Raw genomic sequence first — 109,695 nt, 5'->3', positions numbered from 1 at the left:
AGCACGTCGTCGGGCGCGATGTCGCGGCTGAAGGTGGCGTCCTTCGGCGCTGGCGTGGGCGGCGGGCCCGCTTCGCCAGGTTGCGCCGCAGCGCGGTAGACGATGTCGTGCTCCTCGGTGAGCGCGAGGCCACGTTCGTTGCGCACCTCGTGGCGCACCAGCACGAACACCAGCTCGCCGGTGCGGCCCGCCTTGTGCGTGACCGAGACAATGCGCGAGATGCGCTCCACCTTGTCGCCGACCTGCAGCGGATTGCCCGGCTCCCACGCGAGCCGCCCGCCCGCCCACATGCGGCGCGGCAGCGGCACCGGCGGCAGGAAGCCGCCGCGCTTCGCGTGACCGTCCTCGCCGATCTCGGACTGGCGATGGTGCGGCAGGAAGTAGAGCCAGTGCCACAGCTCGGGCAGGCGCGTGCCGGCCTGCGGCGGCGCGTCGTCGCGATCGAGCGTGGCGGAAAGCGCGCGCACGGGCGCGGCGGTGATGTCGTCGGCCAGCGTTTCGCTGCGGCCCTGCCAGGCCTGCAGCTTCGCCAGCGCCTCGCCGTCGATCGCGAGGGATGAAGTCTGTGTGTCGTTGCTCATGGATTCCTGTTCGTCATTCAGTCGACGGCCGCGCCGGAGGCCTTGACGATCCGCGCCCACTTGGCGAGGTCGTCGTGCAGCAGCGCCGAGAACTGTTCGGGGGTAGTCGGCGCGGCGATCTCCACGCCCTGCTGGTCGAGCTTGTCGCGCAGGTCCTTCGAGGCCAGCGCCTTGCGCGTGGCGTCCTGCAGCGTGGCGAGCACGTCGGCCGGCACGCCCGCGGGAGCGAAGAGGCCGATCCACAGCGTGCCGTTGTAGCCGGGCACGGCCTCGGCGATGGTGGGCACGTCGGGCAGCACGGGAGAGCGTTTCTCGCCGCTGACCGCCAGCGCGCGCAGCTTGCCGGCCTTGATGTGCGACAGCGCCGAAGGCAGGCTCGCGAACACGATGGGCAGCTGTCCGCCCAGCACGTCGTTGAGCGCCGGCGCCACGCCCTTGTACGGCACGTGCTGCATAGAGATGCCGGCCATGCTGTTGAGCATTTCGCCGAGCAGGTGGTTGAGCGTGCCGTTGCCGGCCGAGGCGTACTGGTAGTTCGCGCCCTTGGCCCGCGCGAGCTTCAGGAACTCGGCGAGGTTCTTCGCCGGGAACGAAGGGTTGACCAGCAACACGTTGGGCACCGCGCCGACGAGGCCGACGGGCTTGAAGTCCTTCTCGGGGTCGAAGCCCGGGTTCTTGTACAGCGCCGGGTTGATGGCCTGGCTGCTGCTGATGGTCATGAGCAGCGTGTAGCCGTCCTTCGGGCCCTTGGCCACCAGCTGAGTGCCGATGTTGCCGCCCGCGCCGGGGCGGTTGTCGACCACCACGCTGGCGTTGTTCATCACCTCGCCGAGCTTCTGGCCCACGAGGCGGCCGACGATGTCGTTGGTGCCGCCTGCGGCCTGGGGCACGACGAGCGTGACGGGGCGCGAGGGATAGCTTTGCGCGAGCGCGGGGCCCGCCGGAAGCACGAATGCGGCCGCCAGCGACAGCAGCGCCAATACGCGGAATTTCATGTGTCTTGTCTCCATGGCCCGCATGGTCTGCCGCCCTACCCTCGCGCGCAATCTGCCATTTCGGAACCCAGCCTTCCGCATTTCCGAAGGCTGAGGGCATCCCGCGGCCTACCATCGCCCGATGCTCTTCGACCTCACCGACCTGCGCCTCTTCGTCGCCACGGCCGAGCTCGGCAACCTCACGCGGGCGGCCGAGCGCCAGCACATGTCGCTGGCTGCCGCCAGCGCGCGCATCAAGGCGCTGGAAACGCAGGCCGGCCTGCAACTCCTTCAGCGCGAGGCCCGGGGCGTGCGGCTGCTGCCGCCGGGCGAAGCCTTCCTGCATCACGCGCGCCTCGTGCTCCACCAGACGGAGCAGTTGCGCGCCGACCTGCTCGAGTACGGCGGCGGCCTGCGCGGCCACCTGCGCGTGTTCGCCAACACCACGGCGGTGACCGACTTCCTGCCCGAGATCCTGCCGGGCTTCCTGGCGCGTAACCCGCGCATCAACGTCGACCTTCAGGAAAAACCGAATGCTCAGATCCCGCGCGGCGTGCTCGACGGCCGCGCCGACATCGGCATCGTCGCGGGCCGCGTCGACACACTGGGGCTGGAAGCCATCCACTTCAGCACCGACCGGCTGGTGCTCGCCACCTCGCGCAAACATCGCTTCGCCAAGCGCAAGAAGATCTCTTTCGCCGAGACGCTGGACGAGGACGCCATCGGCATGCAACAGGGCAGCACGCTGCAGACCTTCCTGGCGCAGATCACCGACAACCTCGGCAAGCGGCAGAAGCTGCGCATCCAGCTCGGCAGCTTCGACGCCATGTGCCGGATGATCGGCAACGGCGTGGGCATCGGCGTGGTGCCGGAGTCGGCGGCGCGGCGCAACCAGGAAAGCATGCAGCTCGCGCTCATCGACCTCGCCGACGCCTGGTGCGTGCGGGAGCGATACCTGCTGGTGCGCGACCGCGCGGCGCTGCCGATCTATGCGCAGGCACTGGTCGACACGCTGTGCCGGCACTACGCCGAGCAGCAGGCTTCGTCAGAAAGCTGAATGCGGCACCGTAAAAACAGCAACTTGCGCGCGAATGCTGAACAACCCGCTCCCGTCCCCATTTTCCGTGGACAACTTTGGGGGTAACTCATGAGGAGCCTTGTAAAACGAATGCAAGTCATTGTTTTACAAGGGTATTCCTTAGTTTGCTCAAAATTTGGGCGGTGAACAACTTTGGCCGCCAAAACCGCTTCACCGAGCCCTCAAACAGCCTCCAGGCCCAGTTTTTCACGGTTTCCCGTGAGCGAAAAACGCTATCGGATCAGCCACTTGCGACTGGAATGTGGAAAAGCCGGCTTCTTCCCCATTTTCAGTGCACAACTTTGGGGATAACTCATGCGGAGCCTTGTAAAAGGAACGCAAGTCATTGTTTTATAAAGGCATTCCACGCTTTGCCCAAATTTTGAGCGGTGAACAAGATGCCGCTGGCAGCAGGTGCCGGTGGCAAAAATCTGCTAGCGCAGGGAATAGACGCCGTTCGCCCAGAACGCGCCGGCGGCAGTCTGGAGCGAGACCGTCACTTTCCTGTTCTGCGGATCGACCTGCACTTCGCCGCCCGTGACCGGTACGACGACAGAAGGGAACGGACTTTTATCAGTGAGGACGATCTGCCCCGCTTCATAGCGCGCAGCCACGACCGGCTTTTCAGGCAGGCGAATCGACAGCGACGCGACCTCCCCGTACAGGGAGCCGCCGTGGCCGGAGATCGCCCAGCGTCCGGTTGGCGCCCTCAATGAAATCAGGTGAACCGGCTCCATGTCCGCGCGGCAGCTGCAATCGAAGGTGGCATACCGCGTCGGAAAGGAAACGCAACCCGACAGCAGGAACAGGAACACGAGAGCGGCGACGAACGACCGGCGCGCACTCACGGCCATCGATCAGTACGGGGGCGCCTTGCGCGCACGCTGCGCACGCGCCGCCTCGGTCCACCAGGCGAGGTCGTCGGCGAACCGCCCGAACGAACGCTGCAGCGATTCGCCGGCAGGCCCCGTCGGCTTGCCTGCCGCGTCCAGCGTCTGCGAGATCGGCCCGACGGCCAGCGTGCTCGACACGACGACCATGCCCATCTCCGACAGGATCGAATGCCACACCGTGCCCGAGCGCACGCCCGAGAAGCGTCCCGCCGAATAGCTCGCGATGGCCGCGGGGCGCCAGCACCACTCCTCGAGGAAATGGTCGGTGAGGTTCTTCAGGCCGGGCTGCGGGCCCCAGTTGTATTCGCCGGTGACGAAGACGAAGGCGTCGGCCGTGCGGATCTTCTCGGCCAGGGCTTCCATCGCCGCCGGCGCTGTGCCCTTCGGATATTCCTTGTACATGCGGTCGAGCATGGGCAGGTCGACCGCCTTCGCGTCGATCAGTTCCGCGTCGTCGCCGCGTTCGCGCAGGCCGGCGACGATGTAGTCCGCCAGGCGCACGCCCATGCGGTCGGAGCGGTAAGAACCGTAGAAGACCAGGATCCTGTCGCTCATGGCTGCACCCTATTTCTGTTCTGCTTCGAGCTTGTCCTGCGTGCGGGTGTCGAAGTCACCGGCGTCGTGGCGCTCGTGCAGTTGGCTCGAAGGCTGCCCCCAGGTGCGGTTGACCATGCGGCCGCGCTGCACTGCTGGCCGCTTCGCGATCTCGTCGGCCCAGCGCACCACGTTCTTGTACTCGCCTACCTGGAGGAACTCGCCCGCCTCGTAGAGCTGCCCCTTGGCGAGCGCGCCGTACCAGGGCCAGACGGCGATGTCGGCGATGGTGTATTCATCGCCCGCCAGGTAGCGGCTTTCGGCCAGGCGGCGGTCGAGCACGTCGAGCTGGCGCTTGGTTTCCATCGCGAAGCGGTCGATGGCGTATTCGATCTTCGTGGGCGCGTAGGCATAGAAGTGCCCGAAGCCGCCGCCCAGGTAAGGCGCGCTGCCCATCTGCCAGAACAGCCACGACAGGCACTCGGCGCGCGCCGCCCGCTCGGTCGGCAGGAATGCGTTGCCGAACTTCTCGGCCAGGTACTGCAGGATCGCAGCCGACTCGAACACGCGGATCGGCGCGTCGCCGCTGCGGTCCATCAGCGCGGGGATCTTGGAGTTCGGGTTCACCGCCACGAAGCCGCTGCCGAACTGGTCGCCTTCGTTGATGCGGATCAGCCAGGCGTCGTACTCGGCTCCCGCGTGGCCCAGCGCCAGCAGTTCCTCGAGCATCACCGTCACCTTCACGCCGTTGGGCGTTGCCAGCGAATAGAGTTGCAGCGGATGCCTGCCTACCGGCAGCTCCTTCTCATGCGTGGCGCCCGCGATCGGACGGTTGATGTTCGCGAAGCGCCCGCCGCTTTGCTTGTTCCATGACCAGACGGTGGGCGGCGTGTAGGCTGTCGTGCCATTCATGCGATGAGTTCCAGGAGTTGAACGGACGATGATCATTCTCTACGACTGCGCCACCGCACCCAGCCCGCGGCGCGCGCGCATCCTGCTTGCCGAGAAGGGCATTTCACACGAGACCGTGCAGGTCGACCTCGCTCGTGGTGAGCAGATGGGCGAGGCCTACCGGGCGATCAATCCGCAATGCACCGTGCCGGCACTGCGCACGGACGAAGAAGACGGCCTGCTGCTGACCGACAACGCCGCCATCGCGGCCTGGGTGGAGGCCCGATACCCGCAGCCGCCGCTGATGGGCGTCACGCCGCGCGAAAAGGCGGAGATCGCCAGCTGGAACTGGCGCATCGAATTCGAAGGCCTGCTGGCCATCGCCGAGACGCTGCGCAACAGCTCCCCCGCCATGGCCGACCGCGCGCTGCCCGGACCGGTGAACTACGCCCAGATCCCCGAGCTCGCGCAGCGCGGGCTCGCGCGGATCCAGCATTTCTTCGAGACGCTGAACGAACGACTGGCCGGCCGCGATTTCATCGCCACCGACCGGTTCAGCATTGCTGACATCACCGCCGTGGTGGCAGTGGATTTCGCTCGCGCGGTGCGGCTCAAGCCCGGGGAGCAGCACCCCGAGCTGCTGCGCTGGCGCGCGGCGATGGCGCAGCGGCCGTCGATGGCGATGGCGCGCTGAGCCGGGGACGACGGCGCGCCGGGCGCCGTCATCGGAACGACGGGACGACGATCAGCGTTCGATCGTCAGCGCCACGCCCATGCCCCCGCCGATGCACAGCGAGGCGATGCCCTTCTTGGCGTTCTGGCGCTGCATTTCATGCAGCAGCGTCACCAGGATGCGGCAGCCCGACGCGCCGATGGGGTGGCCGATGGCGATGGCGCCGCCGTTGACGTTCACCTTGTTGATGTCCCAGCCCATTTCCTTGTTCACGGCACAGGCCTGCGCGGCGAAGGCTTCGTTGATCTCGAGCAGGTCGAGGTCGGCGGCCTTCCAGCCGGCGCGCTGCAGAGCCTTGGTCGAGGCGGGCACGGGGCCCATGCCCATGATGGCGGGGTCGAGGCCGGCGGTGGCGTAGCTGGCGATGCGGCCCAGCGGCTTCAGGCCGAGGGCTGCGGCCTTCTTGGCCGTCATCACCATCACGGCGGCGGCGCCGTCGTTCAGGCCCGAGGCATTGCCCGCGGTCACGCCGCCGGCCTTGTCGAAGGCGGGACGCAGGCCGGCCAAGCCTTCGGCGCTGGTCTTGCGATTGATGAACTCGTCGGTGTTGAAGACGACGGGGTCGCCCTTCTTCTGCGGAATGCTCACGCCGACAATCTCGTCCTTGAACTTGCCGGCGTCCTGCGCGGCGGCGGCCTTGGTCTGGCTGCCCAGCGCCAGTTCGTCCTGCGCGGAGCGGTCGATGCCGTACTTCTTGGCCACGTTCTCGGCGGTGATGCCCATGTGGTACTGGTTGTAGACGTCCCACAGGCCGTCGACGATCATGGTGTCGACCAGCTTCCAGTCGCCCATGCGCTGGCCGTTGCGCGAGTTGGGCAGCACGTGCGGTGCGGCGCTCATGTTTTCCTGGCCGCCGGCGATCACGATCTCGCTGTCGCCCGTGGCCACGGCCTGCGCCGCCAGCATCACGGCCTTCAGGCCCGAGCCGCACACGGCGTTGATGGTGAGCGCCGGGGTTTCCTTGGTGCCGCCGCTCTTGAGCCACGCCTGGCGCGCGGGGTTCTGGCCCGCGCCCGCTGCCAGCACCTGGCCCATGATGGCCTCGCCGACCTGCTCGGCCGTGAGGTTCGCGCGTGCAATCACTTCCTTGATCACGATCGCACCCAGCTCCGTGGCCGGGATGCCGGCGAGCGAGCCGCCGAACTTGCCGACTGCCGTGCGGGCTGCCGAAACGATGACGATGTCTTCCATGAGGTTCTCCGTTGAAGTGATTTGAAACTCTGTTGCTACGGCCTTGCCGAGCCGAACTCCGTCAAGCCTTGGCCTTGACGTAGCGCCCCGGCGCCGGCTCGATGGCCTTGTAGGCCTTGCCGTTGCCGTACGCCCTGGGAGCGGGAATCTGTTTGCCCGCGTGCCCCTTGAGCCATTGTGCCCAGTCGGTCCACCAGCTGCCGGGATGCTCCTGCGCGCCGGTCAGCCATTCGGCCTGGGTCTTGGGGAACTTGCCGTCCTCGCGGATCCAGTGGCTGCGCTTCTTCTTGGCGGGCGGGTTGATCACGCCGGCGATGTGGCCCGAAGCGCCCATCACGAAGCGCTTCTTGCCGGGCAGCAGCTGCGTGGAGGCATAGGCGCCGCCGATGGGCACGATGTGGTCTTCGCGCGAGCCGTAGATGTAGGCCGGGATGTCGATGTTGCCGAGGTCGATCTTCTCGCCGCAGACGGTGAGCGCGTTCGGCTTGGCCAGCTTGTTCTCGTGGTACGTGTTGCGCAGGTACCAGGCGTAGAACGGGCCCGGCAGGTTGGTGGCGTCGCTGTTCCAGTACAGCAGGTCGAAGGGCGGCGGGGTCTCGCCCTTCAGGTAGTTGCCGACCACGTAGTTCCATACCAGGTCGTTGGGCCGCAGGAAGCTGAAGGTCGAGGCCAGGTCGCCGCCGGGCAGCAGGCCGCCCTTGCCCAGCTGCATCTCGCGGTACTGCACCATCTGCTCGTCCACGAAGATGTCGAGGATGCCGGTGTCGCTGAAGTCGAGGAAGGTGGTCAGCAGCGTGACCGAGGCGGCCGGCTTCTCGCCGCGCGCCGCGAGCACGGCCAGCGCGGTGCTCAGGATGGTGCCGCCCACGCAGAAGCCCAGCGCGTTGATCTGCCTGCTGCCCGTGATCTCCTGCACCGTGTGGATCGCCTTGATGGCGGCGTTCTCGATGTAGTCGTCCCAGGTGGCCTTGCCCATCGACTCGTCGGGGTTGCGCCAGCTCACCACGAACACGCGGTGGCCCTGCTCGTTCGCATAGCGGATCAGCGAGTTCTCGGGCTGCAGGTCGAGGATGTAGAACTTGTTGATGCAGGGCGGCACCAGCAGGAAGGGCCGCTCATGCACCTTGGCGGTGAGCGGCTTGTATTCGAGCAGCTGGAAGAACTCGTTCTCGAACACCACGGCGCCCTCGGTGGTGGCCACGTTGCGCCCCACTTCGAAGGCGCTCTCGTCGGTCATGCTGAGGTGGCCCTGCCTGACGTCGTGCAGCAGGTTCTGGATGCCCTTGGCGATGCTCTCGCCCTGCGTGTCGATGGCCTTCTTCTGCGCCTCGGCATTGAAGGCCAGCGAGTTGCTGGGCGCCGAGGCGGCCATCCATTGCTCGACGGCGAAGCGCAGTCGGGCCTTGGTCTTCTCGTCTGCCTCGATGGCCTCGGCCATGCTCAGCATGGTGCGGCCGTTGAGCAGGTACACGGCCGCCGAGAAGGCCGAAAGCGGATTGCGGCCCCAGGCATCGGCGGCGAAGCGCTTGTCGCCCTCGGGCTTCGCATCGAAGCCCTGGCGCCATAGCTCGGTGGCCTCGGCAAGGTACTGCTGCTGGATGGACTGGAGTTTTTCGGGATCGATGGAAAAACGGGGCAGCTCGGGCATCTTCATGCCCTGGGGCAGTTCCCATAGCGGCGTGTCGCCGACATTGAAGGCCGAAGCCCCCTGTGCGGCGGACTGCTGGAACGATTCCAGCGCCTTGCTCCACCCTTCCGAAAGTGCCTGCTGGAAGGGCGCGAACGCATCGGCCCCCGTGGCTTGTTGCTTCATCATGTCTCCTGGTCCTCGCCTGAAACGGTACGGATGGCTTGCGTGTTTTGAGTATGCTGCATTCAAAGGGCCCTCACAACGCCGCCCTCCTCACTTACCAACTGAAACTTTCCGTGTTTATCCATCTGATCGTCATCGGCTGGTTGTATGTCGCCTTGATGATGGCCGTGGCCGAGGCCACCAACACCACAGGCACCGTGCTGGGCGCCATCTTCACATTTCTTTTGTACGGTTTGGCGCCGGTGGCACTGGTGGTTTACCTGATGGGCACTCCCGCACGGCGCCGAGCGATCAAGCAGCGCGAACTCGAGGCTCAGGAAGCCGCGAGGCGCGCGGCGGCCGAGGCTGCGGGCTCAGACCTTCCAGACCAGGGCGGCGAAGCGTCCGCTGACGCCGTCGCGCCGGTGCGAAAAGAACCTTGAATCGTCGGTGACGGTGCACCACGGGTCACTGCCGTCGTTGCCGTACACCGCCCCGATGCCCGCGGCTTGCAGCCGCTGCCGCGCCAGCGCCGGCAGGTCGGCCAGCCATTTGCCTTGCGCCGGCGCGGGCCGGAAGCAGGATGCGGCTTCGGGTGAATGCGCCTCGAAGGCTGCCTTGACCTCCGGCCCCACCTCGAAGGCCTTGGGACCGATGCAGGGGCCAAGCCAGGCAATGACGCGCGAACCGCCCTCGGCCTCGAAGGCCTTCGCGGTCTGCTCGAGCACCCCGCCCGCCAGTCCGCGCCAGCCGGCATGCGCTGCCGCCACGCGGTGGCCGGCTTCGTCGGTGAAGAGCACGGGAAGACAGTCGGCCACCATGATCGTGCAGGCCAGGCCTGGGGCAGTGGCGGTGCAGGCATCGGCCGCGGTGCCGTCGCGCACCATGTCCTGCGTGGCATCCAGCGCGACCACGCCCGTGCCGTGCACCTGCTGCAGGAAGACCGCACGCGCGCCGACGGCGGTGCGAAGGCGGTTCCTGTTCTCGGCCACGTGCGAGGGCTCGTCGCCCACGTGGTCGCCGAGGTTGAAGCTGCGGTAGCGCCCCGTGGAAACACCGCCCTCGCGCGTGGTGCACACGGCCCGCACGTTCGGCGGCGCGGGCCACTCGGGCACGAGCCAGCGTGCATCCATGGGCTTCAGGCTTCCGCGTCGGGCGCCTGCGAAGGCTGGGCGCGCTGGAAGGCTTCGTGCTCCATGCAGGCCTCGAAGGCGGCCATGGTGCGCGGCAGGCCGCTGAAGTCGCAGTCGAAGCGGCGGCCGTTGAAGATCTGCGGCACCAGGCAGCAGTCGGCCATGGTGGGCGTGTCGCCCCAGCAGTAGGTACCGGCGGGGTACTGCGCGAGCTGGCGTTCGAAGGCCATCAGGCCGTCGCGCACCCAGTGGCGATACCAGGCGTTCTTGGCGTCCTCGTCGAGCTTCAGGTCTTTCACGAGGTACTTGAGCACGCGCAGGTTGTTGAGCGGGTGGATCTCGCAGGCGATCGACTGCGCCAGCGCCCGCACATGGGCGCGGCCCACCGGGTCGCTGGGCAACAGCGGCGGCTCGGGATGCACTTCGTCAAGGTACTCGATGATGGCCATGGACTGCGAGAAGCGTTCGCCCTCGTCCTCGAGCAGCGGCACGAGCCTGTCGGCGGAGATGGAGGCGAAGGGGCCGGTACGGTGGTCGCCGCGCGCGATGTGCACGGGGATGTATTCGAAGTCGAGGCCCTTCAGGTTGAGGGCGATACGCACGCGGAACGAGGCGGAGGAGCGGAAGTAGTTATGCAGCTTCATGATTTCGCAAGCATAGCGCTCCCTCCATGGCGCAGCGTCACGAGCGGGCTATAGCCACCAGCACGCAGCGGAAGTCCAGCAGCGCGGCCTTCGGCGACGTGGTGGCGATGGCATCTCGCCACTCGTCGAGGATGCGGCGTGCGGCTTCTTCCTGGCGGGCGGCGATGCCGATGCGCCATGGCCCCAGGGTGCCGGGCTCTTCGCCCTCGCCGTGGTTGTGCCGGCCCTCGCCGTAAGGGCGCCCCTCGGAACAGGCGCGGCAGAGAATCTGCATGCTGGTCGTCCAGTTCTCGGCGCTCGCGTCGGCGGCCTCGAAGCGCCGGACCAGCGCCTCGATGTCTTCCTTCGTCGCGTCCTCGACCATGACCTCGTAGGTCGAGTAGTCGGAAGGAGCGATCAGCTCGAGCGCGTCGAACACCGGCACCTCGCGCTCGCCCCGCAGGCGGTAGCCGTTGGCCGCGCCGTCGTGCAGCACGAGGTCGCCGTAGCGGTGGCCGCTGTCAGGCGTGGGCACGTTGCGCAGGATGGCCCGTGCCGGGTCGATGCGGTCGGCCCACACCACTTCACTGGCCTCGTCGCCGTGCACGCGGATGGGCGTGAGCCCGATGAAGAGATCGACCGGCCCCTCGCCGTCCGGCACCTTGATGCCGTACTGCCGCCAGGCGCTGCGGGCGGCGTCCCAGTCTCCCAGCGCCGTGGCCGCGATGCCTAGGTTCCAGATCGCGCCCTCGTTGCGCGGATCGCATTGCACGGCCCGGGCATTGGCTTGCAGCGAGGCGGCCCAGTCGCCGCGGTACTTGTGGATGAGGCCGATGTTGTACCAGGGGGCCGACCAGTTCGGCAGCACGGCGCCGGCCTGGGCATAGGCCTCCAGCGCGCCGTCCTGGTCGCCCTCGTCGTCGAGGCGGCGACCTAGTTCGTTGAGCGCGTTGGCCTTGCCGGCCTTGCCGATTCGGATGGGCATGGTGGGAAATGAGGGGAATGGAGAAGGAATACGCTGCTCGGGCCGTCTATTGTGAGCCTCGCGCCTCTGGCACACTGCCGGTTTCCCGCCCAGGTTTCGTTGAAAAAGGACACGTCTCAATGGCTTCCGAGTTCGTCTTCGCCCCGTCCCCCGCCGTCTCGGTGCCGGTGGCCGGCCAGTCCGCCCGCTTTCCGGTGCACCGCATCTACTGCGTGGGCCGCAACTACGAAGATCACGCCAAGGAAATGGGCTTCACCGGCCGCGAGCCGCCCTTCTTCTTCATGAAGCCCGCCGATGCGCTGGTGGTGGTCGACGCGGGCCAGACCGGCACCATGGCCTACCCCTCGCTCACGAAGAACCTGCACCACGAGATCGAACTCGTGGTCGCCATCGGCACCGGCGGCAGGAACATCGCCGCGGCCGACGCGCACAAGCACATCTACGGCTACGCGGTCGGCCTCGACATGACGCGCCGCGACCTGCAGAACGACATGAAGAAGCAGGGCCGCCCCTGGGACATCGGCAAGGGCTTCGAGCAGAGCGCGCCCATCGGCCCGATCGTGCCCGTGGCGCAGGCCGGCGACGCCGAGAAGGCCGAGATCTCGCTGCAGGTCAACGGCACCGACCGCCAGCGCAGCAACGTGAGCAAGCTGATCTGGAACGTGGCCGAGACCATCGAGCACCTGTCGGCGGCCTGGGAGCTGCAGCCCGGCGACCTGATCTACACCGGCACGCCCGAAGGCGTGGCCGCCGTGGTGGCCGGCGACACGCTCGTGGGCGAGGTCGCGGGCCTGCCGGCGCTGACCGTCAAGATCGTCTGAAGACGGCGGCCGGACCCATTCATGCTCCTGCGCGTACCCATCAAGCATTGCAAGAACTGTGGCACCGCGGTGGTCTACCGCGTGCCGGACGACGGCGACACCAAGCAGCGCGCCGTCTGCCCGGCCTGCCACACCATCCACTACGAGAACCCGCTGAACGTGGTCGGCACCATCCCCGTCCTGGGCGACAAGGTGCTGCTGTGCAAGCGCAACATCGAGCCGCGCTGGGGCAAATGGACGCTGCCGGCCGGCTTCATGGAACTCGAGGAAACCACCGCCCAGGGCGCGGCCCGCGAGACCGACGAGGAGGCCGGCGCGAACTTCGAGATCGAGGGCCTGTTCTCGGTGATCAGCGTGGTTCGCGTGGGCCAGGTGCACCTGTTCTACCGAGCGCGCCTGCTCGACGACAAGTTCGACCCGGGCCACGAGACCATCGAGGCGCGGCTCTTCACCGAGGAAGAAATTCCCTGGGACGAGATCGCCTTCCGCACGGTGCGCGAGACGCTCGAGCACTACTTCGAGGACCGGCGGCGCGGCAGCTTCGACCGCGTGCACGAGCTCAGCATCGTTTGACGAAATCCATGAACAAGACACTTCGCGCCACCCTCTTGTGCGGCGCCAGCCTCGGCTTCGCGCTGGCGGCAGCGGCGGCCAGGGCCGAAACCGTGGGCGACGTCGACACCGCCTTCAAGCTCATCGGCCCCGACCACAAGATCGTGATCGAGGCCTACGACGATCCCAAGGTCAACGGCGTGACCTGCTATGTCTCACGCGCCAAGACCGGCGGGCTGGCCGGCGCCTTCGGCGTGGCCGAGGACAAGGCCGAAGCCTCCATCGCCTGCCGCCAGGTCGGCCCGGTGAGCATCACGCAGCCGCTGCCCAAGCGCGAGGAGGTCTACAGCGAGCGGCTGTCGGTGCTCTTCAAGCGCCTGCGCGTGGTGCGCATGGTGGATGCCAAGCGCAACACGCTGGTCTACCTGACCTACTCCGACCTGCTGATCGACGGCTCGCCCAAGAACAGCGTGACGGCGGTGCCCATCGACCGCGGCACGCCCATTCCGCTCAAGTAGTGCCATCCGGGCATCCGGGGCAGGCAATGCCCCGGATGCCCGATGCCCTCTTCACAGCCGGTTGCTCTTTCGCGCAGCGCCGGCGCGGCGGTTTGCTAGCATCGCCCGCGTGGCGCGCCCCGCGCGTGCCGGTTTGCAGGAACCCTCCGCAACGAACCCGTTCGAACAGAGCCCATGCACCTTCAGACTTTTGTTTTACGCACCGGCGCCATGGCGCTGCTCGCTGCGGGCCTCGCGGCCTGCTCCACCGTCGACCTCAACACGCCCTGGCCGGCGCCCCCGGCGGCCAAGCCACCGGTGCAGCAGCGCCCGGCGGCGCTGTTCATCCGTCCCGCGAACGGCCCGACCATCGCCCGCTTCGACGGCGACCGCGTCAAGGGCATCGACATCGCCGGCAACCTCGGCGACCCGGTCGTCGCCTCGGCCGACGGCCGCGTGGTGTACGTGGGCGGCGAACTGCCGGCCTACGGCAACATGGTCATCGTCAAGCACAACGAGACCTTCCTCACGGCCTATGCGCACGTGCAGACCATCCTGGTGAAGGAAAACGCCGTCGTCCGCCAGGGCGACAAGATCGCCGAGATGGGCCGCAGCAACGCCGACCGCGTGAAGCTGCGCTTCGAGATCCGCAAGAACGGCAGCCCGGTCGATCCCGAGCCGTATCTCAGCGGTCGCCTGATGCAGTAGCTGCCGACGGCCCGGCCGCATTCGCCGCCGATGAAAAAGCCCCCTTCCGGGGGCTTTTGTTTTTCTTCCGCTTTTCCAGGGCGCCCGAATAACGGGCGCCCTGCCTCCCTTCCTCCCTGTATCAGTCGGTCATTCGGCCGTGGTGTTGTCGCGAAGCACGATCTCGCGCCAGTTGCTGTCGTAGGTGCTGACGAACATGTTCCTGTAGTAGACCGAGCCCTGCGCCGGCAGGTTGAAGGTCTTCGATGCCGTGCCCGTTGCCGAGGGAGCGACATCGGCCCGGTCTGTCGCACCGGCCGAGGGGCCCGCCATCAGGTTCAGGAAGAACTGCGCGGCGAAGCCCGGGTTCAGGCCGGTGGCGCTGATGGCGAAATCGCTCCCGCCCACATAGGACGACAGGGCCGGCGTGGTCGAGAAGGCCGGGTAGCTGACCGCGGCGGTTTCGGCCAGCGTCAGCGGACGGCCATGGAAGCGGTGCCTGTAGATGATGTCGAAGCCGTTGAACTTGGCCACCGTCGTGCCGTCGCTCTCGTAGGCGGTGAAGGTGTACTCGGGCGTGGCGGGAAGCGCCGCGATCGCGCTGTCGCCCAGGCCGGCGTTCGGCAGGCCGGCGCAGTTCGAGGTCAGGTAGTAGTAGTTGTAGGTCGACGAGCCATCGATCGGCCACGCGCCACCACCCGAAGGACGCACGTGGCGCAGGCCACCCGCGGGCAGGCCCGGGCCGGTGACGACCACCGACGCGACGTTGCCGCTGTTGGAGGTGTTCGTGTCCTGGATCTCGAACTGCAGCGAGCTGCTCACGCAACCCGTCGCCTTCTCCTTGGTGGCGTGCATGTGCGGATTGATGTCCAGCACGCGCCCGTCGCCGCGCAGGCGCCACGCACCGTCCGTGCCCTTCACGATCTGCATGCCCTGCGTGTTGCTGAAGGCGATGCCGTTCTTGTCCTTGTGCGTGAACTCGACGTAGGCGCGCGGGCTCGTGTTGTTCGCGTCGATGGTGTAGTTGATGCGCTGGATCACCACGTCGGTGAAGCTCGCGCCCACGAGGCTGGTGTCGGTCGCGGTCTCGTTGGCGAACTGCGAGGCGCTGAGGTCGGAGAACCTGAAGCCGTAGGTGCCGGTGACGGGATTGGTGCCGTCGGTCATCAGCGACAGCAGCTGCGACGGCGCGGGCAGCCCGGTGGCGAACTTGCCCACGAAGTCCGCGAGCACCTTGCGGATCGCCACGATGTCGTCAGCCGCGGTGTCCATGCCGGAGCCGCTCATCGGCGCGGCGGCGGGCTCGGCCGCGGCCTTCACCGCCAGGTCGTCGGAGATCTGCTGTTGGGTGACGATGTTGGTGATGGTCGCCACGTTGGTGGCCGGGTCGACGCTCACGCGCAGCACGTCCAGCGCCTTGTCCAGCGCGCTCGACAGCGGCGTGAAGGCGGTGCGCAGCAGGTCGATGCTGGCGTCCACGCCCATGGCCTTCAGCACCGGCAGCAGCTTGGCCTTGAGCGCGTCGGACTCGGCCTTGAGCTCGTCGGCCGAGAGCGAGGCGAACTCGCCGCCGTCGAAATACTGCGAGGCAAGCCGGCCGGCGATGTTGGCCACCACCAGGTCGGTCAGCGGCGTGATGTTGATGGTGCCGTTGACGTCCGCCGCGGTCGCGGCCGAATGGATCACCACGCGCTCGCCGGCCACCGTGCCCTCGGCGCGGAAGACGAAAGGCGCGGTCATGCCGCTCACGTCGATCTTGTAGTTGCCGTCGACCAGCGGTTCGGTCTTGGTCGCGCCCTTGGCGTCCTTGACCGTGACGGTACCCACCAGCGGCAAACCGGAGGCCGCCGTGCCCGAAAACGTAACAGGCGCCGATGCGGCCGGCGGATCGCTGGCCGGCGGGTTGCTGCTACCGCCCGCGGCCGGGAAACCGGCGAAGCCGCCGCCTCCGCCACCACCGCCGCCGCCACAGGCACCGAGCGAGATCAGGAGCGCCACCGCGCACGCGCAGCGCGTCGTCTTGAAGAAGGACCGGCCGGAGGCCGCTGGGGTCGCGAAGTTTGTATTCATGGATGGTCTTGTCTAGTGAAGGGGCAAACAAAAGAATCAACTCGTAACACGAGCGTTGCGATTCTTCTGGAGCCCCCTCCTGTCGACCATCCTCTGTTTTGAGGATGCGGGACGTGCCCGCCTAAAGCAGGCTCTCGGGTACCAGCGGCGCGAGCAGTTCGAGCTTCCACCTCGACCAGAAGTCCGTTTCGGGCTCCCGGTGCAGGATGGTGTCGGCCGCGTCGCCCGAGGCCGGGCTCACCCACTCGATGGCGCCCGTCGGGCCCAGCTGCAGCTGGTAGGCGCCGTCCAGCCGTATGAAGCCGATCAGGCTGGTGAGCTGCTGGGCGATCTGCGGGCTGAAGATGAAGATGCCGATCTCGGTGTTGTGCAGCATCGAGCGCGGGTCGAAGTTCATCGAGCCGATGAAGACGATCTTGCGGTCGATCACCGCCGACTTGCCGTGCAGCCGGCCGCTGGCCGAGCCGTACATGCCGAAGCGCTTCGTCTGCTCCACCCGCTTGGGGCTCAGCTCATAAAGCTCCACGCCCAGGCGCAGCATCTGCGAGCGGTAGCGGCGGTAGCCGATGTGCACCAGCGACTCGTCCGTGGCCGCCAGCGAATTGGTGACGATGGTGTAGCTCACGCCGTTGCCGCGCACGATGCGGATCGTCTCCATGCCGCCGCGCCCCGGAATCAGGTAGGGCGTGGTCTGCATGATCTCGTTCTCGGCGCCGCGCAGGTAGCGCTGCACGTTGTAGAGCACGCTGTCCTTCGACTCGTCGGCCGGCAGGCCGCGCGCCTCGTCGGTCGCTCCCAGCGCCTTGGCGGGCGGATCGGCGTACGCCTCGGCGCGCGCCCAGACCAGCTTCAGCGCGCCGGCGTCGAGGTCCTTGGCCAGCGGGTTGTTGCCCAGCAGGTCGGTGGAGCCTGGCTCCTCGGGATGCAGCTGCTCGGGGCCGGTGGTCAGGCGATCGAAGCGATCGCGCAGCTGCCGCGGCGTCTCGCCGGTGGGCGGCACCAAAGACTCGATGGGATAGACGTACTGGCTGTTCCAGTACATGTCGAACAGCGAGGACAGCCTGGGCACCACCTCGCCGGCCACCAGCGTGTCGATGTCGATGAAGTTCGAGCCTCCGTCGCGCAGGAAATACTCGTTGGCCATGTTGCGCCCGCCCATCACGGCGATGGTGTTGTCCACCACGTAGAGCTTGTTGTGCATGCGGCGGTGCACGCGGTCGAAGTCCAGGATCGACCAGGCCCAGCGCGTGCCGAAGCGGTCGCGCCCGGCGGGAAACGGATTGAAGAGCCGCACCTCCACATTCGGGTGCGAGGCGAAGCTGGTGAACAGCGGATCGGCGCCGGCGGTGTAGAGGTCGTCCACCAGCAGCCGCACGCGCACGCCCCGGTCGGCCGCGTCACGCAGGGCGCGCAGCAGGTAGCGGCCGGTCTCGTCGTTCTGCACGAGGTAGTACTGCACGTCGATGGAGCGCTGCGCCCGACGCGCCAGCTCGATGCGCGCATGCAGCGAGAACTGCGGCATCGGCAGCAGCCGGAACCCGCTCAGCGGCTCGCCGGGCGGCGCCGCCGCCTTCACCAGGCGGCCGAGCGTGGTGTCGGCGCCATCGGCGATGGCCGCCGAGGGCTTGCGCGGCACTTCCGCCGGCAGTCCGGCGCAGCCCGCCAGGCACAGGGCCGCGAGGCCGAGCAGCAGCCATGCGAGCCATCGGACATGCGGTTTGTCGGATGTCCGGCGGCAGGAATTCGGCATGGATGGCGGCGCGTGGGTTGGGTCGTGGGTCGGGCGTGACCCGAAAAAGGCTCGCGGTTTCTACCACGAGCCCGGCCCATGTGCTGCGCCGCCGCACGAGATTCAAGGCCCCCTCAGGAGCGGCGCGACGGCCCCCATTGCCTGACGAAGTGATCGGCCCGCAGCGTGGCCCGCTCGACCGCCGCGTCCCACGACAGCTGCTGGGTGATGACGAGCGCGCAGCGCGGAATGCCGCTGAAGCTCAGTTCGGCGATACCGGCGTAGGTGCCGCTGGGCGTACGCATGAGCTCGATCCAGCCCGTCCAGCCTTCTGGAACGCTGAGAGCGAGTCGAGCGCCGTCCATAGTGGATTCACCGTCACCCATTTGATACGTATTTTTCGGAATTTAAACCCTAAGCACTACTCATGGCCAGAGGGGTGACGAGGGTAAGGTCTGAACGGCCAAAGGGCATCACGCGAACATGGGAGGCACAGGCCCGTCTGCCGCCTCCAGGTAGCCCGCCGCCGGCCGAGGCCCGCGAGGCGGCTGCGGCTTTTCGGCAAGATCGGGGGGACATGAACAGGATGACGACGAACTCCAGGAATACCGGCAGCGGCGGCGGCCCGGCGGCAGCCACCACCCTCGCCCTGTTCGACGACCCGCCCCGCGCGGCGCGCGAGCCGCTGGGAACGGGCGCCTTCATGCTGCCCGGCTTCGCCCTCCCCTTCGTCGACGAACTGCTGCCCGCCATCCGCGCAGTGGAAGCGCAGGCGCCGTTCCGCCACCTGGTCACGCCCGGCGGCTTCACCATGTCGGTTGCGCTCACCAACTGCGGCGCGCTCGGCTGGACCAGCGACCGGCGCGGCTACCGCTACAGCGCTACCGATCCCGACAGCGGCAGGCCCTGGCCCGCCATGCCCGAAGCGCTCGCCCGGCTGGCGCGCGAAGCGGCTTCGGCGGCGGGCTTCGACGGCTTTGCGCCCGATGCCTGCCTGGTGAACCGCTACGCGCCCGGCGCGCGGCTGTCGCTGCACCAGGACAAGGACGAGCGCGACTACGGCGCGCCGATCGTCTCGGTGTCGCTCGGCATGCCCGCCGTGTTCCTGTTCGGCGGCCTCGCGCGTGGCGACAAGGCCGCGCGGGTGCCGCTGGCGCACGGCGACGTCGTGGTCTGGGGCGGCGAAGACCGGCTGCGCTACCACGGCGTGCTGCCGCTGAAGGACGAGCCGCATCCGCTGCTGGGCGCCATCCGCATCAATCTCACGTTCCGCAAGGCAAGCTGACACGCATGCAGGCTATCGACGACAAGAAGAAGGAAGAGAAGAAGAGCACGAACAGCACGAGTCCCGGCGCCGCCGTCCGCCAGCTCTATGCCGCTCTGTGGCACTTCGCGGCCGGCGCGCGTGCGCAGCTGCTCTCGGCCACCGCGCTGCTCGCGGCCTCGCAGCTGATCCGTCTCACGCTGCCCTACCTCGCGGGCCAGGCCATCAACGCCCTGCAGCGCGGCGAGCTCGGCACGGCCGGCCGCTGGATCGCGGGGCTCGCCGGCGTGTACGTGGGCGCCTGGGCATTGCACGGGCCGGGCCGCATCCTCGAACGCAACGTGGGCGTGAAGGTGCGCGAGGCGCTGGCCGACCAGCTGTATGCGCGCATCGCCGCCGCGCCGCTGGCCTGGCACGAAGGCCATCACTCGGGCGAGCTGCAGCACCGCGTGCACCAGGCCAGCCGCGCGCTGTCGGACTTCGCGCAGAACCAGTTCATCTGGCTCACCAACGCCGTCAACTTCGTCGGGCCGCTGGTGGCGCTGGCGCTGCTGTCGCGCACCAGCGGCATGACCGCGCTCGCGGGCTACGTGCTGATCGGCCTGGTCATCGTGCGCATCGACCGCGCGCTCATGAAGCTCGCGCGCGCCGAGAACGACGCCGACCGCCGCTACGTGGCCGCCCTACTCGACTTCCTGGGCAACGCCTCGACCGTGATCGGCCTGCGCCTGCAGGGTGCCTCGCGCCTGCTGCTGCGCCGCCGCATGGCCGCGATTTCGCTGCCGCTGAAGCGCGCCGTGGTGCTGAACGAAGGCAAGTGGTTCGCGGTCGACCTGATGGGGCTGGCGCTGACCTGGGGGCTGGTGGTGATCTACGTGTGGCAGGCCCGCGCACCCGGGCAGGTCGTGATGCTGGGCGCCGTGTTCATGATCCACCAGTACGCGCAGCAGGCCGCCGGCGTGGTCACCTCGGTGGCCGCCAACTTCAGCTTCTTCGCGCGCATGCACACCGACTACGGCAGCGCCGGGCCGATCTGGCAGGCGCCCTCGGGCAAGGAGGCGCTGGCCACGCCGCCCGGGCAGGTGCCGGCGCACGAGCGGATCGAGGCCGATGCCGCCTGGCGGCAGCTGGACATCCGGGCGCTGCAATGGCGCTACGCACCGCGCGGCGCGCCGATCGACGAAGCCGGCATCGCCGAGCCCGCCGTGCGCAGCGGCCTGCACGACGTGGCGCTGACGCTGCGCCGCGGCGAACGCGTCGCCCTCGTCGGCCCGAGCGGCGGCGGCAAGAGCACGCTGTTGCGCGTGCTGGCCGGACTCTACGCACCCGGCAGCGGCACGCTGCTGTTCGACGGCCAGCCTGCCGACTGGGCACGGCTGCGCCGGCTCGCCACGCTGATCCCGCAGGAAACCGAGCTCTTCGAAGCCAGCGTGCGCGAGAACCTCGCCTTCGGACAGCCGCACGACGACGCGCTGCTGCAGGCCGCGCTGCACACCAGCACCTTCGACGAAGTATTGAAGGCGAACGGCGGCGACCTCGACACCGCCGTGACCGAACGCGGCTTCAATCTTTCAGGCGGCCAGCGCCAGCGGCTGTGCCTCGCGCGCGGCGTGCTCACGGCACAAGGCAGTTCGCTGCTGCTGCTCGACGAACCGACCAGCGCGCTCGACGCGAACACCGAGGCCCGGGTGCTGGAGCGCATCGCCGCCGCGTTCCCGGATGCCTGCCTGATCGCCTCGGTCCACAGGCTGAGCCTGCTCGAGCGCTTCGACACCGTGGTGCTGATGGAGGCCGGGCATGTGCTCGACCATGGGCCGTGCAAGGAGGTGCTGCAAAGGCAGCCGCTGCTGCAGCGGATGGCCTTGCCGGCCGGCGCGCAGGCCTGAGTGCCAAGCCGCCTACGGCAGGTTCTCCCTGAAGATCACCTGGCTGCGCGTCGTCTCGACGCCGCTGAGCGCCTCGCGCCGGTCGCGCAGGTTGGTGAAGATGCGCACGCAATTCATGAGCGTGGTGTGCGGGCTCTGCGTGATCACCGCGTCCATGCTGCCGTCGATCAGCAGCGCGCGCGTGTCGGGCGTGAGCCCGTGGCCGATGAAGACCACCTTCTGCTCGCGCCCCGCCTCCTTCAGTGCGCGCGCCACGCCGTCGGAGGCGCCGCCGATGTTGTAGATGCCGCCCATGTCGGGATGCTGCTCCAGCAGCGCGCGCGTCTGGCGGTAGTTCTTGTCCGCATCGTCCTGTCCTTCGCGCAAGCCCACCACCTCCAGCCGCGGGAACATCTCGTCGATGACATGCAAAAAGCCGGCCTCGCGCTCCTCGTGCGCCTTGTAGCTCAGGCTGCCCGCGATGAGCGCGACCTTGGCGGCACGCGCGCCGATGAAGCGCCCGATGAGATAGCCCGCCGTGCGCCCGGCCGCGCGGTTGTCCAGCCCGACGAAGGCCGCGCGCTCCGAGTTCGACAGGTCGGAGATCAGCGTGACCACCGGCAGCCCGCGCGCCGCCAGCGCGGCCACCGCCTCGCGCACGGCCGGGTGCTCCAGCGCCATCATCGCGATGCCGTCGCAACGCTGGCCGTGCCTGCGCAGGGCGTCGGCCAGCTCGTGGGGATTGAAGCTCTCGATGAACACCGTGCGGCACTGCACGTTGAACGGCGCCCAGTGCTCCTGCGAGTAGCCCACCATGTCACCCAGCATGCGGATGAAGCGGTTGGTGCCGGCCGGCAGCAGGAACACGAGCCGCAACGGCGGCGGCGTGAGCGCGGCATACAGCTCGGGCCCCGGCAGGTAGTCGAGCTCGCCCGCCGCCTTGAGCACCCGCTGCACCGTGGCGTCGCGCACGCCGGGGCGGCGGTTCAGCACGCGGTCGACGGTCGCGGTCGACACCTGCGCCGAGCGGGCGATGTCGACCACGCGGGCGCGCCGAGCCTCACGCGGCGAGCCGGGCCGGGATGTGTGTGAAGGGTTTTCCCGCATACATCAAAAACCATCAGACAGAAGTTTGACCCGAATGATGCAGGCTTTTATCTTCGCTGTGCATCGAATTCGACGATGCATCAGATTGCATCAACGGCGCAACCCGTCAATCAGCTGGTCGGCCCATCGGCCGGGCAGCGCTTCTTCAGAAGATCACGGAGACAACGAGACATGACCCCAACCAGCCGCCTGACCCGCAGGGATGCCCTGCGCACTTTCTCCGCCCTGCCCGCCGCAGGCATCGTGGCGGCGGTGCCGCGCATCGCGCGCGCCGCGGAGTTCTCGTACAAGTACGGCAACAACCTGCCGCTGACGCACCCGCTGAACATCCGCGCGCAGGAAGCGGCCGACCGCATCGCCAGGGAAACCAAGGGCCGCGTCGAGATCAAGATCTTTCCCAACAACCAGCTCGGCGGCGACACCGACATGCTGGCGCAGGTGCGCTCCGGCGGCATCGAGTTCTTCACGCCCTCCGCGCTGGTCATCGCCACGCTGGTACCCGTGGCCGCCATCAACGCGGTGGGCTTCGCGTTCAGCGACTACGCCCAGGTGTGGGCCGCCATGGACGGCAAGCTCGGTGCGCACGTGCGCGGCGCCATCGCCAAGTCGCGCCTGTACGCCTTCGAGAAGATGTGGGACAACGGCTTTCGCCAGACCACCAGCAGCAAGGCGGCAGTGGCCACCGCGAAGGACATGGACGGCCTGAAGATCCGCGTGCCGGTGAGCCCGCTGTCGATCTCCATGTTCAAGGGCCTGGGCGCCGCGCCGGCCAGCCTGCAGTTCAGCGAGGTGTATTCGGCGCTGCAGACGAAGATCGTCGACGCGCAGGAGAACCCGCTGCCCATCATCCAGGTGGCCAAGCTCTTCGAAGTGCAGAAGTTCTGCTCGCTGACCAACCACATCTGGGACGGCTACTGGTTCATCGCCAACGGCCGCGCCTGGGACGCCCTGCCCGACGACCTGAAGACCATCGTGGCGCGCGCCATCAACGACGCCGGCATGCAGCAGCGCGAGGACATCAAGAAGCTCAACGAATCGGTCGTAGGCGACCTGCAGGCCAAGGGCCTCGCCATCAACCGCCCGGCGGCCGACAGCTTCCGCGCCAAGCTGCGCGACTCGGGCTTCTATGGCGAATGGAAGGGCCGCTTCGGCCCAGAGGCCTGGGCGCTGCTCGAAGGCGCGGTCGGCAAGCTGGCCTGAAGACCCATGGTGCACGAATCGACCTTCGAGGCTGCAGCCATTCCGGGCACGGACACGTCCACCGGTGCCTCGGCCAATCCGCTGGTCCGCTTCGCCTCGCACGCCGACCGCGTGCTCGGCGGCGCGGTCGAGGCGGTGGCAGCGCTGCTGGTGCTGGCCGAGATCTGCGTGCTGTTCGCGGGCGTGGTGTCGCGCTACGTGTTCCACGCGCCGCTGGTGTGGTCGGACGAGCTCGCGTCCATCCTCTTCCTGTGGCTGTCGATGCTCGGCGCGGTGGTGGCGCTGCGGCGCGGCGAGCACATGCGCATGACGGCGCTGGTGCAGAAGGTGCGCCCGCAGGCGCGCGCCATGCTCGACGCCTTCGCCATCGCCGCCTCGGTCGCGTTCCTCGCGCTCATCATCTGGCCGTCCATCGACTACGCGCACGAGGAGTCGTTCATCGTCACGCCCGCGCTGGAGGTCAGCAACGCATGGCGCGCCGCGGCCATCCCCGCGGGCATCGGCATCATGCTGGCGATGGCGCTGCTGCGGCTGCTGCGCGTGTGCTCCGGCCGGCAGATCGCGGTGGCCCTGCTCGGCATGGCGGCGCTGGTCGGCGCCTTCTGGCTGGCCGCGCCGCTCTTCGCCACGCTGGGCAAGTTCAACCTGGTGATCTTCTTCGTGGTCGTCGTGGCGGCCACGGTGCTATCGGGCGTGCCCATCGCGTTCTCCTTCGCGCTGGCCACCTTCGGCTACCTGGCGCTGACCACGCGCACGCCGCTGCTGGTGATGGTCGGGCGGCTCGACGAGGGCATGTCGCACCTGATCCTGCTGGCGGTGCCGCTTTTCATCTTCCTCGGCGCGCTCATCGAGATGACCGGCATGGCGCGCGCCATGATCCAGTTCCTGGCCAGCCTGCTGGGCCACGTGCGCGGCGGCCTCTCTTACGTGCTCATCGGCGCCATGTACCTGGTGTCGGGCATCTCGGGCTCGAAGATCGCCGACATGGCGGCCATCGCGCCGGTGCTCTTCCCCGAAATGACCAAGCGCGGCGCCAAGCCCGGCGACCTGGTGGCGCTGCTGTCGGCCACCGGTGCGCAGACGGAGACCATCCCGCCGTCGATCGTGCTCATCACCATCGGCTCGGTCACCGGCATCTCGATTGCCGCGCTGTTCACGGGCGGCCTGCTTCCGGCCGTGGTGCTCGGTGCGGCGCTGTGCGTGGTGGTGTGGTGGCGCTACCGTCGCGAAGACCTGAGCGCGGTGCAGCGCCACAGCAAGCGGGAGATCGGAAAGCTGCTGCTGGTCGCGCTGCCGGCCGTGCTGCTGCCCTTCGTGATCCGCGCGGCCGTGGTCGAGGGCGTGGCCACGGCCACCGAGGTATCGACCATCGGCATCGTCTACTCGGCCATCGTGGGCCTGGTGGTGTACCGGCAGTTCGACTGGAAGCGCATCAAGCCGATGCTGGTGGACACCGCTTCGCTCTCGGGCGCCATCATCTTCATCGTCGGCTGCGCCACCGCCATGGCCTGGGGGCTCACGCAGTCGGGCTTCTCGCAGGACCTGGCGCGGCTCATGGGCGCGCTGCCCGGCGGGGCCTACGGCTTCCTGGCGGTATCGATCGTCGCCTTCATCGTGCTGGGCAGCGTGCTGGAGGGCATCCCGGCCATCGTGCTGTTCGGGCCGCTGCTCTTTCCCATTGCCAAGGCTGCGGGCGTGCACGAGGTGCACTACGCGATGGTCGTGATCTTCGCTATGGGCATCGGCCTGTTCGCGCCGCCCTTCGGCGTGGGCTACTACGGCGCCTGTGCGGTGAGCAAGGTCAATCCCGACGAAGGCATCAGGCACATCTGGGGCTACATCGCCGCGATGCTGATCGGCCTCGTGATCGTGGCCGCGTTCCCGTGGTTCTCGACGGGCTTCCTGAAGTCCTGAGCCGGCCCTCGCGTTCCACAGACGACACAACACACAACAACTCACATTCACGGAGCCACCCGCAATGAGTCGATTCCTCGGCGAGATCCGCCAACTGGGCTATGTCGTGCACGACATCGAAGCCGCCATGGACTACTGGAGCACCACGCTCGGCGTGGGCCCCTGGTTCTACAACCCCAAGGTGCCGATCAGGAACTACCGCTACAACGGCGAGGCGCACGAGCCCCACAACTCGGTGGCGCTGGCCAACTCGGGCTACGTGCAGGTCGAGCTCATACAGACGCGCAACGACGTGCCCTCGATGTACCGCGATTTCCTCCAGGCCGGGCGCACCGGGCTGCAGCACGTGGCCTACTGGACCGCCGACTACGACGCCGACCTCGCGCGCCTCACCGCGCAGGGCTTCAGGCCGGTAATGAGCGGCGAGGTGGGCGAGCGCGGGCGCTTCGTCTACTTCGACACCGAATACCACCCGGGCACGGTCATCGAGCTGTCGGAGGTGGCCGGCCCCAAGGGCAGGATGTTCGACCTGATCCGCAGCGCGTCGCAAGGCTGGGACGGCAGCGAGCCGGTGCGCCCCTTCCCCGCGCTGGACAAGCTGTGAGCGCGACGACACCCGAGCGCATGCCAGGGCTCATCCGCGCGCGGTATCTCATCGAGACGCCGCTCGATCCGGCCGCCGTGGCCGAGGTGATGGCCGGCGAGCAGTCCTGCGGCACCTTCACGCGCGTGGAGGGCGAGACCGACGCGCTGCGCGAACGCGCGCGTGCAACGGTCGAGGCAGTCATAGAGCTCGATGCGGCCGACGCGCCCTCGCTGCCCAACGCGCTGCTCGAGCGCAGGGGCACCCCAGGGCCGTGGAGGCGCGCGCATGTCGACATCGCGTTTCCGGTGGCGAACATCGGCGCCAACCTGCCGACGCTCGCGGCCACGGTCTCGGGCAACCTGTACGACCTGGGCGAGGTGACGGGGCTGCGGCTCGAGTCGCTGCGGCTGCCGGCCGACTACCGCGCGCGCTTCGAGATGCCGCGCGCGGGCATCGCCGGAACGCGGCGCGCCACCGGCGTGCAAAGCGGCGCGCTGGTCGGCACCATCATCAAGCCCAACGTGGGCATGCGGGCTTCCGACACCGCCGAGCTGGTGGGCCGGCTGTGCGCCGCGGGCGTCGACTTCATCAAGGACGACGAAGTCTGCGCCGACCCCGCTCACGCCCCGCTGGCCGAGCGCGTGCCGGCGGTGATGGCCGTCGTGCGCGCGCACCGCGAGCGCACCGGCAAGCACGTGATGGTGGCCTTCAACATCACCGACGAGACCGATGCGATGAAGCGCCACGCCGACCTGGTCGAGCGCGAGGGCGGCTCCTGCGTGATGGCCAGCCTCAACTGGTGCGGGCACTCCGGCATCCAGACGCTGCGCCGGCACACCGGCCTGGCACTGCACGGGCATCGCAACGGCTACGGCGCGCTGTCGCGGCATCCGCTGCTGGGCATCTCCTTCCAGGCCTACCAGACGCTGTGGCGACTGGCCGGCGTGGACCACATGCACGTGCACGGGCTGCAGGGCAAGTTCTCGCAGCCCGACAGCGAGGTGGTCGAATCGGCGCGCGACTGCTTCACCCCGCTCACCGAAGCCGCGGACGACCGCGTGATGCCGGCGTTCTCGTCGGGCCAGTGGGCCGGCACCGTGCCCGCCACCTGGGCGGCCGTCGGCAGCGACGACCTGCTCTTCATGGCCGGCGGCGGCATCCTCGCCCACCCCGACGGCGCGGCGGCGGGCGTGGCGAGCATCCGCCAGGCATGGTCGGCCGCGCGCGCGGGCGTCTCGCTGGCCGACGCGGCCAGGGACCAGCCCGAGCTGGCACGCGCACTCGCCTTCTTCGGCAGGCCATGAGGCCCGAGGCATCGGCGCCGGCAATCGTCTACTACGGAGACGACTTCACCGGTGCGACGGACACCCTGGGCACGGCGGCACGCGCGGGCCTGCGCGCGCTGCTCTTCCTGAAGACGCCCGACGCGGCGCGCCTCGACCGCGCTGGGCCGCTCGACGTGCTGGGCATCGCGGGCGCGGCGCGCGCCATGACGCCGGAAGAGATGCAGGCCGAGCTCCGCCCGGTGGCCGCACTGTTCCGCTCGCTCGGCGCGCGCGTGCTGCACTACAAGACCTGCTCGACCTTCGACAGCGCGCCGCACATCGGCTCCATCGGCGCGGCCGTGCGCCTGCTGCGCTCGGCCGTGCAGCAGCCGTGGACCGCGATCGTGGGCGGGCAGCCCGGCCTGGGCCGCTACTGCCTCTTCGGCAACCTCTTCGCCGCGGCTGGAAGCGGCGGCGAGGTGTTCCGCGTCGACCGCCATCCCACCATGAGCCGGCATCCCGTGACGCCCATGGACGAGGCGGACCTGCGGCTGCACCTTGCCAGGCAGGGCCTGGCCGAGGTGCACTGCGTGCCCTTCACCGCCGCCTCGCGCGGCAGCGACGCGCTGGATACCGCGCTGCGGCAGGCGCTCAACGCGCCGCCCGCGGACGCAGTCCTGTTCGACGTCGCGGATGCCGGGCAGCTCGCGGCCATCGGCGAGGTGCTGTGGGCCCGCGCGCAGGGCGCGACCATGCTGGCCGTCGGCCCGAGCAGCGTGGTCGATGCGCTCGCCACGGCCATGCCTTCTTCGGGCGGCGCACGGGCCGTGCGTGCGAAGCTGGCGCCCGCGCGGGGGCCCGTGCTGGTCCTGGCGGGAAGCCTCTCGCCCGTGACCGCGTCGCAGGTCGCGGCCGCGAAGTCCTTCGACATCGTGTGGCTCGATGCACCGCAGCTCGCCCGACGCGACGCGGCAGCACTTGCCGACCAGGCGGATGCGATCTCGCGCAGCCTCGCGCAAGGGCGCAACGTCCTGGCCTGCACGCGCGCGCCGCACTCGACCGGCTCCCCGGGCATGCCTGCGGCGGCGGATCTCGACGCACAGGCCCTTGCCCGCGCCGGCGGCGACCTTCTGGCCGCCGTGCTGGCGAAGCAGCCGCTCGGGCGCATCGGCGTGGCCGGCGGCGACACATCGAGCCACGGCATGCAGGCGCTGGATGTGTGGGGCCTGTCCTATGCCGCCGACATGGGCGCCGGCGCATCGCTGTGCCGCGTGCACAGCGACGACGCCTCGCTCGACGGCATGGAGGTCATGCTCAAGGGCGGTCAGATGGGAACGCAGGACGTGTTCGAGCGGCTGGTGCACGGCGACATCGCCTGAGCTGCTCCCGGGGCCCTGCGGCAGCCCAGGCTTGTCCGGGGGGCCTTCCGTCCTGTCGTGCACCCACCGCATGGCCTGCTGCTCCGCATCGAAAAAGAAAGAGGCCGCAGCGCGCAGCCCCAACGTCGTTCCAGGCCTACAGACAGAACACGCGCGCGGCGCCATGGTGTCGCCATGACACATCCCATCGAACTCACCATCGAGGAGCCGCTGCCGGGTGCCTTTGTCTGGCAGCTGCTCGAAACCGACGATCAGGGCACGCACCCGCGCGTGCTGCGCAAGGCCTTCGAGCCCGCGGAGAGCTACGAGCTGGCGCTCTCGTCCGGGCAGCGCGCGCTGCAAAGCGAGATCCGGCATCGCGCGCCGCCCGGGGCGGGCGCATAGCAGCAGCAACAAGCCGATTGCGCCCCGCATCTGCGGGATGCCGCACGTTCTTCTGGCCTGAAGCCAATCTGCCGGGGGCCGGATGCCCCGGGGTACGGCCCGGGCCTCCTCGCCGTGTCGAAGAGGTGCCCGTGCCCCGCGCGATGGTCCGCGCGCTGGTGGCGATGCTTCAGGCGCGGAGCCCGAAGTCTTCGATGGTGAGCGTGATGGCCCGGCCAGGCGTTGCGCGGTAACGCGCGACGGCGGCAGGCTCTATCGCGTTGAAGTGCTCCTGGCACGCATCGAGCAGGTGCTCGCCGATCTCGCGCACGCCGAATTCGTCGTGCAGCGTCTCCTCGGAAATCTGCGCGATCGCTCGGGGGCCGCCGGGACCGTCGGGATAGAAGGCGAAGCGCACGCTGGCGGTGTCGAAGCAGTAGATGCCTTCGAAATTCATCATCTCTCTTGTCTCCTCGTGTCTGCATGTTTCCTTGCGGACCGGCGGCGATTGGGCGCTCCCGGCACGGCCATGGATGATGGAAAGCAGCGCATGCGCGTGCAGGAAATGTCCTACGCGAATCGAGGCATGCGCTTTCACCCTGAAACGGCCATGGCTTCGTTTTCCGCGCGTCGATCCGGCGAAGATCGGGGCCTCCAGATTCGCGCTTCGCTGCATGCACTTTTCTCTTTCAACCGGAAGCCCTGAGCCGATGACTGCGACCATCACGACGCGCCCTGCCCGGCTTCGCCCCGGGACCGTCGCGTCCGGCCTTGCCGCCGCCATCCTCGTCCTGCAGCTTGGAGCGTGCAGCAGCGGCCCCACCGAAGCGCAGCGCGAGGCCGCGGCCAGCACGCCGCCGCCCACCGACTGCACCGCCTGGGTCGGCACCGACCGCAACGCGATGATGGGCGGCTACCTTCTGCCGCAGGACCCGAAGAACGGCAAGGGAGCCAAGGTCTGCGTGCCGGTGCTGATGACGGCCAACCGCCCGCCCGCCGGGTATGCAGGCGGCAACTACTACATCAGCGAGTTCACCGACGAAAAGCTCAAGACCCGCTGGCGCGCCTGCAAGGAAGACCCGGCCTGCTTCAAGCGCATCGACTCGCAGATGCAGCGGTGGCTGCCGCCCAACAAGGAGCGCGCCACGCGCTCGACCGGCGTGGTCGACCCGTCCGGCAGGATCGATCCCGACGGCAACGTCGACCTCAAGCAGATCCGCCGCCCCGCCTTCTTCGCAAGGGCGCCGTACCGCGAGGGCATCGCCGAGGCCGACGCGCGCACCTACGTGGTGGAGTTCACGGCGCCGCGCGACACCTTCGAGCGCATCGACCTGAAGATGACCGGCGACATCAAGCTGCGCGGCTGGTACATCGAAGGCGCGGGCATCGACGACGGCAAGGGAAAGAAGACGCGCGCGCTGGTCGTCATGGCGCCGGGCGGCGGCGGACAGCTCACAGCCATCCAGCATCCCGACGAGGTTTCGTACCGCATCGACGAGAAGACCGGCAAGACTGTTCCGGTCAACTTCCCCAACGCGACCACCGAGACCATGGGCCAGCGCTGGTGGCGCGAGAACCTGTACGCGCTCAACAAGGCCGGCTTCGACGTGCTGGCCTACGACCGGCGCGGCGAGGGGCTGTCGGGCGGCTTCAGCGACACCAACACGCTGGAGCAAGGCGAGGACGTGTTCCGCGCGCTCACGGCGCTGGAAACCGGGCGCGGCCTGCGCATCCTCACGCCCAGGGGCGAGTCGCTCGAAGGCGAGGCCACCCGGGGCCGGCTGCTGGCGGGCATGCCGGCCAGCGAGATTCCGCTGGTGCTCGGCGGCTATTCGCGCGGCTCGATGTCCACCGCCTGGGCCATGACGAAGAACTACGTCGCCCAGTGCAGCTTCGACATGCCCCAGCCCAACTGCACGCCGCCCAAGGGCCTGCGCAACATCCGCGGCGCGCTGCTGCTGTCTTCGTTCGCCAGCGGCGCGGGCTACGTGGGCGACTCGCCCGACCTGGCCGACCGCAACCTGTTCCTGGGCGGCATGGCGGCCGAGCACCACATCGTGTTCTATCCCAACTCGTCGACGCTCGCGGGCATGGACCGCTGGCCGGCCGCCTTCTTCGGCAAGGGCCTGTGGGACCGCGCGGAAACGCTGGAGGGCACCGTGGCCGCCTACAACCGCATCCGCGGCCTGAAGGAAATGGTGCTTGCGCGCGGGCCCCATTCCATCGAGACCTGGCCGGAGTCCGACCGGGCCTACCTGCGCGAACGCATGGTGGTGTTCGCCAAGGGGCTGATCGTCGGCGGTCGCACCATTCCCGGCGCGCGGCCGTGGAAGGATTTCAAGTCGCTGGTGGCGACCACGCCCGACTCCTGGGAACCTTCCTCGCGGCCCAAGGGGCCCTGAGGCGATCAGTACCTGCGCGGGTCGACCGGCCGGCGGTCGTAGCGGTCGGGCACGCCGTCTCCGTCGCTGTCCCGGTTGCGCTCGTAGCGGTCCGGAATGCCGTTGTGGTCGCGGTCCCGGTTGTGGCGATGGCGATCGTGGCCGCAGCCTACCGCGAGGGTGGCGACGGCGAGCAGAAGAATGAAGTGCTTCAAGCTGTTTTTCCCGTGGGTGTGGGTGTTTTTCTGGGAATTCCAGTGTCCCGCCCGCTGCTGAAGACTCGCTGAGCCTTCGCTGAAGGCTTCGTGAACATCCGCCGCGCCCCGCGCCCGGGTTGAAAACCTCCACCGCACCGCCATTTCCTTCTGGTTCCGCCGACTGAAAGAAGAGGTGTTCCATGGGCGCGCGCGACGAATTCATTCTTGACTCCTACTCGGCCACCGTCACGCAGGTGGCGCACACCGCCAGCGCGGCGGTCGCCCACATCAAGGTCCGCAAGGCCGCGCAGCGCGGCGGCGGACCCGGCGCCCAGGGCAGCGGCTCGGGCTTTCTCTTCACCCCCGACGGCTTCACGATCACCAACGCCCACGTGGTCGAGGGCGCGACCGAACTGCGCGCCGCCTTCGCCGACGGCACCGAGAGCACGGCACGGCTGGTCGGCATCGATGCCTCCACCGACATCGCCGTGCTGCGCATCGAATCGCACCCCAGCGCCTTCCTGCCGCTGGGCAGTTCGGCCGCGCTGCAGCCGGGCCAGTTGGCCGTGGCGGTCGGCAACCCGCTGGGCTTCGACTTCACGGTAACCGCCGGCATCGTGAGCGCGCTGGGCCGCAGCCTGCCCTCGCGCGGCGGCCGGATGATCGAGGACGTGATCCAGACCGACGTGGCCCTCAACCCCGGCAACTCGGGCGGCCCGCTGCTGGACAGCGCCGCGCGGGTCATCGGCGTGAACACGGCGGTGATTCCCTCGGCCCAGGGCCTGAGCTTCGCGGTGGCCATCGACACCGCCCGCTGGGTGGCCGGCGAGCTGATGCGCCATGGCGCGGTGCGCCGCGGCAAGCTCGGCGTGCAGTGCGCGGCGGTGGCCCTGCCCCGGCGCTGGGTGCGCGAGAACGAATGGCCGGTGGCCACCGGGGTGCGCGTGGTCGAGGTGGTGGCCGGCTCGGCCGCCGCGCGCGACGGGCTGCGCAGCGGCGACATCCTCATCGGCTGCGACGGGGTGCCGCTGGCCCAGCTGTCCGACCTGCTCAAGCGGCTGGCGGGCGAGGGTTACGGCAAGCCGCTGCTGCTCAAGCTGCTGCGGCCGGTGGCGGGCACGCTGACGCCCTTCTACCTGACGGTGACGCCCGGAGGTTGAACCCCGGCCGGCGGAACGACAATAGGCCCCTGCACCGAAGCACCCGTCAGGAGAAAACCTTGTCCACCGTCACCATCACCCCAAAAGTCGCCACCAGCAACGAGGCCCCCTTCGTCCTCTTCGGCGGCGTCAACGTCCTCGAGTCGAAGGACCTCGCCCTGCGCAGCGCCGAGGAATACGTCCGCGTCACGCAGAAGCTGGGCATTCCCTACGTGTTCAAGGGCAGCTTCGACAAGGCCAACCGCTCGTCCATCCACTCCTACCGCGGCCCCGGCCTCGACGAGGGACTGAAGATCCTGCAGGCGGTGAAGGACAGCTTCGGCGTTCCGGTGCTGACCGACGTGCACGAAATCGCCCAGGCCGCCCCGGTCGCCGAGGTGGTCGACGTGCTCCAGCTGCCCGCGTTCCTGGCGCGGCAGACCGACCTGGTGGTGGCGCTGGCAAAGACCGGCCGGGTGATCAACATCAAGAAGCCCCAGTTCCTGAGCCCCTCGCAGATGCTCAACATCGTCGAGAAGTTCAAGGAAGCCGGCAACGACCAGCTCATCCTGTGCGACCGCGGCACCTGCTTCGGCTACGACAACCTCGTGGTCGACATGCTGGGCTTCGGCGTGATGAAGAAGGTGTCGCAGAACCTGCCCATCATCTTCGACGTGACCCACGCGCTGCAGCAGCGCGAGGCCGGCGCGGCCGCATCGGGCGGCCGCCGCGAGCAGGTGGCCGACCTGGCGCGCGCCGGCATGGCGGTGGGCCTGGCCGGCCTCTTCCTCGAAGCCCACCCGGACCCGGCCCAGGCCAAGTGCGACGGCCCGAGCGCCCTGCCGCTGGACAAGCTGGAACCCTTCCTGACGCAGATCAAGGCACTGGACGACCTGATCAAGTCGTTCCCGCCGCTGAAGATCTGAACCGAAGGGGCCCGCCCGGCCACCGGCGCGCCCCTTTCCCGGAGAACTCCGCCCGGAGTTTTCTAAAGTTTTCAATTGAACTACCGATAACCAGCGATGGAGGGCGCCCCGGCGGTCGCCCTCCTTCTTCTTTTTCCTGGTTTCCGGAGTTCGATCATGTTCCTGAGCAACGTCTCAATCGGCAAGCGCCTGGCCATCGTGCTGGGCATCATCCTGGCGCTCTTTCTCGCCACCAGCGCCGCCGCGGTGTGGAAGCTGCAGCAGCTCAGCCGCGAGATAGACGCCATGATCGAGGACAACGTGAAGACCGAGCGCGCCGGCTCCGACTGGCTGCGCCACACCACCGCCGGCGTGCAGCGGGCGGCGGCCATCGCCAAGAGCAGCGATGCCAGCCTGATCGACTACTTCGCGCCGGCCACGGCGGCGTCGATCAAGAACACCAACGAGCTGCAGAAGTTCATCGAGGAAAAGCTGGCCAAGCCCGACGAGCGCGCCCTGCTCGAGAAGGTCGGCAACCTGCGCAAGGCCTACCTGGGCGCGCGCGAGGAAGTGAGCAAGCTCAAGCTCGCCGGCGACCTCGACGGCGCCAACCGCGTCTTCGACTCGCAGTTCCAGCCCACCTCGGTGAGCTACATCGCGGGCGTGCAGCAGGTGGTGGACATGCAGCGCGAACAGCTCGATGCCGCCGCCGCCCGCGCCAACAACCTGCGCGCGCAGACCAGCACGCTGCTCATCGTGTGCTCCGCCGTGAGCCTGGCGCTCGGCGCCCTGCTGGCATGGCTGCTGGCCCGCAGCATCACGCGCCCGCTGCGCAGCGCCGAGAGCATGGCGCAGTCGATCGCGGCCATGGACCTGACGGGCAAGGCCCAGTCCAGCTACGCCAGCGACGAGACCGGCCACCTGCTGCGCGCCCTCGACCAGATGCGCGACGCCTTGCAGGGCTCGCTGGCGCAGGTGCACGGCGTGGTGGCGAACGTGTCGACCGCCAGCACGCAGATCGCCGTGGGCAACCAGGACCTGTCCTCGCGCACCGAGGAACAGGCCAGCTCACTGGAGCAGACGGCCGCGTCGCTGGAGGAACTGACCTCGACGGTCCGGCAGAACGCCGACAACGCGCGGCAGGCCAACCAGCTGGCCGCCTCCGCCTCGGAAGTGGCCACGCGGGGCGGCAACGTGGTGTTCCAGGTGGTCGAGACCATGGGCTCGATCAATGCCTCCTCGAAGAAGATCGTGGACATCATCGGCGTGATCGACGGCATTGCGTTCCAGACCAACATCCTCGCGCTGAACGCGGCCGTCGAGGCGGCTCGCGCGGGCGACCAGGGCCGCGGCTTCGCGGTGGTGGCGTCGGAAGTGCGAAGCCTCGCGCAGCGCTCGGCCGCTGCGGCCAAGGAAATCAAGACGCTGATCGGCGACTCGGTCGAGAAGGTCGAGGAAGGCAGCCGCCAGGTGGCCGACGCGGGCCGCACCATGGAGGAGATCGTCGGCAGCGTGAAGCGGGTGACGGACATCATGGGCGAGATCAGCGCCGCGAGCCAGGAGCAGACCTCGGGCATCGAGCAGATCAACCAGGCCGTGACTCAGATGGACCAGACGACGCAGCAGAACGCCGCGCTGGTCGAGGAAGCCTCGGCCGCCGCCCAGTCGCTGCAGGAGCAGGCGGGCAGCCTCTCGCAGATCGTGGGCAGGTTCAGGCTCGAACATCAACGCCAGGCCGAGGAGGACACGACCCCGGGCATCGCCTTCAGCCCCATGCATCTGATCGCGGCCCGCTAGAAAAAAACCGCCAGGCTCCCGGCGGGAGAAAGAGGCGAAACTAGGGCCTGTTCACACTATTTCCGGGGTCGCGAAGGGCAGCCAGGGCGGGCCAATCAAGGCGCGCGACGACGCGTGTGCATGCGCACACGCCAGGAGCGCAACGCCGAGTGGCCCGCCCTGGCTGCCCTTCCCGCAGGGTTGGCGCTCCAAGGGGCCAACGCGACCCCGGAAATAGTGTGAACAGGCCCTAGACGCCAGCCTTTCTCCCCGGAGCCCAATTTGTCATCCAACAAAGCTGCCCGCATTGCCCTGTCCGCCTCGGCGGCCGCGATAGGAAGCATCGCCGCGTACTGGACGCTTCTCGCCGCACGCCAGGGGCACATCCTCTTCAACGCCCGCAAGCTGCCGGTCGTTCCGCTGTCAGACGATTTCTCGACCTACTCCCACACCGTGCCGGGCGGCATGGTCCGCGGCTACGTCTACCACCCGCAGGGCGAGGAAGCCCTGCAGGACCTCTTCATCTACTTCGCCGGTCGCGGCGAGGACGTTCGCGCCACGGCCCAGACGCTGCAATGGCTGCCCGAGGGCTTCGGCTTCGCGGCGGTCAACTACCGCGGCGTGGCCGATTCGCAGGGGCACCCTTCGGAGATCGCCTCGGTACAGGACGCCAGCCAGTTCGCCCGGCACCTGCGCAAGGCCTTTCCGCATGCGCGACTGCACGTGGTGGGGCGCAGCCTCGGCACGGGCGTGGCCATCCAGCTCGTCGCGCGGCAGGACTTCGCGAGCCTGCAGCTGGTGACGCCCTACGACTCGATGCTGGAAGTGGCGAAGAAGCGCTTTCCGCTCGTGCCGCTATCGCTGCTGCTGCGCCATCAGTTCAATTCGCTCGAACACTGCAAGGAGGTCGCCGCGAAAACCCAGGTGCTGCTGGCCGAGAGCGACGACGTCGTGCTGCCCGAGCGCTCGCAGAAGCTCATCGCGGCATGGCCCACGCCGGTCAGCGTGCAGACCGTTCCAGCGTCCGACCATCACAACATCATGGGCCTGGAGGCGACCTGGCTGCACCTCGTCGACTTCGCGCTGACCTCGATCCTTCCCGAGCCGAAGGTGGCGTAGCCAGTGCCGGCGCGCGCTACCGGTAGTGGCCCCCCATGAAGTCGATGAAGGCGCGCACCGCCGGCTGCACGTGCCGCGTGCGCGGATAGAGCGCCGCGTAGGTGCGCTGCCCGAGCGTGACACTCGGCAGCACGCGGACCAGCGCGCCCGACTGCAGGTCGGCGCGGACCGTGTGCCACGTCAGCGCGGCAATGCCCAGCCCGCACTTCGCGGCCGAGTACAGCGCCGTGATCGTGTCGCATGCAAAGCGCGCATCGGGCCTGAACGCCTGCTGCCGGCCGTCGGGCATGTGCAGCGTCCAGTGCGACGGGCTTTCCGGCCCGTTGTGCAGCAGGCACTGGTGCGCCGCCAGGTCCTCGGGTGTCGCGGGCATGCCGTGCTCGACGAGGTAGCGCGGCGCCGCGACCAGCACCATGTCTGAGACCGCCAGCGTCCGCGCCATCATCGAGGCGTCCTCGAGCCCGGCGCTGATGCGCAGTGCGACGTCGATGCCCTCGGCCACCAGCTTCGTGAAGCGGTCGGTGCAGACCACCTCCAGCCGGATGCCGGCGTGGCGCGACTGGAACGCCGGCAGCCACTGCGGCAGGTCGAGCGTGGCGATCGCCAACGGCATGCTGACCTTCAGCGTTCCCGAGGGCGCCTTGCCGTCGGCCACGACATCCGCCTGGGCCGCATCGAGCCGCGAAAGAATGTCCGTGCATGCGGCGTGGTAGCGCTGCCCTGCCTCGGTCAGCGTGATACCGCGCGTGTCGCGGCGCACCAACTGCGCGCCCAGCGATTTCTCCAGCGCCTGCAGCTGGCGCGAGAGGCTGGAGTGCGTGGTGCCCAGCGACTCGGCCGCGGCCGACAGGCTCTTCGCCTGCGCAATGCGTTGAAAGGCGCGCATCGCCTTCAGTTGATCCATGCGCCGCCCTCCTTCGCGTGCTTCCGGGGAAGCCGCGTATTTTCAGGCAAGCGGCAGCGCCAGGATCTGCGCGGTGGTCAGCACGTCGCCGAAGGTGTCCTCGATCTCGGCCAGCGCCGCGTGGTGAAGATTGCCATGCGGCACGGTGTCGCCGTTCTCGCGGCGGATCGCACGGGTGGCGGTGGCATCGGACGACACCACCACCTCGAAGCCCTGCGCGGCACCGTCGCGGGCGGCGCCGGCCACGCACGCATGGGTCATGAGGCCGGCGATCACCAGCGTGCGGACGCCGGCCGATCGCAGCTGCTGCGCGATGTCGGTGCCCGCGAAGACGCTCACGGTGCCCTTCTGCACGACCTTGTCGCGCGGCCGCGGCTGCATGTCCGCATGGAACCTGACGGTGTCGCCGTCGCTGGCGAAGACCGCGGCGCCGGCCGGGGCCACGTGCTGGATCTGGAACACGGGAATGGCGTGCTCGTCCGCCCAGGCCAGCAGGCGCCGTGTATGGGCCGCCGCGCGCGGTCCGTCGGCGATGGGCATGCGGCCCGTGAAGTACTCGTTCTGGAAATCGATCACGAGCAGGGCCGTAGCCTTGCCGCTCAGCTGCCGCCTCGGCTGCGCGCCCGACATCGCGCGGATGGTGGGCGTGGGCGCCGGCGCCGATGCTGCCGCGGCTGCGGCCGGCGAAACGCCGACGATGCCCGCGGCGCAAGGCAGGGCCAGTGCGCTCATGAGTCCGCGGCGGGAAAGTCCTGGTGACATAGACATGTTTGCTGTTCCTTGAAGTCCATCGAAAGTGATGGGGGAAAGTCTAGGAACGGCCCCGCCCAGGGCCTAGGCCTGAGCGGCGACAAGTGTTGTGCAGGACGCGCACAGCGCGCGCCCGATGCCCTCAGCGCGGCGCGGCCGTTGCCGCCATTCCGTCGAGCAGCACGTCCAGGGCTTGCTCCGCGCTGAGATGCAAGGCCTCCAGCTCGGCCGTGGGTGCGCGCAGCACGCCGACGCCGAGCAAGGTCGAGAGGCCGTGCACCATGGCCCAGCAGGTGTGCGAAAGCTGCCTCGCGTCGCCCTGGCGGAAGGTGCCGTCCGCCTGGCCCGCGCCGACCAGCCCGAGCAGCAGATCGAAGAGCCGGGCCCCGGCCTGCACGAGGCTTTCGTTCGATTGCGACTGCGAGACCGCGCCGAACATGTGGACCAGCAGCCGGGGCGACTTCAACCCGAATCCGACATAGGCACGGCCGCAAGCCTTGAGCCTCGAACGCGATTCGGCGGGAAGAACCGCCGCTATCGCCGATTCGCAGCCGGCCAGCATTTCCTCGAAGCCCTGCAGCGCGACGGCTTCCATCAGCGCACGCTTGTCCTGGAAGTGGCGGTAGGCCGCGGTGTGCGAAACCCCGACGGCCTTGGCCATCTCGCGCATCGATAGGCCGTCGAGGCTGTCGCGCTCCATCTGCTCGCGGGCATATGCGAGAAGAACGGCCTTCAGGTCGCCGTGGTGATATGACGTGCTCATGCTCGAAGCCCTAATGTTGACAGTGGAAACAATGAAATCCGATAATGTTTCCATTGTAAACACCGAGCGTGCATCATGAGCTTTCTCCTCTTCATCTGTTCATTCGGCGCGGTTGCCTGGGCGGTTTCCCGCCTGCTGAAGCGCCCGCTCGACCTGCGCGAGGCGATGCGCTGGGGCATGGGCCTCGGCTTCCTGTTCACTGGCATCGACCACTTCGTGAGCGCATCGACGCGCTATGCCCCGATGATCCCCGACGCCCTCGCCCAGCATGCCCTGGCCTGGGTCTACCTGACCGGCGTGGCCGAGCTTGCCGGAGGGCTGGGGCTGCTGGTTCCCGTTTCGGTCTACGAGCGCCTCGGCCTGCCGAACCTGCGGAAGCAGGCGGGCATCTGGCTCTCGGTGATGCTGGTCTGCGTGGTCGCCGCGAACATCAACGTCGCGCTCAAGGGGCAGACGGTGCAGGGCCTGGAGTTCGGCGCCTGGTACTTCTGGATCCGCCCGCTGTTCCAGCCCGTCTTCATCGCGTGGGCGCTCTACTGCTCGGGCGCGTGGCCGAAGCCGAAACAGGCGGCCGGGTCGCAACAGGCGCATGCTGCGCCATCAATCCAGCAACCCAGTCGATGAACACGCGCAGCTTGGCGCTGACGTGCCGGTTCGGCGGGAATGCGATGTAAAGCGGCATCGGATCGAGCCGCCAGTCCTCGAACAGGGGCACGAGTTCGCCGCTCGCAACGTGCGCGCGGGACATGTAGTCGGGCAGCCAGAGAACCCCGAGCCCGGCCAGGCCCGCCGCCAGGTAGGCGTTGCCGTCGTCCACCGAGAGCACGTGGCGCCCGTGCACGACCACGCTCTCCCCGTCACGATGCATGGCGTACGGCAGGCTCCTGCCGGTGCGCGACCACAGGAACCCCACGACGCGGTGATGCGTGTCCTCCAGCTCCTTCGGGTGCGAGGGCACGCCGGCCCGCTCGAGGTAGTCCGGTGCCGCATGCACCCCGAGCTGCAGGTCGCCCACGTGGCGCGCGATCAGCGACTGGTCCGTGAGCTCGCCGCCGCGCACCACGCAATCGACGTTCTCGCCGATCAGGTCCACCACGCGGTCGCTCACGCCCATGTCGAGCTGGATGTCGGGATGGCGCTCGTGGAACGCGGGCAGCGCCGGCACCAGGATCATGCGGGCCAGCGGGCTCGGCACGTCCACCCGCAGCCGTCCCCTCGGCGACGAAGTCGCGGCGGACAGGCTGGTCTCGGCATCGTCCATGTCGGCCAGCAGGCGCACCACCCGCTCGTAGTAGGCCGTCCCGTCGGCCGTGACGTTGACCTTGCGCGTGGTGCGGTTGAGCAGCTTCACGCGCAGCCTGGCCTCCAGCTGCTGCACCAGTTGCGTCACGCTGGTCTTGCTCATGTGCAGCGTCTGCGCCGCCTTGGTGAAGCTCCCCGCCTCCACCACGCGCGCGAAGGCCTGCATCGCATCGAAACGGTCCATGTCTGCTCCCGATTGTTTGGCCAGTGCAAACAGTGATTGTTGGCCTTGCCCGTTTATCCGGGCCTCGCGGCTGCCTAAAGTCCCTTCATCGCAACAGCGGATCGGCCCTGATCCGCTCCGAGAAGCAATGAAGAAAGCATCCCATCCATGACTCCACGCGACGTCGTCTTTCCCGCCGGGCGCCAGGCCCTTTATGAAAAGAACCGCTATTCGCCGGCCATCCGGTCCAACGGCTTCCTGTTCGTCTCGGGGCAGGTCGGCAGCCGCCCCGACGGCTCGCCCGAGCCCGACCTCGAGGCCCAGGTTCGCCTCGCATTCCAGAACCTCGATGCGATCCTGTCGGCCGCAGGCTGCACCTTCGACGACGTGATCGACGCCACCGTCTTCATCGTCGACCCCGAATCGAAGTTCGAGACCATCTGGAAAGTGGTGTCGGAACACTGGGGCGGCCCGCCGCACCCCACGCTGACCGGCATCGGCGTGACATGGCTCTACGGCTTCCAGTTCGAGATCAAGGTGATCGCGAAGCTGCCCGAAGGCAGAGCCGGCGCCTAGGCCCCGGCCGTCTCCGCCGCAAGGGAGGCACGGCGCCAAGGTAACCTGTCGCCATGGATTCCCTCATCGCCGCCTCCGCCCGCGCCCTGGCCGCGGGCGATGCACTCGGTGCCCTCAAGCGGGTCGCGCTGCGCGACGACCCGCCGGCGCTGGCCCTGCGCGGCATAGCGATGGCGCAGCTCGGAGAGCATCCGCGTGCGCGCGAGCTGCTGCGGCGCGCCGCTCGAGGCTTCGGCGCGCATGAAGAGCATTCGCGCGCCCGCTGCATCGTCGCGGAGGCCGAGGTGGCCCTGGCGATGCGCGACCTGGGCGGCTCGCCGCGTTCGCTGTCGTCGGCCGCATCCGCGCTGGAGGCGCACGAGGACCATGCCAACGCACTGCAGGCCCGGCTGATCGCGGCGCGCCGGCTGCTGCTGCTCGGCCGCCTCGCCGAAGCGGAAGCCGCTCTCGCGCACCTAGATGCGCGCGGCCTGCCCCCGTCGCTGGCGGCAGTCACCGAGCTGGCCACGGCCGAGCTGGCGCTTCGCTCGCTGCGCATCGCTCCCGCACGCGCCGCGCTTTCGCGCGCACACGAGGCCGCGACGCGCGCCCGCGTGCCCGCCCTGCTCGCCGAGGTGAACGAGGCACTGGCGGCATTCGAGCGCCCCGCCGCCCGCCGGATCGACGCGGCCGGCGAACAGCCCCTGCGCCTGGACGAGGTCGCAGCCCTCCTGGCCTCCGACACGCTGGTGGTCGACGCATGCCGCCGCGGCCTGGGCGCCGGCGATGCATGGCGCCCGCTCGCCCGGCGGCCGGTGCTGTTCTCCCTGGCGCGCTCGCTCGCGCAGGCATGGCCCGGCGACGTGGATCGCGAGGCCTTGATCGAAAGCGCATTCCGCACGCGCCGCCCCGACGAGACGCATCGCGCGCGCCTGCGCGTCGAGATCGGCCGGCTGCGCGCGCTCGTCGCCGGCCTGGCCGGCATCGAGGCCACGCCGCGCGGCTTCGTGCTCAGGCCGCTCGACGGGCGCGGCGTCGCCGTGCTCGCGCCGCCCATCGACGGCGACCAGGCTTCGCTGGTGGCGCTGCTGTCCGACGGCGCGGCCTGGTCCACCTCGGCCCTTGCGCTGGCGCTGGGGGCCAGCCAGCGCACGGTGCAGCGCGCGCTGGTCGAGCTGGAGGCGGAGCACCGCGTGCGCTCCATCGGCAAGGCACGCGCGCAGAAGTGGCTGTCGCCGCCGCTGGCGGGATTCACGACGATCTTGTTACTCCCCGCCGCACTGCCGATTGAATAGAGTTGTCTCCAGGCGCCGATCCGAGGCGTTTCACAAGGAGCCAACGATGAGCAGCGAGAACAGCAGGAACAAGTCCCGGCCCGCGGTGCACGCGGCCGAGATCGTGCGCGAATACGGTCCCTTCGGCAGCGCCACGCAGGTACACGGCGTGACGCACGACGGCCGGCGCGTCTGGGCCGCCACCGGCGCGAAGCTGGTGGCATTCGATCCGGCCAGCGGCGAGACCAGCCAGACACTCGACGTGCCGTGCGACGCGGGCACCGCCTTCGACGGCAAGCACATCTACCAGATCGCGGAGTCGCGCATCGACAAGATCGACCCCGCCACCGGCAAGGTGCTGGCGTCTATCCCGGCGCCGGGCAACGGCTACGACTCGGGCCTCACGTGGGCCGAGGGCAGCCTGTGGGTCGGGCAGTACCGCGACCGCAAGATCCACCAGGTCGACCCCGAGACCGGCGCGGTGGTGCGCACCATCGAGTCGAACCGCTTCGTCACCGGCGTGACCTGGGTCGACGGCGAACTCTGGCACGGCACCTGGGAGGCAGAGGAAAGCGACATCCGCCGCATCGACCCGAAGACCGGCGCCGTGCTGGAGCGGCTCGAAATGCCGCGCGGCGCCGGCGTGAGCGGGCTCGAGTCCGACGGCGCCGATCTCTTCTACGCAGGCGGCGGCTCGAGCGGCAAGGTCCGCGCCGTGCGCCGCCCCACCACCGGCCGCCAGCATTGATCCAGGAGACACCATGAACACCGACACCATCACGAACCAGACATCCGGGCCGACGAACCATCGCGTCGTCTCCAGCGAGCAATGGCTCGCCGAACGCAAGGCATTCCTGGCGCGCGAGAAGGAACTGACGCACCTGCGCGACCAGATCGCACGGGAGCGCCGCGCGCTGCCGTGGGAACGCGTGCGCAAGAACTACGTCTTCGACACGCCCGACGGCAAGCGCACTCTCGCCGATCTTTTCGAAGGGCGCAGCCAGTTGCTGGTGCAGCACTTCATGCTCGGCCCGGGCTGGGAACAGGGCTGCCAGAGCTGCTCCTTCATGGCCGACCACACCGACGGCATGAACGTGCACCTGGCGCATCGCGACATCACGCTGGTGGCCGTCTCGCGCGCGCCGCTGGCGGAGATCGAGCGCTTCCGCGAACGCATGGGCTGGCAGTTCAGGTGGGTGTCGTCGAACGAGAGCGACTTCAACGGCGACTTCCACGTCAGCTTCGGCCCCGGGGAGCTCGCCGCCGGCGAGGTCTACTACAACTACGGCCTGCAGCCCTTCCCCCACGGGGAAGCACCGGGCCTCAGCGCCTTCTGCAGGAACGACGCCGGCGAGGTGTTCCACACCTACTCGACCTTCGGCCGCGGCGTGGAAGTGATGATGGGCGCGTACAACCTGATGGACCTCATGCCCAAGGGCCGCGACGAGCGCGAGGTGCCCTACAAGATGGAATGGGTGCGCCACCACGACCGCTACGAGTCGCAGGCGCAGCCACCGGCCATCGGCGCGTGCTGCTGCGAAAAGCAGGCCTGAAGCGCGGACAGCAGCCACGACGCATGGAGGCGACGACATCATGGCAAGCCTCTGGCCGTGGCTGGCGGTCGCGGGAGTCGGCGCCCTGCACGGGCTGAATCCCGCCACCGGATGGGCCTTCGCGGCCGCATGGGGCCTCCGCTCGCGCGACCGGTCGCGGGTGTTGCGGGCCCTCGTGCCGATCGCGGTCGGCCATGCGGCATCCGTCGCTCTCGTGGCGGTCGCGGTCGTGCTCGTCCCCTCGATGGATCGCACGGTGCTGCAGGTGCTGGCGGGCGGGCTGCTCGCGGCCGTCGTCGCGCATCACCTCCGGCACGGCACGACGAGCCGCGCGCGAGTGCCTTCAGGCCACGCCGGGCTGGCGCTCTGGTCCTTCATCATGTCCACCGCGCACGGAGCCGGGCTGATGCTGGTGCCCGCGCTGATCCCCCTGTGCATGAGCGACGCCCCGGCGGCCCGCGAGATCACTGCGTCGGGTTCGCTGATGCTGGCCGTCGCGGCAGCCGGCGTGCACATGGCGGCGATGCTGGCTGTCACCGGCGCCCTCGCCTTCGGAGCATGCCGGGGCCTCGACACCGTCGCCGCGCGCTTTCACTTCCGCCTTCCCGGCTCCCGGAAATCGGGCGACCCGGCCACCACCTTGCGGATCTCGTCCATCAGCGCGCGCGCGCCCGGCGAAGGAAAGGCGCCCAGCCGCTGAGTCAGGCCGATCTCGCGCCGGGTCTCCTCCAGCGGAAAGTCGAGCACCACGAGGCTGCCGTCGCGGATCTCGTAACGCAGCTGGTGCGCAGAGATCGCGGTGAGCATGTCGCTCTCCAGCAGCAGGCCGCGCAGCACCGCGAGGTCACCCGTTTCGACTGCGGGCAACGGCGGTGCCTGGCGTGCGTCGGAGAAGAAGCGCTCGAGCAGTTCGCGCGAAGGCGAGCCGGGGCGCGACAGCGTCCACCTCGCCTCGCGCAGCATCCTGAAGTCGATGCGCTTGGCGCGCGCGAGCGGATGGCCGGCGCGCGCGATCACCGAGATGCGGTCTTCGAAGAGCGGCTCCTGCTGCAGGTCCTTCGCCTCGCCCGCGGTGCGCAGCGCGCCGAGGATGAAATCGATGTCGCCGCTGCGCAGCGACGCCGCCAGCGCGTCGTACGGGCTCTCGACCGTGGCGATGTGCAGGCCCGGATGCCGCGCGAGCAGCGAGGCGATAGCCAGCGGCAGGATCTGCGTGCGCCCCAGCGGCAGCGCCCCCACGTTCACGCTGCCCTGCAGCGTGCCTTCGCTGGCCGCGATGTCGGGGCCGATGTGCCTCAGCTCCGACAGCACGCGCCTGAAGTAGAAGGCCACGATCTCGCCCGCCGGCGTGGCCGTGAGCCCGCGCGCATTGCGGTTGAAGAGCGTCACGCCGAGTCCGCTCTCCAGGTCCTTCAGCGCGCTGCTGATGGCCGGCTGCGTGATGCCGAACTCGCGCGCGACGGCCGGCATGTTGCGCTTTTCCGCGAGGCTCGCGACCACGGCAAGGCGCCGGCCGTTCAGGATCGAGGCGAAGAGCGAATGCACGTCGGCACCGCCGCCGATGCCGGCCACGCCGCCGCGCGCCGCCAGTTGGGTACGCGCCTCCTCGAATTCGCGTTCGATGCGAAGCGCGCGCACCAGCACCAGCTCGCCATATGCATTGAGCGCCACGCCGCGCGAGCGCCGGTCGAACAGGGGCCTGCCGAGCACGGCCTCCAGATCGAGGATCGAACGCGTCACCGCGGACGCCACGCGGAACAGCGCTTCGGCCGCCGCCGCGATGCTTCCGGCCGAGGCCACGGCCGAGAACGCGCGCAGATGACGCAGGTTGATGCCCAGCGCCACGCTGTCCGTGCGATCGATAACTTTGTGATGTGCTGGTTTCGGGCTCACGGCTGATTCCTCACTCTCGATCATGCATTTCCGGCACCGAGGGTAAACCCTATTCGATAAAAAAGAATGATGGCAGCGCAACGCTAACTCACGCCACGCGGGGCCGTCGCGGCGCAGACTTCTTCCATGCTTGAAGCATCCCCTGCACACCACCCGGAGCGCCGCGCATGATCATCGACTGTCACGGCCACTACACCACCGCGCCCAAGTCCCTGGAGGCCTGGCGCAACCGGCAGATCGCCGCCATCCAGGACCCGTCGGCCAGGCCCAAAGTGTCGGAGCTGAAGATCGGCGACGACGAGCTGCGCGAGTCCATCGAGACCAATCAACTGCGGCTGATGAAGGAGCGCGGCAGCGACCTCACCATCTTCAGCCCGCGCGCCAGCTTCATGGCGCACCACATCGGCGACTTCGAGGTTTCGTCGACCTGGGCCGCCATCTGCAACGAGCTGTGCCATCGCGTGAGCCAGCTCTTTCCCGATCACTTCATCGGCGCGGCCATGCTGCCGCAGTCGCCCGGCGTCGATCCGGCCAGCTGCATTCCCGAGCTGGAGCGCTGCGTGAACGAATACGGCTTCGTGGGCATCAACCTCAACCCCGACCCATCGGGCGGCCACTGGACCAGCCCTCCGCTGTCGGACCGGCACTGGTATCCGATCTACGAAAAGATGGTGGAGCTCGACATTCCCGCCATGGTGCACGTGAGCACGAGCTGCAACGCCTGCTTCCACACCACCGGCGCGCACTACCTGAACGCAGACACCACGGCCTTCATGCAGTGCCTCACCTCGGACCTGTTCAAGGACTTCCCGACGCTGCGCTTCGTCATCCCGCACGGCGGCGGCGCGGTGCCCTACCACTGGGGCCGCTTCCGGGGCCTGGCGCAGGAGATGAAGAAGCCGCTGCTGAAGGACCACCTGCTCAACAACATCTTCTTCGACACCTGCGTGTACCACCAGCCGGGCATCGACCTGCTCACGCGCGTGATCCCGGTCGACAACGTGCTCTTCGCCAGCGAAATGATCGGCGCGGTGCGCGGCATCGACCCCGAGACCGGCTTCAACTACGACGACACGCGCCGCTACATCGACGCCACGCCGATGCTCGACGACAAGGCGCGCCACCAGATCTACGAAGGCAACGCGCGCCGCGTGTATCCGCGGCTAGACCGCGCACTCAAGCAACGAGGACTCTGAAAGAACATGTCTGCCACTCCCCTCCTCCAGGAACTCGGCGTAGTGCACCGCAACGTAGTGCGCGCCGATGCCGCCGCCGTCGACAAGCTCTCGCGCTTCGGCGTCTCCACCGTGCACGAGGCGCTGGGCCGCCTCGGCCTGATGGCACCGCGCATCCGCCCCATCCACCCCGAGGCGCGCATGTGCGGCACCGCCGTCACCGTGCTGCTGCAGCCCGGCGACAACTGGATGCTGCACGTGGCCGCGGAGCAGATCCAGCCCGGCGACGTGGTGGTTGCCGCCTGCACCGCCGACAGCACCGACGGCTTCTTCGGCGACCTGCTCGCCACGTCGTTCAAGGCGCGTGGCTGCAAGGGCCTGGTGATCGACGGCGGCGTGCGCGACGTGCGCGACCTCATCGCCATGGACTTCCCGGTGTTCAGCCGCGCCATCCACTCCAAGGGGACGATCAAGGCCACGCTGGGCTCGGTCAACGTGCCGGTGGTCTGCGCCGGAGCGCTGGTGCAGCCGGGCGACGTGGTAGTGGCGGACATCGACGGCGTGGTGGTCGTGCCCGCGCAGCTCGCGGCGCGCGTGGCCGATGCCGCCGAGGCGCGCGAAGCCAACGAAGCCGGCAAGCGCGCCCGCTTCGCCGCCGGCGAGCTGGGGCTGGACATGTACGGCATGCGCGAGCCGCTGGCCAAGGCCGGCCTGCGCTACGTGGACTAGACCGGGACCGCCTGTTCAGAACAACGAGAGACAACAGCAATGAACAACCCGGCCCGTATCGACGTCAAGGCCTTCATCGACGAACGCCCCATGAGCGCCATGCAGTGGCTGCTGCTGGTGCTTTGCTTCCTCGTGGTCGCGGCCGACGGCATGGACGTCGCGATCATGGGCTTCCTCGCGCCCTCCATCCTGCAGGAATGGGGCGTGTCGCGCGCCGCCTTCGGCCTCGTGATGAGCGCCGCGCCCATCGGGCTGGTTTTCGGCGCGCTCGTGGCCGGCCCCGCATCGGACCGGCTGGGCCGCAAGACGGTGCTGACGGCTTCGGTGTTCCTGTTCGGCGTGTTCACGGTCGCCACCGCGTTCGCGCAGGACCTGACGCAGATGGCCGCGCTGCGCTTCCTCACCGGCCTGGGCCTGGGCGCGGCGATGCCCAACACCACCACGCTGCTGTCGGAATACGTGCCGCAGCGCTCCCGTTCGCTGCTGATCGCGGTGATGTTCACCGGTTTCAACCTGGGCTCGGGCGTGGTGGGCTTCGCGGCCGCGTGGCTCATTCCGCACTTCGGCTGGCGCTCGGTGCTGGTGATGGGCGGCGCGCTGCCGCTGGTGCTCGTGCCCCTGCTGCTGGCGCTGCTGCCCGAGTCGGCCCGCTTCATGGTCGTACGCCGGCAGCCGGCCGAGCGCATCGCCGCCGTGCTGGGCCGCATCTGCCGCACCGTGTTTCCGGCCGGCACAACCTTCATCGCGACGGAGCCACCGGTCGCGGCGAAGAAGCCCATCGGCGTGCTGTTCTCGCGCGGCTACGGGCTGATGACGCTGGCGCTGTGGGCCACCTATTTCATGGGCCTGCTCGTCATCTACCTGCTGACGGGCTGGCTGCCCACGCTCATCAAGGACGCGGGCCTGCCCATCGAGACCGCCGCGACCGTGACCGCGATGTTCCAGATCGGTGGAACGGCCGGCGCCATCCTCGTCGGCTGGACCATGGACCGCGTCGCGCCGACGCGCGTCATCGCCGCGGCCTACGCGGCCGGCGCGGTCTGCATCCTCTGCCTCGGCTCGGCGGGCGCGCTGTCGGCATCGCTCGCGCTGCTGGTGGCGCTGGCCGGCTTCTTCATGAGCGGCGCGCAGACGGGCCTCAACGCCTTCGCTCCCGGCTGCTACCCCACCATGGCACGCGCCACCGGCGTGAGCTGGATGCTGGGCATGGGCCGCTTCGGCAGCATCGTCGGCTCGATGTTCGGCGGCGTGCTGCTCACCATGGGCTGGGGCTTCGGCGCCATCGTCTCGCTGCTTGCCCTGCCCGCGCTGCTGGCGGCGGCGGCCGTGCTCAAGGCCCGCCCGGCCGAAGCCGACGACGACTCCGCCGGCAAGCCCGAACTGGCGCGGGGCTGAACCCGCATGTCGGCTCCTTTCTTCGCACTTTCTCCCTTCATCGCGCCGCACAGGGCGCAGGAGTAACCCCAACATGGCCCAGATCATCGGCGCCGTCGCCTGCTCGCACACCCCCACCATCGGCTTCGCCTTCGACAAGAACAAGCAGGACGACCCGGTGTGGGCCCCCATCTTCGAGGCCTTCGCGCCGGTGCGGCAGTGGCTGGCCGAGAAGAAGCCCGACGCGCTCTTCTTCATCTACAACGACCACGTCAGCTCCTTCTTCTTCGACCACTACTCGGCCTTCTCGCTGGGCGTGGGCGAGCGGCACGAGGTGGCTGACGAGGGCGGCGGCGCGCGCGACCTGCCGGCTCTGGCCGGCCATCCGGCGCTGGCGCGGCACATCGGCCGCTCGCTGGTGGCCGACGAATTCGACATGTCCTTCTTCCAGGACCGCGCGCTCGACCACGGCGTGTTCTCGCCGCTGTCGCTGCTGTGCCCGCACAAGCCGGCATGGCCGATTCCGGTGATTCCGCTGCAGGTCGGCGTGCTGCAGTCGCCGGTGCCCTCGGCGCGGCGCTGCTACCGGCTCGGGCAGGCGCTGCGACGCGCGATCGAGAGCTATCCGGACGACATCAAGGTGGCCATCGTCGCCACGGGCGGCCTCTCGCACCAGGTGCACGGCGAGCGCGCGGGCTTCAACAACACGGCATGGGACGCGCAGTTTCTCGAACTCATCGAGAACGACCCGGTGCGCCTGACCGAGATGACGCAGGCCGAGCTGGCAACGCTGGGCGGCATGGAAGGCGCCGAAGTCATCATGTGGCTGGTGATGCGCGGCGCGCTGTCGTCGAACGTGCGCAAGACGCACCAGAGCTACTACCTGCCCTCGATGACGGGCATTGCCACCGCCATCTACGAGAACCTGGCGAGCCCGCCCATCGCTGGCGAGGTGGAGCGCCACCGCCAGCGCGTGGCCCAGGAGCTGGCCGGCGTCGAAAGACTGCAGGGCACCTACCCGTTCACGCTGGAGACCAGTGTGCGCGCCTACCGCCTCAACAAGTTCCTGCACGGCATGACGCGCCCCGCTCATCGCGAGGCATTCCTTGCCGACGAGGAAGCCGCCTTCGAGGCCGCCGGCCTCACGGACAAGGAGCGCGACATGGTGCGCCACCGCGACTGGCGCGCGCTGATCCAGTACGGCGTGATCTTCTTCATGCTGGAGAAGCTGGGCGCGGTGGTCGGCGTGTCGAACCTGCACATCTACGCCGCGATGCGAGGCCAGTCGCTGGAGGACTTCCAGCAGACCCGCAACGCGCCCGGCGCGCTGTATTCGGTGGCCGGCAAGGATGCCGCGCCGCAAGCCTGGGACAACGCCGCCGCACCGCAGCCGCGCTGAGCCCGCCCCCCGATTTCGATTCCGGAGACAAAGAAGATGACGAGAACCCTGCTTTCCCGGCGCCTTGCGCTGGGCATGGCCGCACTGGTCGCGTTCGGCCAGCTCGGCACGGCCAGCGCGGCCGACGCCTTTCCCTCGAAGCCCCTGAAGATCCTAGTGGGCTACAGCGCCGGCGGCGCGGTCGACGCCATCGCGCGCTCGGTCGGCCAGCGCATGTCGGCCATCCTCGGCCAGCCGGTGGTGGTCGAGAACAAGCCGGGTGCCGGCACGAACATCGCGATCAAGTCGGTCATCACCAGCGCGCCCGACGGCTACACGCTGCTGCTGGCCGCCAATGCGCTGGCGGTGAACCCCTCGCTGTTCCAGCCCGCGCCCTACGACCTGGAACGCGAGCTGACGCCCATCGCCTCGGTCGGCCGTGTGCCGGTGGTGTTCACGGTGCGCGAGGAATCGCCGAGCAGGACGCTGCAGGAGCTGGTCGCGGCGGCCAAGGCCAAGCCAGGCGGCGTGACGGTCGCCACGCCCGGCAACGGCTCTACGCCGCATCTCGCGATGGAGCTGTTCCAGCACACCGCCGGACTGCAGCTTCGGCACGTGCCCTACAAGGGCGGCGCGCAGGCGCTCACCGACGTGCTCGGCGGCCACGTCGAAGTGGTGGCGGTCAACGCGCTCGAGGCGCTGCCGCTGGCCAAGTCCGGCAAGCTGCGCGTGCTGGCGGTGATGAGCGCCGAGCGCTCGGCCGTGCTGCCGGGCGTGCCGACCGTCGCGGAGTCGGGCTATCCGGGCTTCGAGGCCAGCGTCTGGTACGGCTTCGTCGGGCCGGCCGGGCTGCCGAAGCCGGTGGTCGAAAAGCTGCACGACGCGGTGCAGAAGGCCATCGACTCGCCCGAGGTGCGCAACCAGCTCGCGGCGGCGGGCGGCGTTCCGCTGCCGGGGCCGACCGCGCAGTTCGACAAGCTGCTCAAGGCCGACGTGGCGCGCTACGGCAAGCTGATCCGCGAAGCCGGCATCAAGCCCGATTGAGGAAGAAGGCCATGACCACAGGCATCACCCGTCGCCGAGCCCTCATCGCGGCCACAGCCCTGCTTCCGGCAAGCCGCGCCGCCATGGCGCAGCAGGCCTATCCCGCCAAGCCGATCCGCATGGTCATTCCCTTCACGCCCGGCGGGTCCACCGACGTGCTCGGGCGAGCCATCGGCATCGAGCTGGGCCGTGCATGGCACCAGCCGGTGGTGGTCGACAACCTGCCCGGCGCGGGCGGCTCCATCGGCGCGGACAAGGTGGCGAAGTCGCCCGCGGACGGCTACACGCTGCTGATGGGGCACATCGGCACGCTGGCGATCAACCCGTCGCTGTACCCGAAGCTCGACTACGACCCGGTGCGCAGCTTCGCGCCGGTGGCCTGGGTGGCGCGCGTGCCCAACGTGCTGGTGGTGCACGCCTCGGTGCCGGCGCGTTCGCTGGCCGAGCTGGTCGCGCTGGCGAAGACGCGTCCGGGCCCGCTGGCCTTCGGATCGGGCGGCAACGGCAGCGCGGCGCACATCGCCACCGAATACCTCAAGCTGCAGACGGGCGCCTCGTTCATGCACGTGCCCTACAGGGGCACGGCGCCGGCCGTCACCGACCTTCTGGCGGGCCAGCTGCAGCTGCTCTTCACCGGCGCGCCCGCGCTGCTGCCGCACATCAAGGCCGGCAAGCTGCGCGCGCTGGCTGTGTCGAGCCCGAAACGCATCGCGCTGCTGCCCGACGTGCCGACGGTGGCTGAAAGCGGCGTGCCCGGCACCAAGGACTTCGAAGCCGACCAGTGGTACGGCGTGGTCGCGCCGGCAGGAACGCCAGCGGACATCGTCGCCATGCTGAACAAGCAGATCAACCAGTCGCTCAATGCGGCGGAGGTTCACGCGCGGCTCGCGGCCGAGGGTGCCGAGCCCACGCCCACCACGCCGCAGGCCTTCGGCGAGCTGATCGCGAGCGAGATGAAGCGCTGGAACCGCGTGATCAAGACCGCCCGCATCACCGTCGACTGACATCACGCAGGAACACAACGAACATGAAGCTCCTCGCCCGTCTGCTGCTCGCCATCGTCACCGCGACGCTGCTCGCCGCCTGCGCGCAAGCACCTCAATCGCCGCAATCCCCGCAAGCCAGGGGCGGCGGCAAGACCGAAGTGCTCTGGCTCGGCCAGTCCGCGTTCCGCATCACCACGCCGGGCGGCAAGGTGATCGTGACCGACCCGTGGCTCAAGCAGAACCCGCTGACGCCCGCCGAGTACAAGAACCTCGAAGCCCTCGGCAAGGTCGATGTGCTGCTGGTCACGCACGGCCACCTCGACCACTTCGCCGACGCGCCGGCGCTCGCGCAGCTCAACCAGGTGCCGATGTATGCGCCCGGCGACATGAACCAGACGGTGAGCGTGCTCGGCATCCTGCCGCCCGCCCTGGCGCCGCGCTTCAACAAGAGCGGCACCATCACCCCGGTGCCGGGCATCAAGGTGACGGCCGTGCACGCCGAGCACTCGTCGATCATCGTGTGGAAGAACCCGGCCACCGGCAAGGACGAGGTGCACCCCGGCGGCGAGCCGGTGGGCTACATCATCGAGCTGGAGAACGGCTTCCGCATCTACCACATGGGCGATACGGGCCTGTTCGCCGACATGAAGTTCATCGCCGACTACTACAAGCCCGACCTCGTGCTGATGCCCATCGGCGGCCACTTCACGATGGGCCCGGCCGACGCGGCCTACGCCACGCACGAATGGCTGCGCCCGCCCGCGGTGATACCGATGCACTATGGCGCCAACCCGCTCGGCAAGGGCACGCCGGACGAGTACATCCGCGCACTGGGCAGCAGCGGCACGCGCGTGCTGGCGCTGAAGCCCGGCGAGAAAGCCATCTTCTGAAGGAAGGACACGCACGATCATGGGAATCACACTGGGCCTCATCGGCTACGGCGAGGTGGGCGGCATCTTCGGACGCGGCCTGCGCGAGAAAGACGGCGTGGACGCCGTCTGGGTCTGGGACAAGCGCTTCGCCGATCCCGCCACCGGCGCTGCGGCGCGCTCCGCGGCCGAAGGCGACGGGATGAAGGTTGCAGGCGGCATGCAGGAACTGTGCAGCCACGCCGACCTGCTGGTGTCGGCCGTCACCGCATCCAGCACGCTCGCCGTGGCCGAGGAGGCCGCGCGCCACGGGCGCAGCGGCAGCCGCTTTCTCGACCTCAACTCGGCATCGCCCGGCACCAAGCAGAGCGCGGCCGCCGCGCTGGAGGCCGCGGGCGTCGCCTACGTCGAGGCCGGCGTCATGACCTCGGTGCCGCCCTACGGCATTCGCGTGCCGATGCTGCTGGGCGGCGCGCAGGCCGACGCACTCGCCGCCACGCTGGCCGGCTGGGGCATGGACGTGCGCGTGGTGAGCGACCGGCTCGGCATCGCCTCGGCGATCAAGATGAGCCGCAGCATCATGATCAAGGGACTGGAGGCGCTGGTCATCGAGAGCTACGCCACCGCAAGGCGCTACGGCGTCGAGGAGCACGTGCTGCCGACGCTGAAGGAGACCTTTCCGCAGATCGACTGGGAAAAGCAAGGCGCCTACTTCTTCAGCCGCGTCGTGCAGCACGGCAAGCGCCGCGCCGAGGAAATGCGCGAGGCCGCGCAGACCGTTCGCGAAGCCGGCTTCGAGCCGCTGATGACGGCGGCCATCGCGGCCAAGCAGGACTGGGTTGCCACGCAGGCGCGCGACGGGCTGTTCGAAGGGCTCGACGCATCGAGCAACTGGCAGGCCTACGCGGACCGGCTCATCGGGCGCAAGTGAGCATGGCCGGTTCGATCAGGGGCATCAACTCCATGGCCACCAAGGGCCTGCTGGCGGAACTCGCCGCTGCGTACACGGGCGCGAGCGGAGTGCCGCTCGCTTTCGAAGCGGTGGGCGGCGTGGATGCCGCGCGGCGCGTGTCGGCGGGAGAACCCTTCGACGTGGTGGTCCTGGCATCGGACGCCATCGACAAGCTAGCGGCCGCGGGCAAGGTGGATGCGTCGCGCAAGGTCGACGTGGTGCGCTCGGGCGTTGCGGTGGCGGTCGCCGCCGGAGCTGCGCGGGTCGACATTTCCACCGGAGAAGCGGTGCGCCGTGCCGTGCTGGACGCGGTGCGCATCGCGTACTCGACCGGGCCCAGCGGCGTTGCGTTGATCGCGCTGTTCGAGCGATGGGGCATTGCCGACGCGATCAGGGAACGGCTGGTGCAGGCCGCTCCCGGCGTTCCGGTGGGCTCGCTGGTCGCGCGCGGGGAGGCCTCGCTGGGCTTCCAGCAGCTCAGCGAGCTGATCGGCGTCGAAGGCATCGAACTGCTGGGGCCTCTTCCGCCGGAGATACAGATCACGACCGTCTTCAGTGCCGCACCGGTAGCGAATGCCTCCAGGCCGGATGCCGTGGACGGGCTGCTCGCCTACCTCGCCTCGCCGGCCACCGGGGACGCCAAGCGCCGGCACGGCATGGAGTCGGCCTAGCGCGCAGCCGGCTTGCGGGAGCCGTTGCCATTGCCGTTGCTGTTGCCCTTCGCGGCAGTGACAAGCCCCGCGCTTTCGACAAAGCCGTGGATCAGCCTCAGCCGGGGCGAAGACCGCATCCACAGGATGCCGAAGCGCCGCGTCTCCGAAGGCAGCGGCAGCGGGATCTTCACGATGCGCTGCCCGTCGAGCAGCGGCGAGGCGATGTCGGGCACGACCGCCACGCCGAGGCCGCGGTCCACCATCATCGCTATCGCCAGCAGCGAGCTGAGTTCGAAGCGCTCCTGCGGCACGATGCCCGCCGCGCGCAGGTAGCGGTCGGCCTGCTTGCCGCCGCCGAGGTTGCGGTCGTAGCGGATGAGCGGCGATGTGCGCAGCAGTTCGTGCGGATCGCGCCGCGCGAGGCGGCTGGGCGCGAGCAGCACCAGCGGCTCCTCGCGCAGCAGGGCCCAGTCGAAGGTCTTGGCGAGCGCGAACGGCGGATACAGGCACACGGCCGCGTCGAGCTCTCCCTGCTGCATCGCCTTGTAGAGCGTGGCAGTGGTGCCCGACTGCAGGAACACCTTGACGCCCGGATGCGCCTTCACGAAGCGCGCGAGGATGTCCGGCAGCAGGCTGTGGATGGCCGTGTTGATGGTGCCGACGAGCAGCTCGCCCCCGGCCGCCTCGCTGCCCACCAGCGCCTTGATGTCGCTCACCTCGCGCAGCAGCGTGCGGGCCCGCTGCACCAGCCGGTGCCCTGCCTCGGTGGGCTGCACCGTGCGGCCGGCGCGCGCGAGCAGCGGCGCGTTGAGCTCGCGCTCCAGCGCGCGGATCTGCTGCGCCACCGCGCCGGGCGTCAGGTCGAGCCGGCGCGCGGCCTCGGACATCGAGCCCGACTCCACCACCAGGAGAAAGCTTTGCAGGTAGGCCGTTTCCATGAAGATAGATTTTCTGCGATGTGATCGCAGCAAACAGCTGTTTTTCTCATCTCATGAACCGGGAACACTGCCCTCCCATGAGAAGCAAGCTATTCGTTCCCGGCACCCGCCCCGAACTGTTCGCCAAGGCGCTCGCCGGCGAAGCGGACGCCATCAGCCTCGACCTGGAAGACGCCGTTTCCGAGCCGCGCAAGGACGAGGCGCGCGAGACCGTGCGCAGGTTCCTCGAAAGCGGCGAGGCCGCTTCGTCGCGCAAGACGCTGATCGTTCGCGTCAACGCCATGGACACGCCGCACTTCGAGCGCGACGTCGCGGCGGTGGCGCGCACCGGCGTGCACCTGATCAACCTGCCCAAGCCGCAGAGCCCCGCGCATGTACGCGCGGCCGCCGAAGCCATCGAGCGCGCGGAGCGGGCCAACGGCGTGCAGGCACCCATCGGCCTGCTGCTGAACATCGAGACGCCCAACGCGCTGCGCACGGCCGCCGAACTGGCGCTGGCGCATCCCCGCGTGGCTGGCCTGCAGCTGGGGCTGGGCGACCTGTTCGAGCCGCTGGGCATCGCCCGGCGCGAGCCTTCGGCGATCCGGCAGGCGATGTTCGCGGTGCGCATCGCGGCCGGCGAGGCGGGCCTGTATGCCTACGACAGCGCCTTCGCGAACATCCGCGACGCCGAGGGTTTCCGTGCCGAGGCGATGCTGGCACGCGACCTCGGATTCCTCGGCAAGACCTGCATCCACCCGAGCCAGATCGCCATCGCCAACGAGGTGTTCCGTCCTACCGACGAGGAGATCGCGCATGCCTGCAAGGTGGTCGAGGCCGCGCGCGATGCCGATGCCAGGGGCGTCGGCGCCTACGTGGTGGACGGAAAGATGATCGACATCCCCTTCGTGATCCGCGCGCGCGCCATCGTCGAGAGCGCACGCAGCCTGGGCTTGATTCCTGGCTGAACTGCCTTCCATCAATAAAAGAAACCGGAGACAAGAAAATGCATTTCCCATCCTTCCTTCGTCCGCGAGCGCTCGCCGTCGTCGCGTTTGCCGCATTCGCCGGCGCCGCGTTCGCCCAGGGCGGCTATCCCAGCAAGACCATCACCATCGTCGTGCCCTACCCGGCCGGCGGCTCCAACGACACCTTCGCGCGGCAGGTGGCCAAGGAGCTGGGCGACCAGCTCAAGCAGCCGGTCATCATCGACAACCGGCCCGGCGCGAGCGGCAACACCGGCACGGCGCAGGTGGCGCGTTCCGCGCCGGACGGCTACACGCTGGTGGCCGTGTCGTCGAGCATGACGACCAACGCTGCGGTGCAGACGAAGCTGCCCTTCGATCCGGTCAAGGGCCTCGCACCCGTGGCGATGTTCGCCAAGGGGCCGTTCATCGTCGCTGTCAACAACGAGTTTCCTGCCAAGACGCCCGCCGAACTGATCGCCGCCATCAAGGCGAAGCCGGGCCAGTACAACTACGCCTCGTCCGGCTCGGGCAGCGTCAACCAGTTCGGCACCGAGCTGCTCAAGGCCAAGGTGGGCGACCTGCAGATCGCGCACATCCCGTACAAGGGCATGGGCCCGGCCGTGACCGACCTCGTGGGCAACCAGACGCAGCTGCTGATTTCCAGCGGCCCCTCGCTGCTGCCGATGGTGCGCGCCGGCAAGCTGCGCGCGGTGGGCATCACCAGCCTGAAGCCGAGCCCCATCGCGCCCGACCTCACGCCCATTTCCACCGCCGTACCCGGCTACGAGTTCGAACTCTGGTGGGGCCTGCTGGCGCCGGCGGGCACGCCGGCCGACGTGGTGGCCAAGCTGAACGGCGCGGTCAACCAGATCCTGGCGAAGCCCGAGATCACCGCCAACTTCCTGCGCGAAGGCGCCATCGCCACGCCGCTCACGCCGGCGCAGTTCGGCACCGTCATCGCCGACGACGTGGAGCGCTGGAAGAAGCTGGCAAAGCAACAGAACATCACCGCAGACTGAACAAGGAAAGAGAAAGCCCATGAGCATCACCGCCCCTGACGACACGCGCCTGCCCGAACGCCGGGGCCCCGCCGGCCCGCTGAGCGGCCTGCGCGTGCTCGACCTGAGCGCCTACATCGCGGGCCCGTACGGCTGCTCGCTGCTGGCCGACCAGGGCGCGGAAGTCATCAAGATCGAGCCGCCCACCGGCGACAACCTGCGCAAGTACCCCTCGACGCTGGAAGCCGAGAGCCGCGCCTTCATCGGCGTGAACCGCAGCAAGCTTGGCGTGATGCTCGACCTCAAGAACCGGGAAGACCTGGCCGCGCTGATGGAGTTGGTGCGCACCGCCGACGTGCTGGTGCACAACTTCCGTCCCAGTGTGCCGCCACGGCTGGGCATCGCCTACGAGCAGCTGAAGGCGGTGAACCAGCGGCTCATCTACTGCGCCGTCACCGGCTACGGCGAGACGGGGCCGCTGCGCGAGAAGGCCGGCTACGACCAGGTTCTGCAGACCATGACCGGCATGTGCGCGCTGCAGGGCAAGCGCGGCGAGCCGCCCGAGATCATCTACGGCTCGGTGGTCGACTACTATGCGGCCGCGCTGGTGGCCGCCGGCGTCGCCTCGGCGCTGTACGAGCGGGAGAAGAGCGGCGAAGGCCAGTTCGTCGGCGTCTCGCTGCTGCGCTCGGCGCTCACGATGCAGTCGGCGCGCATGGTGTGGGCCGAGGGCGAGCCCAAGGACGTGGGACGCGACATGCGCTCGGGCGGCATCACGGGCATCCACCCCACGCGCGAGGGGCACATCTACATCTCGGCCAACACGCCGCACTTCTGGCAGGCGCTGTGCGCGAAGGTCGGGCTGCCGGAGCTGGCGGCCGACGAGCGCTACGACTCGGTGCGCAAGCGCGCGCAGCACGCGGCCGAGATCGTGCCGAAGCTGCGCGCCGCGCTGGCCGGGCGCACCGCGCTCGAATGGGAAGAGCTCTTCGGCGAGGAAGTGCCCTGCTCCGCCGCCCGCACGGTGGAAGACATGTTCGACAACGAGCAGGTGCTGGCCGAGGACATGGTGGCGAACTTTTCTCATCCCACGCTGGGTTCCTACCGCGGCTTCACCCGCCCTGTGCGCTTCGGCCGCACGCCGGGCCCGGAGCCTTTCGCGGCGCCGACGCTTGGGCAGCACACGTCGGTCGTGCTGGCCACGCGGGGCAAGGACGACTGAGCCATGCACGACGAATCCGCCGTGCCCCACAGCAGCGGCACGCGCAAGCCACGCATCGCGGCACCCGAAGGCGCATGCGACGCGCACATCCACGTGTACGACCGCCGCTTCACGCTGCACGGCTCGCCCGACGCGATGCTGGACAACGCCACCGCCGACGACTATCGCCTGCTGCAGCAGCGCACCGGCACGCAACGCACGGTGATCGTGCAGCCGCGCGTGCACGGCACCGACAACAGCGTGACGCTGGCGGCCATCCAGGCACTGGGCGCGGAGCGCACACGCGGCGTTGCCGTGGTGCGGCCCGAGGTAAGCGATGCCGAGTTGCAGCATCTGCACGCGGGCGGCATCCGCGGCATCCGCTTCACGCTGTACACGGCAACGAACGCGACGACAGATTTCTCCATGGTCGAGCCGCTGGCGCATCGCGTTCACGCGCTCGGCTGGCACGTGCAGCTGCACTGGAGCGCAGACCAGATCGCCGCGCACTCGGCGCTGCTCGAGCGCCTGCCCTGCACGGTGGTGTTCGACCATCTCGCCCGCTTGCCGCAGCCCGACGGCCTCTCGCACCCCGCACACGGCGTGGTGAGCCGGCTGCTCGACAACGGCCGCACCTGGATCAAGCTGTCGGGCGCATATCTCGACTCCACCCTCGGCGCCGAAGGCGGCTATGCCGACACCGTCGAGATCGCCCGTGCCTGGGCACGGCAGGCGCCCGAACGCATCGTGTGGGGCAGCGACTGGCCCCATCCGACCGAGCGCACGGCCAAGCCCGACGACGCGCAGCTCTTCGACCTGCTGGGCGAATGGGTGCCCGACGAGGCCGCGCGCCGCCACGTGCTGGTCGACAACCCGGCGCGGCTCTACGACTTTTCCTGAAATACAAGACCCGAGACATCGAAATGAAGAAGCGACTCCTGAAATCCATCGCCACGCTGGCCGCCTGCGCCGTTCCCCTGCTGGGCTGGGCCGCGTGGCCCGACAAGCCGATCCGCATGGTCGTGCCCTACGCGGCCGGCGGCGGCGCCGACAACACGGCGCGCATCGTCGCGCAGCAGATGAGCGCCTCGCTGGGGCAGCAGATCGTCATCGACAACAAGCCCGGCGCGGGCGGCGTGATCGGCGCCGACAACGTGGCCAAGGCCGCGGCCGACGGCTACACCGTGCTCTACGACGCCTCGGCGTTCTCGGTGAACCCGTCGCTGCGCAAGCTGCCCTTCGATGCGGCGAAGGACTTCATTCCCGTTTCGCTGGTGGCCACCGCGCCGCAGATCCTCGTCGTGCCGGCGACCGCCCCTTACAAGACCGTGCCGGAGTTCATCGACTACGCGCGCAAGAACCCGGGCAAGCTGAGCTTCGCGTCGGCGGGCGGCGGCACCGGCTCGCACCTGGCGGGCGAGGCGCTGAACGAGCAGGCGAAGATCAACCTCATGCACGTGCCCTACAAGGGCGGCGCGCCCGCGCTGACCGACGTGATGGGCGAGCAGGTGTCGGCCTATTTCGGCAACGTGGCCTCGACGCTGGGCTACGTGAAGAGCGGCAAGCTGCGCGCGCTGGGCGTGAGCTCGCTCAAGCGCGTGCCGGGGCTGCCCGAGGTGCCGACGCTCGCCGAGTCGGGTCTGCCCGGCTACAACGTGGTCGAGTGGAACGGCGTGTTCCTGCCCAAGGGCACGCCCGCCGACATCGTGCAGAAGCTCGGGAAAGCCGTGCAGGCCGCGGTGAACGATCCTGCCGTGCGGCAGAAGCTGCTGCAGCTGGGCCTGGAGCCGGCCGGCACCACCCCCGAAGCATTCGCGAAGTTCGTGCAGGACGAGACCGGCAGGGTGAGCGCGCTGGTTCGCTCGCGGAACATCAGGGTCGATTGAGCGTCGCGCCCGGCGGCGCGTGAAACGTAGTGTGCGGGCTGCGTCCCGCGGATACAGAGGAATACGCAATCTGCTCCACCGGCGGGTGCCCCGGCGAAGAATCGGTTCCGTTCACAGACGAACGCCCATCACTCTTCCGAAGGAACCGCCATGCGCTTTCGCTCTTCCGCCCTCTATTTCGCCGTCGCCGTCGCCGCCTCGGCGGCCGCCCTCACGCTGACCTTCGCGGCGCCCTCGCCGTTCGGCGGCGACATACCGGCTTCTGAAGCCGTCGCGGCGCCCGAATTCCAGAACATCGACACCTGGCTCAACTCGCAGCCGCTCAAGCTGAGCGAGCTGCGCGGCAAGGTGGTGCTGGTCGACTTCTGGACCTACACCTGCATCAACTGCCTGAACCACCTTCCGTACGTGAAGGACTGGAACCAGAAGTACAAGGACAAGGGCCTGGTGGTCGTCGGCGTCCACACGCCGGAGTTCGCGTACGAGAAGTCGACGAAGAACGTGAAGGACGCCATCGAGCGCCTGCAGATCAGGCACGCGGTGGCGCAGGACAACAGCTACGGCACCTGGAAGGCCTTCAGGAACCAGTACTGGCCGGCCGTGTACCTGATCGACAAGCAGGGGAAGATCGTCTACTCGCACTTCGGCGAGGGCAGCTACGGCACGACGGAGAAGAAGATCCAGGCGCTGCTGGCCGAGCCTGCGCCTGCCGGGATCTGAAACAGCGCTGTTGTCCGGGGCGCGATCACGCCGACGGGGTACCTTGCTCCGCGAATGTCCCCCGGCCTGCGGCCTCCTCCTTTATTTCGCTGCGCAAGGCACCCCATCGTCGTGATCGATGGACGCGGCGGTCGATCCGGCCGCACAGGCGCAGCGCCCATGTGCGAATGGCACCGGGTGCTCCCGCAGCGAAATAAAGGGGGAGGCCGAAGGCCGGAGGACATTCGCGGAGGGAGTACCCGGTGCCATTCGCACGCACCCCGAACACGGTCCACGACAAGACCAAACAGGAGCAAAGAAATGAAGAAACTCTGGCTCGCCCTGCTCTTCTTCGCAGGCGGCGTCGCGCACGAAGTACGCAACCCGGTGAGCTGCCAGTGCATCTCCTCCAGACAGGAAGACGGCTTGCGCAAACGCTCGCGGAAGCCGTCGAAGTGAAGCCGCCCTGCTTCGCTACTTCGCCGGATGATCCCGGCGGTAGAGCTCCCACTCCTCGATCTGCCTGCCGTCCGGAAGCTGGCAGATACCGTACTGCCCCTTGTCGTTCGACCTCATGAGCGTCTTGCCCCCGAGGCTCTGGCAGTAGACCGAAGCCGGGTTCGCCATGCCCACGGCCCGGGGCGGTTCGGGCTGGGCGCATGCGGCGATGAAGAGAGCACCCAGCGGCAGCGTCAGTACTTTGATCATTGCGCGAGTGTAGGCCTCAGTCCAGCGCCTCCACCGCCGACGAGAAGACGTAGCCCTCGCTGCGCACCGTCTTGATGTAGCGCGGCTCGCGCGCATCGTCGCGCAGGCGCTGGCGCAGGCGGCTCACCAGCAGGTCGATCGAGCGCTCGAAGAGCTCGGCCTCGCGGCCCTGCGTGAGGCTCAGCAGCTGGTCGCGGCTCAGCACCTTCTGGGGATGGTCCAGGAAAACCATCAGCAGCCGGTACTCCGCGCCGCTGAGCGCCACCATCACGCCGCTGTCGTCGATCAGGTTGCGCGCGGTGGTGTCGACCTGCCAGTCGCCGAACGCCAGCCTCGAGGCCGCCTCGGTGGAGCGCATGTTCGGCGGCAGCATGCGGGTGCGGCGCAGCACCGAGCGGATGCGCGCCAGCAGCTCTCGCGCGGAGAACGGCTTGGCCAGGTAGTCGTCGGCGCCCATCTCCAGGCCGAGGATGCGGTCGGCCTCCTCGCTGCGCGCGGTGAGCATGAGGATGGGCGTGGCCTTGTACTTGCCCGTGCGCAGGTCGCGGCACAACGTGAGCCCGTCTTCGCCGGGCAGCATCAGGTCGAGGATGATGAGATCGAAGGGCCCCGACTCCTCCAGCGCCGCGCGCATGTGCCGCCCGGTGGGCACCGTCACCACTCGCAGGCCGTTCTTGACCAGGTAAGTGCTGAGCAGTTCGCGGATTTCCCGGTCGTCGTCGACGATGAGGATGTGGTCGGAGGTCTTGGGAATGTTCATGGCAGTGCGGTGATGCGCCCTCGGGCGCGACAGGTGAGCACGACGGGTAGGTGCAATGTAGCCCGGGCGGGCGCCGGATCGGGCGGCTTTGTATTCCCGTGTATCCGGAGGGCCGGGCGACCACACTATGTTGCTCGCACGGGCGGCGGGCAAGGCAGGCGCAACGCCGGGTAATGTTGTATGTCGGGCGACGCCGCCCAACACACTGGAATACAAAGCGGCGCGCCACGGAGGGGAACCGGGTCTATAAACCAGCCATGCCTACATCCGCTGCAAGCCTTCCCGCCGACCTCGCTTCCGCGCCCTCCGCCGCCACCGGCCTGCGCCGGCTGCTGCCGCGCTCGCTGTTCTCGCGGGTGACGCTGATCATCGTCGTCGGGCTGGCCATCGCGCAGCTGCTGACCTTCATGGCCATCGGCTACGAGCGCGGCATCGCGATGCGCGAGCTGATGATGATCGGTATCGAGCGCGACATCGCCAGCTCGGTCGCCATCCTCGACCGGCTGCCTGCCGCCGAGCGCGAAGGCTGGCTGGCGCGGCTGGAGCGGCGCAACTACCGCTTCGTGCTCGGCGGCAGCGCCGAGGGCAAGGCGCCCGATACGCCGTCGTCGCAGCAGTTCGCCACGGCCATCACCGAGGCGATGCGTCCGTTCGAGATCGTCAAGGTCGGCCAGGTGAGCAATCCGCCGCAGGGCCTGCAGATCCAGGTGCGGCTGTCGGACGGCTCCTCGGTGGTGGTGCATGCCCGGCGCGTGGACATGCCGGTGTCTAGCTGGGTGATGTGGCTGCTGTGGGTCCAGCTGCTGGTGCTGGCCGTGTGCGCCTGGTATGCGGTGCGGCTGGTCACGCGGCCGCTGGCGCAGCTGGCCGATGCGGCCGACGAGCTGGGCCCCGACCTGAAGGGCCAGCAGCTGGCCGAGGAAGGCCCGACCGAAGTGAGGCACGCGGCACGCGCCTTCAACGCGATGCAGAAGCGCATCGCGGGCTACATGGCGGAGCGCGTGGAGATCCTCGCGGCCATCTCGCACGACCTGCAGACGCCCATCACCCGCATGCGGCTGCGCACCGACCTGATGGACGACGGCCATGACCGCGACAAGTTCCGCCAGGACCTCGACGCCATGCACGCCCTGGTGCGCGAAGGCGTGACCTATGCGCGCACCCTGCACGGCGCCACCGAGCCGCCGCGCCGCGTCGACGCCGATGCGCTGTTCGAGAGCATGGTGGCCGACTACGAGGACTCGGGCGAGCAGGTGCTGCTCGAGGGCCGCGCGGGCGAGCCCATCGTGACGCGCCCGAACGCGCTGCGCCGCATCCTGACGAACCTGATCGACAACGCGCTGAAGTTCGGCACCGACGTGCGGCTGCAGGTGCACGCAGGCGCCGGCAACCGGCTGACGCTGGCCGTGGTCGACAACGGCCCGGGCATTCCGCCCGACCAGCTGGAGAACGTGCTCAAGCCCTTCTACCGCGTGGAGGGCTCGCGCAACCGCAACACCGGCGGTACCGGCCTGGGCCTGGCCATCGCCCAGCAGCTGGCGACAGCGATGGGCGCGGAGCTTACGCTGCGCAACCGTGACGAAGGCGGGCTGGAAGCCCGGCTGACCATGAACACCCGCGACGCACCGCACGACGACTGAGCCGCCGCGCGGCAACGGCCACCGCCACCGCCACCCATACCGACAGGCAAGCGGCTCGCCAGGCGAGACCGCGAAGGCCCCCGCTCGCCTTGCCTTCGCTTTCATTCACCCACAACATCCACCGAACGGACCCGATCATGCTCCTCCTCATCGTTGCCTACCTGGGTGGCGTGCTCACCATCCTGAGCCCCTGCATCCTGCCCGTGCTCCCCTTCGTGTTCGCGCGCGCCGACCGGCCGTTCCGCTCGCACGGCCTGCCGATGCTGCTGGGCATGGCGCTGGCGTTCTCGGCCATCGCCACGCTGGCGGCGGTGGGCGGCGGCTGGGTCGTGGCGCTCAACGAATACGGGCGCAGCGCCGCGATCGCATTGCTGGCGGTGTTCGGCGTGACGCTGCTGTTCCCGTCGGTGGCGGACCGGCTGACCCGTCCGCTGGTGGCGCTCGGGCTGCGGCTGTCCGAGCCTGCCTCGAGAAAGGCTTCTTTGTTCTCGCCGCTGCTGCTGGGCGTCGGCACCGGGCTGCTGTGGGCCCCCTGTGCGGGACCGATCCTCGGGCTGATCCTCACCGGCGCGGCGCTCAATGGCGCGAGCGTCGGCACCTCGCTGCTGCTGCTGGCCTATGCGGCCGGCGCGTGCACCTCGCTGGCGGCGGCGCTGCTCTTCAGCGGACGGCTGTTCTCAGCGATGAAGAAGTCGCTGCACACCGGCGAATGGATGCGGCGCGTGGCCGGCGTGGCGGTGCTCGCGGGCGTCGGCGCCATCGCCCTGGGGCTGGACACGGGGCTGCTGAGCCGTCTGTCGGTCGGCACCACGTCGGCGCTGGAGCAGGCGCTCGTGAACAGGCTCGACATGCCGGCGCCATCTCCGCAGTCGCAGCCGCAGCCACGGGCCTCCGCCGGCCCGGAGGGCCTGATGACCGTGTCGGCGCAATCCGCTCCGGCGGCGCCCGCGCTGAAGCTGCCCGATGAGGGCAAGCTGCCTTCGCTGGCCGGCGCAACCGAATGGATCAACTCCGCCCCGCTCACGCCCGAAGGCCTGCGCGGCAAGGTGGTGCTGGTCGACTTCTGGACCTACTCCTGCATCAACTGCCTGCGCACCCTGCCCTACGTCCGAGCATGGGCCGAGAAGTACAAGGACGCCGGGCTCGTGGTGGTCGGCGTGCACACGCCGGAGTTCGCATTCGAGAAGCAGCCGGCCAACGTGCGCCGCGCGGTAAAGGACCTGGGCGTCGGTTTTCCGGTGGCGGTCGACAGCGACTATGCGATCTGGCGCGCCTTCGGCAATCAGTATTGGCCGGCCTTCTATCTCGTCGATGCACAGGGGCGCATCCGGCATCACCAGTTCGGCGAGGGCAGGTACGCGAAGTCGGAGCAGGCCATCCAGCAACTGCTGGCGGAAGCCGGCCGGCCCGTCGCGTCGGCGGGGCTTGTCTCGCCCGACGGCCAGGGCACGCAGGCGGCCGCAGCCGCGGAGCCGGCCCTCTCGGGCGAGACCTACCTCGGCTACGAGCAGGCGCGCAACTTCGCCTCGCCCGGCGGCATTTCCAACGACCGGGCGCGCGTCTATTCAGGTGTCGCCACGCTGCAGCCCAACCAGTGGACGCTGGCGGGCGAATGGAAGGTGGAAGGCGAACGTGCGGTGCTGGCGCAGGCCAACGGCCGCATCGCCTATCGCTTCCATGCGCGCGACCTGCACCTGGTGCTCGGCCCGTCGTCCGACGGCAAGCCGGTGCGCTTCAGGGTGCGGATCGATGGCGCGCCGCCGCTCGCGGACCACGGCACCGACACCGACGCGCAAGGCAACGGCGTCATCGACGGACAGCGCCTCTACCAGCTGGTGCGCCAGGCGGCGAACCAGAAGGACCGGCTGTTCGAGATCGAGTTTCTCGACGCGGGCGCGCAGGCCTACGCGTTCACCTTCGGCTGATCGGCGGCCGGGCCTGCTCGAGTTCCGAGCTCAGAGCAGGCCCAGCGTCATCGCCTTCAGCGTGGCGGCCGCCCGCGTGGTGCAGCCCAGCTTGCGGAAGATGTTCTCCAGGTGCGCGCGCACCGTGCTCGGGCTGATGCCCAGCGAGCGCGCAGCTTCCTTGTTGCTTTCGCCAAGGCTGATGCGGCCGAGCACTTCGACCTCGCGGCCCGAAAGGAGCGCCGAGGCTTCGCCGGACGGCTGAGCCGATGCAGTAGCAGATTGCGGCTGGCCCGTGAGCGCCGCGATGGCCTGCGGATCGAGCCGGCCGGCATCGCCTTCGGCGTGCAGCGCGGCCAGTGCCTCGACTGGTGGCAACGCGGATCTGCCGGGCCGGCTGGTGCAAAGCGCCACCCAGTGAGCGGCTGCGGCAAGGGCGCGCGCCTCGGCGTCGATGGCCGCGCCCCTGGCTCCGCGAAAGAAGCCCGAGCCGTCCAGGCGCTCGTCGACGAAGGAAGCTATTTCGGCTTCGGCGCGCAGCGTGTCGATGCGCCGCGCCGCGCGCTCGGTCCAGTAGGGCACCAGGCGCAGCCGCTCGGCATCGGCTTCGCTGCGCGCATGCGGCGAGTCCCAGACCGCGTTCGGCACCGAGGCGCGGCCGATGCCGTGGATCAGCCCCGCGCGATAGATGCGCTGCTGCTGCTCGTCGCCCAGGCCCATGCCGCGGGCGCAGTGCAACGCCGCTTCCGCGACCTTGCGCGAGAAGCCGGTCATCCAGGGGAGCTTGAGGTCGATCACGTCGGCGATCAGCTCGAGCGGCGCGGTCGCGTCCCGCAGCGCGGCGGACGGCGGCTGCGGCTCGGCGGCCGCGCCCTGCTCCAGCACGTGGAGCCAGTCCACGGCATGCTCGCGCACCGCATCGACCAGGAAGGCCGGGTAACGCGCATCGGCACGCTCGGCAATGTAGCGCAGCGCGTTGTTCAGGCCGTGCACGCGCGAGAAGATTTCCAGGTCGCCCGCAATGGTGACGAGGAACACCTCGGCGGGGATGCGCGAGGCGTCGAGGCCCTCCGGCTTGCCGGTTCCGTCGAAGGTTTCGAAGATGTGGCGCAGCGGCAGCTCCACGGCCGCGGGCATGCCCAGCGTGCGTGCGATGTCGCCCGAGACCTCGCAATGGATCTCGGCGAGCGGGCTGACGGAACTCGCGAAGTCGGCCGCGGCGCGCGCCGAGGCGGTGGCGAGCATGGTGCGGCGCCCGCCCACGTCGTCGCCCAGCAGGTCGGAAAACTCCGGCGCATTGGCCGTGCAGCCCGACCATCGCAGCAAGGCCACGCATACGACATGGCTCTGCGTCGCGGCATCGCGGCCAATGGCCGCGGCGAGCTGAGAAGCGAGCCAGCCCGTGCGTACCGAATGGTCGATGGGCTGGCCCATGCTGAGATCGCCGACGAAGGCGAGAGCGCGGATGGCGTCGAAGACCCGGATGGAGGAAGAAGGCTGCACTGGATCTGTTGGCACTGGTACGCGGAAAAGCAAGACGAGCCGCCCAAGACGCGCGATGCGCCTTGGGCGGCTCGCGGCACCTTACTTGGATTGGCGCACGGCGTCCAGGATCACCTCGGCCACCTTGGCCGGCTGCGACTGCTGCGGCACGTGGCTGGCGTTCACGCGCGTGAGGTGCGCGCCGATCTTCTTCGCCATGTCGAGCTGCAGCGCCGGCTGGATCATGTGGTCGGCGCTGGTGGCCAGGTACCACGAGGGCCTGGTCTTCCAGGCGGCCACCGTCAGCTTCTGCTCGAAGGACTTGCCGAATATCGGGCCCTGCGTCGCGGTCATCACCGCGGTGGCGGAAGCCGGCAGGTCTTGTGCGAAGTGCTTCGTCATGCCCTCCTTCGTGAGCGAGAGATAGCCGGAAGCATCGGGCACGATGTGCGCGAAGCCGGGCGCGGGCGGGTAGTCCTTGCCGAGTTCGGCGGTGTTCTGCCCCGCATCGGGCGCGAAGGCGGCCACGTAGACCAGCGAAGCGACCTTGTCATTGGCGCCCGCCTCGGTGATGACCGAGCCGCCCCACGAATGGCCGATCAGCACGACCTTGCCGGGCTGCGCGTCGATGGCGCGCTTCGCAGCAGCCACGTCGTCCTCGAGCGAACTCAGCGGGTTCTGCACCGCGACCACGCGCAGGCCCTTGGCCTGGAGCAGCGGAATCACCTTGGCCCAGTCGGAGCCGTCGGCGAAGGCACCGTGGACGATCACGACGCTGGGCCTGGAAGCGTCGCCCGACGCAGCGGGCGTTGCCGCGACGGCGGAAAACGAAAGGCCGATGGCGACGGCAGCGGCGGCGAGCTTGAAGCGTTGGATGGTTTTCATGAGGCGGGATCTCGTACGGGAGAGGAGTGATTGGGAAGCCCGTACTGTCCGCTTCGGGGGCCTGCGCCGCCATTGGACGAATGTCCGATGAGGCGCGATCGGCCGTCTCTTCCGACTACAAGTGCTGCGTAATGAGCAGCACGGCTCCGGCGATGGAGATGGCGCCGCCCACGAGTCTTCTGAATGCCTTCATGGCGTTTTCCTTTCGCGGTGGGAATGACGCCTCATGGTGCCGCAGGGCGGCTGGTTCGTGGGTTGGGAATCCTCATCCGCGAGATAGGAAACCCCAACCGTGGCGCGGCGGCTAGCTGTGCAGCGACGGCATCTTCGACGACACGTCCTGCGGACCGAGCCTTTCTCTCGCGAACTGGCTGGCCCGCAGCCGCACGCGCTGCAGCGCGGCCTCGAGCGTGGGCTGCTGCATGAAGACGAGCACTCCGCGCTTCAGGCCCCGCAGGTTCAGTTCGGCGACACCGGCATAACGGCCGCTGCTGGTCTGCTTGATGTCGATGCGGCTGGACCAGCCATCGGGCAGGTCGACGAGAAGTTGCATTTGTTGTGCGGCGCTCATGATGGGCGTCGAGGATAGGACCGGGGCCGCTGCAACCAAAGGAATTAATTCCCAGGTATTCAGGATTCCTTCGGATTCGTCATCAAAGAGCCTCCGACGCGCCCTTCATCCTCAATGTCTCCCAGATTGGTCGCGATCATTGGCTTGCCCGCCGCCCTCCGGCGGGCTCCTCCCTCCGACCCCATGCGAGAACGGGGTCCTTCAGCTCGCCTTAGTGCGAGCTTTTTTTTGCGGCGTCAGCAAGGCAGAGGCCGGGACGCTCGATGAAGGCGCCCTTCTCTCTTCACCGCGTTGCGCGCAGATCGTGGCTACGGGGCCGTCGTTCCTGGACCGGCTACAAACGATGCTCCCGCGAGCGCACGCCGCGCCCTTCCCTTCTACAGCGAAGATCGACCATGAGAACCCGCCCCGAGAAAAGAGACAGCGACTCTTTCTTCCTCCGCCTGCTCTTCGGCAGCTCCGCAGAAGTCACGAACGACGACGTTGCGTACTTCCGCAGGTATCCCGATCAGATCGAAGAGATCACCGCGCCGATCGCCATCCACAGGGTCTTCCTCTGGGCCTGCGCCGCCCTGGGCACCGTGCTCGTCGCCGCGTCCAAGGTGTTGAAGTATTCAGCTCTGTTGTCCTTCCTCTCGGACGGCTTCAAGGAGTTCGCCGTCGACATCGTCTACGAGAGCGGCGTGGCTCTGATCGGCGCCGCCCTGACGGCGTACATCCTGGGGATCGTTCTCAACAAGCAGCAGGAGAATGCAGCAGCCTGGCGCACGGAACTCCGTCGAAGGATCGGTTTGCCCGTGCCACCTGAGGATCGATGAACGAAAGAGAGCCTGTCGCTCGCGCGCCGCTGTCGCGAAGACGGCACATACCCCGGCAGCAGTGCACGTGCCATGCTGCGGCAGAATCCGGCCGGAACCGGACCGCCATCGATCGCCGCGCCGGCAACCGGTCGCAGTGATTCAAAGGCACGCGCAGACGGGCGCTTTCACAGGGAGCACAAATGACGAGTACTTCGGGCTTTCACAGAGCCTTGGTTGGCGGATGCCTCTTGCTGGCGGCTTTGGCTGCTTTCGCGCAGCCAAGGCCGCAACCGCAGCAGAGCGTTCTGGAACTGAGCTACAGGATTGGAAGGCCTACTTTCCCGGTGGCTGCCTATCGCGACATGGGTGTTCCGGAGTTCAGGTCGATGGTAAGCAGTGCCTTCCAGAAGTCGGGCTTCTCTTTCGTCGCCGTGAATGCGCAGAAAGACAAGTCGACGGTCTTCGAGTTCAGATTCGATGTCGATCCGAAGACACGACTGGCTCCGATGGTTCTTGTGTCTGCCGACGAGTTGCTTGATGGCAGGAAGAAGTGCAACCCATGTTTCCTGAGATTTGCCGAAATCAGGAATGCGCAAGATATCAAGGCGCTGCCATGGATGGCCCAGTACGACCTGAGCGCTCGACTCGTCCCCGCGATCGACAATGCGTACGCGACGATCGAGTCCGTGGGGCGCGAGCATCTCGCCCCCTCGTTCGGGTTCAACTACAAGCGACAGTGGGCGGGCGAGCAGAACCTGTTCGGCAACGCCTTCGTCGGCATCAGTCTGCCTGGCCTCAAGGAAAGCATCGTCCGCGCCTATCGGAATGCCGGCTTCGTACCCATTGAAGGCGATGTCCCGTCGCAGGCTCCCGAGCTGCTCCTGGCCTTCAGCTTTCCTCTGGATCCGGCCAAGGACGGCGGCGTGGTCTACAAGGTGAAGATCCGCAGCCAGTACGACGCGGACGGACATTGCCACCCCTGCGAGGCCACCGAACAGTACAACCCGTACCAGCCGCTTCCCCCGGCGGGCTTGTCCGGCGTCCTGAGCCGCGCGACCCTCGAGTCAAGGTTCACGGCCGCCCGGAATGCGGCGTACGACAACATGCGGACCGAGCTCGAGCGCCATCTGCGACCTCGCTCCGGGTTTTTGGTGCCACCCAAACCAGCCCCACTCGGCTCGCCGCCGCCTCCGCCCACGCCACCTGTCGCGACATGACAGTGCACGCCCAGACTGCATCAGGGGGCGCCACGAATCCCGCGATGCGCCAGGAGCATTGGTTTATCTTCGGCAACCTGTTCGCGGCGCTCTCGGCCGGAGCGCTCGCATCGTGGTCCACGCCCATGATGCTGGCCGTCCTCTATGTCGACATCTGGCTGTTGGCCAATCCGCACATCGTCGCGACCTATACGCGCATCGGCGCAATGTCGTCGCGCGCACGCCTGCGCTGGGTCCTGATCGTTATCGCGCCCATCCTGGTCCTGGCGGGCCTGACGGTCGTTGCGCTCGCATACGAGGCGGCTGGACTGTTTGCCCTGTACTTCGCGCTTCAGGCCTTCCATGTGACTCGCCAGAGCTACGGCATCGCCAGACGCTACGACCGTCGGCTTCAGGTGCCCCTTCGCAACCTGCCCTACCTGCTGATCTATCTGCTCCCTGCATGGGGCTACCTGCACCGCAGTGCGCAGGCACCCGGCAGCTTCCTGGGCTATCCCATCTGGCTGCCTCCCGTTCCGCAGGAACTGGCCTTTGCAGCAGGCATCGCGGCCGCCGTCGGATCACTGTGCTGGTTTGCATGCCTGGGGCACGCCAGGGGCGCGCAGCAGGCGGATGGGCCCTTCAACAGCTTCGTGCTGTCCCACTTGATCGTTTCACTGGTTGGCTATGTCTGGATCAGCGACATCACCGTGGGCTGGCTGGTGGTCAATGTCTGGCACAACATCCAGTACCTGATGTTCGTCTACCGTCAACGGCAGCCCGGAACCGCAACGGGCAAGGACAGCGAAGCCTCGGACAGTGATTCGGCACGCCGCAAGTCGCTGGCCGAGATGCTGAGGCCACCGGTGACCTTCTTCCTCGCATGTGCCATCTGCGGAGCCCTTCTCTACGCGGCCGCCAGTCGCGCAGGGGAAAGCCTTCTCTGGCTCGGGCTCCCGACGATTCTCATTGCGCACTTCACCTTGAACTTTCATCACTATCTGGCGGACGGCGTGATCTGGAAGCGCCGTCGCGCCGGCAGATCCGACGACATCTCGTAGCGCCGATGCCGGCGGAGGCAAGACCTCGGATGAGCTGGAACGTTGGCGGCTGGAATGGGAGCGGTCATCGGAACTCCTCGAGCCGCTCCCCGGCCTCGGTTGAAGGTCCCGAGGAAGGCTGAAACGGGTTGGGTTTGTCAGAAACCCCATCCATTTGTCAGACGCAAAGAAAAACGGGTCAGGACTTGTGGTCCTGACCCGTTGATCTATCTAGCAAAAATGGTCGGTGTGAAAGGATTCGAACCTTCGACCCCTTGCACCCCATGCAAGTGCGCTACCAGGCTGCGCCACACACCGAAGCTCTCGATTATAGCCTCGAAAATTCAGCGTCCCACACTCAGCAGCTCACGAATTTCAAAGAGCTCGCGCCGCAGGTGCAACAACTGCGACAGATCGGCCGTTTGAGCGACAGCCGACACGGCGGAATCTTCCACGATGGCGGCGTCGAATTCTTCCTGGTCGATCTCGATGGCTTCCACGCCTTCGAGCGGCACCTCGCCCGCCTTGCGGCGATCGCGCTCGCCCTGCACGAGCTCCTGCAGCTTGTTGCGTGCACCGCTGATCGTGAAGCCCTGGTCGTAGAGCAGATCGCGGATGCGGCGGATCATGAGCACCTCGTGGTGCTGGTAGTAACGGCGGTTGCCGCGCCGCTTCATGGGCCGCAGCTGCGTGAACTCCTGCTCCCAATAACGCAGCACGTGCGGCTTGACGCCGCACAGCTCGCCGACCTCACCGATGGTGAAGTAGCGTTTGACAGGGATCGGCGGGAGCGTTTTCTCCATTGAAATCAAGACTGTGCGCGGGAAACCTCAGAGATTACTCTACGCAGGCGCACAGCACCAAGCACTTATTCGGTGGAACCCAGGCTCCACTCGACCTCGGACGCGCCGCCCTGGTCGATGCTTCCGTGAATCTGCTCCTTGAGCTTGGCACTCGCATGGAACGTGGCCACGCGACGCTCGCCGATCGGAATGGCCTCGCCGGTGCGCGGATTGCGCCCCGGCCGCGGCGCCTTCACGCGGATCTGGAAGTTGCCGAAGCCGGAGATCTTCACGTCCGTGCCTTCGATGAGGCTGTTGGCCACGAGCTCGAAGAACGCCTCGACCATGTCCTTGGACTCACGCTTGTTCAGGCCGATCTGCTCGAACAGCAGGTCGGCGAGATGCGCCTTGGTGAGCGCAGGCGTTTCGAGAGCCTCGAGCGTGAATTCGGCAGCGTTCATTCTCATCATCCCCTCAAGCGGCCGCCGAGCTTGGCGCCCAGTTGTTCGACGATCGAGCGGACAGCGGGCTCGACCTGCTCGTCCGTCAGGGTGGCGCTGTCGCTCTGGAAGCTCAGGCGCACCGCCATGCTCTTCTCGCCTTGCGCCAGCGCGCCAGGTGCGGCCACTGCGCCGTCGCGCAGCGGCTGCGGACGGTAGATGTCGAACAGCGTCGCATCGCGCAGCAGGCCCTGCGCCGCCGCGGCGGAGCGGATGGTCTGCATCAGCGCATCGTGCGTGACGGCCTCGGCCACCACGACGGCGATGTCGCGCTCGACCGCCTGGTGCTTGGGCACCGGCTGCGCCACAGGCACGAGCCGCGCGGTAACGGCGTCGAGGTCGAGCTCGAACAGCACGGGCGCCTGCGAAAAGTCCCACTTCTGGCGCCAGCGCGGGTGCAGTTCGCCGACGAAGCCGATGGCCTTGCCGTCGACCAGCACGCGCGCCGAACGGCCCGGGTGAAGGGCTGGATGCTCGGCCGCCTCGAAGACCGGCTGCAGCGGCGCGAGCAGCGCCTCGACATCGCCCTTCACATCGTAGAAGTCGATGCGCTCGGGCTTGCCGTCCCAGCGCGCCTCGTCGGCATCGCCCCACGCAAGGCCCGCCACGCGCATCGGCTGGTTCACGCCGCGCACGGTGCTGTCGGTCGTGACGACGCTGTCGTCGCGCATGAACACGCGACCCAGCTCGAACACACGCACGCGGGGCGCCTTACGGTCGAGGTTGAACTTGAGCACCTGCAGCAGCGAGCCCATCAGCGACGAGCGCATCACGCTCATCTGGCTGGCGATGGGGTTCAGCAGCTTCACCGGGTTGGCGTTGCCCGCCAGGTCCTGCTCCCAGTGCGCTTCGACGAAGCTGAAGTTGATCGTTTCCTGATACCCCAGCGCGGCGATGCTGCGACGCACCGCGAAGCGGCTGCGTTGTGCCTCGGGCCGCACGCGGGCGGTGATGGGCGCGAGCGGCGCGGTGGTCGGCAGGTTGTTGAAGCCGATCAGGCGTGCGACTTCCTCGATCAGGTCTTCCTCGATCAGCAGGTCGAAGCGGTGCGGCGGCGGGGTCACGGTCAGGGTGCCCTCGCCCTCGGCGATCGCGAAGCCCAGGCGCTTCAGCGCGTCGGCACATTGCGCCTGCGTCAGCGGCATGCCGATCACGCGGGCCGCGCGCGCGACGCGCAGCGTGACGGGCGCGGCCTCGGGCACACGCAGCGTCTGGTCGTCCATCCGGCCGGCCTGGCCGCCGCAGATCTCGACGATCAACTGAGTGATGCGCTCGATGATCTGGACCGTGCGGCTCGGGTCGACACCGCGCTCGTAGCGGTGGCCGGCGTCGGTCGAGAAATTGAAGCGGCGCGAGCGACCCTGCACGGCCTCGGGCCACCAGAAGGCGGCTTCGACGTAGATGTTGCGCGTATCGTCGGACACCGAGGTGGCGTCGCCGCCCATGATGCCGGCGAGCGACTCGACCTCGCGGTCGTCGGCAATTACGCCGACCTTCTCGTCGACGGTGATCGTCGTGCCGTTGAGCAGCTTCAGCTGCTCGCCAGCCTTGCCCCAGCGCACCGTGAGGCCGCCATGGATCTTGTCGAGGTCGAAGATGTGGCTGGGCTGGCCGTACTCGAACATCACGTAGTTCGAGATGTCGACCAGCGGCGTCACGCTGCGCTGGCCGCAGCGCGCAAGGCGATCGACCATCCAGGCGGGCGTGGCGACCTTGGTGTCCACGCCGCGCACGATGCGGCCCGAGAAACGGCCGCACAGATCGGGCGCCTCGACCTTGACCGGCAGCACGTCGGCGAACGACGTGGCCACGGGCGCGATGGCCGGGGTCTTGAGCGGCGCGCCGGTGAGCGCGGCGAGTTCGCGCGCCACGCCGTAGACGCTGAGGCCGTGCGCCAGGTTGGGCGTGAGCTTGAGCGTGAGCAGCACGTCGTCGAGCTTGAGCACGTCGCGCACGTCGGCACCGATGGGCGCGTCGGCATCGAGCTCGAGCAGGCCGCCGTGGTCTTCGCTCAGCTGCAGTTCGCGCGCCGAGCACAGCATGCCCTGGCTCTCAACGCCGCGCAGCTTGCCGAGCTTGATGAGGAAGGGCTTGCCGTCTTCGCCCGGAGGCAGTTCGGCACCGACGAGCGCGCAAGGCACCTTGATGCCGACGCGCGCATTGGGCGCGCCGCACACGATGTTCAGCAGAGCGCCCTGCCCCGCATCGACCTGGCACACGCGCAGGCGATCGGCGTTCGGGTGCTGCACCGCTTCCTTGATTTCGCCGACCACGATGCGCGTGAAAGGCGGCGCCACCGGTCGGCGCTCTTCGACCTCGAAGCCGCCCATGGTGAGCGTTTCGGCCAACGTGGCACTGTCGATGGGCGGGTTGCAGAACTCGCGCAGCCAGGATTCCGGGAATTGCATCTCTTCGATCTCGATCTGGTTTTTTCTGTGATGGGGTGCTGCTTACTGGAACTGCGAGAGGAAACGCAGGTCGCCGTCGAAGAAGAGGCGCAGGTCGTTCACGCCATAGCGCAGCATCGTGAGCCGGTCGGGGCCCATGCCGAAGGCGAAGCCGATGTAGCGCTCGGGGTCGAGGCCCATGTTGCGCACCACGTTCGGGTGCACCTGGCCCGAGCCCGACACCTCGAGCCAGCGGCCGGCCAGAGGGCCGCTCGCGAACTGGATGTCGATCTCGGCGCTCGGCTCGGTGAACGGGAAGAAGCTCGGGCGGAAGCGCAGCACGAGATCGTCGCGCTCGAAGAAGGTGCGGCAGAAGTCGGTGAAGACGACCTTCAGGTCCTTGAAGCTCACGTTCTCGCCGAGCCACAGGCCTTCGCACTGGTGGAACATGGGCGAGTGGGTGGCGTCGCTGTCGACGCGGTAGGTGCGGCCGGGCGCGATCACGCGGATCTCGGGCGCCTTCACGGTGCCGGTGGTGTCGGCTGCGGCTGCCGCGAACTCGGCGGCGTACTTCTTGATGTGCTGATGCGCATAGCGCACCTGCATCGGGCTGGTGTGCGGACGCAGGTTGTAGGGGATGCCGTCGTCGCCGTTCAGGTCGACGTAGAAGGTGTCCTGCATCGAGCGCGCAGGATGGTTCGGCGGATTGTTGAGCGAGGTGAAGCTGTGCCAGTCGCTCTCGATCTCGGGGCCGTCGGCCACATCGAAGCCCATGCTCGAGAAGATTTCTTCGATGCGCTCCAGGGTGCGGCTCACGGGGTGCAGTCCGCCGGAGATGCGGCGGCGGCCGGGCAGGCTCACGTCGAGCGCCTCGGCGCGAAGTTGCAGCGAGAGTTCTTCGTCGGCCAGCTGCTGGCGGCGGTCGGTCAGCGCGGCCTCGATGGCCTGCTTGGCGACGTTGATGGCAGCGCCGCGGGACTTCTTCTCTTCGACACTCAGCGCAGCCATGCCCTTCATCAGCTCGGTGATGCGGCCCGACTTGCCGAGGAACTGGGCCTTGGCGTTTTCGAGCTCTGCGGGCGTCTTCGCTTCGGCGAAGGCGGCGCGTGCGGTGTCGACCAGGGAGTCCAACTCGTTCATAGCAACAAAAATCTTCGAGGGGAAATAAAAAAGAGCTGGAGCCTTTTCAAGCGCCAGCCCTTGAGCCGTGGGCGCAGGAAGCCGCCCGGAGGCAGCGCCCTGCTGTGCAGAATCAAGCAGCCAGCTTGGCCTTGACCTGCTCCACGATGCCGGCAAAAGCGGCCTTGTCGTGCACGGCGATGTCCGCAAGCATCTTGCGGTCGATCTCGATACCGGCCTTGCGGATGCCGTTGGCGAACTGGCTGTAGGTCAGGCCCAGTTCACGCGAGGCGGCGTTGATACGCGCGATCCACAGCTGACGGAACACGCGCTTCTTGGTACGGCGGTCACGGTAGGCGTATTGGCCTGCCTTCATCACCGCCTGTTTGGCGACGCGGAAGACATTGCCGCGGCGACCGCGGAAACCCTTGGCGAGTGCGAGAACTTTCTTGTGGCGGGCGCGAGCCGTTACACCACGTTTGACGCGAGGCATGTGTGTACTCCTTGTTCGTCTGAGTTAAATGCCACGGCCGGGCAGCATGGCGGCGACGGAAACCATGTTGGTCTCGTGCACTGCGACTGCACCACGCAGGTGACGCTTGTTCTTGGTGGTCTTCTTCGTCAGGATGTGACGCTTGAAGGCTTGACCGCGCTTGACGGTGCCACCGGGACGAACGCGGAAACGTTTTTTCGCGCTGCTCTTGGTCTTCATTTTGGGCATGTGAATGCTCCTTTAGTTTGTGCTCGTGAGGCGCCATGGATGCTCCACGGACTTGTTGGCCCCGAGACACTTCTTCATCTCGCCCCTGCCTGCGCTTCTTGCGAAGTGCGGGCAAAGGCGAAATCCCTTCAAAACCTCTCTACTGCGCCCCTGGCCACTCAGGCCGCGGCGGGAGCCGCTGCCGGTGCGGCACCGGCGTCTGCCGCCGGCTTCGGCGCACCGCCACCCGGCTTCTTGCGACCCGGCGCGATCATCATGATCATCTGCCGGCCTTCGAGCTTCGGGAACTGCTCGACGAGGATCGTATCGCCCAGCTCGTCGCGAATGCGCTGCAGCAGTGCCAGACCCAGCTCCTGGTGCGTGATCTCGCGGCCGCGGAAGCGCAGCGTGATCTTGCATTTGTCGCCGTCATCAAGAAAGCGCCGGATATTGCGCATCTTGATGTTGTAGTCGCCATCGTCGGTACCGGGCCGGAACTTGATTTCCTTGACCTCGATGACCTTCTGCTTCGACTTCGCCTCGGCCGCCTTCTTCTGCTCGTGGTACTTGAACTTGCCGTACTCGATCAGGCGACACACCGGCGGATTGGCTGCCGCGACGACCTCAACCAGATCCACGTCCTGCTCACCGGCAAGGCGTAGAGCCTCGGCAAGACTCACGACACCCAATTGCTCGTTATCCGGGCCGATCAGGCGGACTTCCGGGGCCATGATTTCCCGGTTCAGGCGGTGTTGGCGTTCCTCGCGGTGGCGGCGGTCGCGGAATGCAGTAGCGATGGTCGGAATCCTTCAAAATTTGCTACAAAATCTGTAGCGAAACCGCTCAGCCCTCGCGGACAAGCGGCACGATTTGGCAGGGAAACATATGGGGTGTTCCTAGGACAAATCAACGCTTGTCGGCAACATCCTGGACGAGCCGTTGCACGAACGATTCGAGGGACATTGCACCGAGGTCTTGATTGCCTCGGGCGCGCACTGCGACGGCACCTGCTTCCTTTTCCTTGTCGCCCACGACAACGATATAAGGGAGCTTTTGCAACGAATGCTTCCGTATTTTATACGTAATCTTTTCGTTGTGCAGGTCAAGCTGGACCCTAAGCCCTTGATTTTGCAGCGCTTTCGCAACTTCCGAGGCGTAATCGGCCTGTCCTTCGCTGATGTTGAGCACCGCCACCTGCACCGGAGCGAGCCACGCGGGCATGGCGCCGGAGTGGTGCTCGATCAGCATGCCGATGAAGCGCTCCAGGCTGCCGACGATCGCGCGGTGCAGCATCACGGGGTGCGCGCGGCCGCTCGATTCCGTCACGTATTCGCCGCCCAGGCGCTCGGCCGTGTTGAAGTCGACCTGCATCGTGCCGCACTGCCACTGGCGGCCGATGGCATCGCGCAGCGTGTACTCGATCTTCGGGCCGTAGAACGCACCGTCACCAGGCGCAATGACGAAGTCGACGCCCGAGCGGCGCAGCGATTCCATCACCGCATGCTCGGCCTTGTCCCACAGCTCGTCGGAACCGACGCGGTTCTCGGGACGCGTGGCGACCTTGTAGAGGATGTCCGTGAAGCCGAAGTCGGCATAGACCTTCTGCAGCTGCTCCGTGTAGGCGATGCACTCGTCGAGGATCTGATCTTCCGTGCAGAAGATGTGCCCGTCGTCCTGCGTGAAGCCGCGCACGCGCATGATGCCGTGCAGCGCGCCGCTGGGCTCGTTGCGGTGGCACTGGCCGAACTCGCCGTAGCGCAGCGGCAGGTCACGGTAGCTGCGCAGGTCGCTCTTGAAGATCAGCACGTGGCCGGGGCAGTTCATCGGCTTCAGCGCGTACTCGCGCTTCTCCGATTCCGTCGTGAACATGTTGTCGCGATAGTTCTGCCAGTGGCCCGTCTTCTCCCACAGGCTCTTGTCGAGGATCTGCGGGCCCTTCACTTCCCAGTAGCCCGTGTCGCGGTAGATGTTGCGCATGTACTGCTCGACCGCCTGCCAGATCGCCCAGCCCTTCGGGTGCCAGAACACCACGCCCGGCGCAACTTCGTCGATGTGGAACAGGTCGAGTTCCTTGCCCAGCCGGCGGTGGTCGCGCTTCTCGGCTTCCTCGATGCGCTGGATGTACTGGTCGAGTTGCTTCTTGTCGGCCCAGGCCGTGCCGTAGACGCGCTGCAGCTGCTCGTTCTTGGCGTCGCCGCGCCAGTAGGCACCGGCCAGCTTCGTGAGCTTGAAGACCTTCAGGAAGCGCGTGTTCGGCACGTGCGGGCCGCGGCACATGTCGACGTATTCCTGGTGGTAGTACAGGCCCATGGACTGTTCGTCGGGCATGTCTTCGACGAGGCGCAGCTTGTAGTCCTCGCCGCGCGACTTGAAGACTTCGATGACCTCGGCCCGCGGCGTCATCTTCTTGACCACGTCGTAGTCCTGCGCGATCAGCTCGCGCATCCGCGCCTCGATGGCCGCCATGTCCTCGGGCGTGAAGGGGCGCTCGTAGGCGATGTCGTAATAGAAGCCCTCCTCGATCACAGGCCCGATCACCATCCTGGCCGTCGGGTAGAGCTGCTTCACCGCATGGCCGACCAGGTGGGCCGTCGAGTGACGGATGATCTCCAGGCCCTCTTCGTCCTTGGGCGTGATGATCTGCAGCTTCGCGTCATGGTCGATGACGTCGCTGGCATCGACGAGCCTGCCGTCGACCTTGCCGGCCACCGTCATCTTGGCCAGGCCGGGACCGATGGACTGGGCGACTTCGGCCACCGAAACCGGGCCGGGGAACTCGCGGCGCGAGTTGTCGGGGAGCGTGATCTGGATCATTTGAAGAAACCTCGGGGAGAAAAACAAAAAAGCGCGGTGGATGACCGCGCTTTGCTTGGTTGTGAAGCTGGCAGGAACCAGCGAGCGCGGGCTACCGGCCTTTTCCTTCAGTGAAGAAAAAGCCGCTGAAACCTTGCCGAGTAGTTCGCGGTGTCATAACCAAGGTGCCTTTCTCGCTCTTGTTGAGTGCAGAGCCGGCAATTCTAGCCGCTGCCCGCTCAGGACGCGGCCCCGGTGTTCTTGAGTCCCAACACTTCGATGGGCTCGATCGACGGCGGCGCGGCAAACAGCTCGGGAGCCTTCGCCATCAGCGCCTGGGCGATCGGGCCGGTCAGGTGTGCCTGGCGCCCCGCCTCGTTCTCGAATGCATCGAACACGCCGAAGGTGGTCGGCGACAGGCGCAGCGCAAACCAGATCGGCGTTGTCTTCTCGTCGCGGGCCATGGCGAGGCCTGCTTCCAGGAATTTCTCGACATCGCATTCCTTACCCGGCTTGGCTTCGAGGCGGGCGAACAGTGCGTACTTGATCATGGGTCAATCTCCTGAGTGTTGAACGGCGCGCGACATTGCGCGGCGTTGGCATGAACTCTAGGCAGCCATCGCCCCTGTAGCCATTGGCATTTTTGACATCTTTGATATCGTTATGGCCATGAAGCTCGACATACTCGCCCTCGACGGCGTGTTCGACACAGGCCTGTCCACAGTGCTCGATGTGTTCACCACCGCCAACGAACTCACGGCCATGCTGCAACTCGACGTGCCGCCGTTCGAAGTCACGCTGACGGGCGTTCGCAAGCGCGTGCGAACCTCGCAGGGCTTCGCGGTTCCGGTGGCTCGCACACTCGACACGGCAACGGCCGACTGGCTGATCGTCCCCGCACTGGGCTGCAAGATGCCCGAGACACTCGAGCCCGCGTTGCGCCGCGCCGACGTGCGCGACGCCTGCGCCGCGCTCAAAGAACGCTCGGACAGAAACGCCAACGTGGCCGCCGCCTGCATCGGCACTTTCGTGCTGGCAGAGTCCGGCGTGCTCGACCGGCACGAGGCGACCACCACATGGTGGCTCGCCACGCTGTTCCGCCAGCGCTACCCGGGCGTGCAGCTGGAAGACTCGCGCATGCTGGTCAGCTCAGGCCACCTGGTCACGGCCGGCGCAGCGCTGAGCCATGTCGACCTGGCGCTGTGGATCGTGCGCCAGGCAAGCCCCGAGCTCGCGACGCTGGTCGCGCGCTACCTGATCGTCGATTCGCGGCCCTCGCAATCGGCCTATGTGATCTCCGACCACCTCTCTCACTCCGACCCGCTGGTGGAGCGCTTCGAGCGATGGGCGCGCGGCCGGCTGGCCGACGGCTTCTCGCTCGACGAGGCCGCGCAGGCCGCCGGCACGAGCAAGCGCACGCTGGCCCGACGCATGCAGCAGGTGCTGGGCAAGAGCCCGCTTTCCTACGTGCAGGATCTGCGCGTCGAGCGCGCCGTGCACCTGCTCAAGACCAGCGACAAGAGCCTCGAGCAGATCGCCGGCATGGTCGGCTACGCCGACGGCGTCACGCTGCGCACCCTGCTGCGCCAGCGGCTGGGACGCGGCGTGCGCGAAGTGCGGCTCGAAGCCTGACCTCGCGGCGGACGCAGCAACAAAAAAGCCCGGCACGCGGCCGGGCTGAAAGTGACAGCGAAAAATCCGTCCGTCGAATCAGTGGAACTGCTCTTCCTCGGTCGAACCCGTCAGCGCCTTCACGCTGGACGAGCCGCCCTGGATCACGGTGGTCACGTCGTCGAAGTAACCGGCGCCCACTTCCTGCTGGTGCGACACGAAGGTGTAGCCCTTGTCGCGCGCCGCGAACTCGGGTTCCTGGACCATGTTCACGTAGTGCTTCATGCCTTCGCCGCGAGCGTAGGCGTGGGCGAACTGGAAGGTGTTGAACCAGTTGACGTGGATGCCGGCCAGCGTGATGAACTGGTACTTGTAGCCCAGCGCCGACAGGTCTTCCTGGAACGAAGCGATCTGCTTGTCGTCGAGGTTCTTCTTCCAGTTGAAGGAAGGCGAGCAGTTGTACGACAGCAGCTTGCCCGGGCAGGCGGCGTGCACGGCTTGCGCGAATTCGCGGGCAAAGCCGATGTCGGGCACGCCGGTTTCGCACCACACCAAGTCGGCGTACGGAGCGTAGGCCACGCCGCGGCTGATGGCTTGCTCCAGGCCGTTCTTGACGCGGTAGAAGCCTTCCTGCGTGCGTTCGCCGGTCAGGAACGGCTTGTCGTTGGCGTCGTGATCGGAAGTGATCAGGTTCGCGGCTTCCGCGTCGGTACGGGCCAGGACGATGGTCGGCACGCCCAGCACGTCGGCGGCGAAGCGCGCGGCGATCAGCTTCTCGCAGGCTTCCTGCGTCGGCACGAGCACCTTGCCGCCCATGTGGCCGCACTTCTTCACGGCAGCCAGCTGGTCTTCGAAGTGCACGCCGGCAGCGCCAGCCGTGATCATGTTCTTCATGAGTTCGAAGGCGTTGAGCACGCCGCCGAAACCGGCTTCCGCGTCGGCCACGATGGGCAGGAAGTAGTCGATGAACTCCTTGTCGCCGGGGTTGATGCCACGGCCCCACTGGATTTCATCGGCGCGGCGGAAGGTGTTGTTGATGCGGCGGACCATCGTCGGCACCGAGTCGTAGGCGTAGAGCGACTGGTCGGGGTACATCGTCTCGGAGGTGTTGCCGTCGGCGGCGACCTGCCAGCCCGACAGGTACACGGCCTCGAGGCCGGCCTTGGCCTGCTGCATCGCCTGGCCGGCGGAGATCGCGCCGAAGGCGTTCACGTAGCCCTTCTTGGCGCCGCCGTTGATCTTTTCCCAGAGCTTCTCGGCGCCACGCTTGGCCAGCGTGTGCTCGATGGGGAAGGAACCGCGCAGGCGCACGACGTCGGCCGCGCTGTAGCCGCGCTTGACGCCCTTCCAGCGGGGGTCGGTGGCCCATTCTTTCTCGAGTGCGGCGATTTGCTGTTCGCGGCTCAGTTGTTCTGTGAGGGTCTGGGGCATGGTCACTCCGTGAGGTTGATTGAAGGTTGGGCGCTGCGGCCGTGGAGTTACTGTAACTCTCCGTCGGACTCTTATGTCTTATAGAAGACATATTTTTCACTCAACAAAATCAACAAGTTACAGAGATATTCCTCAATGCAAAATTATTTTCTCATATCGAGAAAAAATATTGCGGCGCAGCAGCCATCGATTCCGCAATGCGCAATCAATCTTTCGGTTGTGAAAACGATGCTCCGCCCAACGCCGCATGCGCGATCCAGTCGCCGCTTTCGATCACGCGGCGGCCCGCAATGCGCGTCGGATGGATCTCGTAGACCAGGCAATCGAGCCACTGCCCATCCACCTCCACGCGCACCCGACGCTTGATGTATTCGCCCGAATCGTCGTCCGCCACTTCTTCCAGCACGTCGAGCGCCGCCTCGACCGCCGGCTCGATCACGTAGACCTCGCCCTTCACCTGCCTTCCACCGCCGAGCACGACGCCGGGATAGGCACCGAGGTCGTACAGCGTGCCGGCGGTCTCCGCCTCGCCAACGAGCAAGGGCGCAGGCCGGTAGCGCGCGATGTCGTTGCGGCCGCCGCGACGCAGCGTGCCGTAAACAAGAACGTGGGGCATCATCGAAACCGCTTCCTTCCTTCGCAACAACAACACTTCAGTCTATTGAACTCCCCTGCCCACGCATCAGGCCGCCTCGTGGCCTACGGCTGCCTGGCCCTGAGCATGTCGCTCGTCGGCGGCTACGTCGCCCTTTCCAAGCCCCTCGTCGCCGCCTTTCCGGTGCTGCTGCTCGCATGGCTGCGCTTCGGCATCGCGGCGCTGGCCATGCCGCACTGGCTCAAGCGAGCGCCCGACGAACCGCCGATGACGTCACGCACCCGCTGGCTCGTGTTCCTGGAATCGTTCCTCGGCAACTTCATGTTCTCGATCTGCATGCTGTTCGGCGTGAGCCTCACGAGCGCGGTATCGGCGGGCGTGATCATGGCGTCGATCCCTGCCTGCGTTGCGGTCGCGAGCTGGCTCTTCCTGCGCGAGCGCATCACGGTGCGCATCGGACTGGCCATCGCGTGCGCGGCACTCGGCATCGGGCTGCTGGCGCTGTCGCCGGCACACGCACCGGCATCGCCCAGCGCTTCTTCCACGTCGATGCCGTGGCTCGGCAACCTGCTCGTGTTCTGCGCGGTGCTCTGCGAGACGGCCTACGCCGTGATCGGCAAGTCGCTCACGGGACGCCTCGGACCGAAGCGCATCGCCTCGCTCATCAACCTCTGGGGCTTCGTGCTCTCGATGCCCTTCGGCATCTGGTTCGCGCTGCAGTTCGATTTCACCGCGGTGCGCTTCGGCACCTGGGCGCTGCTGGTGGCCTACGCACTCGCCGCGAGCATCTGGACCGTGTGGTTGTGGATGACCGGACTTCGCCACGTACCAGCCGCACAAGCGGGTGTTTTCGCCGTGCTGCTGCCGGTGAGCGCGGCCCTCGTGGGCGTGCTCGTGCTCGGCGAAAGCCTCTCTTCCCCACAGCTGGTTGCGTTCGTCGTTGCGCTCATCGGCGTGGTGCTCGCGACGTGGCCCGGGCGCCGAACGTGAAAAAGAGGCCTTCTCCCCTCTGAAAAAACAACAACTCCCAATGAAAAAAGCGCTTTTTCCCTTGGAAACGCGTTTTTTCTCCTTTAGCATCCGCATTGCCACTGGAGACGCAAGTTTTTCATTGGTGACTGTTCAACCAAAAAAGGAAATCAACCATGGCAACTGCAAAGAAGGCTCCGGCCAAGAAAGCTCCGGCGAAGAAGGCCGCTCCCGCAAAGAAGGCTGCGGCTCCGGCGAAGAAGGCCGCTCCCGCAAAGAAGGCTGCGGCTCCGGCGAAGAAGGCCGCTCCGGCGAAGAAGGCTCCTGCAAAGAAGGCCCCCGCGAAGAAGGCCGCTCCCGCCAAGAAGCGCACGCCCAACGCCGCGTTCATGAAGGCACTGACCCCCAGCCCGGCACTGGCCGCCGTCGTCGGCTCCACGCCGCTGCCGCGCACCGCTGTCGTGAGCAAGCTGTGGGACTACATCAAGAAGAACAACCTTCAGGACAAGGCCAACAAGCGCAACATCAACGCCGACGCCAAGCTGAAGGAAATCTTCGGCAAGGCTCAAGTTTCGATGTTCGAACTGGCCGCGCTGATCGGCAAGCACGTCAAGTAAGCGCTCAGGGGCCTCGAGCTCCTGAATCAAAAAGCCCGCTTCATGCGGGCTTTTTTTTCGTCTGCGGCAAGGCCGCACCTTCCTCGAAGAAGCGCGCCGGCGTGCGGCCGAAGTGCTTGCGGAAGGCCTCTATGAAGGCGCTCACCGAGCTGTAGCCCACCGTCAACGCCACGGCCGTCACCGGCTCTCGCAGGCTCAGCAGTTCGACGGCTTTCAGCAACCGCGCCTGCTGGCGCCACTGCGCGAAGCTCAGTCCCGTCTCCGCGGCGAAGCGCCGCGTGAGCGTCCTTCGCGCCATGCCGATGCGATCAGCCCATTCGTCGATGCCGTCCGGCAGCGCAGGGTCGTCGGCCAGCGCCGCCGCCATCGAAGCTAGGCGCCTGTCCTGCGGCATCGGCAGGTGCAGCGATGCCTCGCCGCTCGCAGCGAGTTCGTCGACCAGCACGGCCACCAGACGCGCTCTTCGTGGCTCCAGCAGGGGCTCGGAAGCATCCAGCGACGTCAGCCGGTCCACCAGCGCCTGCATCAGCGGCGTGACGGCGAACACATGCGGCCCGTCCGGCAACGCCCCAGCAATCGCCTGATCGATGTGCAGGCTCCAGCCCGCGGTGGCACCGAAGCTCTGGGCCGCATGGGCACAGCGAGGCGCTATCCAGCCGATCCATCCCGGCGGCTGCACCCATCGACCTGCAGGCGTCTCGATGACCTGCAGGCCCTCGCGCAGGGCGAAGAGCTGGCCGGTGTCGTGCGAGTGATAGCCCGTGACGCGCGGCGCCTCGTAGGCCGTGATCCAGAGCCTTGCGGGAGCTTCGTCAGCCATGGATGGCCCGCCGACGATATCGATTGGCCCCGCGCCGCAAGCCCGGATGCGCCCTGCTGCCTAGCATCGAACCCATCTTCACTCCCACCAAGGAACACCCATGAAAGCCCAGGACGTACTCCCCGACGGCGACGACTTCACCGTCATCAACGGCCGCACATTGCGCAAGGGATCGGTCGGCGCCTTCCTCGCCAACGTGCGGATCCTCGAGGACGCGGACGCATCGGCCGCGGACAGGCAAGCCGCCGGGCAGGACCTGGTCGCGCTGATCCCCACCCTCGACGCGCTCGGCCTGTTCGACGTATTCGAACTGCGCTCGCCAACCCTGCGCGAGGAGGTCGACCGTCATCGCGCCGCGCTCAGCCCTGCGCCTGCTGCTTCGCCGAGCGCGTGATCGACGACAGCGTGCCGCGCGTGGTGATGACTTCGGGGTCCAGCGGGATCTCGATCAGCGTGCCGGTGTCTGCCTCCAGCGCGCGCAGCAGCGCCGCTTCGAACTGCGCCGTTTCCGTCACCCGCTCGGCCGCGTAGCCATAAGCGCGCGCAAGCCCGCAGAAGTCGGGGTTGCGCAGCGCCGTGCCGCTGGTGCGCTCGGGATACTCCCGCTCCTGGTGCATGCGGATCGTGCCGAACATGCCGTTGTTGAGCAGCACGATGATGCTCTTGCCGCCGTGCTGCGAAGCCGTCGCCAGCTCCTGACCCGTCATCAGGAAATCGCCGTCGCCCGCAATCGTGAAGGCCACGCGCCCCGTCGCCAGGTTGGCCGCGATGCCGGCCGGCACGCCATAGCCCATCGCTCCGCTGGTCGGCGCCAGTTGCGTCTTCGCGCCCTTGGCGAGGCCGTGGTAGCTGAAGTAGCGATGCACCCAGCTCGCGAAGTTGCCAGCGCCGTTGGTGATGGCCGCATCCGCCGGCAGGTGCTTCTGCAGCAGCGCGACGACTGCTGCCATGTCGACCGCTCCGCGCGGCGTCTCGGCGGGCATGCCGGCCAGCGCCTGCGGCACGAGGTTGGCTTCGTAGTCGGCACGGGCCTGCAGCGTCCAGTCTTCCCACCGCAGCGTCGGCGGGGCGCTCAGCACCTCCAGGCTGCGCGCGGCCGCGCTCATGCCGGCGTTGATCGCCAGGTCGGCCTGGTAGACGCGGTTGAGCTCCTCGGCGCTCGCGTGGATGTGCACCAGCGTCTGCTTCGCCTTTGGTGCCTCCAGCAGCGTGTAGCCGCCGGTCGTCATCTCGCCAAGGCGCGGACCGATGGCCAGGATCAGGTCGGCGTCCTTCACGCGCTGCGCGAGCTTCGGGTTGATCGCGATGCCGACGTCGCCCGCGTACTGCGGATGATGGTTGTCGAAGGTGTCCTGGAAGCGGAAGGCGTTCGCCACCGGCAGCCGCCAGTTCTCGGCGAAGCGCTGAAGCGCCTGCGCGGCCTGCGTCGTCCAGCCGCCGCCGCCGGCAATCACCAGCGGGCGCCGCGACTTCAGCAGCAGCTCGCGCAGGGTGCGCAGCGCGCCCGGATCGCTCCAGGGCTCCACCGCCTCCACGCGCGCCAGCGGTCGGGCGGCGGTCTCGCTGCGCAGCATGTCTTCGGGCAGCACCAGCACCACGGGCCCCGGCCGGCCGTTCATCGCAGTGGCGAAGGCACGCGCGATGTATTCGGGAATGCGGTTCGCATCGTCAATGCGCTCCACGCGCTTGGCAAAGCCCTTGGTGCTCGGGCCGAAGAAGCTGGCGTAGTCGACTTCCTGGAAAGCCTCGCGATCACGGAAGTCGCTGCCGACGTCGCCCACGAACAGCACCATCGGCGTCGAATCCTGGAAGGCGTTGTGCACGCCGATCGACGCATTGGTCGCGCCCGGCCCGCGGGTGACGAAGCACACGCCCGGCCGCCCGGTGAGCTTGCCGTGCGCCTCGGCCATGAAGGCCGCGCCGCCCTCCTGCCGGTTGACGACGAAGCGCGTGCGGTCGCGGTAGGCATGGAAGCCGTCGAGCACCGCAAGAAAGCTCTCGCCGGGCACGCCGAACGCGATCTCCATGCCCTGTTCGACCAGGCATTCCACGATCAGGTGGCCGGCGGGTTGTGATGTACTCATGGGAAGTAGAACCTCAGCTGCAAATGTCTTCGGCAATTATGTGCGCCCGCTCCAGACGCCTTGCGTTAATTCCCCAATTGGTTAAATTCGCGCCATGAAGGCCTCCAAGGACTCCACGCCCGACATCAGCATCGAGGCAATCGAACCCCGCTCGCGCGACGCCGACCGGTCGCAGCTCGCCATCCTCGCCTCGGCGCGCGACGAGTTCTCCGCGCGCGGGCTCGCCGGCGCGCGCATGGACAGCATCGCCGAGCGCGCGGGTCTCAACAAGCGCCTCATCTACTACTACTTCGGCAGCAAGGACGACCTGTTCCTCGCGGTGCTGGAGCGCGTGTACGCCGACATCCGCGAAGCCGAGCAGCGCCTGCACCTCGAAGAGATCGACCCCGTGGAGGCCATCCGCCAGCTGGTGTCGTTCACCTGGAACTACTACCTCGAGCACCCCGAGTTCATCACGCTGCTCAACAGCGAGAACCTACACTGCGCGGCACACCTGAAGCGCTCCGAGCGCATCCAGGAAATGAACTCGCCGCTGGTGCAACTGCTCGACACCGTGCTGGAGCGCGGCCGTCGCGACGACCTGTTCCGCGCGGGCGTGGACCCGGTGCAGCTCTACATCTCCATCGCCTCGCTCTGCTACTTCTACCTCTCGAACAACCACACGCTCTCGGCCATCTTCGGCCGCGACCTGCGTGCACCCAAGGCGATGGCGCAACGCCTCTCGCACATGACCGACCTGGTCCTGGGCTATGTTCTGAAATAGGTTCGCCCCCAGGCTTCGCGCACTTCGTGTCGCTTCGCCAACCCCCTTCCGGGGGCAACACCTGCGGCCCGGCGGAGCCGGTTCCGCGGTGTTCCTGGCCTTGGCTGCGCCAGTTTCACGTGTCGCGCGCAGCGCAAATCTCCTCTACGAACAACTGAACCGCTCCTCCGGGTATTCACTAGGCAGCTCCGGTTGACGCTGCCGCGCGGGCGTTCCTACAATCGATAATTCACTCAATGGTGAATTGATCGATTCAAGAAGCGGCCCGACCGCGCGGAGACATTCATGAAGCTCTTTGCCAGCACTGCACGCACCACCGTCCTTGCCTCGCTGACCTGCATCGCAGCCCTGCTGCCCGCACTGGCAGCCGCGCAGAACGGCTACCCCACCAAGCCGATCCGCGTGATCGTTCCGTTCGCGGCCGGCAGCACCACCGACATCATTGCCCGCGCCATCACCGACAAGATGAGCGCCAGCATGGGCCAGACGCTGGTGATCGACAACCGCGGCGGTGCCAGCGGCACGATCGGCCAGCAGGCGGTGGCCACGGCCGCGCCCGACGGCTACACGGTGATGATCCATTCGTCGTCGCACACGGTGAGCCCCTCCACCTTCGCCAAGCTGCCGTTCGACACGGTGCACGACTTCGCGGGCGTCACGCCGATCTCCTCGCTGCCCAACGCGCTGGTGATCTCGCCGAGCAAGAACATCAAGACGCTGCCGCAGCTGCTGGCCGCCGCGCGCGCCAAGCCGGGCAGCATGAACTTCGCCTCGGCCGGCCAGGGCAGCGCCACGCACCTGAACGCCGAGAAGTTCAAGATGGCCGCGAAGATCGACGCCACCAACATCCCCTTCAAGGGATCGGGCGAGGCCGTCACCGAAGTGCTCTCGGGCCGCGTCGACTACTACTTCTCGCCCATCGCGCCGGTCATCGGCCAGATCAAGGAAGGCCATCTGCTGGCATTGGCCGTGGGCTCGCCCAAGCGCGCCGCCGCCCTGCCCGACGTGCCCACCACCACCGAGGCCGGCGTGCCCGGCTCCGAATTCAACTTCTGGATCGGAATGATGGCGCCGGCCAAGACGCCGCGCGACGTTGTCGAGCGCCTGAACGCCGAAGTAGTGAAGGCACTGGCCTCGCCCGAGGTGAAGGAGCGCTTCGCCAAGCTGGGCGCCGACCCGTGGACGCTCAAGCCCGAGCAGTTCGACGCCTACATCAAGGAAGAGATCGCGAGCAACGCCCAGCTCGTGAAGGCGGCCGGCCTCTCGGTCCAGCAGTAAGAACAGCAAGCACCGCAAGCCAGCCCTACCGAAAGTCCCGGCCCTCGCCATGTTCCGCAAGCTCCTGCTCTCCCCGGCCCTGCGCCCCTTCATCCTGATCCTGTTGCTGCTTGTGCTGTGGGACCTGGCGATCCGCCTGTTCAAGATTCCGGCCTACCTGATTCCCCCGCCGTGGGAGGTCGTGAAGCAGCTCGTTGCCGAGTGGCCGCGCCTGCTCGCCGAAAGCTGGAAGACCACGCTCGCCACGCTGGGCGGCTTCGGGCTGACGATCCTGATCGGTATCCCGATCGCGATGGTCATCGCCTACTCGCGCGTCGTCGAGTCGTACGTCTACCCGCTGCTGGTGTTCTCGCAGAGCATTCCCAAGGTGGCGATCGCACCGCTGTTCGTGGTGTGGTTCGGCTTCGGCATCTTCCCGAAGGTGATCAGCGCTTTCCTGCTGGGCTTCTTCCCGGTGGTGGTGTCCACGGTGATGGGCTTCAAATCGGTCGAGCCCGACATGCTCGATCTCTCGCGCTCCATGGGCGCGAGCCGCCTGCAGACCTTCTTCAAGATCAGCCTGCCGCAGGCCCTGCCCCAGATCTTCAGCGGCCTGAAGGTGTCGGTCACGCTGGCGGTGGTTGGTGCCGTGGTCGGCGAGTTCGTCGGCTCCAACTCGGGCATCGGCTACGTGCTGCAGGTGGCCAACGGCAACTTCGACCTGCCGCTGATGTTCGCGGCGCTGGTGGTTCTCTCGAGCATCGGCGTGATCCTTTTCGTGGCCGTCGACATCGTCGAGCGCGTGATGATCCCCTGGCACGCCTCGCAGCGCCACACCCACTGAGCTTCCCGTTCCAGGTTCCTTCGCAAAGCCAACAACTCCCGGAGACAACACCATGAAGAAACTGCTTCCCTCGCTGCTCGCAGCGGCCGCGCTCGCCACCTTCGCCATCGCCCCGGCGCATGCCCAAGGCGACAAGCCCAAGGACAAGGTCACGCTGATGCTCAACTGGTACCTCTACAGCGAGCACGCGCCCTTCTTCCTCGGCAAGGAAAAGGGCTTCTACGCCGAGGAAGGCATCGACCTCGACATCCAGGAAGGCCGCGGCTCCGCCGTAACCGCGCAGGCGGTGGCAGCCAAGTCGGCGACCTTCGGCTACATCGACGTCACGACCATGATCAAGGCCGCCGCCAAGGGCGCGCCGCTGAAGTCGACGGGCGTGCTGTTTCAGGTGAGCCCGATGTCGGTGATGGGCTTCTCCGAAAAGAACATCAAGACGCCGAAGGACATCATCGGCAAGACGGTGGCCGTGACGCCGGGTGACTCGATGTCGCAGATGTGGCCGCTCTTCCTGAAGGTCAACGACATCAAGCCCGACCAGGTGAAGATCGTCTCGGGCGACGGCCAGACCAAGCTCAATGCGGTGACCAACGGCCAGGCCGACCTGCTGCTGGGCTACGTGATGGACCAGGCCATCAAGCTGCAGGACGCCACCGGCAAGCCGGTGACGCCGATCCGCTTCGCCGACTCGGGCGTGAACCAGATCAGCTCCGGGATCATCACCAACAAGAACCTGCTGACCGAGAACCCCGACCTGGTGAAGCGCTTCATGCGCGCCTCCACCAAGGCCGCCGAAGCCGCCGAGAAGAGCCCCGAGGCCGCGGTCGACGCGATGCTCAAAGCCAACCCCAAGGCCGGCGTTCGCGACACGCTCATCGTGGGCATGAAGCAGAGCGTGGCGCTCTATCACACGAAGGAAACGGCCAACCAGCGCCCGTTCCGCGTGACGACGAAGAACGTGAGCGATTCGCTCGACCTGCTGGTGCAGTACGGCGGCATGGATGCGTCCACGCGCGGCAAGCCCGAGGACTACGTCACTCTCGACTTCCTGCCCTGACCTTCCTTCGTTCCTGAGCCCGCGCGCTTTCCGCAGCAGTCACCTCTCACGCATTCCATGTCCCAAGTCAACCTGATCGAAGCGCGCGGCGTCTCGAAGATCTACCAAAGCAAGGACGGCCCCGTCGAGTCGCTGAAACCGCTCGACTTCGCCATCAAGGAAGGCGAGTTCGTCTCCGTCGTCGGCCCTTCGGGCTGCGGCAAGAGCACGCTGCTGAAGATGGTGGCGGGCCTGCTGCCCATCAGCGGCGGCAGCCTCACGCTGGCGGGCCACCCGATCAAGGGCCCGCAGAAGGACGTGGGCATCGTGTTCCAGAGCGCGGTGCTGCTTCCCTGGCGCAGCGTGGAAGACAACATCCTGCTGCAGGCCGAGATGCGCCACCTGCCTTCGGAGGCGTCGCGTGCCCGCGCCCGCGAGCTGATGGAAATGGCCGGTCTGAAGGGCTTCGAGAAGAAGTACCCCTGGCAGCTCTCGGGCGGCATGCAGCAGCGCGCATCGATCTGCCGCGCCCTGCTGCACGACCCGTCGGTGCTGCTGATGGACGAGCCCTTCGGCGCGCTCGACGCGATGACGCGCGAGAAGATGAACCTGGAGCTGCAGCGCATCTGGATGACGTCGAAGAAGACGGTGATGCTCATCACCCACAGCATTCCGGAAGCCATCTTCCTGTCGGACCGCGTGATGGTGATGAGCGAGCGCCCCGGCTCCATCGCCGCCGTGTACGACATCGACCTGCCGCGCCCGCGCACGCTGGACGTCATGTCCTCGCCCGAGTTCGGCGCCTACACCAAGCTGGTGCGCGCGCATTTCTATTCGCAGGGCATCCTGGACCACTGAAGAACAGATGCGAGCCATGGACGCGATCCGTTTCCACGTCGAGGAGATCCGCTTCGCCGAGCGCAACGTGGCGCTGCGGCTGCCCTTCCGCTTCGGCGCGGCCACCGTCACCGCCTGCCCGCAGGTCTACGTGAAGGCGCGCATCCGCTTCGCCGACGGCCGCACGGCCGAGGGCTGCGCGGCGGAAATGATGATTCCGAAGTGGTTCGACAAGAACCCGGCGCTCACCAACGAACAGAACTTCGAGCAGCTGCGCTTCGCCCTGCGCGACGCGCGCGAGGCCTACACCGCCGAGCCCGACGCGCAGACCGCGTGGACGCACTTCGCCTCGAACTATGCCGCGCTCCAGTCGCGCGCCAGGGCCAAGGGCCTGCAGCCGCTGGTGGCGAGCTACGGCCCCGCGCTGATCGACCGCGCCCTCCTCGACGCGCTGTGCCTGCACAGCGGCACGAGCTTTGCGGCGGCGATGAGCGGCAACCTCTGCGGCATCGACATTGCCGGCAGCGGCCTGGCCGACGATCTCGCTGGCTTCGACATGGCCGGCTTCCTGGCGAAGCAGTCGCCGCGAACCCGCATCGCGGCTCGGCACACCGTCGGGCTGGCCGATGCCATCGACGACAGCGACGCTTCGCCCGATGCGCCCGCCGACGGCCTGCCCACGACGCTGCAAGCCGCCGTGCAGCGCTACGGCCACACGCACTTCAAGCTCAAGCTGTGCGGCAACACCGCGCAGGACATCGACCGGCTCCAGCGTATCGCCCGCGTGATCGACGGCCAGGCCCAGCTCGTGACGCTCGACGGCAACGAGCAGTACGCGGACGCCGATGCGTTCGCGACCTTCCTGGACCGCATGCTTTCCACGCCCGTGCTGTGGAAGCTCGCGCAGAAGACAGTCTTCGTCGAACAGCCGATCCGCCGCGATGCCGCGCTGCAACGCGACGTGTCCGCGCTGGGCAAGCGCATTCCGCTGCTCATCGACGAATCGGACGCCACGCTCGATGCCTTCGTGCAGGCCCGCGCGCTGGGCTACACCGGCGTGTCGAGCAAGAGCTGCAAGGACTTCTACAAGTCGGTCATCAATACCGCGCGCTGCGCGCAGTGGAACGCGGCGGCGGAGAAGCCGCGCTACTTCCTCTCCGGCGAAGACCTCACCATGCAGGCCGGCATCGGCGTGCAGCAGGACCTGGCGCTCGTCGCCTGGCTGGGCCTTTCGCACGTGGAACGAAACGGCCACCACTACGTCAACGGCCTTGCCGCGGCACCCGAAGCCGAGCAGCAAGGGCTGATGAAGCTGCACCCCAGCCTCTACGAAACCAGCGACGGCGCAGCGCGCCTCGCCATCCGCGAAGGGCAGCTCGATCTGTCCTCGCTCACCGCCGCACCCGGCTTCGCCACCGGCAAGCCAGGCGCAGGCATCTCGTGGGACGCGATGCGTTCCGTCTACTGAAGCGCGCGTCCAGCCCGCACCAATCTCTCGCACCCAAGGAAGAAAACGATGGCCACCCAACGTCTAGGAATCATCATGCACGGCGTCACCGGGCGCATGGGCATGAACCAGCACCTGATCCGCTCGATCTGCGCCATCCGCGCCCAGGGCGGCGTCACGCTGTCGAACGGCGACAAGGTCATGCCCGACCCGATCCTCATCGGCCGCAACGCCGAGAAGATGGAAGCGCTCGCCAAGGCACACAACATCCCGCGCTGGGGCACCGACCTCGACAAGGCGCTGGAGAACAAGGACGACACCATCTTCTTCGACGCCGGCACCACGCAGATGCGCCCCGCCCTGCTGGCCAAGGCCATCCGCGCCGGCAAGCACGTCTACTGCGAGAAGCCCATTGCCACCAACCTCAACGAGGCCGTCGAGATCGCACGCCTGGCCGAGGAAGCCTCGAAGACCAAGGGCCTGAAGCACGGCGCCGTGCAGGACAAGCTCTTCCTGCCCGGCCTGCGCAAGCTCGACATGCTGCGCCGCGCCGGCTTCTTCGGGCGCATGCTCAGCGTGCGCCTGGAGTTCGGCTACTGGGTGTTCGAGGGCGACCTGCAGCCCATCCAGCGCCCGAGCTGGAACTACCGCAAGGAAGACGGCGGCGGGATGATCCTGGACATGATGTGCCACTGGCGCTACGTGCTGGACAACCTGTTCGGCGAAGTGAAGTCGGTGAGCTGCCTGGGCACCACCCACATTCCGAAGCGCTGGGACGAAGCCGGCAAGCCCTACGAGGCCACCGCCGACGACGCGGCCTACGCCACCTGCGAACTCACCGGCCACAACGGCGAGCCCGTCATCGCGCAGATCAACATGAGCTGGGTCACGCGCGTGCGCCGCGACGACCTCGTGACCTTCCACGTCGACGGCACAGACGGCTCGGCGGTGGCTGGCCTCTCGAGCTGCCGCGCCCAGTCGCGCGTGGCCACGCCGCGCCCGGTGTGGAACCCCGACGAGAAGCAGACCATGAACTTCTTCGACCAGTGGCAGGAGATTCCGGACTCGCAGGTCTACGACAACGGCTTCAAGATCCAGTGGGAGCACTTCATCCGCCACGTGGTGGAAGACGCCCCCTACAAGTGGACGCTGCCCGAAGGCGCCAAGGGCGTGCAGCTGGTCGAGGCCGCGCTCGAGTCGTGGCAGGACCGCCGCTGGGTCGACGTGCCCGCGCTGAAGGTCTGAGGTTCGCGACATGGCTCTCTCGCTGAACCTTCCCACCGCGGGCGGCACGCTCGCGCCCTACGCGCTGCGCGGCACCGTTCCGGTGAAGCCCGATGCGGGCGTGAAGTTCAACCGCATCGCCTACTCGGCCGCGCACGTTGTGGCCGACCCGATGGCCGCCATCGACCCGTGGCTGCAGTGCGCGGTCGACTGGGACACCACCATCGCCTACCGCAGCCACCTGTTCTCGCTGGGCCTGGGCGTGGCCGAGGCCATGGACACCGCGCAGCGCGGCATGGGCCTGGACTGGCCCACCTCGCTGGAGCTGATCCGCCGCTCGCTAGACGCAGCGAAGGACGTGCCCGGCGCGCTGGTCGCCTCGGGCTGCGGCACCGACCACCTGGACATCGACAGCGTGAAGAGCGTCGACGACGTGATCCGCGGCTACGAGGAGCAGATGGCCGCCATCGAGGCGCTGGGCGGCAAGCTGATCGTGATGGCCAGCCGCGCGCTGGCCCGCGTGGCGAAGAGCCCGGCCGACTACGAGCGCGTGTACGACCGCATCCTGAGCCAGGCGAAGCAGCCGGTGGTGCTGCACTGGCTGGGCGACATGTTCGACCCGGCGCTCGCAGGCTACTGGGGCACGAGCGATGTCGACGCGGCCATGGATACCGCGCTGGGCATCATCGCGGCGCATCCGGACAAGGTCGACGGCATCAAGATCTCCCTGCTCGACAAGGACAAGGAAATCGCGATGCGCCGCCGGCTGCCGCCTGGCGTGCGCATGTACACCGGCGACGACTTCAACTACGCCGAGCTGATCGCCGGCGACGGCTTCGGCAGCGAACCAACGCACGGCAAGAGCGATGCGCTGCTGGGCATCTTCGACGCCATCGCGCCGGCGGCCAGCGCAGCCCTGGGCGCACTGGCGCAGGGCAACGAAAAGAAGTTCCACGACATCCTCGGCCCCACCGTGCCGCTGTCGCGCCACATCTTTGCCGCGCCCACGCGCTTCTACAAGACCGGCGTGGTGTTCATGGCCTGGCTCAACGGCCACCAGAAGCACTTCACGATGGTCGGCGGCCAGCAGAGCACGCGCTCGCTGCAGCACTTCGCGGAGCTGTTCAGGCTGGCCGATGCCGCCAACCTGCTGGAGCAGCCCGAGCTGGCGGTGCGACGCATGAAGACCCTGCTGGCCCTGCACGGCGTGGAAGGCTGAAGACGAGCATGCGCGATTTCTCGCAGAACCACGACTGGCTGTCGATCAACACCGCGACGGTGCGCAAGCAGTCGGGCGCCGAGGTGCCGCTGGACCGCATCATCGACCAGTGCGCCGAACGCGGCATCCGTGCGATCAGCCCCTGGCGCGACCAGGTGGCGGCTGTCGGTCTCGACAAGGTTGCGAAGCAGCTGAAGGCGCACGGCATCGGCCTCTCAGGCTATTGCCGCGGCGGCTTCTTCCCCGCGCCCGACGCGGCCGGCCTGAAGGCCGCGCTCGACGACAACCGCCGCGCCATCGACGAGGCGAAGACGCTTGATGCGCCCTGCCTCGTGCTGGTGGTCGGCGCCCTGCCCGGCGCGCTCGAAGGCAAGGCCGCGTACAAGAACATCGGCCGCGCGCGCAGCGAGGTGCGCGACGGCATCGCCGCGTCGCTCGAATACGCACGCGAAGTCGGCATGCCGCTGGCCATCGAGCCCTTGCACCCGATGCAGGCTGCCGACCGCGCGTGCATCAATACGCTCGAGCACGCGCTCGACCTGTGCGACGAACTCGACGCGGGCAGGAGCGGCATGCTCGGCGTGGCGCTGGACATCTACCACGTGTGGTGGGACCCGAAGCTGCAGCAACAGATCGCCCGCGCCGGCCGCGAGCGCCTGCTGGCGTACCACGTCTGCGACTGGCTCACGCCTACGCGCGATCTGCTGAGTGACCGCGGGATGATGGGGGATGGCGTGGTCGAGTTGAAGAAGATCCGCGGGTGGGTGGAGGATGCGGGCTTTGCGGGGTTCAGCGAGGTGGAGATCTTTTCGAATCTCGATTGGTGGCAGCGGCCTGGAAGCGAGACTCTGGACGTCTGCATCGAGCGGCACAAGCAGGCTGTTTAGAGCTGCTCGTTGTTCAGGGCGCGTGCGCAGACTACCTGCGCGAATGTCCCCTGGCCTGCGGGCCCCTACCTATTTCGCCGCCGAAAGCTCCCGATGGCCTGGGCACAGTGGGCGCAGCTGTGACGCTGGCAGCTTGACCGCTGCTGCGGATCGCAGTCGGACATGCGGGGACGCACCACTGAGCTTCTTTTGTGAGGGACGAGCAGTGACAAGCAGAAGTCCGAAGGGCTGGTTGCCGACACGGCCAAGCTGGCGCTAAATATAAGGGCCCGACACACGATAGCTTGACCATCTCGTCAACCCCAACGATGTAGGATGCGCCACCCGCCATGGCGGGCAAGCGTGCGCCCAGCCGGGTTGTCATCCTGCGGTGGGGCGCTGGACTAAGCGTTTAACACAATCGCGCCACGGCCGTTCATCGGGATCAACCACGGCGATGCAAGGTGAGATTCATGGCGACAACAAACAAGAAACCTGACGAATTCAGTCTCGCTATCCAAGGGGGCATGTTGGAGGCTCTCGGGATCAACATGTATACGACGCTAGGAAAGTGCCTCGTCGAGTTCGTGGCGAATTCCTACGACAGCAATGCCCCAAAAGTCGAAATCACTATTCCATTTGATGAAATCGAAACACAACGGCTCGCACTGAAAGAAGCGGACAAAAAGGCGAAGGCTGAGGCCAAGAAGACTGAAGCAGAAGCAAAGAAGACCAGCGTTGGCACGCCATCGAGCAGTGCGGCCCACGACACGCCTGTCACAGCAATATCCGGCATGAGCATTGCGCCTCCGGATGTGTCGCTATACAAGAAAACTTTGCCCGGCGAACTCTCCATCGAGATTCGCGACTACGGCCACGGTATGAGCCCTGCCGACATTGCCCAAAAATTCCTTCCAATTAATCGACATCGTCGAGCAGACGCGTCCGGCCAAGAAACCAATCTCAAGTCCGAAGGCGGGAAACGCGCAGTGATGGGCCGCAAGGGCCTGGGCAAGCTCGCCGGCTTCGGAATCGCTGGCCAAGTCATCGTCAAGACCAAGCGCGCCGGCGATAACTTCGCTACGATTTTCACGCTTGATTCTGCCGAGCTGGCTAAGGAAGGTCTGATCAAGTCGTAAATTGGCTTGATGGCGAGCGCGCGTATTTGGTCGTTGCGCTCACAGGCTCGTCTCACCGAGCATCCCATGCGTTTGAGAGGCCCTGCGGCCCTTCATGCCGTCTGCAGACGCACCTGTCCCAGCATCGCGATCAGTTTCTTCCTGGCCATCCACAGGTTCGACAGTGCAAACAGCGTGATCACATGCGCCGTGTTCTTGGCCAGCCCCCTGAACCTCACCTTCGCCAAGCCGAACTGCCGCTTGATCACCCGGAACGGATGCTCCACCTTTGCCCGGATGCTGGCCTTCTGGTATTCCTGCTTGCGCGCTCTGGCTTTGGCTCGGCCCTCGGGCATCTTCGCCATGTCGCTGGGCCTGCCTGCAATGTGCCACTGCACGCTGCGCTTCACCCGACTCTGTGCTCCGCGATAGCCCGAGTCTGCCCACACCTCGCTCTCCTTGCCGTGCAGCAGGTCGCTCACCTGCTCCACGTCTGCCTCGTTGGCGGCCGTGGTCGTCACCGTGTGCACCAGCCCCGAGTCCGCGTCCACGCCGATGTGCGCCTTCATCCCGAAGTGCCACTGGTTGCCCTTCTTCGTCTGGTGCATCTCCGGATCTCGCTCGCCGCTCTCGTTCTTTGTCGAACTGGGCGCCGCGATGATCGTGGCGTCCACGATGGAGCCTCTCTTCAGAAGCAGCCCCTTCCTGGCCAGGTGGGCGTTGACCTGCTTGAAGATGTCCTCCGCCAGATCGCTGGCCTCCAGCAAGTGGCGGAAGTTCAGGATCGTCGTCTCATCGGGAATCGACTCCATGCCCAGGCCTGCGAACGTGCGCAGCGAGGTGATCTCGTACAGGGCTTCCTCCATCGCCGGATCGCTCAACGCGAACCAGTTCTGCATCAAGTGCACACGAAGCATCGCTTCGAGCGGATACGGTCGGCGTCCTCGCCCCGCCACCGGGTAGTGTGGTTCGATGACTTTGAGTAGCGCCTTCCAAGGCACGACCAGTTCCATCTCGGCAAGGAAGACTTCCCGGCGCGTCTTCTTCCTCTTGCCTGCATGCTCGGCATCCGAAAAACTGATCTGGCTCATCGTTGGTCCTCCTTCAGCGTGCGTGTTCAACGTTCAGAGCGGCCATCCGTGGACTTGATCAGACCTTCCCTAACGCCCCCAACCTCGGCGAAATCAAGATTCCAGCCACCTATGAGGACGACCCTGACACGGACGCGTCCGGAACAACAATCACGCTCAAAGGCCTCAAGCCAGACGCAGTGCGCTCGTCGGCAGACAAGATCACCGCGACTCTCGCTGAAGCCTTCTACGGCATCGAGCCTGAGGATTTCCTTATCTCCCTAAACGGCACACCTGTTGCGCCGCCAGTGGTGGATTTCGATTTCGTATTCCCTGAGGTGGCAGCCACGTCCGGCAGTCTTGTCGCCGACTTCGTCAACATTCCGGACGTCGGCACCCTCCCCATTCAGTACGCGGTGAGATTCCGTAAGCCTGGGCAGCATTTGCCAGCCGGAAAACGCGGCGCCCGAATTTATTGCAACAAGAGGCTTGCTGCGGGGCCATCGCTGTTCAAGCTCGGCACCGGCATGCACAACTTCCACGCTCAGGATTACCTGGAGTGCGTTGTGGTGGCCGACACGCTGGATCAGTTGGGTGTTGATTTCGTGAACACCAATCGCACACAGCTTCGAGAAGACAACGACGTGGTCGAGGCGATCTTGACCCACGTGTCCGACCTGATGAAGTCAGCACTTGCGGCCCATGCAAAGCATAGGGAAGCCAAAGTCGATGCAGAGATCAAGGCCAACGAAGAAGGCTCGCGGATGAACAAGATCATCGAGAACCTTCCGAAACGGAGCAGGGCGCCTGCTGGAAAACTCCTTCGAACCATTGCCCTGCGTCACGGCACCGATAGCCTTGAGTTCAAGGAGTTGGCGCCGCTCGTAGTCAACTCCGTGAACGCTGGCGAAGTTTTGATCCGGCTTATTGAACTGCAGACAGATCCGAGAACCGTCCATCAGGTCGCAGGCGAGCTGCTTGAGCTGGCTGAAATCGAGCGTAGTGACGCTCTCAAGCTCTATCGCGGCAGGAAGTCTGGAATTATCAGTTTGCGCAAGCTGATTGAGAAGGGTGAGGACTTATGGAAGCAGAAGGGCATCGAGGCCGACCTGCATCAGCTATTCAAGGATGAGCCCTGGCTGATAAAGCCCGAATATTCGAAGTATCTAACCAGTGACGAAGACCTGAACAAGCTGGCCAGCAAGCTCGCTCAGCGGCTCAAGGTTGACCACTTCCACACCCTAGTCGACGAGGCTGGAAAAAAGGATCTTGATCGCCCCGACCTAGTGTTTGTTATGTCAGACACGGCATCTCCGCACGTCGTCACGATCGTCGAATTTAAATCGCCCACGATCCCTTTGACGATTACGCATCTCGGGCAACTCAAGAGCTACATGCGCCGCGTCGAAGAGTTCATCGAAAACGAACTCAAGCAGAAGGTCACAGTCCACGGCTACCTGATCGGAGCCATGCCAAATCCTGACACACGAGCCGCCGGTGAACGGGATCTGCTGTACGCCATCAAGAGCGAGTGGACGGCACAAACAGCCTGGGAGGTTCTCGGGCTCGAACAACTCCTGCAACGTGCCCAGACTATTCACTCCGACGCGATTGATGCATTTGAGCGCGAGCTGAAGGAAAACGAAGTAGAGAGCCCGACCTCCCCTGCGACCATCGAGGCTGCGACCGCAATCACGGAACCGGCCGCCGCCGAAAGCAAATAGTTGTCGGGGTTCGTGTCCAGGAGCCTGAGAAGCCGGGCCCCCATTGCTTGGCCCATTCAGTGCCCAGGAAGGCACTGAATGAGCTTTGCTACGGCCTGGCGCGCGGCAGCCATCTGATCGCCGCTCAGGCGAGTCTTGACCAACGCCACCAGCTCGTCGGAACTTACGTCTGCTGGACGCATCTGAAGCAGATTCATACATTGAATCAGAACCGAGGCAGGAGGCGACACATCCCCGCGCTCGTATTTGCATACTAGGGATTGCGCCGTGCCCAGGCGCGCCGCAAAGGCACGCTGGCTTTCTCCTAGGCGCGTGCGGGCATCCAAAACAATGCTGGCAGCCTCCATAGGCTTTACTTGTTGCATGCTTGAAGCATAAGGCATATGATTCATTTCGTGAATCATCAATCTCCAATCCGCTCGATCGAACTCTTCGCAGGCGCAGGATTGCTGGGCCAGGCGTTTCGAGACTTCGGATTTCATGCTCGCTTGGCCGTGGAAGCCGATGCACGCGCACGCGCCACCTATGCGGCGAACGTGGGTGCGGATGCAATGCACATTGATGCCAGGAAGGTTTGCGAGGGCATCCCGTGCAGCATCTTGCTTGCAGGACCTCCGTGCCAGGGCTTCAGCACGCTAGGGAAGGTCTGATCAAGTCGTAAATTGGCTTGATGGCGAGCGCGCGTATTTGGTCGTTGCGCTCACAGGCTCGTCTCACCGAGCATCCCATGCGTTTGAGAGGCCCTGCGGCCCTTCATGCCGTCTGCAGACGCACCTGTCCCAGCATCGCGATCAGTTTCTTCCTGGCCATCCACAGGTTCGACAGTGCAAACAGCGTGATCACATGCGCCGTGTTCTTGGCCAGCCCCCTGAACCTCACCTTCGCCAAGCCGAACTGCCGCTTGATCACCCGGAACGGATGCTCCACCTTTGCCCGGATGCTGGCCTTCTGGTATTCCTGCTTGCGCGCTCTGGCTTTGGCTCGGCCCTCGGGCATCTTCGCCATGTCGCTGGGCCTGCCTGCAATGTGCCACTGCACGCTGCGCTTCACCCGACTCTGTGCTCCGCGATAGCCCGAGTCTGCCCACACCTCGCTCTCCTTGCCGTGCAGCAGGTCGCTCACCTGCTCCACGTCTGCCTCGTTGGCGGCCGTGGTCGTCACCGTGTGCACCAGCCCCGAGTCCGCGTCCACGCCGATGTGCGCCTTCATCCCGAAGTGCCACTGGTTGCCCTTCTTCGTCTGGTGCATCTCCGGATCTCGCTCGCCGCTCTCGTTCTTTGTCGAACTGGGCGCCGCGATGATCGTGGCGTCCACGATGGAGCCTCTCTTCAGAAGCAGCCCCTTCCTGGCCAGGTGGGCGTTGACCTGCTTGAAGATGTCCTCCGCCAGATCGCTGGCCTCCAGCAAGTGGCGGAAGTTCAGGATCGTCGTCTCATCGGGAATCGACTCCATGCCCAGGCCTGCGAACGTGCGCAGCGAGGTGATCTCGTACAGGGCTTCCTCCATCGCCGGATCGCTCAACGCGAACCAGTTCTGCATCAAGTGCACACGAAGCATCGCTTCGAGCGGATACGGTCGGCGTCCTCGCCCCGCCACCGGGTAGTGTGGTTCGATGACTTTGAGTAGCGCCTTCCAAGGCACGACCAGTTCCATCTCGGCAAGGAAGACTTCCCGGCGCGTCTTCTTCCTCTTGCCTGCATGCTCGGCATCCGAAAAACTGATCTGGCTCATCGTTGGTCCTCCTTCAGCGTGCGTGTTCAACGTTCAGAGCGGCCATCCGTGGACTTGATCAGACCTTCCCTAGGGAAGCGCGATCACTTCGACGAGCGAAACTCTCTCTCGCTATGCGTCGCCGATTGGGCAGCCTCCAGCAAGCCCGATGTCGTGGTTGTCGAGAACGTGCCGCCCTTCTTGGAATCTCGCTACTGGGAAACACTGCGACGCCGGATGCATCGTCAAGGCTACAAGTCCACACATTGGGTGCTGAATGCAGCAGACTTCGGTGCGCCCCAGCTACGCGTGCGAGCTTTCGCAATCTTCTCCCGCATTGGCCTTCCTGAGCGCCCTATCCCAACGATGAAGCGCCACCGAACGGTACGCGAAGCGTTCGCTGGCTTGCCCTCAAAGCCCAGCGGTCGGGATCTGCATGTCGCCCCGGCTCCAGGAAACCTAGCGCTGGCTCGCTTCAAAGTCATTCCACGGAACGGAGATAAGCGTGACGTTATGCGCCACGCGCCGGAACTCTGCCCACCTTCCTGGCTTCGGATGGGCGCACAGGCGACTGACGTATGGGGACGGATGGAACTAGACGCGCCCGCAAATACGTTGCGCTGCTCCTTCCAGAATGCATCAAAGGGCCGCTACGTTCATCCGACAGAGCATCGTGTTTTGACTCTGCGGGAAGGCGCCCGCCTGCAAGGTATTCCCGATGAATGGCAGTTCTTTGGGGACCGATCCTCGATTGCTCGTCAGATCGGCAATGGCGTTCCTCTCGCTCTCGGCCGTGCTGTCGCAGACTCCGTTTCCAAGCTGTTCAGACAACAGTGATGTAGGTCGTCAACAGCTACCTGCGGGCCATAGCTGAACTGGACCAACACACTTGACTTCACTAATAAGAACGCCGATCGCGGCCAAAGGCAGCAAACCACTCAGCACCGCTCGTTGGCGCCAGCAATGCAATGCTTGAAATGTGTCCGAGGCGGCGAGTTCATGATGCGGCCGTGATCGGCCGCACCCGCTGTAAAGCGGATGCTCGCCTTGACCGCCGAGGATCAGCTCGGAACACATAGCCGCCATCAAGCCCTACCTCGCAAACCTCAATCGCCCCGAATTCCCTTCACCACGAATGCTTCAGGCGGGCCGCGAAATCCGCGGCCCGCGGACCAGCCGCTAACCGCCAGTCTCAGGCGCCCCACATCGCGCCTTCTCGCTCATCTGAAACAGCTCTCCGGCCTTGCGCGCAAGCTCAGCCGCAAGCCAAAGCAGGTTGTCCAGTCGTCGAGGCCCATCCCCGCTGCACCAATCGATGTCTTCCCCGTGGCAAACCCACAGTAGAGCTTCGAGCTGAGAGAGTGTGTTTTCAAGAAGATCCGCCGGGTCTTGGGCGGTTTCTGCGGAAGCTACCGGCGTGCGAGGCCGGGCTATAGTCTTGGTAGCCATTTTTGTGCGGTCCTTCCAAGGTGTTGCACGAACTTGGTTAGACGGCTGGGGTGCTAGTAACACCCCGGCCGTCGCCTTTTGATACCTCGCATCTGCATCGCTGCTTTCGCACCGACGACCTGCCGCGAGGCAAGCAGCCTTCAAACATCTGAGTGACTCGGGTGTGTTGCGCCTTTCTTCTCCCCTTGGTGGGGTGTTGAGTGACAGGGGCATTCACTCTAGAGAAGAACACGGCAAAGCAGCCGCTGCTGCAGCACGAAGTCACGGAGACTGCCAACAAATGCAGCTTCCGCAGCAGCGCCGAACGCACAACGCAGCAAAGCGAAAGTCCGCCGCCTGTGCTGCAATCCGCAGATGCCTGCCCCGACCCTCGACGACCTGCGCCGCTACGCAGTGGCGCGCACCCTCTTCAAGCCCACGACGCTGCCCGCGGCGATCCGCCAGCTGGGCTTCGTGCAGGCCGACCCGATCCGCGCCCCCGCACGCGCGCAAGACCTCACGCTGCGCCACCGCGTGAAGGACTACCACGCGGGCGATCTCGAAAGCCGCTACACCCGCCTCGCCATCGAGGAAGACTGCCTCGTCAACTACGGCTTCCTGCCGCGCGAGCACCTGGCGCTGATGCATCCGCGCGAGGCCAGGCAGGCATGGGACGCCGACACGCGGCGCAAGGCGGCCGACGTGCTCGCCTACGTGCAGGAGCACGGCCCGGTGCATCCGCGCCAGGTGGAGCAGCACTTCGCGCACGGCCGCATCAAGAACTACTGGGGTGGCTCGAGCAACGCGACCACGCACCTGCTCGACGGCATGCACTACCGCGGCATGCTGCGCGTGGTGCGGCGCGACAGCGGCACGCGCGTCTACGAGGCGGTGACGCACGAGCCGGCCGACGACAGCCCCGCCGGCCGTGCTCGCCGTGCGGCGGCGCTCATCGAACTGGTGGTGCGCAAGTACGCGCCGCTGCCGGCCTCCAGCCTCACCTACCTCGTGCGCCTGCTCGGCTATGGCGCGCCGCATCTCGCAGCGCAGACGCAGGCGGCGCTGCGCATCGCGCGCGACGAACTCGCGAGCTGCAGCATCGACGGCACGACCTGGTATTGGCCGGCCGACGAGAACCCGGCCTCGCGCCGCCATGCGCCCGACGACGAAGTGCGCCTGCTCGCACCCTTCGACCCGGTGGTGTGGGACCGCCGCCGCTTCGAACTGCTCTGGGACTGGACCTACAAGTTCGAGGCCTACACGCCCGCGCCCAAGCGCCAGTTCGGCTACTACGCGCTGCCGGTGTTGTGGCACGACCGCGTGATCGGCTGGGCGAACGTGAGCGCGCCCGAGGGCAGGCTGCAACCGGCCTTCGGCTATGCCGGCAAGAAGCCGCGCGATGCGGCCTTCCGCGCGGCGCTCGACGACGAACTGCAGCGCATGACGCAGTTCCTCGGCGGACGCTGATTCCTTTCTTCCTATAATCGCGCCGCTCAGCCAGCCGCCCGCAACGGGCGCGCAAGCCGTCTTCGAAGGAACGAAGACCGCAGCCGCAACGGCTGCCCGCGACGACGCAACAAGAACCCATAAAACCCACCGGCAGCCAGCCCGAAGCGAGCCGCCGGTTGCGCTCGTCCGGATCTGACAGGACCGGATCAGAGAAGCCATGGCGCGCCCGCATACGGCGCGCGCCGCAGCCACTCCCCCCAAACGCAGGACACAGGAGAAGCTGCACATGACATCGAAGAAGCATCGGCGCCCGGCTGGGCGCTCCACTTGGCGCATTTCGCACACCCGCCGCGCCACGCTCGCGGCAACCGCCATGGCGCTGGGCGCCGCCGTGCCGGCCTACGCCCAGGAAAAAGACGAATCCGCCGAGACCCGCAAGGCCCTGCCCACAATCACCGTGACCGGCGACTCGGGCGAAAGCGCGACCGGCCCGGTGACCGGCTTCGTCGCCAGGCGCGGCGGCTCCGCCACCAAGACCGACACGCCATTGATCGAAACGCCGCAGGCCATCTCGGTGGTCACGCGCGACCAGATGGAGGCGCAGAGCGCACTCACGCTGCGAGAAACCACCAACTACACGGCCGGCGTGGTGTCGAGCTACTTCGACAGCCGCGTCGACTCGTTCAAGGTGCGCGGCGGCGACGCCATCCAGTACCTCGACGGGCTGCAGCGCAGCTACGGCACCTACAACACCACGCGGGCCGATCCATACACGCTGGAGCGCGTCGAGCTGCTGCGCGGGCCCTCCTCGGTGCTCTACGGCCAAGGGGGCATCGGCGGCGTGCTGAACCTGGTTTCGAAGCGGCCTCAGGCCGAGCTGCAGCGCGAAGTGCAGGTGCAGGTGGGCAGCCACAACCGCAAGCAGGTCGCGGCCGATTTCACCGGGCCGCTGGACACCGAAGGCAAGTGGCTCTATCGACTGGTGGCCGTGAACCGCGACAGCGGCACGCAGGTCGACCACGTGCCCGACGACCGCATCCTGCTCGCGCCCTCGCTCACCTGGCGCCCGAGCGCCGACACCTCGCTCACGCTGCAGGCGCTGTACCAGAAGGACAAGAGCGGCTCGCTCATCGGCTTCTTCCCGTGGCAGGGCACGCTGCTGCCCTCGCTCTACGGGCAGATTCCCACCTCGACCTTCACCGGCGAGCCCGGCTTCGACCGCTACGACACGCGCAACACCTCGCTGGGCTACCTGTTCAGCCACCGCTTCAACGACACCTGGACCTTCAGGCAGAACCTGCGCTCGACCGAGAGCAAGGTGCTCTACAACTCCTCCTACACCAGCTTCACGGCCAACCGGCTCACCGGACGCCCGGCGCGACCGGTGTTCAACGCCGACCAGCGCACGATCGAGCGCGACCTGATCGTGCAGCTCAACGGCGGCAAGATGCTGCTGCTGGACAACCAGGCCGAGGCTCACTTCAAGACCGGTGCGGTGGAGCACACGCTGCTCGTCGGCGCGGACTTCCAGCGCAACGAGACCTCGCAGTCCACCGGCCGCGGCCGCGCGGGCGCGCTCGACGTGTACGCACCGGTGTATGGCAACTACACGCCACCCACCTTCCTCACCCGGCAGCCCTCGGTGCTGCAGAAGCAGGCCGGCATCTACGTGCAGGACCAGATCAAGTACGGCCGCTGGATCGGCCTGCTGGGCCTGCGCCACGACAAGGCCACCACCGACACCGAGGGCCGCCCCGCTGCTGCCGCCGACGACAAGGCCACCACCAAGCGCGCCGGCATCGTCTACCTGGCCGACGGCGGCTGGGCGCCCTACCTGAGCTATGCCGAATCGTTCCTGCCGCTGGGCGGCGTGGACGTGAACAACACGCCCTTCAAGCCGCAGCGCGGCAAGCAATGGGAGGCCGGCGTGAAGTGGGAACCCGAAGGCCAGCGCACCTCGTTCATGGCGGCGGTGTACGACCTGCGCGACACCAACCGCAAGACCACCGACCCGACCAACCCGCTCAACAGCATCCAGCTCGGCGAAGTGCACGTGAAGGGGCTGGAGCTCGAATACAAGGGCAGCATCGGGCGCGACTGGGACTGGGTCGCCTCCTACGCCTACACCGACGCGCGCGTCTCGCGCAGCAACGGCACCGACCTGGGCAAGCGCATCTCGGGCGTACCGAAGCACACGGCCTCGGCCTGGCTGATGCGGCGCTTCTCCATCGGCGGCGTGCCCGGCTTCTCGGTCGGCGGCGGCGTGCGCTATCTCGGCAAGTCGTGGGACGGCATGGACGCCAACCCGGTGCCCTCGGTGACGCTGCTGGACGCGATGTTCGCGTGGGACAACGGCCCGCTGCGCCTGTCGCTCAACGTGGGCAACCTGACCGACAAGGTGCAGCTCACCACCTGCCTGGCGCGCGGCGACTGCTTCTACGGCCAGCGGCGTACCGTGACTGCGGCGGCCACGTATCGCTTCTGAAGAAAATCCCCGCTGGGTCGAAGGTCTGGCGCGCGGGCGACAGACCCGCGCCCCGACGGGCTCCTAGAATCGCCCCGCTGTCCGGCTCGCCGGGCGGCAAGCGTTCTCAGGGCGGGGTGAAACTCCCCACCGGCGGTGATGGCGGCACGTTCCGGAAGGAACAGCAGCACAAGCCCGCGAGCGCCCGGAGCTTGCAACGAGCTTCGGGGTCAGCAGATTTCGGTGCGATTCCGAAGCCGACGGTCACAGTCCGGATGAAAGAGAGCGCGAAATGCGGGTCTGCCCGCGCGCTTCGCTTTGTGCTGGCGCGCGAGTGGCCTTGCGGTTTCGTGCGCCCTGATTCAGGAAACCTGCTTTCAAGAGGCACACCATGAGTCAGATCAACGACCTTCCCCTTTCCGCCGTCACCGCGTCCGGTTCGCCACGCGGCACGCGCATCGCATTCGTCGAGGCGCAGTGGCATTCCGACATCGTCCACCAGGCACGCGACGCCTTCCTCGAGGAGATGGACCGCCTCGGCGTGGCGCGCGATCTCATCGACATCTTCGACGTGCCCGGCGCCTTCGAGATTCCGCTGCACGCCAAGCGGCTCGCCAACTCGGGCAAGTACGCGGCCA

110 protein-coding genes, 1 tRNA gene and 1 riboswitch (2 of these 112 cut by a window edge) are annotated in these 109,695 nt (G+C 67.3%); of the genes, 67 read left to right on the top strand and 44 right to left on the bottom strand.

Annotated features, from left to right (window positions below; translation table 11 throughout):
- Positions 1 to 581, bottom strand: the 5' portion of a protein-coding gene (locus ABL840_RS14430; protein WP_093305067.1) for an FAS1-like dehydratase domain-containing protein. 325 nt of this gene lie to the left of the window's left edge; 581 of the gene's 906 nt are visible here — the first part of the coding sequence; its start codon is at positions 579 to 581; its stop codon lies off the left edge, out of view.
- Between the two features lie 17 nt (positions 582 to 598).
- A complete protein-coding gene (locus ABL840_RS14425; RefSeq protein WP_093305069.1) occupies positions 599 to 1,576 on the bottom strand; it encodes a tripartite tricarboxylate transporter substrate binding protein in 978 nt (325 codons plus the stop codon).
- Positions 1,577 to 1,697: 121 nt separating this feature from the next.
- Here ABL840_RS14425 and ABL840_RS14420 point away from each other — a divergent pair, with 121 nt between their 5' ends.
- Positions 1,698 to 2,612 carry a LysR family transcriptional regulator gene (locus ABL840_RS14420; protein ID WP_093201932.1) on the top strand — a complete coding sequence of 305 codons (915 nt, stop codon included), beginning with the start codon at positions 1,698 to 1,700 and terminating at the stop codon, positions 2,610 to 2,612.
- Positions 2,613 to 3,067: 455 nt separating this feature from the next.
- Here ABL840_RS14420 and ABL840_RS14415 read toward each other — a convergent pair whose 3' ends face one another.
- Genes ABL840_RS14415 through yghU form a run of 3 tightly spaced genes read right to left on the bottom strand, consistent with a single transcriptional unit; the run spans position 3,068 to position 4,972 of the window.
- The gene (locus tag ABL840_RS14415) at positions 3,068 to 3,487 is read right to left on the bottom strand and encodes a hypothetical protein (RefSeq protein WP_093305071.1); all 420 of its coding nucleotides are present in this window, start codon (positions 3,485 to 3,487) and stop codon (positions 3,068 to 3,070) included.
- A 3-nt stretch (positions 3,488 to 3,490) separates the two neighbouring features.
- Positions 3,491 to 4,081 carry an NADPH-dependent FMN reductase gene (locus tag ABL840_RS14410; protein WP_093305073.1) on the bottom strand — a complete coding sequence of 197 codons (591 nt, stop codon included), beginning with the start codon at positions 4,079 to 4,081 and terminating at the stop codon, positions 3,491 to 3,493.
- Between the two features lie 9 nt (positions 4,082 to 4,090).
- Positions 4,091 to 4,972: a glutathione-dependent disulfide-bond oxidoreductase gene (gene yghU, locus ABL840_RS14405; RefSeq protein ID WP_093305075.1), complete on the bottom strand. Its 882-nt coding sequence runs from the start codon at positions 4,970 to 4,972 to the stop codon at positions 4,091 to 4,093.
- Positions 4,973 to 5,000: 28 nt separating this feature from the next.
- On the opposite strand from yghU, the gene ABL840_RS14400 reads away from it, so the two are divergent.
- Positions 5,001 to 5,645, top strand: a complete 645-nt coding sequence (locus tag ABL840_RS14400; RefSeq protein WP_093305077.1) for a glutathione S-transferase family protein — start codon at positions 5,001 to 5,003, stop codon at positions 5,643 to 5,645.
- 51 nt (positions 5,646 to 5,696) lie between these two features.
- Here ABL840_RS14400 and ABL840_RS14395 read toward each other — a convergent pair whose 3' ends face one another.
- Both ABL840_RS14395 and phaC read right to left on the bottom strand, forming a co-directional pair.
- Complete coding sequence (locus tag ABL840_RS14395; RefSeq protein WP_093201945.1) at positions 5,697 to 6,875, bottom strand: acetyl-CoA C-acetyltransferase; 1,179 nt, start codon at positions 6,873 to 6,875, stop codon at positions 5,697 to 5,699.
- Between the two features lie 61 nt (positions 6,876 to 6,936).
- A complete protein-coding gene (phaC, locus tag ABL840_RS14390; protein WP_093305079.1) occupies positions 6,937 to 8,688 on the bottom strand; it encodes a class I poly(R)-hydroxyalkanoic acid synthase in 1,752 nt (583 codons plus the stop codon).
- Positions 8,689 to 8,801: 113 nt separating this feature from the next.
- Here phaC and ABL840_RS14385 point away from each other — a divergent pair, with 113 nt between their 5' ends.
- Positions 8,802 to 9,110 carry a hypothetical protein gene (locus tag ABL840_RS14385; protein ID WP_093202228.1) on the top strand — a complete coding sequence of 103 codons (309 nt, stop codon included), beginning with the start codon at positions 8,802 to 8,804 and terminating at the stop codon, positions 9,108 to 9,110.
- Here ABL840_RS14385 and pgeF read toward each other — a convergent pair.
- Genes pgeF through ABL840_RS14370 form a run of 3 tightly spaced genes read right to left on the bottom strand, consistent with a single transcriptional unit; the run spans position 9,042 to position 11,408 of the window.
- Positions 9,042 to 9,800, bottom strand: a complete 759-nt coding sequence (pgeF, locus tag ABL840_RS14380) for a peptidoglycan editing factor PgeF (RefSeq protein WP_093305081.1) — start codon at positions 9,798 to 9,800, stop codon at positions 9,042 to 9,044. The genes ABL840_RS14385 and pgeF overlap by 69 nt on opposite strands.
- Positions 9,801 to 9,805: 5 nt before the next feature.
- Positions 9,806 to 10,444 (bottom strand): maleylacetoacetate isomerase, encoded by a 639-nt coding sequence (gene maiA, locus ABL840_RS14375; RefSeq protein ID WP_093305083.1) that lies wholly within the window; start codon positions 10,442 to 10,444, stop codon positions 9,806 to 9,808.
- 37 nt (positions 10,445 to 10,481) lie between these two features.
- A complete protein-coding gene (locus tag ABL840_RS14370) occupies positions 10,482 to 11,408 on the bottom strand; it encodes a tetratricopeptide repeat protein (RefSeq protein WP_093305085.1) in 927 nt (308 codons plus the stop codon).
- Positions 11,409 to 11,527: 119 nt separating this feature from the next.
- On the opposite strand from ABL840_RS14370, the gene ABL840_RS14365 reads away from it, so the two are divergent.
- The 4 genes from ABL840_RS14365 to ABL840_RS14350 all read left to right on the top strand — a co-directional run bounded on the left by ABL840_RS14365 (position 11,528) and on the right by ABL840_RS14350 (position 13,986).
- A complete protein-coding gene (locus ABL840_RS14365; protein WP_093305086.1) occupies positions 11,528 to 12,229 on the top strand; it encodes a fumarylacetoacetate hydrolase family protein in 702 nt (233 codons plus the stop codon).
- 21 nt (positions 12,230 to 12,250) lie between these two features.
- Positions 12,251 to 12,802 (top strand): NUDIX hydrolase, encoded by a 552-nt coding sequence (locus ABL840_RS14360; protein ID WP_093201960.1) that lies wholly within the window; start codon positions 12,251 to 12,253, stop codon positions 12,800 to 12,802.
- An 8-nt stretch (positions 12,803 to 12,810) separates the two neighbouring features.
- Entirely contained in the window at positions 12,811 to 13,299 is a 489-nt protein-coding gene (locus tag ABL840_RS14355; protein WP_093201963.1) for a CreA family protein, read from the top strand.
- Positions 13,300 to 13,509: 210 nt separating this feature from the next.
- Positions 13,510 to 13,986, top strand: coding sequence for a murein hydrolase activator EnvC family protein (locus ABL840_RS14350; RefSeq protein ID WP_418116273.1), 477 nt, complete (start codon positions 13,510 to 13,512; stop codon positions 13,984 to 13,986).
- A gap of 129 nt (positions 13,987 to 14,115) precedes the next feature.
- On the opposite strand, the gene ABL840_RS14345 is transcribed toward ABL840_RS14350, so the two are convergent.
- The 3 genes from ABL840_RS14345 to ABL840_RS14335 all read right to left on the bottom strand — a co-directional run bounded on the left by ABL840_RS14345 (position 14,116) and on the right by ABL840_RS14335 (position 18,069).
- The gene (locus ABL840_RS14345) at positions 14,116 to 16,035 is read right to left on the bottom strand and encodes a hypothetical protein (protein WP_093305088.1); all 1,920 of its coding nucleotides are present in this window, start codon (positions 16,033 to 16,035) and stop codon (positions 14,116 to 14,118) included.
- 121 nt (positions 16,036 to 16,156) lie between these two features.
- The gene (locus ABL840_RS14340) at positions 16,157 to 17,785 is read right to left on the bottom strand and encodes a phospholipase D family protein (RefSeq protein ID WP_093305089.1); all 1,629 of its coding nucleotides are present in this window, start codon (positions 17,783 to 17,785) and stop codon (positions 16,157 to 16,159) included.
- Positions 17,786 to 17,898: 113 nt separating this feature from the next.
- A complete protein-coding gene (locus tag ABL840_RS14335) occupies positions 17,899 to 18,069 on the bottom strand; it encodes a hypothetical protein (protein ID WP_240652046.1) in 171 nt (56 codons plus the stop codon).
- Between the two features lie 281 nt (positions 18,070 to 18,350).
- Here ABL840_RS14335 and alkB point away from each other — a divergent pair, with 281 nt between their 5' ends.
- Together alkB and ABL840_RS14325 are read left to right on the top strand one after the other, a co-directional pair.
- Positions 18,351 to 19,049 carry a DNA oxidative demethylase AlkB gene (gene alkB / locus ABL840_RS14330; protein WP_093305091.1) on the top strand — a complete coding sequence of 233 codons (699 nt, stop codon included), beginning with the start codon at positions 18,351 to 18,353 and terminating at the stop codon, positions 19,047 to 19,049.
- Positions 19,050 to 19,054: 5 nt separating this feature from the next.
- On the top strand, positions 19,055 to 20,914 hold the full coding sequence (locus ABL840_RS14325) for an ABC transporter ATP-binding protein (RefSeq protein WP_093305093.1): 1,860 nt from the start codon (positions 19,055 to 19,057) through the stop codon (positions 20,912 to 20,914).
- 12 nt (positions 20,915 to 20,926) lie between these two features.
- Here ABL840_RS14325 and ABL840_RS14320 read toward each other — a convergent pair whose 3' ends face one another.
- On the bottom strand, positions 20,927 to 22,000 hold the full coding sequence (locus ABL840_RS14320; protein ID WP_093201978.1) for a LacI family DNA-binding transcriptional regulator: 1,074 nt from the start codon (positions 21,998 to 22,000) through the stop codon (positions 20,927 to 20,929).
- 171 nt (positions 22,001 to 22,171) lie between these two features.
- On the opposite strand from ABL840_RS14320, the gene ABL840_RS14315 reads away from it, so the two are divergent.
- The 6 genes from ABL840_RS14315 (at position 22,172) to ABL840_RS14290 (ending at position 28,728) form a co-directional block, all read left to right on the top strand.
- Positions 22,172 to 23,200 (top strand): TRAP transporter substrate-binding protein, encoded by a 1,029-nt coding sequence (locus tag ABL840_RS14315; RefSeq protein ID WP_093201981.1) that lies wholly within the window; start codon positions 22,172 to 22,174, stop codon positions 23,198 to 23,200.
- A gap of 6 nt (positions 23,201 to 23,206) precedes the next feature.
- Entirely contained in the window at positions 23,207 to 25,114 is a 1,908-nt protein-coding gene (locus ABL840_RS14310) for a TRAP transporter large permease subunit (RefSeq protein ID WP_093305095.1), read from the top strand.
- Positions 25,115 to 25,178: 64 nt separating this feature from the next.
- Positions 25,179 to 25,718 carry a VOC family protein gene (locus ABL840_RS14305; protein WP_093201987.1) on the top strand — a complete coding sequence of 180 codons (540 nt, stop codon included), beginning with the start codon at positions 25,179 to 25,181 and terminating at the stop codon, positions 25,716 to 25,718.
- Between the two features lie 20 nt (positions 25,719 to 25,738).
- On the top strand, positions 25,739 to 27,004 hold the full coding sequence (locus tag ABL840_RS14300) for a ribulose-bisphosphate carboxylase large subunit family protein (RefSeq protein WP_093305096.1): 1,266 nt from the start codon (positions 25,739 to 25,741) through the stop codon (positions 27,002 to 27,004).
- Positions 27,001 to 28,344 carry a four-carbon acid sugar kinase family protein gene (locus ABL840_RS14295; protein WP_093305098.1) on the top strand — a complete coding sequence of 448 codons (1,344 nt, stop codon included), beginning with the start codon at positions 27,001 to 27,003 and terminating at the stop codon, positions 28,342 to 28,344. Before ABL840_RS14300 ends, ABL840_RS14295 begins: the two co-directional genes overlap by 4 nt.
- Before the next feature lie 174 nt (positions 28,345 to 28,518).
- Positions 28,519 to 28,728, top strand: coding sequence for a hypothetical protein (locus tag ABL840_RS14290; RefSeq protein ID WP_093201995.1), 210 nt, complete (start codon positions 28,519 to 28,521; stop codon positions 28,726 to 28,728).
- 169 nt (positions 28,729 to 28,897) lie between these two features.
- On the opposite strand, the gene ABL840_RS14285 is transcribed toward ABL840_RS14290, so the two are convergent.
- The gene (locus ABL840_RS14285; RefSeq protein ID WP_418116272.1) at positions 28,898 to 29,431 is read right to left on the bottom strand and encodes a hypothetical protein; all 534 of its coding nucleotides are present in this window, start codon (positions 29,429 to 29,431) and stop codon (positions 28,898 to 28,900) included.
- On the opposite strand from ABL840_RS14285, the gene ABL840_RS14280 reads away from it, so the two are divergent.
- Positions 29,418 to 31,109 carry a hypothetical protein gene (locus ABL840_RS14280; protein WP_093305102.1) on the top strand — a complete coding sequence of 564 codons (1,692 nt, stop codon included), beginning with the start codon at positions 29,418 to 29,420 and terminating at the stop codon, positions 31,107 to 31,109. The genes ABL840_RS14285 and ABL840_RS14280 overlap by 14 nt on opposite strands.
- A gap of 5 nt (positions 31,110 to 31,114) precedes the next feature.
- On the opposite strand, the gene ABL840_RS14275 is transcribed toward ABL840_RS14280, so the two are convergent.
- On the bottom strand, positions 31,115 to 31,303 hold the full coding sequence (locus ABL840_RS14275; RefSeq protein ID WP_093202002.1) for a hypothetical protein: 189 nt from the start codon (positions 31,301 to 31,303) through the stop codon (positions 31,115 to 31,117).
- Positions 31,304 to 31,485: 182 nt separating this feature from the next.
- Between ABL840_RS14275 and ABL840_RS14270 the strand changes: the two genes are divergently transcribed.
- The 4 genes from ABL840_RS14270 (at position 31,486) to ABL840_RS14255 (ending at position 36,224) form a co-directional block, all read left to right on the top strand.
- Positions 31,486 to 32,445 carry a S1C family serine protease gene (locus tag ABL840_RS14270; protein ID WP_093305104.1) on the top strand — a complete coding sequence of 320 codons (960 nt, stop codon included), beginning with the start codon at positions 31,486 to 31,488 and terminating at the stop codon, positions 32,443 to 32,445.
- A 59-nt stretch (positions 32,446 to 32,504) separates the two neighbouring features.
- A complete protein-coding gene (gene kdsA / locus ABL840_RS14265) occupies positions 32,505 to 33,350 on the top strand; it encodes a 3-deoxy-8-phosphooctulonate synthase (protein ID WP_093202008.1) in 846 nt (281 codons plus the stop codon).
- Between the two features lie 156 nt (positions 33,351 to 33,506).
- Positions 33,507 to 35,126, top strand: coding sequence for a methyl-accepting chemotaxis protein (locus tag ABL840_RS14260; RefSeq protein ID WP_093305106.1), 1,620 nt, complete (start codon positions 33,507 to 33,509; stop codon positions 35,124 to 35,126).
- A gap of 261 nt (positions 35,127 to 35,387) precedes the next feature.
- Positions 35,388 to 36,224: an alpha/beta hydrolase gene (locus tag ABL840_RS14255; protein ID WP_093305108.1), complete on the top strand. Its 837-nt coding sequence runs from the start codon at positions 35,388 to 35,390 to the stop codon at positions 36,222 to 36,224.
- A gap of 16 nt (positions 36,225 to 36,240) precedes the next feature.
- Here ABL840_RS14255 and ABL840_RS14250 read toward each other — a convergent pair whose 3' ends face one another.
- The 3 genes from ABL840_RS14250 to ABL840_RS14240 all read right to left on the bottom strand — a co-directional run bounded on the left by ABL840_RS14250 (position 36,241) and on the right by ABL840_RS14240 (position 38,641).
- Positions 36,241 to 37,128: a LysR family transcriptional regulator gene (locus tag ABL840_RS14250; protein WP_093305110.1), complete on the bottom strand. Its 888-nt coding sequence runs from the start codon at positions 37,126 to 37,128 to the stop codon at positions 36,241 to 36,243.
- A gap of 42 nt (positions 37,129 to 37,170) precedes the next feature.
- Positions 37,171 to 37,860 (bottom strand): isochorismatase family protein, encoded by a 690-nt coding sequence (locus tag ABL840_RS14245; protein ID WP_093305112.1) that lies wholly within the window; start codon positions 37,858 to 37,860, stop codon positions 37,171 to 37,173.
- Between the two features lie 160 nt (positions 37,861 to 38,020).
- Entirely contained in the window at positions 38,021 to 38,641 is a 621-nt protein-coding gene (locus ABL840_RS14240; protein ID WP_176947557.1) for a TetR/AcrR family transcriptional regulator, read from the bottom strand.
- 75 nt (positions 38,642 to 38,716) lie between these two features.
- Here ABL840_RS14240 and ABL840_RS14235 point away from each other — a divergent pair, with 75 nt between their 5' ends.
- Entirely contained in the window at positions 38,717 to 39,265 is a 549-nt protein-coding gene (locus ABL840_RS14235; protein ID WP_093305115.1) for a DoxX family protein, read from the top strand.
- On the opposite strand, the gene ABL840_RS14230 is transcribed toward ABL840_RS14235, so the two are convergent.
- Positions 39,159 to 40,127 carry a LysR family transcriptional regulator gene (locus tag ABL840_RS14230; protein ID WP_093305117.1) on the bottom strand — a complete coding sequence of 323 codons (969 nt, stop codon included), beginning with the start codon at positions 40,125 to 40,127 and terminating at the stop codon, positions 39,159 to 39,161. The two genes, ABL840_RS14235 and ABL840_RS14230, sit on opposite strands and share 107 nt — an antisense overlap.
- Positions 40,128 to 40,274: 147 nt before the next feature.
- Between ABL840_RS14230 and ABL840_RS14225 the strand changes: the two genes are divergently transcribed.
- From ABL840_RS14225 to ABL840_RS14205, 5 genes are read left to right on the top strand one after another with little or no spacing between them, the layout of a single operon-like run.
- Positions 40,275 to 40,682 (top strand): RidA family protein, encoded by a 408-nt coding sequence (locus ABL840_RS14225; protein ID WP_093202028.1) that lies wholly within the window; start codon positions 40,275 to 40,277, stop codon positions 40,680 to 40,682.
- A gap of 53 nt (positions 40,683 to 40,735) precedes the next feature.
- On the top strand, positions 40,736 to 41,956 hold the full coding sequence (locus tag ABL840_RS14220; RefSeq protein WP_093305119.1) for a helix-turn-helix domain-containing protein: 1,221 nt from the start codon (positions 40,736 to 40,738) through the stop codon (positions 41,954 to 41,956).
- A gap of 46 nt (positions 41,957 to 42,002) precedes the next feature.
- Positions 42,003 to 42,683, top strand: a complete 681-nt coding sequence (locus ABL840_RS14215; protein ID WP_093305121.1) for a DUF6923 family protein — start codon at positions 42,003 to 42,005, stop codon at positions 42,681 to 42,683.
- A gap of 13 nt (positions 42,684 to 42,696) precedes the next feature.
- Positions 42,697 to 43,488, top strand: coding sequence for a DUF899 domain-containing protein (locus ABL840_RS14210; RefSeq protein ID WP_093305123.1), 792 nt, complete (start codon positions 42,697 to 42,699; stop codon positions 43,486 to 43,488).
- A 40-nt stretch (positions 43,489 to 43,528) separates the two neighbouring features.
- Entirely contained in the window at positions 43,529 to 44,188 is a 660-nt protein-coding gene (locus ABL840_RS14205; RefSeq protein WP_418116271.1) for a hypothetical protein, read from the top strand.
- Here ABL840_RS14205 and ABL840_RS14200 read toward each other — a convergent pair.
- Positions 44,080 to 45,381 carry a LysR family transcriptional regulator gene (locus ABL840_RS14200; protein ID WP_418116270.1) on the bottom strand — a complete coding sequence of 434 codons (1,302 nt, stop codon included), beginning with the start codon at positions 45,379 to 45,381 and terminating at the stop codon, positions 44,080 to 44,082. The genes ABL840_RS14205 and ABL840_RS14200 overlap by 109 nt on opposite strands.
- Positions 45,382 to 45,548: 167 nt before the next feature.
- On the opposite strand from ABL840_RS14200, the gene ABL840_RS14195 reads away from it, so the two are divergent.
- From ABL840_RS14195 to ABL840_RS14155, 9 genes are all read left to right on the top strand, one after another.
- On the top strand, positions 45,549 to 46,577 hold the full coding sequence (locus tag ABL840_RS14195; RefSeq protein WP_093305126.1) for an amidohydrolase family protein: 1,029 nt from the start codon (positions 45,549 to 45,551) through the stop codon (positions 46,575 to 46,577).
- Positions 46,578 to 46,583: 6 nt separating this feature from the next.
- The gene (ligK, locus tag ABL840_RS14190) at positions 46,584 to 47,285 is read left to right on the top strand and encodes a 4-carboxy-4-hydroxy-2-oxoadipate aldolase/oxaloacetate decarboxylase (protein ID WP_093305128.1); all 702 of its coding nucleotides are present in this window, start codon (positions 46,584 to 46,586) and stop codon (positions 47,283 to 47,285) included.
- Positions 47,286 to 47,324: 39 nt separating this feature from the next.
- Entirely contained in the window at positions 47,325 to 48,680 is a 1,356-nt protein-coding gene (locus tag ABL840_RS14185; protein ID WP_093305130.1) for an MFS transporter, read from the top strand.
- Positions 48,681 to 48,753: 73 nt separating this feature from the next.
- On the top strand, positions 48,754 to 50,058 hold the full coding sequence (locus ABL840_RS14180; RefSeq protein WP_093305132.1) for a gallate dioxygenase: 1,305 nt from the start codon (positions 48,754 to 48,756) through the stop codon (positions 50,056 to 50,058).
- 36 nt (positions 50,059 to 50,094) lie between these two features.
- Positions 50,095 to 51,081 (top strand): Bug family tripartite tricarboxylate transporter substrate binding protein, encoded by a 987-nt coding sequence (locus ABL840_RS14175; protein ID WP_093305133.1) that lies wholly within the window; start codon positions 50,095 to 50,097, stop codon positions 51,079 to 51,081.
- An 11-nt stretch (positions 51,082 to 51,092) separates the two neighbouring features.
- The gene (locus tag ABL840_RS14170; protein WP_093305135.1) at positions 51,093 to 52,085 is read left to right on the top strand and encodes a Bug family tripartite tricarboxylate transporter substrate binding protein; all 993 of its coding nucleotides are present in this window, start codon (positions 51,093 to 51,095) and stop codon (positions 52,083 to 52,085) included.
- Between the two features lie 23 nt (positions 52,086 to 52,108).
- Positions 52,109 to 52,957: a metal-dependent hydrolase gene (locus ABL840_RS14165; protein WP_093305136.1), complete on the top strand. Its 849-nt coding sequence runs from the start codon at positions 52,109 to 52,111 to the stop codon at positions 52,955 to 52,957.
- 19 nt (positions 52,958 to 52,976) lie between these two features.
- On the top strand, positions 52,977 to 53,867 hold the full coding sequence (locus tag ABL840_RS14160; RefSeq protein WP_093305138.1) for a DUF1932 domain-containing protein: 891 nt from the start codon (positions 52,977 to 52,979) through the stop codon (positions 53,865 to 53,867).
- Positions 53,868 to 53,869: 2 nt separating this feature from the next.
- Positions 53,870 to 54,559, top strand: coding sequence for a substrate-binding domain-containing protein (locus ABL840_RS14155; RefSeq protein ID WP_176947558.1), 690 nt, complete (start codon positions 53,870 to 53,872; stop codon positions 54,557 to 54,559).
- Here ABL840_RS14155 and ABL840_RS14150 read toward each other — a convergent pair.
- On the bottom strand, positions 54,556 to 55,479 hold the full coding sequence (locus tag ABL840_RS14150; protein ID WP_093305139.1) for a LysR substrate-binding domain-containing protein: 924 nt from the start codon (positions 55,477 to 55,479) through the stop codon (positions 54,556 to 54,558). The two genes, ABL840_RS14155 and ABL840_RS14150, sit on opposite strands and share 4 nt — an antisense overlap.
- 77 nt (positions 55,480 to 55,556) lie before the next feature.
- Here ABL840_RS14150 and ABL840_RS14145 point away from each other — a divergent pair, with 77 nt between their 5' ends.
- The 7 genes from ABL840_RS14145 (at position 55,557) to ABL840_RS14115 (ending at position 61,669) form a co-directional block, all read left to right on the top strand.
- Positions 55,557 to 56,426, top strand: a complete 870-nt coding sequence (locus tag ABL840_RS14145) for an HpcH/HpaI aldolase/citrate lyase family protein (RefSeq protein ID WP_093305141.1) — start codon at positions 55,557 to 55,559, stop codon at positions 56,424 to 56,426.
- 38 nt (positions 56,427 to 56,464) lie between these two features.
- Positions 56,465 to 57,445, top strand: a complete 981-nt coding sequence (locus ABL840_RS14140) for a tripartite tricarboxylate transporter substrate binding protein (RefSeq protein ID WP_093305143.1) — start codon at positions 56,465 to 56,467, stop codon at positions 57,443 to 57,445.
- 19 nt (positions 57,446 to 57,464) lie between these two features.
- Positions 57,465 to 58,646 carry a CoA transferase gene (locus ABL840_RS14135; RefSeq protein WP_093305145.1) on the top strand — a complete coding sequence of 394 codons (1,182 nt, stop codon included), beginning with the start codon at positions 57,465 to 57,467 and terminating at the stop codon, positions 58,644 to 58,646.
- A gap of 3 nt (positions 58,647 to 58,649) precedes the next feature.
- Entirely contained in the window at positions 58,650 to 59,525 is an 876-nt protein-coding gene (locus tag ABL840_RS14130) for an amidohydrolase family protein (RefSeq protein ID WP_093305146.1), read from the top strand.
- A gap of 23 nt (positions 59,526 to 59,548) precedes the next feature.
- Positions 59,549 to 60,511: a Bug family tripartite tricarboxylate transporter substrate binding protein gene (locus ABL840_RS14125; RefSeq protein WP_093202073.1), complete on the top strand. Its 963-nt coding sequence runs from the start codon at positions 59,549 to 59,551 to the stop codon at positions 60,509 to 60,511.
- A gap of 150 nt (positions 60,512 to 60,661) precedes the next feature.
- Positions 60,662 to 61,231: a thioredoxin family protein gene (locus ABL840_RS14120; RefSeq protein ID WP_093202075.1), complete on the top strand. Its 570-nt coding sequence runs from the start codon at positions 60,662 to 60,664 to the stop codon at positions 61,229 to 61,231.
- Between the two features lie 300 nt (positions 61,232 to 61,531).
- A complete protein-coding gene (locus tag ABL840_RS14115) occupies positions 61,532 to 61,669 on the top strand; it encodes a hypothetical protein (protein WP_170217048.1) in 138 nt (45 codons plus the stop codon).
- Between the two features lie 15 nt (positions 61,670 to 61,684).
- Here ABL840_RS14115 and ABL840_RS14110 read toward each other — a convergent pair whose 3' ends face one another.
- Both ABL840_RS14110 and ABL840_RS14105 read right to left on the bottom strand, forming a co-directional pair.
- Positions 61,685 to 61,918 (bottom strand): DUF333 domain-containing protein, encoded by a 234-nt coding sequence (locus ABL840_RS14110; RefSeq protein ID WP_093305148.1) that lies wholly within the window; start codon positions 61,916 to 61,918, stop codon positions 61,685 to 61,687.
- A gap of 16 nt (positions 61,919 to 61,934) precedes the next feature.
- Complete coding sequence (locus ABL840_RS14105) at positions 61,935 to 62,678, bottom strand: response regulator (RefSeq protein ID WP_093305149.1); 744 nt, start codon at positions 62,676 to 62,678, stop codon at positions 61,935 to 61,937.
- Between the two features lie 257 nt (positions 62,679 to 62,935).
- On the opposite strand from ABL840_RS14105, the gene ABL840_RS14100 reads away from it, so the two are divergent.
- Both ABL840_RS14100 and ABL840_RS14095 read left to right on the top strand, forming a co-directional pair.
- On the top strand, positions 62,936 to 64,318 hold the full coding sequence (locus ABL840_RS14100) for an ATP-binding protein (protein WP_093305151.1): 1,383 nt from the start codon (positions 62,936 to 62,938) through the stop codon (positions 64,316 to 64,318).
- 137 nt (positions 64,319 to 64,455) lie between these two features.
- Positions 64,456 to 66,243 (top strand): cytochrome c biogenesis protein DipZ, encoded by a 1,788-nt coding sequence (locus tag ABL840_RS14095; RefSeq protein ID WP_093305152.1) that lies wholly within the window; start codon positions 64,456 to 64,458, stop codon positions 66,241 to 66,243.
- A 30-nt stretch (positions 66,244 to 66,273) separates the two neighbouring features.
- Here ABL840_RS14095 and ABL840_RS14090 read toward each other — a convergent pair whose 3' ends face one another.
- The 3 genes from ABL840_RS14090 to ABL840_RS14080 all read right to left on the bottom strand — a co-directional run bounded on the left by ABL840_RS14090 (position 66,274) and on the right by ABL840_RS14080 (position 69,142).
- On the bottom strand, positions 66,274 to 67,740 hold the full coding sequence (locus ABL840_RS14090; protein ID WP_418116269.1) for an HD domain-containing phosphohydrolase: 1,467 nt from the start codon (positions 67,738 to 67,740) through the stop codon (positions 66,274 to 66,276).
- Between the two features lie 66 nt (positions 67,741 to 67,806).
- Positions 67,807 to 68,589, bottom strand: a complete 783-nt coding sequence (locus ABL840_RS14085) for an alpha/beta fold hydrolase (RefSeq protein ID WP_093305156.1) — start codon at positions 68,587 to 68,589, stop codon at positions 67,807 to 67,809.
- Between the two features lie 304 nt (positions 68,590 to 68,893).
- Complete coding sequence (locus ABL840_RS14080; protein WP_256228778.1) at positions 68,894 to 69,142, bottom strand: hypothetical protein; 249 nt, start codon at positions 69,140 to 69,142, stop codon at positions 68,894 to 68,896.
- 413 nt (positions 69,143 to 69,555) lie between these two features.
- On the opposite strand from ABL840_RS14080, the gene ABL840_RS14075 reads away from it, so the two are divergent.
- From ABL840_RS14075 to ABL840_RS14065, 3 genes are all read left to right on the top strand, one after another.
- Positions 69,556 to 69,978 (top strand): hypothetical protein, encoded by a 423-nt coding sequence (locus ABL840_RS14075; protein WP_093305157.1) that lies wholly within the window; start codon positions 69,556 to 69,558, stop codon positions 69,976 to 69,978.
- Positions 69,979 to 70,160: 182 nt separating this feature from the next.
- Complete coding sequence (locus ABL840_RS14070; RefSeq protein ID WP_418116268.1) at positions 70,161 to 71,177, top strand: hypothetical protein; 1,017 nt, start codon at positions 70,161 to 70,163, stop codon at positions 71,175 to 71,177.
- A complete protein-coding gene (locus tag ABL840_RS14065) occupies positions 71,174 to 72,217 on the top strand; it encodes a hypothetical protein (RefSeq protein ID WP_093305159.1) in 1,044 nt (347 codons plus the stop codon). Before ABL840_RS14070 ends, ABL840_RS14065 begins: the two co-directional genes overlap by 4 nt.
- A 220-nt stretch (positions 72,218 to 72,437) precedes the next feature.
- Here ABL840_RS14065 and ABL840_RS14060 read toward each other — a convergent pair.
- From ABL840_RS14060 to ABL840_RS14015, 10 genes are all read right to left on the bottom strand, one after another.
- Positions 72,438 to 72,514 (bottom strand) — tRNA-Pro (locus ABL840_RS14060).
- Between the two features lie 26 nt (positions 72,515 to 72,540).
- Positions 72,541 to 72,999 carry a MerR family transcriptional regulator gene (locus ABL840_RS14055; RefSeq protein ID WP_093305161.1) on the bottom strand — a complete coding sequence of 153 codons (459 nt, stop codon included), beginning with the start codon at positions 72,997 to 72,999 and terminating at the stop codon, positions 72,541 to 72,543.
- 65 nt (positions 73,000 to 73,064) lie between these two features.
- A complete protein-coding gene (locus ABL840_RS14050; RefSeq protein WP_093202101.1) occupies positions 73,065 to 73,439 on the bottom strand; it encodes an integration host factor subunit alpha in 375 nt (124 codons plus the stop codon).
- 5 nt (positions 73,440 to 73,444) lie between these two features.
- The gene (gene pheT, locus ABL840_RS14045; protein ID WP_093305163.1) at positions 73,445 to 75,886 is read right to left on the bottom strand and encodes a phenylalanine--tRNA ligase subunit beta; all 2,442 of its coding nucleotides are present in this window, start codon (positions 75,884 to 75,886) and stop codon (positions 73,445 to 73,447) included.
- A 42-nt stretch (positions 75,887 to 75,928) separates the two neighbouring features.
- Positions 75,929 to 77,005, bottom strand: a complete 1,077-nt coding sequence (pheS, locus tag ABL840_RS14040; protein WP_093202106.1) for a phenylalanine--tRNA ligase subunit alpha — start codon at positions 77,003 to 77,005, stop codon at positions 75,929 to 75,931.
- 112 nt (positions 77,006 to 77,117) lie between these two features.
- Positions 77,118 to 77,477, bottom strand: coding sequence for a 50S ribosomal protein L20 (gene rplT, locus ABL840_RS14035; RefSeq protein WP_007832499.1), 360 nt, complete (start codon positions 77,475 to 77,477; stop codon positions 77,118 to 77,120).
- Between the two features lie 24 nt (positions 77,478 to 77,501).
- The gene (gene rpmI, locus ABL840_RS14030; protein WP_007832497.1) at positions 77,502 to 77,705 is read right to left on the bottom strand and encodes a 50S ribosomal protein L35; all 204 of its coding nucleotides are present in this window, start codon (positions 77,703 to 77,705) and stop codon (positions 77,502 to 77,504) included.
- Positions 77,706 to 77,863: 158 nt separating this feature from the next.
- On the bottom strand, positions 77,864 to 78,490 hold the full coding sequence (infC, locus tag ABL840_RS14025; protein ID WP_093202108.1) for a translation initiation factor IF-3: 627 nt from the start codon (positions 78,488 to 78,490) through the stop codon (positions 77,864 to 77,866).
- Positions 78,491 to 78,590: 100 nt separating this feature from the next.
- Positions 78,591 to 80,498, bottom strand: a complete 1,908-nt coding sequence (thrS, locus tag ABL840_RS14020) for a threonine--tRNA ligase (RefSeq protein ID WP_093305165.1) — start codon at positions 80,496 to 80,498, stop codon at positions 78,591 to 78,593.
- A 218-nt stretch (positions 80,499 to 80,716) separates the two neighbouring features.
- Entirely contained in the window at positions 80,717 to 81,028 is a 312-nt protein-coding gene (locus ABL840_RS14015; protein WP_093305167.1) for a putative quinol monooxygenase, read from the bottom strand.
- Between the two features lie 118 nt (positions 81,029 to 81,146).
- Here ABL840_RS14015 and ABL840_RS14010 point away from each other — a divergent pair, with 118 nt between their 5' ends.
- Positions 81,147 to 82,109 (top strand): GlxA family transcriptional regulator, encoded by a 963-nt coding sequence (locus ABL840_RS14010; RefSeq protein ID WP_093305217.1) that lies wholly within the window; start codon positions 81,147 to 81,149, stop codon positions 82,107 to 82,109.
- Positions 82,110 to 82,187: 78 nt separating this feature from the next.
- On the opposite strand, the gene aceA is transcribed toward ABL840_RS14010, so the two are convergent.
- Both aceA and ABL840_RS14000 read right to left on the bottom strand, forming a co-directional pair.
- On the bottom strand, positions 82,188 to 83,519 hold the full coding sequence (gene aceA, locus ABL840_RS14005; RefSeq protein ID WP_093202116.1) for an isocitrate lyase: 1,332 nt from the start codon (positions 83,517 to 83,519) through the stop codon (positions 82,188 to 82,190).
- 205 nt (positions 83,520 to 83,724) lie between these two features.
- A complete protein-coding gene (locus tag ABL840_RS14000) occupies positions 83,725 to 84,138 on the bottom strand; it encodes a gamma-glutamylcyclotransferase family protein (protein WP_093305169.1) in 414 nt (137 codons plus the stop codon).
- Positions 84,139 to 84,180: 42 nt separating this feature from the next.
- Between ABL840_RS14000 and ABL840_RS13995 the strand changes: the two genes are divergently transcribed.
- Positions 84,181 to 85,104, top strand: coding sequence for a DMT family transporter (locus ABL840_RS13995; protein WP_093305171.1), 924 nt, complete (start codon positions 84,181 to 84,183; stop codon positions 85,102 to 85,104).
- 155 nt (positions 85,105 to 85,259) lie between these two features.
- The gene (locus tag ABL840_RS13990) at positions 85,260 to 85,700 is read left to right on the top strand and encodes an SWIB/MDM2 domain-containing protein (protein ID WP_093305173.1); all 441 of its coding nucleotides are present in this window, start codon (positions 85,260 to 85,262) and stop codon (positions 85,698 to 85,700) included.
- Positions 85,701 to 85,740: 40 nt separating this feature from the next.
- On the opposite strand, the gene ABL840_RS13985 is transcribed toward ABL840_RS13990, so the two are convergent.
- Positions 85,741 to 86,520: an AraC family transcriptional regulator gene (locus ABL840_RS13985; RefSeq protein ID WP_093305175.1), complete on the bottom strand. Its 780-nt coding sequence runs from the start codon at positions 86,518 to 86,520 to the stop codon at positions 85,741 to 85,743.
- 100 nt (positions 86,521 to 86,620) lie between these two features.
- Here ABL840_RS13985 and ABL840_RS13980 point away from each other — a divergent pair, with 100 nt between their 5' ends.
- Positions 86,621 to 86,914 carry a hypothetical protein gene (locus ABL840_RS13980; RefSeq protein WP_093305177.1) on the top strand — a complete coding sequence of 98 codons (294 nt, stop codon included), beginning with the start codon at positions 86,621 to 86,623 and terminating at the stop codon, positions 86,912 to 86,914.
- Here ABL840_RS13980 and ABL840_RS13975 read toward each other — a convergent pair.
- On the bottom strand, positions 86,880 to 88,604 hold the full coding sequence (locus ABL840_RS13975) for a thiamine pyrophosphate-binding protein (protein WP_093305179.1): 1,725 nt from the start codon (positions 88,602 to 88,604) through the stop codon (positions 86,880 to 86,882). The two genes, ABL840_RS13980 and ABL840_RS13975, sit on opposite strands and share 35 nt — an antisense overlap.
- Before the next feature lie 94 nt (positions 88,605 to 88,698).
- Here ABL840_RS13975 and ABL840_RS13970 point away from each other — a divergent pair, with 94 nt between their 5' ends.
- The 10 genes from ABL840_RS13970 (at position 88,699) to ABL840_RS13925 (ending at position 99,233) form a co-directional block, all read left to right on the top strand.
- Positions 88,699 to 89,367: a TetR/AcrR family transcriptional regulator gene (locus ABL840_RS13970; RefSeq protein WP_093202134.1), complete on the top strand. Its 669-nt coding sequence runs from the start codon at positions 88,699 to 88,701 to the stop codon at positions 89,365 to 89,367.
- Between the two features lie 285 nt (positions 89,368 to 89,652).
- On the top strand, positions 89,653 to 90,645 hold the full coding sequence (locus tag ABL840_RS13965) for a tripartite tricarboxylate transporter substrate binding protein (RefSeq protein WP_093305181.1): 993 nt from the start codon (positions 89,653 to 89,655) through the stop codon (positions 90,643 to 90,645).
- A 49-nt stretch (positions 90,646 to 90,694) separates the two neighbouring features.
- Positions 90,695 to 91,468, top strand: a complete 774-nt coding sequence (locus tag ABL840_RS13960) for an ABC transporter permease (RefSeq protein ID WP_093305183.1) — start codon at positions 90,695 to 90,697, stop codon at positions 91,466 to 91,468.
- 52 nt (positions 91,469 to 91,520) lie between these two features.
- The gene (locus ABL840_RS13955; RefSeq protein ID WP_093305184.1) at positions 91,521 to 92,522 is read left to right on the top strand and encodes an ABC transporter substrate-binding protein; all 1,002 of its coding nucleotides are present in this window, start codon (positions 91,521 to 91,523) and stop codon (positions 92,520 to 92,522) included.
- 57 nt (positions 92,523 to 92,579) lie between these two features.
- Positions 92,580 to 93,359 (top strand): ABC transporter ATP-binding protein, encoded by a 780-nt coding sequence (locus ABL840_RS13950; RefSeq protein ID WP_093202145.1) that lies wholly within the window; start codon positions 92,580 to 92,582, stop codon positions 93,357 to 93,359.
- 16 nt (positions 93,360 to 93,375) lie between these two features.
- A complete protein-coding gene (locus ABL840_RS13945) occupies positions 93,376 to 94,806 on the top strand; it encodes an enolase C-terminal domain-like protein (protein WP_093305186.1) in 1,431 nt (476 codons plus the stop codon).
- A 48-nt stretch (positions 94,807 to 94,854) separates the two neighbouring features.
- Entirely contained in the window at positions 94,855 to 96,030 is a 1,176-nt protein-coding gene (locus ABL840_RS13940; protein WP_093305188.1) for a Gfo/Idh/MocA family protein, read from the top strand.
- A 10-nt stretch (positions 96,031 to 96,040) separates the two neighbouring features.
- Complete coding sequence (locus ABL840_RS13935; protein WP_093305190.1) at positions 96,041 to 97,228, top strand: dihydrodipicolinate synthase family protein; 1,188 nt, start codon at positions 96,041 to 96,043, stop codon at positions 97,226 to 97,228.
- An 8-nt stretch (positions 97,229 to 97,236) separates the two neighbouring features.
- Positions 97,237 to 98,115 (top strand): sugar phosphate isomerase/epimerase family protein, encoded by an 879-nt coding sequence (locus tag ABL840_RS13930; RefSeq protein WP_093305192.1) that lies wholly within the window; start codon positions 97,237 to 97,239, stop codon positions 98,113 to 98,115.
- Positions 98,116 to 98,567: 452 nt separating this feature from the next.
- Entirely contained in the window at positions 98,568 to 99,233 is a 666-nt protein-coding gene (locus ABL840_RS13925) for an ATP-binding protein (protein ID WP_093305193.1), read from the top strand.
- A 92-nt stretch (positions 99,234 to 99,325) separates the two neighbouring features.
- Here ABL840_RS13925 and ABL840_RS13920 read toward each other — a convergent pair whose 3' ends face one another.
- Positions 99,326 to 100,303, bottom strand: a complete 978-nt coding sequence (locus tag ABL840_RS13920; RefSeq protein WP_418115967.1) for an IS5 family transposase — start codon at positions 100,301 to 100,303, stop codon at positions 99,326 to 99,328.
- Positions 100,304 to 100,305: 2 nt separating this feature from the next.
- On the opposite strand from ABL840_RS13920, the gene ABL840_RS13915 reads away from it, so the two are divergent.
- On the top strand, positions 100,306 to 102,006 hold the full coding sequence (locus ABL840_RS13915) for a hypothetical protein (protein WP_093308100.1): 1,701 nt from the start codon (positions 100,306 to 100,308) through the stop codon (positions 102,004 to 102,006).
- 56 nt (positions 102,007 to 102,062) lie between these two features.
- On the opposite strand, the gene ABL840_RS13910 is transcribed toward ABL840_RS13915, so the two are convergent.
- Complete coding sequence (locus tag ABL840_RS13910; protein ID WP_143043087.1) at positions 102,063 to 102,488, bottom strand: helix-turn-helix domain-containing protein; 426 nt, start codon at positions 102,486 to 102,488, stop codon at positions 102,063 to 102,065.
- On the opposite strand from ABL840_RS13910, the gene ABL840_RS13905 reads away from it, so the two are divergent.
- Positions 102,390 to 102,656, top strand: coding sequence for a DNA cytosine methyltransferase (locus tag ABL840_RS13905; RefSeq protein ID WP_093308098.1), 267 nt, complete (start codon positions 102,390 to 102,392; stop codon positions 102,654 to 102,656). The genes ABL840_RS13910 and ABL840_RS13905 overlap by 99 nt on opposite strands.
- 103 nt (positions 102,657 to 102,759) lie before the next feature.
- On the opposite strand, the gene ABL840_RS13900 is transcribed toward ABL840_RS13905, so the two are convergent.
- The gene (locus ABL840_RS13900) at positions 102,760 to 103,737 is read right to left on the bottom strand and encodes an IS5 family transposase (RefSeq protein ID WP_418115967.1); all 978 of its coding nucleotides are present in this window, start codon (positions 103,735 to 103,737) and stop codon (positions 102,760 to 102,762) included.
- 48 nt (positions 103,738 to 103,785) lie between these two features.
- Here ABL840_RS13900 and ABL840_RS13895 point away from each other — a divergent pair, with 48 nt between their 5' ends.
- The 4 genes from ABL840_RS13895 to ABL840_RS13880 all read left to right on the top strand — a co-directional run.
- The gene (locus tag ABL840_RS13895; RefSeq protein WP_176947427.1) at positions 103,786 to 104,553 is read left to right on the top strand and encodes a DNA cytosine methyltransferase; all 768 of its coding nucleotides are present in this window, start codon (positions 103,786 to 103,788) and stop codon (positions 104,551 to 104,553) included.
- Between the two features lie 966 nt (positions 104,554 to 105,519).
- Positions 105,520 to 106,611, top strand: coding sequence for a DNA glycosylase AlkZ-like family protein (locus ABL840_RS13890; RefSeq protein WP_093300599.1), 1,092 nt, complete (start codon positions 105,520 to 105,522; stop codon positions 106,609 to 106,611).
- A 268-nt stretch (positions 106,612 to 106,879) separates the two neighbouring features.
- On the top strand, positions 106,880 to 109,078 hold the full coding sequence (locus ABL840_RS13885; RefSeq protein ID WP_418116267.1) for a TonB-dependent siderophore receptor: 2,199 nt from the start codon (positions 106,880 to 106,882) through the stop codon (positions 109,076 to 109,078).
- Positions 109,079 to 109,176: 98 nt separating this feature from the next.
- Positions 109,177 to 109,348, top strand: a riboswitch (FMN riboswitch).
- Positions 109,349 to 109,448: 100 nt separating this feature from the next.
- Positions 109,449 to 109,695: the 5' end (the start) of a 6,7-dimethyl-8-ribityllumazine synthase gene (locus ABL840_RS13880; protein ID WP_093202171.1), read on the top strand. 266 nt of this gene lie beyond the right edge of the window; only the first 247 of its 513 coding nucleotides appear in the window; the start codon lies at positions 109,449 to 109,451; its stop codon lies beyond the right edge, outside the window.

Origin of the sequence: Variovorax sp. NFACC27, from assembly GCF_048301545.1 — a bacterium.
Lineage (GTDB): Bacteria > Pseudomonadota > Gammaproteobacteria > Burkholderiales > Burkholderiaceae_C > Variovorax > Variovorax gossypii.
Note: the sequence above shows the minus strand (reverse complement) of the source record. Positions and strands in the feature narration are given on the sequence as shown.

Excerpts from the sequence above, each read along its gene's own strand:
- ABL840_RS14360 (WP_093201960.1), top strand. The coding sequence starts at position 12,251 with ATGCTCCTGCGCGTACCCATCAAGCATTGCAAGAACTGTGGCACCGCG.
- ABL840_RS14015 (WP_093305167.1), bottom strand. The coding sequence starts at position 81,028 with ATGATCAAGTACGCACTGTTCGCCCGCCTCGAAGCCAAGCCGGGTAAG.
- ABL840_RS13960 (WP_093305183.1), top strand. The coding sequence starts at position 90,695 with ATGTTCCGCAAGCTCCTGCTCTCCCCGGCCCTGCGCCCCTTCATCCTG.
- ABL840_RS13990 (WP_093305173.1), top strand. The coding sequence starts at position 85,260 with ATGGCAACTGCAAAGAAGGCTCCGGCCAAGAAAGCTCCGGCGAAGAAG.
- alkB (WP_093305091.1), top strand. The coding sequence starts at position 18,351 with ATGACGACGAACTCCAGGAATACCGGCAGCGGCGGCGGCCCGGCGGCA.
- ABL840_RS13920 (WP_418115967.1), bottom strand. The coding sequence starts at position 100,303 with ATGAGCCAGATCAGTTTTTCGGATGCCGAGCATGCAGGCAAGAGGAAG.
- ABL840_RS14400 (WP_093305077.1), top strand. The coding sequence starts at position 5,001 with ATGATCATTCTCTACGACTGCGCCACCGCACCCAGCCCGCGGCGCGCG.
- ABL840_RS14305 (WP_093201987.1), top strand. The coding sequence starts at position 25,179 with ATGAGTCGATTCCTCGGCGAGATCCGCCAACTGGGCTATGTCGTGCAC.
- ABL840_RS14150 (WP_093305139.1), bottom strand. The coding sequence starts at position 55,479 with ATGGAAACGGCCTACCTGCAAAGCTTTCTCCTGGTGGTGGAGTCGGGC.
- ABL840_RS14225 (WP_093202028.1), top strand. The coding sequence starts at position 40,275 with ATGACTCCACGCGACGTCGTCTTTCCCGCCGGGCGCCAGGCCCTTTAT.
- ABL840_RS14340 (WP_093305089.1), bottom strand. The coding sequence starts at position 17,785 with ATGCCGAATTCCTGCCGCCGGACATCCGACAAACCGCATGTCCGATGG.
- ABL840_RS14110 (WP_093305148.1), bottom strand. The coding sequence starts at position 61,918 with ATGATCAAAGTACTGACGCTGCCGCTGGGTGCTCTCTTCATCGCCGCA.
- rpmI (WP_007832497.1), bottom strand. The coding sequence starts at position 77,705 with ATGCCCAAAATGAAGACCAAGAGCAGCGCGAAAAAACGTTTCCGCGTT.
- aceA (WP_093202116.1), bottom strand. The coding sequence starts at position 83,519 with ATGCCCCAGACCCTCACAGAACAACTGAGCCGCGAACAGCAAATCGCC.
- ABL840_RS14315 (WP_093201981.1), top strand. The coding sequence starts at position 22,172 with ATGACCCCAACCAGCCGCCTGACCCGCAGGGATGCCCTGCGCACTTTC.
- ABL840_RS14310 (WP_093305095.1), top strand. The coding sequence starts at position 23,207 with ATGGTGCACGAATCGACCTTCGAGGCTGCAGCCATTCCGGGCACGGAC.
- ABL840_RS14075 (WP_093305157.1), top strand. The coding sequence starts at position 69,556 with ATGAGAACCCGCCCCGAGAAAAGAGACAGCGACTCTTTCTTCCTCCGC.
- ABL840_RS14300 (WP_093305096.1), top strand. The coding sequence starts at position 25,739 with ATGCCAGGGCTCATCCGCGCGCGGTATCTCATCGAGACGCCGCTCGAT.
- ABL840_RS13955 (WP_093305184.1), top strand. The coding sequence starts at position 91,521 with ATGAAGAAACTGCTTCCCTCGCTGCTCGCAGCGGCCGCGCTCGCCACC.
- pheT (WP_093305163.1), bottom strand. The coding sequence starts at position 75,886 with ATGCAATTCCCGGAATCCTGGCTGCGCGAGTTCTGCAACCCGCCCATC.
- ABL840_RS13940 (WP_093305188.1), top strand. The coding sequence starts at position 94,855 with ATGGCCACCCAACGTCTAGGAATCATCATGCACGGCGTCACCGGGCGC.
- ABL840_RS14290 (WP_093201995.1), top strand. The coding sequence starts at position 28,519 with ATGACACATCCCATCGAACTCACCATCGAGGAGCCGCTGCCGGGTGCC.
- ABL840_RS14355 (WP_093201963.1), top strand. The coding sequence starts at position 12,811 with ATGAACAAGACACTTCGCGCCACCCTCTTGTGCGGCGCCAGCCTCGGC.
- ABL840_RS14220 (WP_093305119.1), top strand. The coding sequence starts at position 40,736 with ATGGATTCCCTCATCGCCGCCTCCGCCCGCGCCCTGGCCGCGGGCGAT.
- ABL840_RS13905 (WP_093308098.1), top strand. The coding sequence starts at position 102,390 with ATGATTCATTTCGTGAATCATCAATCTCCAATCCGCTCGATCGAACTC.
- phaC (WP_093305079.1), bottom strand. The coding sequence starts at position 8,688 with ATGAAGCAACAAGCCACGGGGGCCGATGCGTTCGCGCCCTTCCAGCAG.
- ABL840_RS13885 (WP_418116267.1), top strand. The coding sequence starts at position 106,880 with ATGACATCGAAGAAGCATCGGCGCCCGGCTGGGCGCTCCACTTGGCGC.
- ABL840_RS14085 (WP_093305156.1), bottom strand. The coding sequence starts at position 68,589 with ATGAAAACCATCCAACGCTTCAAGCTCGCCGCCGCTGCCGTCGCCATC.
- ABL840_RS14295 (WP_093305098.1), top strand. The coding sequence starts at position 27,001 with ATGAGGCCCGAGGCATCGGCGCCGGCAATCGTCTACTACGGAGACGAC.
- ABL840_RS13930 (WP_093305192.1), top strand. The coding sequence starts at position 97,237 with ATGCGCGATTTCTCGCAGAACCACGACTGGCTGTCGATCAACACCGCG.
- ABL840_RS14195 (WP_093305126.1), top strand. The coding sequence starts at position 45,549 with ATGATCATCGACTGTCACGGCCACTACACCACCGCGCCCAAGTCCCTG.
- ABL840_RS14335 (WP_240652046.1), bottom strand. The coding sequence starts at position 18,069 with ATGCGTACGCCCAGCGGCACCTACGCCGGTATCGCCGAACTGAGCTTC.
- ABL840_RS14105 (WP_093305149.1), bottom strand. The coding sequence starts at position 62,678 with ATGAACATTCCCAAGACCTCCGACCACATCCTCATCGTCGACGACGAC.
- ABL840_RS13985 (WP_093305175.1), bottom strand. The coding sequence starts at position 86,520 with ATGGCTGACGAAGCTCCCGCAAGGCTCTGGATCACGGCCTACGAGGCG.
- ABL840_RS13910 (WP_143043087.1), bottom strand. The coding sequence starts at position 102,488 with ATGAAATCCGAAGTCTCGAAACGCCTGGCCCAGCAATCCTGCGCCTGC.
- ABL840_RS13965 (WP_093305181.1), top strand. The coding sequence starts at position 89,653 with ATGAAGCTCTTTGCCAGCACTGCACGCACCACCGTCCTTGCCTCGCTG.
- ABL840_RS14130 (WP_093305146.1), top strand. The coding sequence starts at position 58,650 with ATGCACGACGAATCCGCCGTGCCCCACAGCAGCGGCACGCGCAAGCCA.
- ABL840_RS14100 (WP_093305151.1), top strand. The coding sequence starts at position 62,936 with ATGCCTACATCCGCTGCAAGCCTTCCCGCCGACCTCGCTTCCGCGCCC.
- ABL840_RS14235 (WP_093305115.1), top strand. The coding sequence starts at position 38,717 with ATGAGCTTTCTCCTCTTCATCTGTTCATTCGGCGCGGTTGCCTGGGCG.
- ABL840_RS13980 (WP_093305177.1), top strand. The coding sequence starts at position 86,621 with ATGAAAGCCCAGGACGTACTCCCCGACGGCGACGACTTCACCGTCATC.
- thrS (WP_093305165.1), bottom strand. The coding sequence starts at position 80,498 with ATGATCCAGATCACGCTCCCCGACAACTCGCGCCGCGAGTTCCCCGGC.
- ABL840_RS14245 (WP_093305112.1), bottom strand. The coding sequence starts at position 37,860 with ATGAGCGCACTGGCCCTGCCTTGCGCCGCGGGCATCGTCGGCGTTTCG.
- ABL840_RS14395 (WP_093201945.1), bottom strand. The coding sequence starts at position 6,875 with ATGGAAGACATCGTCATCGTTTCGGCAGCCCGCACGGCAGTCGGCAAG.
- ABL840_RS14285 (WP_418116272.1), bottom strand. The coding sequence starts at position 29,431 with ATGGTCGCAGTCATCGGCTCAGGGCTTCCGGTTGAAAGAGAAAAGTGC.
- ABL840_RS14000 (WP_093305169.1), bottom strand. The coding sequence starts at position 84,138 with ATGATGCCCCACGTTCTTGTTTACGGCACGCTGCGTCGCGGCGGCCGC.
- ABL840_RS14095 (WP_093305152.1), top strand. The coding sequence starts at position 64,456 with ATGCTCCTCCTCATCGTTGCCTACCTGGGTGGCGTGCTCACCATCCTG.
- ABL840_RS14135 (WP_093305145.1), top strand. The coding sequence starts at position 57,465 with ATGAGCATCACCGCCCCTGACGACACGCGCCTGCCCGAACGCCGGGGC.
- rplT (WP_007832499.1), bottom strand. The coding sequence starts at position 77,477 with ATGCCTCGCGTCAAACGTGGTGTAACGGCTCGCGCCCGCCACAAGAAA.
- ABL840_RS14050 (WP_093202101.1), bottom strand. The coding sequence starts at position 73,439 with ATGAACGCTGCCGAATTCACGCTCGAGGCTCTCGAAACGCCTGCGCTC.
- ABL840_RS13970 (WP_093202134.1), top strand. The coding sequence starts at position 88,699 with ATGAAGGCCTCCAAGGACTCCACGCCCGACATCAGCATCGAGGCAATC.
- ABL840_RS14145 (WP_093305141.1), top strand. The coding sequence starts at position 55,557 with ATGAGAAGCAAGCTATTCGTTCCCGGCACCCGCCCCGAACTGTTCGCC.
- ABL840_RS14165 (WP_093305136.1), top strand. The coding sequence starts at position 52,109 with ATGAAGCTCCTCGCCCGTCTGCTGCTCGCCATCGTCACCGCGACGCTG.
- maiA (WP_093305083.1), bottom strand. The coding sequence starts at position 10,444 with ATGAAGCTGCATAACTACTTCCGCTCCTCCGCCTCGTTCCGCGTGCGT.
- ABL840_RS14350 (WP_418116273.1), top strand. The coding sequence starts at position 13,510 with ATGGCGCTGCTCGCTGCGGGCCTCGCGGCCTGCTCCACCGTCGACCTC.
- ABL840_RS14415 (WP_093305071.1), bottom strand. The coding sequence starts at position 3,487 with ATGGCCGTGAGTGCGCGCCGGTCGTTCGTCGCCGCTCTCGTGTTCCTG.
- ABL840_RS14115 (WP_170217048.1), top strand. The coding sequence starts at position 61,532 with ATGAAGAAACTCTGGCTCGCCCTGCTCTTCTTCGCAGGCGGCGTCGCG.
- ABL840_RS13925 (WP_093305193.1), top strand. The coding sequence starts at position 98,568 with ATGGCGACAACAAACAAGAAACCTGACGAATTCAGTCTCGCTATCCAA.
- ligK (WP_093305128.1), top strand. The coding sequence starts at position 46,584 with ATGTCTGCCACTCCCCTCCTCCAGGAACTCGGCGTAGTGCACCGCAAC.
- ABL840_RS14065 (WP_093305159.1), top strand. The coding sequence starts at position 71,174 with ATGACAGTGCACGCCCAGACTGCATCAGGGGGCGCCACGAATCCCGCG.
- ABL840_RS14215 (WP_093305121.1), top strand. The coding sequence starts at position 42,003 with ATGAGCAGCGAGAACAGCAGGAACAAGTCCCGGCCCGCGGTGCACGCG.
- ABL840_RS14250 (WP_093305110.1), bottom strand. The coding sequence starts at position 37,128 with ATGGATCAACTGAAGGCGATGCGCGCCTTTCAACGCATTGCGCAGGCG.
- ABL840_RS14410 (WP_093305073.1), bottom strand. The coding sequence starts at position 4,081 with ATGAGCGACAGGATCCTGGTCTTCTACGGTTCTTACCGCTCCGACCGC.
- ABL840_RS14345 (WP_093305088.1), bottom strand. The coding sequence starts at position 16,035 with ATGAATACAAACTTCGCGACCCCAGCGGCCTCCGGCCGGTCCTTCTTC.
- ABL840_RS13890 (WP_093300599.1), top strand. The coding sequence starts at position 105,520 with ATGCCTGCCCCGACCCTCGACGACCTGCGCCGCTACGCAGTGGCGCGC.
- ABL840_RS14175 (WP_093305133.1), top strand. The coding sequence starts at position 50,095 with ATGACGAGAACCCTGCTTTCCCGGCGCCTTGCGCTGGGCATGGCCGCA.
- ABL840_RS14425 (WP_093305069.1), bottom strand. The coding sequence starts at position 1,576 with ATGAAATTCCGCGTATTGGCGCTGCTGTCGCTGGCGGCCGCATTCGTG.
- yghU (WP_093305075.1), bottom strand. The coding sequence starts at position 4,972 with ATGAATGGCACGACAGCCTACACGCCGCCCACCGTCTGGTCATGGAAC.
- ABL840_RS14120 (WP_093202075.1), top strand. The coding sequence starts at position 60,662 with ATGCGCTTTCGCTCTTCCGCCCTCTATTTCGCCGTCGCCGTCGCCGCC.
- ABL840_RS14205 (WP_418116271.1), top strand. The coding sequence starts at position 43,529 with ATGGCAAGCCTCTGGCCGTGGCTGGCGGTCGCGGGAGTCGGCGCCCTG.
- ABL840_RS14125 (WP_093202073.1), top strand. The coding sequence starts at position 59,549 with ATGAAGAAGCGACTCCTGAAATCCATCGCCACGCTGGCCGCCTGCGCC.
- ABL840_RS14325 (WP_093305093.1), top strand. The coding sequence starts at position 19,055 with ATGCAGGCTATCGACGACAAGAAGAAGGAAGAGAAGAAGAGCACGAAC.
- ABL840_RS14155 (WP_176947558.1), top strand. The coding sequence starts at position 53,870 with ATGGCCGGTTCGATCAGGGGCATCAACTCCATGGCCACCAAGGGCCTG.
- ABL840_RS14370 (WP_093305085.1), bottom strand. The coding sequence starts at position 11,408 with ATGCCCATCCGAATCGGCAAGGCCGGCAAGGCCAACGCGCTCAACGAA.
- ABL840_RS14280 (WP_093305102.1), top strand. The coding sequence starts at position 29,418 with ATGACTGCGACCATCACGACGCGCCCTGCCCGGCTTCGCCCCGGGACC.
- ABL840_RS14210 (WP_093305123.1), top strand. The coding sequence starts at position 42,697 with ATGAACACCGACACCATCACGAACCAGACATCCGGGCCGACGAACCAT.
- ABL840_RS13935 (WP_093305190.1), top strand. The coding sequence starts at position 96,041 with ATGGCTCTCTCGCTGAACCTTCCCACCGCGGGCGGCACGCTCGCGCCC.
- ABL840_RS14420 (WP_093201932.1), top strand. The coding sequence starts at position 1,698 with ATGCTCTTCGACCTCACCGACCTGCGCCTCTTCGTCGCCACGGCCGAG.
- ABL840_RS14140 (WP_093305143.1), top strand. The coding sequence starts at position 56,465 with ATGCATTTCCCATCCTTCCTTCGTCCGCGAGCGCTCGCCGTCGTCGCG.
- ABL840_RS14170 (WP_093305135.1), top strand. The coding sequence starts at position 51,093 with ATGACCACAGGCATCACCCGTCGCCGAGCCCTCATCGCGGCCACAGCC.
- pgeF (WP_093305081.1), bottom strand. The coding sequence starts at position 9,800 with ATGGATGCACGCTGGCTCGTGCCCGAGTGGCCCGCGCCGCCGAACGTG.
- ABL840_RS14260 (WP_093305106.1), top strand. The coding sequence starts at position 33,507 with ATGTTCCTGAGCAACGTCTCAATCGGCAAGCGCCTGGCCATCGTGCTG.
- ABL840_RS14055 (WP_093305161.1), bottom strand. The coding sequence starts at position 72,999 with ATGGAGAAAACGCTCCCGCCGATCCCTGTCAAACGCTACTTCACCATC.
- ABL840_RS14185 (WP_093305130.1), top strand. The coding sequence starts at position 47,325 with ATGAACAACCCGGCCCGTATCGACGTCAAGGCCTTCATCGACGAACGC.
- ABL840_RS14270 (WP_093305104.1), top strand. The coding sequence starts at position 31,486 with ATGGGCGCGCGCGACGAATTCATTCTTGACTCCTACTCGGCCACCGTC.
- ABL840_RS14010 (WP_093305217.1), top strand. The coding sequence starts at position 81,147 with ATGAAGCTCGACATACTCGCCCTCGACGGCGTGTTCGACACAGGCCTG.
- ABL840_RS13975 (WP_093305179.1), bottom strand. The coding sequence starts at position 88,604 with ATGAGTACATCACAACCCGCCGGCCACCTGATCGTGGAATGCCTGGTC.
- ABL840_RS13950 (WP_093202145.1), top strand. The coding sequence starts at position 92,580 with ATGTCCCAAGTCAACCTGATCGAAGCGCGCGGCGTCTCGAAGATCTAC.
- pheS (WP_093202106.1), bottom strand. The coding sequence starts at position 77,005 with ATGAACGAGTTGGACTCCCTGGTCGACACCGCACGCGCCGCCTTCGCC.
- ABL840_RS14240 (WP_176947557.1), bottom strand. The coding sequence starts at position 38,641 with ATGAGCACGTCATATCACCACGGCGACCTGAAGGCCGTTCTTCTCGCA.
- ABL840_RS14160 (WP_093305138.1), top strand. The coding sequence starts at position 52,977 with ATGGGAATCACACTGGGCCTCATCGGCTACGGCGAGGTGGGCGGCATC.
- ABL840_RS14080 (WP_256228778.1), bottom strand. The coding sequence starts at position 69,142 with ATGCAACTTCTCGTCGACCTGCCCGATGGCTGGTCCAGCCGCATCGAC.
- ABL840_RS14070 (WP_418116268.1), top strand. The coding sequence starts at position 70,161 with ATGACGAGTACTTCGGGCTTTCACAGAGCCTTGGTTGGCGGATGCCTC.
- ABL840_RS13900 (WP_418115967.1), bottom strand. The coding sequence starts at position 103,737 with ATGAGCCAGATCAGTTTTTCGGATGCCGAGCATGCAGGCAAGAGGAAG.
- ABL840_RS14365 (WP_093305086.1), top strand. The coding sequence starts at position 11,528 with ATGGCTTCCGAGTTCGTCTTCGCCCCGTCCCCCGCCGTCTCGGTGCCG.
- ABL840_RS14320 (WP_093201978.1), bottom strand. The coding sequence starts at position 22,000 with ATGCGGGAAAACCCTTCACACACATCCCGGCCCGGCTCGCCGCGTGAG.
- ABL840_RS13945 (WP_093305186.1), top strand. The coding sequence starts at position 93,376 with ATGGACGCGATCCGTTTCCACGTCGAGGAGATCCGCTTCGCCGAGCGC.
- ABL840_RS14230 (WP_093305117.1), bottom strand. The coding sequence starts at position 40,127 with ATGGACCGTTTCGATGCGATGCAGGCCTTCGCGCGCGTGGTGGAGGCG.
- ABL840_RS14180 (WP_093305132.1), top strand. The coding sequence starts at position 48,754 with ATGGCCCAGATCATCGGCGCCGTCGCCTGCTCGCACACCCCCACCATC.